The organism is Chryseobacterium sp. FG46 (genome assembly GCF_057809135.1).
The window spans coordinates 57,672-173,014 of the sequence record NZ_JBMDJJ010000001.1 but is presented as its reverse complement, the minus strand read 5'-3'; the positions used below and the strand labels follow the sequence as shown (position 1 = coordinate 173,014).

General features: G+C 36.9%; 91 protein-coding genes and 1 pseudogene (1 of these 92 only partly in view). 40 read left to right on the top strand and 52 right to left on the bottom strand.

Annotation, left to right across the window (positions count from 1 at the left end; genetic code table 11):
• From argH to ACODR7_RS00695, 8 genes are all read right to left on the bottom strand, one after another.
• Positions 1 to 986, bottom strand: partial view of an argininosuccinate lyase gene (gene argH / locus ACODR7_RS00730; RefSeq protein WP_488836460.1) — the 5' portion only. 319 nt of this gene lie to the left of the window's left edge; 986 of the gene's 1,305 nt are visible here — the first part of the coding sequence; the start codon lies at positions 984 to 986; the stop codon falls past the left edge of the window.
• A gap of 348 nt (positions 987 to 1,334) precedes the next feature.
• A complete protein-coding gene (locus tag ACODR7_RS00725) occupies positions 1,335 to 2,417 on the bottom strand; it encodes a M20 family metallo-hydrolase (RefSeq protein ID WP_488836458.1) in 1,083 nt (360 codons plus the stop codon).
• Entirely contained in the window at positions 2,392 to 3,186 is a 795-nt protein-coding gene (gene argB, locus ACODR7_RS00720; protein ID WP_488836456.1) for an acetylglutamate kinase, read from the bottom strand. The genes ACODR7_RS00725 and argB overlap by 26 nt, the downstream gene beginning before the upstream one ends.
• A gap of 68 nt (positions 3,187 to 3,254) precedes the next feature.
• The gene (locus ACODR7_RS00715) at positions 3,255 to 4,211 is read right to left on the bottom strand and encodes an N-acetylornithine carbamoyltransferase (protein WP_488836454.1); all 957 of its coding nucleotides are present in this window, start codon (positions 4,209 to 4,211) and stop codon (positions 3,255 to 3,257) included.
• Between the two features lie 242 nt (positions 4,212 to 4,453).
• Entirely contained in the window at positions 4,454 to 5,593 is a 1,140-nt protein-coding gene (locus ACODR7_RS00710; protein WP_488836452.1) for an aspartate aminotransferase family protein, read from the bottom strand.
• A gap of 285 nt (positions 5,594 to 5,878) precedes the next feature.
• Complete coding sequence (gene argC / locus ACODR7_RS00705) at positions 5,879 to 6,844, bottom strand: N-acetyl-gamma-glutamyl-phosphate reductase (RefSeq protein ID WP_488836450.1); 966 nt, start codon at positions 6,842 to 6,844, stop codon at positions 5,879 to 5,881.
• Positions 6,845 to 6,896: 52 nt separating this feature from the next.
• Positions 6,897 to 8,093 (bottom strand): argininosuccinate synthase, encoded by a 1,197-nt coding sequence (argG, locus tag ACODR7_RS00700; RefSeq protein WP_488836448.1) that lies wholly within the window; start codon positions 8,091 to 8,093, stop codon positions 6,897 to 6,899.
• Complete coding sequence (locus tag ACODR7_RS00695; protein WP_488836446.1) at positions 8,065 to 8,730, bottom strand: GNAT family N-acetyltransferase; 666 nt, start codon at positions 8,728 to 8,730, stop codon at positions 8,065 to 8,067. Before ACODR7_RS00695 ends, argG begins: the two co-directional genes overlap by 29 nt.
• 160 nt (positions 8,731 to 8,890) lie before the next feature.
• Here ACODR7_RS00695 and ACODR7_RS00690 point away from each other — a divergent pair, with 160 nt between their 5' ends.
• The 14 genes from ACODR7_RS00690 (at position 8,891) to ACODR7_RS00625 (ending at position 29,778) form a co-directional block, all read left to right on the top strand.
• On the top strand, positions 8,891 to 9,307 hold the full coding sequence (locus tag ACODR7_RS00690) for an IS1/IS1595 family N-terminal zinc-binding domain-containing protein (protein ID WP_110367226.1): 417 nt from the start codon (positions 8,891 to 8,893) through the stop codon (positions 9,305 to 9,307).
• A 237-nt stretch (positions 9,308 to 9,544) separates the two neighbouring features.
• Entirely contained in the window at positions 9,545 to 10,924 is a 1,380-nt protein-coding gene (locus ACODR7_RS00685) for a porin (protein WP_488836444.1), read from the top strand.
• 190 nt (positions 10,925 to 11,114) lie between these two features.
• On the top strand, positions 11,115 to 12,695 hold the full coding sequence (locus tag ACODR7_RS00680; RefSeq protein ID WP_488836442.1) for an MFS transporter: 1,581 nt from the start codon (positions 11,115 to 11,117) through the stop codon (positions 12,693 to 12,695).
• Between the two features lie 43 nt (positions 12,696 to 12,738).
• Positions 12,739 to 12,966 (top strand): DUF6814 family protein, encoded by a 228-nt coding sequence (locus ACODR7_RS00675; RefSeq protein WP_034696261.1) that lies wholly within the window; start codon positions 12,739 to 12,741, stop codon positions 12,964 to 12,966.
• Between the two features lie 65 nt (positions 12,967 to 13,031).
• Positions 13,032 to 13,490 carry a GNAT family N-acetyltransferase gene (locus tag ACODR7_RS00670; protein WP_488836440.1) on the top strand — a complete coding sequence of 153 codons (459 nt, stop codon included), beginning with the start codon at positions 13,032 to 13,034 and terminating at the stop codon, positions 13,488 to 13,490.
• Positions 13,491 to 13,492: 2 nt separating this feature from the next.
• Positions 13,493 to 13,687, top strand: coding sequence for a hypothetical protein (locus tag ACODR7_RS00665; protein ID WP_062670711.1), 195 nt, complete (start codon positions 13,493 to 13,495; stop codon positions 13,685 to 13,687).
• The gene (locus tag ACODR7_RS00660) at positions 13,680 to 16,382 is read left to right on the top strand and encodes an ATP-binding protein (protein WP_488836734.1); all 2,703 of its coding nucleotides are present in this window, start codon (positions 13,680 to 13,682) and stop codon (positions 16,380 to 16,382) included. The genes ACODR7_RS00665 and ACODR7_RS00660 overlap by 8 nt, the downstream gene beginning before the upstream one ends.
• Before the next feature lie 9 nt (positions 16,383 to 16,391).
• Positions 16,392 to 16,751, top strand: coding sequence for a response regulator transcription factor (locus ACODR7_RS00655; RefSeq protein ID WP_110367230.1), 360 nt, complete (start codon positions 16,392 to 16,394; stop codon positions 16,749 to 16,751).
• A gap of 99 nt (positions 16,752 to 16,850) precedes the next feature.
• Complete coding sequence (locus ACODR7_RS00650) at positions 16,851 to 18,737, top strand: AMP-binding protein (protein WP_488836437.1); 1,887 nt, start codon at positions 16,851 to 16,853, stop codon at positions 18,735 to 18,737.
• Between the two features lie 61 nt (positions 18,738 to 18,798).
• Positions 18,799 to 20,706 (top strand): acetate--CoA ligase, encoded by a 1,908-nt coding sequence (acs, locus tag ACODR7_RS00645; RefSeq protein ID WP_488836435.1) that lies wholly within the window; start codon positions 18,799 to 18,801, stop codon positions 20,704 to 20,706.
• 258 nt (positions 20,707 to 20,964) lie between these two features.
• Positions 20,965 to 22,569 (top strand): T9SS type A sorting domain-containing protein, encoded by a 1,605-nt coding sequence (locus ACODR7_RS00640; RefSeq protein WP_488836433.1) that lies wholly within the window; start codon positions 20,965 to 20,967, stop codon positions 22,567 to 22,569.
• A gap of 10 nt (positions 22,570 to 22,579) precedes the next feature.
• Positions 22,580 to 25,996, top strand: a complete 3,417-nt coding sequence (locus tag ACODR7_RS00635; protein ID WP_488836431.1) for a hypothetical protein — start codon at positions 22,580 to 22,582, stop codon at positions 25,994 to 25,996.
• 5 nt (positions 25,997 to 26,001) lie between these two features.
• Positions 26,002 to 29,343, top strand: coding sequence for a DUF6443 domain-containing protein (locus ACODR7_RS00630; protein ID WP_488836429.1), 3,342 nt, complete (start codon positions 26,002 to 26,004; stop codon positions 29,341 to 29,343).
• 3 nt (positions 29,344 to 29,346) lie between these two features.
• Positions 29,347 to 29,778 (top strand): hypothetical protein, encoded by a 432-nt coding sequence (locus ACODR7_RS00625; RefSeq protein WP_426477977.1) that lies wholly within the window; start codon positions 29,347 to 29,349, stop codon positions 29,776 to 29,778.
• 71 nt (positions 29,779 to 29,849) lie between these two features.
• On the opposite strand, the gene ACODR7_RS00620 is transcribed toward ACODR7_RS00625, so the two are convergent.
• Positions 29,850 to 30,011: a hypothetical protein gene (locus ACODR7_RS00620; protein ID WP_488836427.1), complete on the bottom strand. Its 162-nt coding sequence runs from the start codon at positions 30,009 to 30,011 to the stop codon at positions 29,850 to 29,852.
• 322 nt (positions 30,012 to 30,333) lie between these two features.
• Between ACODR7_RS00620 and ACODR7_RS00615 the strand changes: the two genes are divergently transcribed.
• From ACODR7_RS00615 to nhaA, 3 genes are all read left to right on the top strand, one after another.
• Positions 30,334 to 30,699: a hypothetical protein gene (locus tag ACODR7_RS00615; RefSeq protein ID WP_488836425.1), complete on the top strand. Its 366-nt coding sequence runs from the start codon at positions 30,334 to 30,336 to the stop codon at positions 30,697 to 30,699.
• Positions 30,700 to 30,809: 110 nt separating this feature from the next.
• Positions 30,810 to 33,020, top strand: coding sequence for a RelA/SpoT family protein (locus ACODR7_RS00610; RefSeq protein WP_488836423.1), 2,211 nt, complete (start codon positions 30,810 to 30,812; stop codon positions 33,018 to 33,020).
• A 2-nt stretch (positions 33,021 to 33,022) separates the two neighbouring features.
• Positions 33,023 to 34,201: a Na+/H+ antiporter NhaA gene (gene nhaA / locus ACODR7_RS00605; protein WP_488836421.1), complete on the top strand. Its 1,179-nt coding sequence runs from the start codon at positions 33,023 to 33,025 to the stop codon at positions 34,199 to 34,201.
• Here the strand turns inward: nhaA and ACODR7_RS00600 are convergent.
• Entirely contained in the window at positions 34,198 to 35,211 is a 1,014-nt protein-coding gene (locus ACODR7_RS00600; protein WP_488836419.1) for a YihY/virulence factor BrkB family protein, read from the bottom strand. The genes nhaA and ACODR7_RS00600 overlap by 4 nt on opposite strands.
• 425 nt (positions 35,212 to 35,636) lie before the next feature.
• On the opposite strand from ACODR7_RS00600, the gene ACODR7_RS00595 reads away from it, so the two are divergent.
• Positions 35,637 to 36,110 carry a 23S rRNA (pseudouridine(1915)-N(3))-methyltransferase RlmH gene (locus tag ACODR7_RS00595; protein WP_110011124.1) on the top strand — a complete coding sequence of 158 codons (474 nt, stop codon included), beginning with the start codon at positions 35,637 to 35,639 and terminating at the stop codon, positions 36,108 to 36,110.
• Positions 36,111 to 36,270: 160 nt separating this feature from the next.
• On the opposite strand, the gene ACODR7_RS00590 is transcribed toward ACODR7_RS00595, so the two are convergent.
• From ACODR7_RS00590 to ACODR7_RS00575, 4 genes are all read right to left on the bottom strand, one after another.
• Positions 36,271 to 36,723, bottom strand: a complete 453-nt coding sequence (locus tag ACODR7_RS00590) for a tRNA (cytidine(34)-2'-O)-methyltransferase (protein WP_488836417.1) — start codon at positions 36,721 to 36,723, stop codon at positions 36,271 to 36,273.
• A 67-nt stretch (positions 36,724 to 36,790) separates the two neighbouring features.
• Positions 36,791 to 37,603, bottom strand: coding sequence for a tetratricopeptide repeat protein (locus tag ACODR7_RS00585; RefSeq protein WP_488836415.1), 813 nt, complete (start codon positions 37,601 to 37,603; stop codon positions 36,791 to 36,793).
• The gene (locus ACODR7_RS00580) at positions 37,600 to 38,166 is read right to left on the bottom strand and encodes a phosphatase PAP2 family protein (protein ID WP_076594296.1); all 567 of its coding nucleotides are present in this window, start codon (positions 38,164 to 38,166) and stop codon (positions 37,600 to 37,602) included. Before ACODR7_RS00580 ends, ACODR7_RS00585 begins: the two co-directional genes overlap by 4 nt.
• A gap of 2 nt (positions 38,167 to 38,168) precedes the next feature.
• Positions 38,169 to 38,510 carry a Sec-independent protein translocase subunit TatA/TatB gene (locus tag ACODR7_RS00575; RefSeq protein WP_488836412.1) on the bottom strand — a complete coding sequence of 114 codons (342 nt, stop codon included), beginning with the start codon at positions 38,508 to 38,510 and terminating at the stop codon, positions 38,169 to 38,171.
• Between the two features lie 405 nt (positions 38,511 to 38,915).
• Between ACODR7_RS00575 and ACODR7_RS00570 the strand changes: the two genes are divergently transcribed.
• Positions 38,916 to 39,863, top strand: coding sequence for a hypothetical protein (locus ACODR7_RS00570; RefSeq protein ID WP_488836410.1), 948 nt, complete (start codon positions 38,916 to 38,918; stop codon positions 39,861 to 39,863).
• 71 nt (positions 39,864 to 39,934) lie between these two features.
• On the opposite strand, the gene ACODR7_RS00565 is transcribed toward ACODR7_RS00570, so the two are convergent.
• The 3 genes from ACODR7_RS00565 to secD all read right to left on the bottom strand — a co-directional run bounded on the left by ACODR7_RS00565 (position 39,935) and on the right by secD (position 45,197).
• Positions 39,935 to 40,738 carry an arylamine N-acetyltransferase family protein gene (locus ACODR7_RS00565; protein ID WP_488836408.1) on the bottom strand — a complete coding sequence of 268 codons (804 nt, stop codon included), beginning with the start codon at positions 40,736 to 40,738 and terminating at the stop codon, positions 39,935 to 39,937.
• A 106-nt stretch (positions 40,739 to 40,844) separates the two neighbouring features.
• Positions 40,845 to 42,104, bottom strand: coding sequence for a TCR/Tet family MFS transporter (locus ACODR7_RS00560; RefSeq protein WP_488836406.1), 1,260 nt, complete (start codon positions 42,102 to 42,104; stop codon positions 40,845 to 40,847).
• Positions 42,105 to 42,287: 183 nt separating this feature from the next.
• Positions 42,288 to 45,197 carry a protein translocase subunit SecD gene (gene secD / locus ACODR7_RS00555; RefSeq protein ID WP_488836404.1) on the bottom strand — a complete coding sequence of 970 codons (2,910 nt, stop codon included), beginning with the start codon at positions 45,195 to 45,197 and terminating at the stop codon, positions 42,288 to 42,290.
• Between the two features lie 216 nt (positions 45,198 to 45,413).
• On the opposite strand from secD, the gene ACODR7_RS00550 reads away from it, so the two are divergent.
• The gene (locus tag ACODR7_RS00550) at positions 45,414 to 46,781 is read left to right on the top strand and encodes a PQQ-dependent sugar dehydrogenase (RefSeq protein ID WP_488836403.1); all 1,368 of its coding nucleotides are present in this window, start codon (positions 45,414 to 45,416) and stop codon (positions 46,779 to 46,781) included.
• A gap of 83 nt (positions 46,782 to 46,864) precedes the next feature.
• Here the strand turns inward: ACODR7_RS00550 and hemN are convergent, their stop codons facing one another.
• From hemN to ACODR7_RS00530, 4 genes are all read right to left on the bottom strand, one after another.
• A complete protein-coding gene (gene hemN, locus ACODR7_RS00545) occupies positions 46,865 to 48,223 on the bottom strand; it encodes an oxygen-independent coproporphyrinogen III oxidase (RefSeq protein ID WP_488836401.1) in 1,359 nt (452 codons plus the stop codon).
• A 239-nt stretch (positions 48,224 to 48,462) separates the two neighbouring features.
• Positions 48,463 to 49,107, bottom strand: a complete 645-nt coding sequence (locus ACODR7_RS00540; protein WP_488836399.1) for a hypothetical protein — start codon at positions 49,105 to 49,107, stop codon at positions 48,463 to 48,465.
• A gap of 131 nt (positions 49,108 to 49,238) precedes the next feature.
• Complete coding sequence (locus tag ACODR7_RS00535; protein WP_488836397.1) at positions 49,239 to 50,252, bottom strand: beta propeller repeat protein; 1,014 nt, start codon at positions 50,250 to 50,252, stop codon at positions 49,239 to 49,241.
• A gap of 45 nt (positions 50,253 to 50,297) precedes the next feature.
• Positions 50,298 to 51,815 carry an amino acid permease gene (locus ACODR7_RS00530; RefSeq protein ID WP_488836395.1) on the bottom strand — a complete coding sequence of 506 codons (1,518 nt, stop codon included), beginning with the start codon at positions 51,813 to 51,815 and terminating at the stop codon, positions 50,298 to 50,300.
• 449 nt (positions 51,816 to 52,264) lie between these two features.
• Between ACODR7_RS00530 and pnuC the strand changes: the two genes are divergently transcribed.
• The 5 genes from pnuC to ACODR7_RS00505 all read left to right on the top strand — a co-directional run bounded on the left by pnuC (position 52,265) and on the right by ACODR7_RS00505 (position 58,258).
• Positions 52,265 to 52,936: a nicotinamide riboside transporter PnuC gene (gene pnuC, locus ACODR7_RS00525; RefSeq protein ID WP_488836393.1), complete on the top strand. Its 672-nt coding sequence runs from the start codon at positions 52,265 to 52,267 to the stop codon at positions 52,934 to 52,936.
• A gap of 4 nt (positions 52,937 to 52,940) precedes the next feature.
• Positions 52,941 to 53,600: a hypothetical protein gene (locus tag ACODR7_RS00520; RefSeq protein WP_488836392.1), complete on the top strand. Its 660-nt coding sequence runs from the start codon at positions 52,941 to 52,943 to the stop codon at positions 53,598 to 53,600.
• Positions 53,601 to 53,688: 88 nt separating this feature from the next.
• Positions 53,689 to 54,456, top strand: a complete 768-nt coding sequence (gene dapF / locus ACODR7_RS00515; protein WP_488836390.1) for a diaminopimelate epimerase — start codon at positions 53,689 to 53,691, stop codon at positions 54,454 to 54,456.
• A 33-nt stretch (positions 54,457 to 54,489) separates the two neighbouring features.
• Entirely contained in the window at positions 54,490 to 55,515 is a 1,026-nt protein-coding gene (gene mltG / locus ACODR7_RS00510) for an endolytic transglycosylase MltG (RefSeq protein ID WP_488836388.1), read from the top strand.
• Between the two features lie 133 nt (positions 55,516 to 55,648).
• Positions 55,649 to 58,258, top strand: coding sequence for a TonB-dependent receptor domain-containing protein (locus ACODR7_RS00505; protein ID WP_488836387.1), 2,610 nt, complete (start codon positions 55,649 to 55,651; stop codon positions 58,256 to 58,258).
• Positions 58,259 to 58,401: 143 nt separating this feature from the next.
• On the opposite strand, the gene ACODR7_RS00500 is transcribed toward ACODR7_RS00505, so the two are convergent.
• The 4 genes from ACODR7_RS00500 to ACODR7_RS00485 all read right to left on the bottom strand — a co-directional run bounded on the left by ACODR7_RS00500 (position 58,402) and on the right by ACODR7_RS00485 (position 61,678).
• Positions 58,402 to 58,854 carry an adenylyltransferase/cytidyltransferase family protein gene (locus tag ACODR7_RS00500; protein ID WP_488836385.1) on the bottom strand — a complete coding sequence of 151 codons (453 nt, stop codon included), beginning with the start codon at positions 58,852 to 58,854 and terminating at the stop codon, positions 58,402 to 58,404.
• 145 nt (positions 58,855 to 58,999) lie between these two features.
• Positions 59,000 to 60,022 (bottom strand): UDP-glucose 4-epimerase GalE, encoded by a 1,023-nt coding sequence (galE, locus tag ACODR7_RS00495; protein ID WP_488836383.1) that lies wholly within the window; start codon positions 60,020 to 60,022, stop codon positions 59,000 to 59,002.
• A gap of 9 nt (positions 60,023 to 60,031) precedes the next feature.
• Entirely contained in the window at positions 60,032 to 60,550 is a 519-nt protein-coding gene (locus tag ACODR7_RS00490) for a hypothetical protein (protein WP_488836382.1), read from the bottom strand.
• Positions 60,551 to 60,553: 3 nt separating this feature from the next.
• Complete coding sequence (locus ACODR7_RS00485) at positions 60,554 to 61,678, bottom strand: DegT/DnrJ/EryC1/StrS family aminotransferase (protein WP_488836380.1); 1,125 nt, start codon at positions 61,676 to 61,678, stop codon at positions 60,554 to 60,556.
• Between the two features lie 88 nt (positions 61,679 to 61,766).
• Between ACODR7_RS00485 and ACODR7_RS00480 the strand changes: the two genes are divergently transcribed.
• The gene (locus tag ACODR7_RS00480; protein WP_488836378.1) at positions 61,767 to 63,371 is read left to right on the top strand and encodes a S8/S53 family peptidase; all 1,605 of its coding nucleotides are present in this window, start codon (positions 61,767 to 61,769) and stop codon (positions 63,369 to 63,371) included.
• Positions 63,372 to 63,605: 234 nt separating this feature from the next.
• Here ACODR7_RS00480 and ACODR7_RS00475 read toward each other — a convergent pair whose 3' ends face one another.
• Complete coding sequence (locus ACODR7_RS00475; RefSeq protein ID WP_488836376.1) at positions 63,606 to 66,140, bottom strand: phosphoenolpyruvate carboxylase; 2,535 nt, start codon at positions 66,138 to 66,140, stop codon at positions 63,606 to 63,608.
• Positions 66,141 to 66,259: 119 nt separating this feature from the next.
• Here ACODR7_RS00475 and ACODR7_RS00470 point away from each other — a divergent pair, with 119 nt between their 5' ends.
• The 6 genes from ACODR7_RS00470 to ACODR7_RS00445 all read left to right on the top strand — a co-directional run bounded on the left by ACODR7_RS00470 (position 66,260) and on the right by ACODR7_RS00445 (position 71,547).
• On the top strand, positions 66,260 to 67,573 hold the full coding sequence (locus tag ACODR7_RS00470; RefSeq protein WP_488836375.1) for a hypothetical protein: 1,314 nt from the start codon (positions 66,260 to 66,262) through the stop codon (positions 67,571 to 67,573).
• A 65-nt stretch (positions 67,574 to 67,638) separates the two neighbouring features.
• Positions 67,639 to 68,043 (top strand): hypothetical protein, encoded by a 405-nt coding sequence (locus ACODR7_RS00465; RefSeq protein WP_488836373.1) that lies wholly within the window; start codon positions 67,639 to 67,641, stop codon positions 68,041 to 68,043.
• A gap of 37 nt (positions 68,044 to 68,080) precedes the next feature.
• Positions 68,081 to 68,686, top strand: coding sequence for a hypothetical protein (locus ACODR7_RS00460; protein ID WP_488836371.1), 606 nt, complete (start codon positions 68,081 to 68,083; stop codon positions 68,684 to 68,686).
• 228 nt (positions 68,687 to 68,914) lie between these two features.
• Positions 68,915 to 70,078, top strand: a complete 1,164-nt coding sequence (locus ACODR7_RS00455; RefSeq protein WP_488836369.1) for an iron-containing alcohol dehydrogenase — start codon at positions 68,915 to 68,917, stop codon at positions 70,076 to 70,078.
• A gap of 285 nt (positions 70,079 to 70,363) precedes the next feature.
• Positions 70,364 to 70,825, top strand: coding sequence for a lipocalin-like domain-containing protein (locus ACODR7_RS00450; protein WP_488836367.1), 462 nt, complete (start codon positions 70,364 to 70,366; stop codon positions 70,823 to 70,825).
• A 65-nt stretch (positions 70,826 to 70,890) separates the two neighbouring features.
• The gene (locus tag ACODR7_RS00445; RefSeq protein ID WP_488836366.1) at positions 70,891 to 71,547 is read left to right on the top strand and encodes a GDSL-type esterase/lipase family protein; all 657 of its coding nucleotides are present in this window, start codon (positions 70,891 to 70,893) and stop codon (positions 71,545 to 71,547) included.
• A 79-nt stretch (positions 71,548 to 71,626) separates the two neighbouring features.
• Here the strand turns inward: ACODR7_RS00445 and ACODR7_RS00440 are convergent, their stop codons facing one another.
• From ACODR7_RS00440 to ACODR7_RS00430, 3 genes are all read right to left on the bottom strand, one after another.
• Complete coding sequence (locus ACODR7_RS00440; RefSeq protein WP_488836364.1) at positions 71,627 to 72,979, bottom strand: DEAD/DEAH box helicase; 1,353 nt, start codon at positions 72,977 to 72,979, stop codon at positions 71,627 to 71,629.
• A 112-nt stretch (positions 72,980 to 73,091) separates the two neighbouring features.
• Positions 73,092 to 73,601 carry a hypothetical protein gene (locus tag ACODR7_RS00435; RefSeq protein ID WP_488836362.1) on the bottom strand — a complete coding sequence of 170 codons (510 nt, stop codon included), beginning with the start codon at positions 73,599 to 73,601 and terminating at the stop codon, positions 73,092 to 73,094.
• Positions 73,602 to 73,689: 88 nt separating this feature from the next.
• Positions 73,690 to 75,336 carry an ABC1 kinase family protein gene (locus ACODR7_RS00430; RefSeq protein ID WP_488836361.1) on the bottom strand — a complete coding sequence of 549 codons (1,647 nt, stop codon included), beginning with the start codon at positions 75,334 to 75,336 and terminating at the stop codon, positions 73,690 to 73,692.
• A 212-nt stretch (positions 75,337 to 75,548) separates the two neighbouring features.
• On the opposite strand from ACODR7_RS00430, the gene ACODR7_RS00425 reads away from it, so the two are divergent.
• Positions 75,549 to 75,713 carry a hypothetical protein gene (locus ACODR7_RS00425; RefSeq protein ID WP_488836359.1) on the top strand — a complete coding sequence of 55 codons (165 nt, stop codon included), beginning with the start codon at positions 75,549 to 75,551 and terminating at the stop codon, positions 75,711 to 75,713.
• 57 nt (positions 75,714 to 75,770) lie between these two features.
• Here ACODR7_RS00425 and ACODR7_RS00420 read toward each other — a convergent pair whose 3' ends face one another.
• Positions 75,771 to 77,273, bottom strand: coding sequence for a nitrilase-related carbon-nitrogen hydrolase (locus ACODR7_RS00420; protein WP_488836357.1), 1,503 nt, complete (start codon positions 77,271 to 77,273; stop codon positions 75,771 to 75,773).
• A gap of 165 nt (positions 77,274 to 77,438) precedes the next feature.
• On the opposite strand from ACODR7_RS00420, the gene ACODR7_RS00415 reads away from it, so the two are divergent.
• Positions 77,439 to 77,750 (top strand): hypothetical protein, encoded by a 312-nt coding sequence (locus ACODR7_RS00415; protein ID WP_488836355.1) that lies wholly within the window; start codon positions 77,439 to 77,441, stop codon positions 77,748 to 77,750.
• 987 nt (positions 77,751 to 78,737) lie between these two features.
• Here the strand turns inward: ACODR7_RS00415 and guaA are convergent.
• The 10 genes from guaA to ACODR7_RS00365 form a co-directional block, all read right to left on the bottom strand.
• Complete coding sequence (gene guaA / locus ACODR7_RS00410) at positions 78,738 to 80,267, bottom strand: glutamine-hydrolyzing GMP synthase (RefSeq protein ID WP_488836353.1); 1,530 nt, start codon at positions 80,265 to 80,267, stop codon at positions 78,738 to 78,740.
• A 172-nt stretch (positions 80,268 to 80,439) separates the two neighbouring features.
• Positions 80,440 to 81,678 carry a phosphoribosylamine--glycine ligase gene (purD, locus tag ACODR7_RS00405; protein ID WP_076594259.1) on the bottom strand — a complete coding sequence of 413 codons (1,239 nt, stop codon included), beginning with the start codon at positions 81,676 to 81,678 and terminating at the stop codon, positions 80,440 to 80,442.
• Positions 81,679 to 81,768: 90 nt separating this feature from the next.
• Positions 81,769 to 83,286, bottom strand: a complete 1,518-nt coding sequence (purH, locus tag ACODR7_RS00400; protein ID WP_488836351.1) for a bifunctional phosphoribosylaminoimidazolecarboxamide formyltransferase/IMP cyclohydrolase — start codon at positions 83,284 to 83,286, stop codon at positions 81,769 to 81,771.
• Positions 83,287 to 83,429: 143 nt separating this feature from the next.
• Entirely contained in the window at positions 83,430 to 83,993 is a 564-nt protein-coding gene (gene purN / locus ACODR7_RS00395; RefSeq protein ID WP_264518354.1) for a phosphoribosylglycinamide formyltransferase, read from the bottom strand.
• A 99-nt stretch (positions 83,994 to 84,092) separates the two neighbouring features.
• Positions 84,093 to 85,085 (bottom strand): phosphoribosylformylglycinamidine cyclo-ligase, encoded by a 993-nt coding sequence (purM, locus tag ACODR7_RS00390; RefSeq protein ID WP_076594256.1) that lies wholly within the window; start codon positions 85,083 to 85,085, stop codon positions 84,093 to 84,095.
• Positions 85,086 to 85,367: 282 nt separating this feature from the next.
• Entirely contained in the window at positions 85,368 to 85,919 is a 552-nt protein-coding gene (locus ACODR7_RS00385) for an NADPH-dependent FMN reductase (protein ID WP_488836348.1), read from the bottom strand.
• 36 nt (positions 85,920 to 85,955) lie between these two features.
• The gene (locus tag ACODR7_RS00380; RefSeq protein WP_034696330.1) at positions 85,956 to 86,684 is read right to left on the bottom strand and encodes a pirin family protein; all 729 of its coding nucleotides are present in this window, start codon (positions 86,682 to 86,684) and stop codon (positions 85,956 to 85,958) included.
• 739 nt (positions 86,685 to 87,423) lie between these two features.
• Positions 87,424 to 88,842 carry an MFS transporter gene (locus ACODR7_RS00375; RefSeq protein ID WP_488836347.1) on the bottom strand — a complete coding sequence of 473 codons (1,419 nt, stop codon included), beginning with the start codon at positions 88,840 to 88,842 and terminating at the stop codon, positions 87,424 to 87,426.
• Complete coding sequence (locus ACODR7_RS00370; protein WP_488836345.1) at positions 88,842 to 89,360, bottom strand: nuclear transport factor 2 family protein; 519 nt, start codon at positions 89,358 to 89,360, stop codon at positions 88,842 to 88,844. The genes ACODR7_RS00375 and ACODR7_RS00370 overlap by 1 nt, the downstream gene beginning before the upstream one ends.
• A gap of 9 nt (positions 89,361 to 89,369) precedes the next feature.
• On the bottom strand, positions 89,370 to 91,229 hold the full coding sequence (locus tag ACODR7_RS00365) for a glycoside hydrolase family 13 protein (RefSeq protein WP_488836343.1): 1,860 nt from the start codon (positions 91,227 to 91,229) through the stop codon (positions 89,370 to 89,372).
• Between the two features lie 203 nt (positions 91,230 to 91,432).
• Between ACODR7_RS00365 and ACODR7_RS00360 the strand changes: the two genes are divergently transcribed.
• Positions 91,433 to 92,428: a sterol desaturase family protein gene (locus ACODR7_RS00360; RefSeq protein WP_488836732.1), complete on the top strand. Its 996-nt coding sequence runs from the start codon at positions 91,433 to 91,435 to the stop codon at positions 92,426 to 92,428.
• A gap of 62 nt (positions 92,429 to 92,490) precedes the next feature.
• Here ACODR7_RS00360 and ACODR7_RS00355 read toward each other — a convergent pair whose 3' ends face one another.
• From ACODR7_RS00355 to ACODR7_RS00340, 4 genes are all read right to left on the bottom strand, one after another.
• Positions 92,491 to 94,647: a glycoside hydrolase family 97 protein gene (locus ACODR7_RS00355; RefSeq protein ID WP_488836341.1), complete on the bottom strand. Its 2,157-nt coding sequence runs from the start codon at positions 94,645 to 94,647 to the stop codon at positions 92,491 to 92,493.
• A 78-nt stretch (positions 94,648 to 94,725) separates the two neighbouring features.
• Positions 94,726 to 95,802 (bottom strand): SusE domain-containing protein, encoded by a 1,077-nt coding sequence (locus ACODR7_RS00350; protein ID WP_488836339.1) that lies wholly within the window; start codon positions 95,800 to 95,802, stop codon positions 94,726 to 94,728.
• Positions 95,803 to 95,816: 14 nt separating this feature from the next.
• The gene (locus ACODR7_RS00345; protein ID WP_488836337.1) at positions 95,817 to 97,430 is read right to left on the bottom strand and encodes a RagB/SusD family nutrient uptake outer membrane protein; all 1,614 of its coding nucleotides are present in this window, start codon (positions 97,428 to 97,430) and stop codon (positions 95,817 to 95,819) included.
• 12 nt (positions 97,431 to 97,442) lie between these two features.
• Positions 97,443 to 100,175, bottom strand: a complete 2,733-nt coding sequence (locus tag ACODR7_RS00340; RefSeq protein WP_488836335.1) for a SusC/RagA family TonB-linked outer membrane protein — start codon at positions 100,173 to 100,175, stop codon at positions 97,443 to 97,445.
• A 335-nt stretch (positions 100,176 to 100,510) separates the two neighbouring features.
• Here ACODR7_RS00340 and metG point away from each other — a divergent pair, with 335 nt between their 5' ends.
• The 3 genes from metG (at position 100,511) to ACODR7_RS00325 (ending at position 103,274) form a co-directional block, all read left to right on the top strand.
• Positions 100,511 to 102,547, top strand: a complete 2,037-nt coding sequence (gene metG, locus ACODR7_RS00335; protein ID WP_488836333.1) for a methionine--tRNA ligase — start codon at positions 100,511 to 100,513, stop codon at positions 102,545 to 102,547.
• Between the two features lie 64 nt (positions 102,548 to 102,611).
• The gene (locus ACODR7_RS00330) at positions 102,612 to 102,782 is read left to right on the top strand and encodes a hypothetical protein (RefSeq protein ID WP_488836331.1); all 171 of its coding nucleotides are present in this window, start codon (positions 102,612 to 102,614) and stop codon (positions 102,780 to 102,782) included.
• A gap of 126 nt (positions 102,783 to 102,908) precedes the next feature.
• Positions 102,909 to 103,274 carry a hypothetical protein gene (locus ACODR7_RS00325; RefSeq protein ID WP_488836329.1) on the top strand — a complete coding sequence of 122 codons (366 nt, stop codon included), beginning with the start codon at positions 102,909 to 102,911 and terminating at the stop codon, positions 103,272 to 103,274.
• On the opposite strand, the gene ACODR7_RS00320 is transcribed toward ACODR7_RS00325, so the two are convergent.
• The 7 genes from ACODR7_RS00320 to ACODR7_RS00290 all read right to left on the bottom strand — a co-directional run bounded on the left by ACODR7_RS00320 (position 103,247) and on the right by ACODR7_RS00290 (position 112,633).
• Entirely contained in the window at positions 103,247 to 103,951 is a 705-nt protein-coding gene (locus ACODR7_RS00320) for a class I SAM-dependent methyltransferase (RefSeq protein WP_488836328.1), read from the bottom strand. The genes ACODR7_RS00325 and ACODR7_RS00320 overlap by 28 nt on opposite strands.
• 164 nt (positions 103,952 to 104,115) lie before the next feature.
• Positions 104,116 to 104,928 carry a siderophore-interacting protein gene (locus ACODR7_RS00315; protein WP_488836326.1) on the bottom strand — a complete coding sequence of 271 codons (813 nt, stop codon included), beginning with the start codon at positions 104,926 to 104,928 and terminating at the stop codon, positions 104,116 to 104,118.
• A gap of 104 nt (positions 104,929 to 105,032) precedes the next feature.
• A complete protein-coding gene (locus tag ACODR7_RS00310) occupies positions 105,033 to 107,243 on the bottom strand; it encodes a TonB-dependent receptor (protein WP_488836324.1) in 2,211 nt (736 codons plus the stop codon).
• A 309-nt stretch (positions 107,244 to 107,552) separates the two neighbouring features.
• Positions 107,553 to 109,145 carry an MFS transporter gene (locus ACODR7_RS00305; protein WP_488836322.1) on the bottom strand — a complete coding sequence of 531 codons (1,593 nt, stop codon included), beginning with the start codon at positions 109,143 to 109,145 and terminating at the stop codon, positions 107,553 to 107,555.
• 99 nt (positions 109,146 to 109,244) lie between these two features.
• The gene (locus ACODR7_RS00300; protein WP_488836320.1) at positions 109,245 to 110,363 is read right to left on the bottom strand and encodes an HlyD family secretion protein; all 1,119 of its coding nucleotides are present in this window, start codon (positions 110,361 to 110,363) and stop codon (positions 109,245 to 109,247) included.
• A gap of 24 nt (positions 110,364 to 110,387) precedes the next feature.
• On the bottom strand, positions 110,388 to 111,698 hold the full coding sequence (locus tag ACODR7_RS00295) for a TolC family protein (protein ID WP_488836318.1): 1,311 nt from the start codon (positions 111,696 to 111,698) through the stop codon (positions 110,388 to 110,390).
• Positions 111,699 to 111,787: 89 nt separating this feature from the next.
• Positions 111,788 to 112,633: a helix-turn-helix domain-containing protein gene (locus tag ACODR7_RS00290; protein WP_488836316.1), complete on the bottom strand. Its 846-nt coding sequence runs from the start codon at positions 112,631 to 112,633 to the stop codon at positions 111,788 to 111,790.
• Positions 112,634 to 112,707: 74 nt separating this feature from the next.
• Here ACODR7_RS00290 and ACODR7_RS00285 point away from each other — a divergent pair, with 74 nt between their 5' ends.
• Positions 112,708 to 113,181 (top strand): Mpo1 family 2-hydroxy fatty acid dioxygenase, encoded by a 474-nt coding sequence (locus ACODR7_RS00285; RefSeq protein ID WP_488836314.1) that lies wholly within the window; start codon positions 112,708 to 112,710, stop codon positions 113,179 to 113,181.
• Here the strand turns inward: ACODR7_RS00285 and ACODR7_RS00280 are convergent.
• Positions 113,178 to 114,245 (bottom strand): DUF2891 domain-containing protein, encoded by a 1,068-nt coding sequence (locus ACODR7_RS00280; RefSeq protein ID WP_488836312.1) that lies wholly within the window; start codon positions 114,243 to 114,245, stop codon positions 113,178 to 113,180. The genes ACODR7_RS00285 and ACODR7_RS00280 overlap by 4 nt on opposite strands.
• A 166-nt stretch (positions 114,246 to 114,411) precedes the next feature.
• Here ACODR7_RS00280 and ACODR7_RS00275 point away from each other — a divergent pair.
• Positions 114,412 to 115,298, top strand: a pseudogene (locus ACODR7_RS00275) (DUF4349 domain-containing protein).
• Positions 115,299 to 115,343 lie beyond the last annotated feature (45 nt).

Here is a 115,343-nt window from a genome sequence, read left to right as displayed (position 1 = left end):
ATTTCTTTCGTCAGCTGTACATCTCTGTGATATCCTGAAGGCAGATTGCTTGTCAATAGAATCAATTCATTCGGAAGTGACTGGATTCTGTTGCATCGCGCACGAACCAGCTCAAAGATATCCGGATTCTTTTTATGAGGCATTATACTGCTTCCTGTAGTAAATTCCTTTGGAAAGCTAATGAAATCAAAGTTCTGGCTCAAATACAGGCACACATCATAAGCAAATTTACCAAGTGTTCCGGCTAAAGTAGCCATCGCCATGGCCAGCATTTTTTCAGACTTTCCACGGGTCATCTGAGCATACACAGAATTGTAATTCATGGACTGGAAGCCTAGATTATAAGTGGTACTTTCACGATTGATCGGAAAAGACGAACCATAACCAGCAGCTGATCCCAGTGGATTTTTATTAATGATATTTTTTACTGAAAACAGCATTTCCACATCGTCTAAAAGCGCTTCTGCATAAGCTCCGAACCATAATCCGAATGATGAAGGCATTGCAATCTGCAAATGGGTATAGCCCGGGAGCAGAACATTTTTATGCTGATCCGCCAGCTGAATTAAAATCTGGAAAAACTCATCTGTAAGGGCTGTAATCTCACGGATTTCATCCAATAAATACAATTTGATATCCAGTAAAACCTGATCGTTTCTTGATCTTGCCGTATGGATTTTCTTTCCTGTATCTCCTAATTCTTCAATCAGGATTGCTTCTACCTGAGAATGGATATCCTCAGCATCTTTATCAATTTCAAAAGTTCCATCCTCAATCTGATTTAAAACACTATGTAAAACAGACAGCATCTGCTCCGATTCTTCCTGAGTGATAATTCCGGTTTCTGCCAGCATTTTACAATGCGCCATAGAACCTTTCACGTCATATTTGGCTAAACGTTCATCAAAGTCAAGGTCTTTACCGACTGTGAAATTATTGACTAATATATTGGTGGCAAGGTCATCCTTCTGCCATATCTTTTTCATATATACTTGTTTATTTTTTTTAAATCATATGCAATCACCACTTCTGTCTGTTATATTTCCAGAAAAATTCGTGGGTAGTGATTCATGATCATATTTGATTTAAAATATTTGTTGGTTTTGACATGCCCGGCAAGGCAATCCTTATTACTATTAACTATAAAAAAACATTTCCTTATGTAAAGCTTTCATTTCTAATTTTCTTTTTGCATAAATCTTATTAAAAACTAAACTTCAAGTGCCTGCCGGGCGGATCAAAACATATATTGAGCTGGAATCCTGAGGATGGAGACCGGAAGTGAATTACAAACTGTAACAAACTTCCATCTTCCCACTTCATTCTTCCTTTCTTTATAACACTTTTTCTAAAATTCTGATGTAAATTTCTATTCCTTCTTCTATTTCATGGATATAGATAAATTCATCTGCTGTGTGAGAGCGCCTACTGTCTCCAGGACCTATTTTCACTGATGTACATGGAATAATCGCCTGATCTGAGGAAGTAGGTGAACCATAGGTGGTCCTTCCGATTTCAATTCCTGCTTTTACGAATGGGTGATCCATTTCGATTTTTGAAGAATTCAGCCTGAATGATCTTGCCGTTAAAGTAGATTTCATCTGAGACTGGATAATTTCAAACGCTTCCTGATTGGAATATTCATCCGTTACTCTTACATCCAACGTGAAGTTACAAGATTCCGGAACGACATTATGCTGTACCCCGGCATGAATTCCTGATAAAGTAACTTTAACCTCTCCCAGATATTCTGAAACCTTCGGAAATTTAAAGTCTAAAATATTCTGCAGATCCTGCATACATTTTATAATCGAGTTATCATGATTGGGATGAGCGGCATGAGAAGGAGTCCCTTTCATTTCTCCATCAATCACCAAAAGTCCTTTTTCTGCAATCGCCAGATTCATCTGCGTGGGTTCTCCTACAATGGCGAGTTCTACATTGGGTAGCTGCGGAAACAGAGCTTCAATTCCATCAAATCCTGAAATCTCCTCCTCTGCCGTCAAAGCAATAACTAAATTATATTTTAAATCCTCTTTATCATAAAAATGTAAAAAAACCTGTGCCATAGAAACCAGAGAAGCTCCGGCATCATTACTTCCCAATCCGAAAATCTTGCCGTCTTTTTCAACAGGAACAAACGGATCCAGCGTATAAGCTTTATTGGGCTTTACCGTGTCATGATGCGTATTCAGTAAAACGGAAGGCTTAAAAACATCAAAGTGTTTGTTCACCGCCCAGATATTGTTTTTAAAACGTTTGGTAGGAATCTGATGTTTTTTGAAAAAATTTTCAATTTCTACCGATGTATTAAACTCATCTTTACTGAATGAAGGAATTTCAATCAAATTTTTAAGCAATCCGACCGCATTATTCAACAGCTCTTCTTTATTATAAACAGATTTCAGTTCCTGCATGATGATTTTCTATATGGTTTTTCAATTCTGTTTCTTTGATCAGAAACACTTTCTCTACATTATTTTTTACAGCTCCAAGAGCATTTTCAAGTTTGGGTAAAATCCCTTTGTGAAGTTTTCCTTCTTCTTTTAGTGTGGTAAAATCTTCTTCAGTTACACTTTTAATCACAGATTCAGGATCATTTACATCTTCTAAAACCCCTTCTTTATCAAAACAGTACAACAGTTCAACTTCATATTTCTCTGAAAGAGCCTGCGCCATTACAGAAGCAATGGTATCTGCATTGGTATTGAAGAGATTTCCTTTTCTGTCGTGGGTAATCGCAGAAAATACAGGAACAAGATTCAGCTTGATTAGTTTTGACACCAGTTTCCTGTTCACACTTTTCTTGGTGATATCCCCCACAAATCCAAAATCGATTTCAGGATGTTCTCTTTTCTTAGCTTTAATTAAATTTCCGTCTGCTCCGGAAAAGCCTATGGCATTGCACTTTTTCTGCTGCAGCTTCTCTACAATATTTTTATTGATTCCTCCTGCATACACCATTGTTACAATGTCCAAAGTTTCTTTATCCGTAATCCTCCTTCCGTTGATCATCTTTTGTTCGATCCCCAGTTTATCAGCCAGCGTTGTTGCCAGCTTTCCACCACCATGAACAAGGATCTTCTTTTCCTGGATTTCAGAAAACTGTTCTAAGAATTGGGTTAACAATTCCTCATCATCAATTAAAGCTCCGCCAATTTTTATGATGTATAACTTTTCTTTCATTGTAAACGTTTTGTGATTTTTACTCTTTTCTATCCTTGTCAAGGTTTTAAACCTTGACAAGGATTATTTCAGGCTTTTAATTCATCTAAAATTTCACTGAACACAGCCTGTGCAGAGAAAATTCGGTTTTTTGCCTGCTGGTAGATGATAGAATGATCTCCATCCATTACTTCATCACTCAATTCTACATTACGGCGAACCGGAAGACAGTGCATTACTTTTGCCTCATTGGTGCGGGCTAGTTTTTCGTTGGTCAGCATCCAATCCCCTTTCACTTCAGGCATTGCTGCATAGTCATCAAAAGAAGACCAGTTTTTTACATAGATAAAATCAGCATCTTTCAAAGCTTCATCCTGATCATGAATTACTTTTACGTCTTTTGTAAAGTTTTTATCTAAATCATATCCCTCAGGATTGGCAATCACCAACTCCACATCCATTTCCTGCATCCATTCTGCGAAAGAATTTCCAACGGCATGAGCAATAGGCTTGATGTGCGGTGCCCAGGTCAATACAACTTTGGGCTTATGGTCTTTTTCCCAGTTTTCTGTAATCGTAATACAGTCTGCTAAACTTTGCAGCGGGTGACGGGTAGCAGATTCCAGTGAAATAACAGGCACTTTTGCATGCTTTTCAAACTGGCTTAAGATACTTTCATTCACATCATCTTCTTTACTCTTCATTCCCGCAAAACAACGCACAGCGATGATATCACAATATTGGTTTAACACTTCAATGGCATCTTTGATATGTTCCACTGTATCACCGTTCATTACTGCTCCGTCTGCAAATTCAAGATTCCAGGCTTCCTGCGCAGCGTTTAATATCAAAACATTTAAACCTAAATTTTGAGCTGCAATCTGACTGCTCAGACGGGTTCTCAAACTTGAGTTTAAAAATACAAGTCCTATTGTTTTCCCCTTTCCTTTTTCTGTTTCGGCAAGAGGATTTTCCTTTATTTGTAAGGCTTTTTTTATAATGTCCTGTAAGTTTTCCACATCACTTACAGAGGTAAATTTTTTCATTTTGAAATTGATTTTAAAGATTTTGTTTACACATTTTTGAGAATTTTACCACGCAAGGGCACAAAGCGTTTCACTGATTTTTTTTCGTTCGCTAAGGCGTTTCACTCAGCAATTGACGGTTGTTTTGTCATTCTGACGAAGGAAGAATCTTACATTATTATATTGTTAAGAGATTATTCACTCCACTTTGTTTCATTCAGAATGACAAACGCAGTGCCTTTTTGCTATTTGCCTTTTGCATCTTAAATACTTCCTAACACTGTTTTCAAAGCATTGATGAAAAGATCTGTTTCCTCTTTTTTGATATTCAGTGCAGGAAGAATCCTAAGTACTGTTTTATCATTCGAGTTTCCAGTGAAAATATGATGATCAAACAATAAGCTTTTCCTTGTTTCTGAACAGTCTCTGTCGAGTTCTATTCCGATCATCAATCCTTTCCTTCGGATGGATGTAATATGTGGTAAATCTTTAATTTCATTTTCAATATATTCGCCCATCTTCTGAGCGTTTTCGATAAGATTTTCATCTTTCATCACGTCCAGCACAGCAATTGAAGCAGCACAAGCCAGATGATTTCCTCCAAATGTAGTTCCTAGCAAACCGTTGCTCGCCTCGAATTTCGGATGAATCAAAACTCCACCCACTGGAAATCCGTTCCCCATTCCTTTTGCTGTAGTGATAATATCTGCTTCTACACCCAATTCCTGATGAGCAAAGAAATATCCGCTTCTCCCATATCCGGACTGCACTTCATCCAAAATAAGAACAGCATCATATTTTTTGCACAGCTCTTTGATTGTAGATAAAAATTCCGGTGTTGGAATCATAATTCCTCCTACTCCCTGAATTCCTTCAATGATCACAGAAGAAATTTCATTTCCAAATTTTTCAAAGGTCTCTTCAAGCTGTTGCACATCATTCCATGCTGATTTGATAAATCTTTCGGAAAAGTTAACCGGAGCCACAATCTTTGGATTATCTGTCACAGAAACCGCTGCAGAAGTTCTCCCGTGGAATGAACCTGAAAAATAAAGTACTTTGCTTTTTCCATTATGAAAAGAAGCCAGTTTCAATGCATTTTCATTGGCTTCAGCTCCGGAATTACATAGGAAAAGGTTATAATCTTCATATCCTGAAAGCTTTCCTAATTTTTCTGCCAGCTCAGTCTGTAATTCATTCTGAACGGAATTAGAATAAAAGGAGATTTTTTCCAGCTGATCTTTCAGCTTATTCTGATAATGCGGGTGGTTATGTCCGATAGAAATTACAGCATGACCTCCATAGAAATCAAGATATTGTTCTCCTTTATCATCCCAAAGAAAAGATCCCTGAGCCTTAACCGGATTGATGTTGAATAATGGATATACGTTGAATAAATTCATTTTTTGTTTTTTTTTATCTTTCTTTTGTCTTGAAATCGAAGATTCGACATAGTCAAACAAAAGAAACAAAAGTTCAAGACCTGGAAACTTCCGCTAAAAATTAGTTCTATTCTCTAAAAATTCTAAAACTTGTGCGAAATCCAAATTGGTTCTTCGGTTCTTTATTTTCCTCGCACTTCGAACAGTAGAATTTTCTTAACGTTCATAGAATTAATTTTCTTAACGCTCCATTTTCCTAAGTCGGATTTACTTCTTGTTTAAAATTCTCAATTATTTATTGTCAATTTAGAAGGCTATTGGCTTCAAATTCAGTCCTGCATTTTCGTCCCAGTTCATGGCCAGATTCATATTCTGTACAGCCTGTCCCGAAGCACCTTTTAACAAATTGTCAATCGCTGAGTGAATAACGACAACATTTCCACTCTTTTCGATTTGAATCACACAGCGATTGGTATTGACAACCTGCTTTAAATCCACTGCCTTCCTGCTTACTGTAACAAAAGGCTCCTCTGCATAAAAATCCTGATACAAATGTTCTATTTCCTCCAGCTCCAGCTCCGTCTTCATGGTGGAACTTGTAAAAATCCCTCTTGCAAAATCTCCTCTCCAAGGAACAAAGTTCAGGTTTACTTCTTTATTATTGAATGCAATCAGCTGCTGCAAAATCTCATCCACATGTTGATGAGTTAATGTTTTATAAGCTGAAACATTATCATTTCTCCAGGTAAAATGAGTCGTTGCCTGCAAAGACTGTCCGGCTCCTGTAGAACCCGTTATCCCTGTGGTAAAAACTTCATGTAACACTCCTTTTTCTGCCAATGGCAATAAAGCCAATTGAATAGCTGTTGCAAAACATCCCGGGTTGGCAATACTTTTTGCTCCAGCCAGTTTTTTTTTATTGATCTCCGGTAATCCGTAGATAAAATCTCTGTTTCCGAAACTTCCTTCTAAACGGAAATCGTTTCCAAGATCAATCACCAGCGTTTCATCTTTGACAGGATTTTGAGTTAACCAGTTTTGACTTTCTTTATGCGGAAGACACAGAAAAAGAATATTTACATCTTCAGGTTTATCGGTCAAAACCATTTCACAAACCGTCGTTAAATCCGGGTACAGATCTGAAATTTTTGTTCCCGAATTTGAACGACTATATAAAAAACTCAATGTCACATGGGGATGAAAAGCCAGTAAGCGTATCAGCTCACTTCCTGTATAACCGTTGGCACCAATGATTCCTACTGTTTTCTTCATTTTGATTCTGACAGATTTTTGTTCTGCCTTTCATTATATCGTCCTTTCGGAACTAGTTGATATTTTGGTTAATCTGGTGGTATATATTTAAAGAGTTGCTGACAATCTTCGTATATCCTTTTACATCTTCTCCCGTCCATGCTCTGTTCGCTTCTCCATAGCTTCCGAATTTGTCGGACATCAGATCATGATCAGATTCAATTCCGTTAAGAATAAATCTGTATGGATGAAGGGTTACAAATACTTTTCCGCTTACTGTTTTCTGAGAATCTACCAAGAAAGACTCAATATTTCTCATCACAGGATCTAAGAAAAGTGCTTCATGAAGCCAGTTTCCGTACCAGTCGGATAACTGCGACTTCATCATTTGCTGATATTTTGAAAGCGTATGCTTTTCCAATAAATGATGTGCTTTGATGATCACTGATGCGGCAGCTGCTTCAAATCCCACTCGTCCTTTAATCCCAACAATAGTGTCTCCCACATGGATATCACGGCCAATTCCATATGCTGAAGCCAATTCTTCTATTTTTTGAATGGCATATACTGAATGTTCAAAACTTTCTCCATTGACAGCTACAACCTCTCCGTTTTTAAACTCAATTTCAAGTTCTGAAGGCTGAGTTTCTTTGATTTGAGATGGAAAAGCTTCTTCCGGAAGATAATTTCTTGAAGTTAAAGTTTCCTTTCCTCCTACTGAAGTTCCCCAAAGCCCTTTATTTACGGAATATTGAGCCTTCTGGAATTCCATTTCATATCCGTGCTGCTTCAAAAATTCAATTTCTTCTTCACGGGACAAAGCCATATCACGAATGGGCGTAATGATTTCAATATCCGGACACATTACCTGGAAGATCAGATCAAAACGAACCTGATCATTTCCAGCTCCTGTACTTCCGTGAGCAATAGCATCTGCCTGTACTTCAATGGCATATTTTGCAATTTCCTGCGCCTGAATAGTACGCTCAGCACTTACAGAAAGCGGATACGTATTATTTTTCAATACATTCCCGAAAATCAAATATTTCACACATGAATTGTAGTAATCTTCCTGAGCGTCTACGCACCTGTATTCTTTTACTCCAAGGTTTAAGGCTTTTTTCTCCAGTTCTTCTTCCTCTTCTTTTGAAAAACCTCCGGTATTTACAGTAACAGCATACACATCATATCCCAGTGTTTCACTAAGATATTTAGCACAGTAGGAAGTATCTAAACCTCCGCTAAACGCTAAGATGACTTTCTTTTTCATCTGGACTCTTTTTATTGTTATTAATGATCACATGGAATTCATCAAAATCTTTCTGAATCATTCCATCATATTTATTTTCAGGCAGATTATTCACTACCTCCTCTTTTTTTTTATCGTTTTCAGGAACAAATAACATGGCTGTACACAGACAGTTTTTGCGTTCCTTCATCATTAAAATCTCATAGTTTACACAGTTTTTGCAGCCGTTCCAGAATTCTTCATCCTGAGTCAGTTCAGAATAGATCACGGGTTTATATCCCAAATCACTATTGATTTTCATCACTGCCAAACCTGTTGTTAATCCAAATACTTTTGCATCCGGATATTTGTCTCTAGATAACTGGAAAACTTTCTGCTTGATCTGAGTTGCTACTCCCCCGTTCCTGAATTTCGGTGACACAATCAGCCCCGAATTAGCCACAAACTTCCCATGTGACCAGGTCTCTATATAACAGAAACCTACCCACTCACCGTTTTCAGTGGCTACCACAGCATTGCCCTCTGAAATCTTTTTACTCAAATATTCTATGGAACGTTTTGCGATACCCGTTCCTCTACGCTGCGCAGAATCATACATTTCCTGCTGTATTTCACTCACATACATTAGATGTTCGCATGAGGAAATTTCTATTTCCATTTATTTATCTAAATTTTTTGGCAAATTTAAAATATAATTTCTTTTAAATCCAAATAAAAAAGATATTTTTTTTGTTTTAAAATTTTAAACAGGTAAAATTATCTTTATTGAAAAATATACATTTGCTAATTTATTATATATTTGCTAAAATAATATAGTTATGGAAAATACCTGCCCAAAATGTAAGAGCATCAAAGTGGTAAAAAGCGGCATCATCAATGAAAAACAGCGCTTCCACTGCAAAGACTGTCAATATTATTTTACCGTTAAAAAACTGGGGAAACAAATTGACGATTACTATGTCACCAAAGCACTTCAGCTTTATCTGGAGGGTCTAAGCTATCGTGAAATTGAAAGAATTATAGGCGTTTCACACGTTACCATAAGTTCATGGATCAAAAAGTACAATATCACAAGACCTCCCCATTCTGAATTCCATCCTGTTTATAAAATATTAAAGCAAAACGAACTCATTGAATATATCGCGCAGGAAGAAAACATTAAAAACTCAGGAATTATCATTACCCAATTCGCAGATAAGTATATGCTGATTAAGTGGGAGCGGTTTAAGAAGTAAGCGTAGTACATGAGGCGAGGTTTCGGATTACAAGATGCGAAATACAAGGTACAAGATTTAATATAATATTAAATATCAATCACTTGAATCATTTATATTAAAACTCCGTAGCCTGAAGTCCGAAAGTTTGGAAAATAATAACTATACTATTACCACTAATATATATTAAATTTTCATAAATAAATTATTAATTACAATTTGGCATTCACAAAAAACAACGCCAAAAATTGATAATTTATGAAGAAATTACTTACATTCATTGGATTAGCTTTAATCAGCAGTTCTGTATACTCGCAAGGTTCTCCTGATTATGGCAGTGGCTTAAAACTCAACCTCAACCAAAACGGTGATAAATTCGTCAGATTTATTTTATGGGACCAGTTTTGGGTAAGAAATACATCTATGAACCCCGGAACTATGGTAGGCGGTGAACCCACCGATAATTCATGGAGTCTGGGAAACAGAAGATTACGTGCTTTAGCCTACGCACAGATCTCAAAAAGATATATGATTCTACTCCATTTCGGTATTAATAATCAGACTTTTATTAATGGCGGCGCTTCAGGTACTTCAGGCACAGGAGGTTATGGCAACGGAAAGAAAACACAGTTATTTTTTCATGATGCCTGGAATGAATACGCAGTTATTTTACCTGGAGAAGCAGGAAAATTCAGTTTATCTTTAGGGGCAGGGCTTCATTATTACATGGGACTTTCCCGAATGACTATGGCATCCACGCTTAATTTCCTTACATTAGATTCTCCTGTTTTTTCATGGCCTTTAATCGATAACTCTGATCAGTTTGCAAGACAGCTCGGAATGTTTGCTAAAGGAAAGTATGGAAAACTGGAATATCGTTTCAGCTTAAATAAACCCTTCGCTACAGATCTTATTCCTGTGAATGTAACAGATCCTGCAAAAGCCGTAGCAGTGGACAATAACGGAAATCCCAGTTTCTCAAAAGCAGGATATGTTGAGTATCAATTTCTGGATGAAGAGTCCAACACCCTTCCTTTTAAAGTAGGATCTTACCTTGGAACGAAAAAGGTTTTCAATGTAGGTGCCGGCTTTTATCATCAGGCTGACGGAACAAGAACTTCTGTCAATTCAAACATTGAAAAGCATGATATCACTCTTTTTGCAGTAGATGCTTTTGCGGATATTCCTTTGGGCGAAGCAAAAAACAAAATGGCCGTTTCTGCCTATGCCGGATATTATAATTACAATTTCGGACCGAATTATGTAAGAAACCTGGGAACAATGAACGTCGGAGCATCAGATCCTAATTTCATCGGCAACAAAGCCATTGCAGGACCAGGAAACCTGCAGCCAACCATCGGGACAGGTAATATTATCTACGCACAGGCAGGTTTACTATTACCAAGCCAGGCAGAAAAGCCAAAAATCAGAATACAGCCTTTCGCGGCTTATACGCACAAAAGTTTTGAGGCTTTTGATAAATCTTCATCCCAGTTTGATGTCGGAGCCAACTGGTTTATAGATGGTCATCATGCAAAAATAACAACACAATATTCAACAAGACCGGTTTATACGAACCCTACGGAAAGCCCTTCTTCAAAAGGAGAATTTATCGTACAGTTTCAAATCTATTTGTAAAATATAAACCATTAAGAATAATAAAGAAATTATGATAAGTTAAGCTCCATCAAATATGGATAAGAATACCGCCGAATAAAACAGCTTTAGCTGTAATCTTAATTTTTCTTATCAACTTAAAATCCCTTAATAGTTTAAAAAGCAATTTCAAAATAAAATCCTATTCTACTAACATCAAAAACTAATCAATATGAGCGAAAATCATCACGAAAGCTACGAAAATATGACCGACAGGCAGAAAAACCGCACCATCTGGAGCGTGATCACTGCCTCATCACTCGGAACATTAATAGAATGGTACGACTTTTACATCTTCGGAAGTTTAGCCGTTGTTTTAGCGACCAAATTTTTCCCTGCGGATAATCCTACTGCAGCATTTTTATCCACCCTGGCTACTTTTGCCGCCGGATTTGTGGTAAGACCTTTCGGAGCACTATTTTTTGGAAGACTGGGAGATCTTATCGGAAGAAAATATACTTTCCTGGTTACATTACTGATTATGGGATTTTCCACTTTCCTGATCGGATGTATTCCAAGTTATGAGACCATTGGATTTCTGGCACCGGTTTTAGTTTTAATTTTAAGATTACTTCAGGGGCTTGCTTTAGGAGGTGAATACGGAGGTGCGGCTACGTATGTAGCAGAATATGCCCAACCTCACCGAAGAGGTTACTGGACCTCATGGATCCAGACTACAGCAACAGCCGGACTTTTCATTTCATTAATCGTTATTCTGATCACCAAAACAACTCTTTCAGCAGAAGAGTTTGATACCTGGGGATGGAGAGTTCCTTTCTGGATTTCCATTTTAATGGTGGCTGTATCTTACATTATCAGAAAGAATATGAAAGAATCTCCTCTTTTTGCTAAGGCTAAAAGTGAAGGTAAAACTTCCAAAAACCCTTTAAAAGAAAGTTTCGGGAATAAATACAATTTCAAGTTTGTACTATTGGCTTTATTCGGGGCTGCCATGGGACAAGGGGTGATCTGGTATACAGGTCAGTTCTATGCAATGAGTTTCCTTCAAAAAGTGATGAATGTAGAATCTGCACAGGTAGATTCACTCATGGCTACCGCTTTGTTTTTAGGAACTCCTTTCTTTGTATTCTTCGGGTGGCTTTCTGATAAAATCGGAAGAAAAGCTGTAATGATGACCGGAATGCTGATCGCTATTTTAGCTTACAGACCTATTTATGACAGCATGTTTAAAAGTGTAAACCTTGAAAATAAAACGGTTGCTGCGAATGGAATTACAGAAAAAAGAACGGCAAAAATCCACAACGATATCGCAACAGACAGTTTAGTAACTTTTCACAAAGAAACTCTTTATACAGATGGAACTTTAATTAAAAAAGACAGCATTGTTCACTGGTCTCCCTCAGGAGTTGTTATGAAAGACGGAAAACCTGAAGAAGCCAAAGTGTCTCAAAGTTTAAAATTAAGTGACGACACCAAATGGTATCTGGTATTCCTTGTTTTCATCCAGGTGATCTTTGTGACAATGGTTTACGGACCTATCGCTGCTTTCCTTGTTGAAATGTTCCCTGTGAGAATCCGTTATACCTCAATGTCATTACCTTATCACATCGGAAACGGAGTATTTGGAGGACTTCTTCCGGCAGTGGCTACTTATCTGGTGACTACAGGAAAAGAAGCGGGCCACGCGACATGGTATCTGGAAGGACTCTGGTACCCGATTGGAGTTGCAGGAGTATGTTTGATTATCGGATTATTTTATCTTAAAAATAAGAACAACAATCTTCACGATTAAGCACTGAATCACTCAAATTTTTATTAATTTTAAAACTACTAAAATGAACGGACTAAAAAAAATATTAGGCATTCTCTGGATCGCTATTGCGGTGATTGTAGGCTATTTCGGAATTACGGTATTGGGAATTCCTAAAATCGCATCCGGAAAACAGGAAGATCTGGTTTTTGGGATCATCATTCTCTTTGTACTGATGCCGATTATCTCAGGCGGAATGGCTATTTTCGGATATTATGCTTTAAAAGGAGAATATTCTGACGATAAAATTTAAAAACAAAAAAAACAGATAATTGATGAATGCAGCATTCATCAATTATCTGTTATCAATTATCAAAAATGGAAATCACAATTAAAGCAATTCCACGCCCCTCTGAAGATAAAAGAGTTATTGATCTGATTCACAGATTAAATACTTCTCTTATAACAATCTCCGGTGAGAGTGGAAGCAAAAGTGCAAACCTGGATGACTTTACCCAGGAGAAAGCTTTGTTTCTCATTGCTGTAAGTGATGAAAAAGCTATAGCCTGTGGAGGTTTTCGCCCGCTTTCACCAGAAATATGTGAAATCAAACGCATGTTTTCTCTGGAAAAAAATATAGGGCTGGGTGGAAAGATTCTCTCAGCATTAGAAATCGCTGCAAAACAATTTCACTATAAATACATCTATCTGGAAACCCGTAAAAAAAATGACAGTGCTGTAAAGTTTTATCTGAAAAACGAATATAAGATCATTGAAAATTATGGAATTTACATCGGACGTGAAGAAGCTATATGCTTCGGTAAGGAAATAAAATAGTTATGAAAAAAAGACACGAACAAAAACTTATCATACTGAGCGTAGGGCTTATGATTGCTTTCAGCATTCCTATTTCACTGCTTTTCAACAGTGACAGGGAGGTTTTGGGCTATCCAATGATCCTTATTTACCTTTTCGTGGTCTGGATGATTTCCATTGTGATTTCTTTTGTAATTGTAAAAAGACATGATGAATAGTCTCGCATTATTTTTTGTTGTTCTGTTTTATCTGGCTCTCCTTTTCTTAGTTGCTCATTTAGCAGAGAAGAAAAGAAGTAAATTATGGATCAATAATCCATATATCTATGCTCTGTCCCTTGCTGTATATTGTACTGCCTGGACGTATTATGGAAGTATTGGTGTGGCAGCTACAAGCGGACTAAACTATCTTCCGATTTATATAGGTCCTATTATGATAATTCCGGCATGGATTTACATCAATACCCGGATTGTAAGGATTTCCAGAGTCAATAAAATAAGCAGCCTTGCGGATTTCATTTCATTAAGATACGGCAACAGCAGAAGCCTGAGTGCCATAATCACAGTGGTCTGTCTTCTGGCAATTGTACCCTATATCGGGCTGCAGATTAAAGCTATTTCTGAAACCTTTCACTTAGTGACAGAAACTCCGATGTCGAAGGATATCCTGACTGATAACGCAACTTTCGTTGTGGTTTTAATCGCCTTATTTTCTTCTTATTACGGAACACGATATGTAGATGCTTCTGAAAAGCGGCTTGGAATTATCTCGGCAATTGCTCTGGAAAGCTTTTTAAAACTATTTTTTATTATTATTCTCGGATTTTTTGTCATTTATTATGTCTTTGACGGATTCTCAGATATCTATGAGAAAGCCAGTAAGTTTGAAGATTTTAAAGAAAAAAACACCTTCAATGGCATTGAAGGTGCGATGAACTGGATGGTTCTTTGTATGATTTCTGCTACAGCAATCTGCATTTTGCCAAGACAGTTCCACACCGCCATTGTTGAGAACAGACAGGAAAAACATATCAGAACAGCCATTTGGTTTTTCCCGCTTTATCTTTTAATCTTCACTATATTTATTTTCCCGATTGCCTGGGGAGGAAGATTAATTTTTGACGGACAGAAAGTAAATCCCGAGTTCTACTCTATTCTGATTCCACAGCATTTTGACAATACTTTAATTACTGTGTTTGTTTTTCTTGGCGGATTGAGCTCATGTATTTCCATGATTATTATTTCTGCTATTACTCTATCCATCATGCTTTCCAATAATCTCATTATTCCATACGGATTACTGGGAAAATTAAAATCTGAAAGTGAAGAAAAGAATACCAGAAGTATTACCAATATCAGAAAGTTCAGCATTTTTGCGCTGATCATTATGGCTTTTGCCTTTTATAAATATTTCATCCTGAAAACATCACTGGATTCGGTAGGATTAATCTCATTTGTAGTGATTGCACAATTGGCACCTGCATTTTTCGGAGCTTTATTCTGGAGAAGAGGAAGTTATAAAGGTGCTGTTGCAGGACTTTTAGCCGGATTAGCCATCTGTTATTTCGGACTCATTATTCCCCAGTATTATTTTTCTTACAATCAGGAATTCAAAGGAGTCCTCAGGGAAATGTATAATGCTTTTGGTTTTTTCACCATTCCTTTTTTGGGAAGAATTCCACAGATCTTTTTCTGGTCGATGCTGGTGAACACAAGCTTATTTACTATCGTATCTGTAAGCTCCAAAGGAAATTACCGCGAAAGAAACTTTGCTGAGCTGTATGTAGATATAGACAAGTATATTCAGAATCACGAAAATGCTTTTATCTGGCGTGGAACGGCTTATATTTCGGACATCCAGAACATTCTTGAACGTTTCTTAGGCAAAAATAAAACGGAACAGGCACTAAGAATTTTCAATTTAAAATATAACATCGATTCCAAAACGGAAACTGCTGATTCAAGGTTTATCAAATTCTCAGAAAATCTTTTGGCCGGAAGAATTGGTACGGCTTCCGCAAAAATATTAATCGAGGGGGTAACCAAAGAAGATAAGATATCGTTGAAAGAAGTTTTGAATATCCTTGAAGAATCACAGGAAAATATCAGCTTAAATAAAAAACTTACCGAACAGTCTGAAGAACTGCAGAAACTTTCTGATGACCTGAGAACAGCCAATGAAAGCCTGATCATCAAAGACCGTCAAAAAGACGACTTTCTGGACTCTGTTGCCCACGAGCTGAGAACTCCGATTACGGCCATCCGTTCTGCGGGAGAAATTTTAGCCGATGATGATGATATTCCTTTTGACATCAAACAGGAGTTTCTGAACAACATCATCACAGAATCCGACAGATTAAGTGAAATCATCAATGATATTCTTTATCTGGACAAATTACAGCATGGTGAAATCTCTTTACATATTCAGGAAAACAATATTGTTGAAACGTATAAAAAAGCCTTAAATCCCCTTCTTCATCTGATACAGCAGAAAAACATTCATTTAAGTGAAGTTAATCTTCTGAATCAGTTTATATTTGAATATGATGAAGCGAGAATGATACAACTGTTTCAGAATATCTGGGGAAATGCCTTAAAATTCACAGAAGAACAAGGGACAATTCAGACCAAATTATTTGAAAAAGAGGATCAGCTGATTATCACCATTTTTAATACCGGAAAGCATATTCCGGAAGAGGATCTGGAAATGATTTTTGACAAATTTTATCAGTCGAAAAATCAGAATATTTTAAAGCCTACCGGAAGCGGACTGGGACTGGCCATTTCCAAAAAAATTGTAGAGGCACACGGAGGAAGAATAAAAGCAGAAAACAGTGGACTGGGCGTAACTTTCACCATCAGCATTCCCGAAAAAACGAAAAAAGAAATTACCAATGAAGTTGAACACCATTAAAACCTTCTTATGAAAAAGATAATCATTGCAGATGACGAACACAAAATATTAATGTCGTTAGAATACAGCTTTAAGAAAAACGGATATGATGTCTATATTGCCCGTGACGGAACAGAAGTCCTCGAATTCCTGAAAACCATGGTACCGGACGTGATTCTTCTCGATATTATGATGCCCAACCTTGATGGTTACAGCACTTTAGATCTTATTAAACAGGACGAAAAACTGAAAGACACCAAAGTAATCTTTCTGAGTGCAAAAAATAATCCCAGAGATATAGAAAAAGGACTGGAAATGGGCGCGGATGCCTATGTCACAAAACCATACTCTATCAAGAAACTGATGCAGCAGATTGAGGAGATGTTTTAAGAGATTGTTTCACCTTTAGCTCGTAATAACACAACTACTTACCCTTGTCAAGGTTTAAAACCTTGACAAGGGTATTAAACGAAACATACAACTATTGACATGGAAACAGATACATTATTTAAACAAAGTATAGAAAACAAAGAAGACTTCTGGAAAAAACAGGCAGAAGAAATCAAATGGTTTGAATTTCCCCAACAAATTCTTTCCCATGGTGAAAACGATTACCCACAGTGGTTTTCAGACGGAAAGCTCAATATGTGTTACTTATGTATTGACAAACACATTGAAGACGGATTTGGGGATCAGGCTGCCATCGTGTATGATTCTCCTGTCACCCATCAAAAGAAAACCTATACTTTCAACCAGGCAAAGGAAGAGATTGCAAAACTGGCTGGCGGATTGGCTTCATTGGGATTAAAAAAAGGAGATACCGCTGTCATTTATATGCCTATGATTCCACAGACTCTTTTTGCTATGCTCGCGTGCGCAAGAATCGGGGTTATTCATAATGTGGTTTTCGGAGGTTTCGCTCCTCATGAGCTTGTTGTAAGAATTGATGACTGTAAACCTAAAGTTTTGATCACCGCTACAGCGGGAGTAGAAATTGCCAGGAGAATTCCTTATCTGCCACTGGTAGAAAAAGCAATTGAACTGGCACAGGATAAAGTAGATAATATCATTGTATACAACAGAAAGCTGGTCGATAATAAGGATGAAATGTTTGAAGGACTAATCGATTATGAAGAATTAGTAGAAAAATCAGCTCCCGCAGCCTGTATTTCTGTAGAATCAACTCATCCGCTTTACCTTCTTTATACCTCAGGAACTACCGGAAAGCCTAAAGGCATCGTTCGTGATACCGGAGGTTATGCCACGGCATTACAATTCTCAATGACTTACGTCTATGGTGTTGAGCCAGGAGAAACGTATTGGGCTGCTTCAGACTTCGGATGGGCTGTTGGACATAGTTTTTCTGTGTACGGACCATTAATCAACAGAAATACGACTATTATTTTTGAAGGAAAACCAATCATGACTCCTGACGCAGGTACTTTCTGGAGAATTATTTCAGAATATAAAGTCTCAGTAATGTTTACAGCACCTACCGCGATCAGGGCTATAAAAAAAGAAGATCCCAACGGAGAACTGGTAAAAAAATACGATTTATCTCATTTCAAAAAGCAGTTTCTGGCCGGGGAAAGATGTGATGTGGCTACTTTGGACTGGTTTGCAGAACATATCGGCGTTCCGGCAATAGATCATTGGTGGCAGACAGAATCCGGCTGGCCAATGCTTGGATTACTGACTCATGACGACAGCTATCAGATCAAAAGAGCCTCTGCAGGAAAGCCAGTTCCGGGATATGATATTAAAATATTTGATGAAACCGGATTTGAGCTTGATCCTCACCATGAAGGCTATCTGGTGATCAAACTTCCTCTCCCACCCGGCGCGATGCTTGGAATATGGAAGGACTACGCCCGTTTTGAAAGCAGCTATCTGTCTCAGTATAAAGGATATTATTTTTCAGGAGATGGTGCTATTCAGGATGAAGACGGTTATATTTTCATTACAGGAAGAGTGGATGATGTGATCAACGTGGCAGGACACAGACTTTCCACTTCCGAAATGGAGGAAATTGTTTCCTCACATCCGGATGTCGCAGAATGCGCTGTGGTAGGTATTGATGACGACTTAAAAGGACAGATTCCTTTTGCCACGGTGGTTTTAAAGAACGGTTCAGCAATCTCTGAAGAAGATATTGAAAAAGACATTATTCAGATGGTTCGCAACAAAATCGGAGCAGTAGCTTTTTTAAAAAATGTAATGGTTGTCAAACGCTTACCCAAAACAAGATCCGGAAAAATTCTAAGAAAGTTGATAAGAACATTGCTTGACGGCAAAGATTTCCAGATCCCATCCACCATTGATGATGAAAAAATTATTGATGAAATTCAGGGAAAAATTGAGGAATACAGGGCTTAAACCAGAAATTAAACATAAATTTAAAATATAATAAATTCAAATTTCAAAAAACAAAAGGGATATGAGAAATTACCTGATAGAAGATTTACCACAATATTTTGAAGACTATAAAAAGTCCATCAAAAATCCTAAAAAGTTCTGGGATAAGGTAGCGGATCAGAACTTCGTGTGGTACCAAAGATGGAGCAAGGTTGTTAAGTACGACATGAATGAAGCCAAGATTACCTGGTTCAAAAATGCGAAACTCAATATTACCAAAAACTGTATCGACAGGCATCTTACCATAAGAGGAGAAAAAACAGCAATCATCTGGGAACCTAATGATCCCAAGGAAGAAGCTCAGCATATTTCCTACCATGAGCTGTATACGCGTGTTAATAAAACAGCCAATATTTTACGGGATATGGGAATTGAAAAGGGAGACAGAGTCTGTATTTATCTTCCCATGATCCCTGAACTGGCTGTTACGATGCTTGCCTGTGCAAAACTGGGTGCCGTACATTCTGTTATTTTTGCAGGATTTTCAGCTTCAGCAGTTGCATCAAGGGTCAATGACTGTGAAGCCAAAATGGTCATCACATCAGACGGAAGCTACAGAGGAAATAAAGTTCTCGACCTGAAAACGATTGTAGATGATGCGCTTGAAAAAACACCGACTGTTGAGAAAGTTCTTGTCGTAAAGAGAACCCATAACGAAATTACAATGAAAGAAGGAAGAGATTACTGGATGGCGAATCTGTATGAGAAAGCTTCTCCTGATTTCGTTACGGTCATTATGGATTCTGAAGATCCGCTTTTCATTTTATATACTTCAGGATCTACAGGGAAGCCTAAAGGAATGCTTCATACCTGCGCCGGCTATATGGTTTATACCGCCTATACCTTCAAAAATGTCTTTAATTATAAAGAAAATGATATCTACTGGTGCACCGCAGATATCGGATGGATCACCGGACATTCCTACATTCTTTACGGACCATTATTGAATGGAGCTACCACTGTAATTTTCGAAGGAGTTCCTACGTATCCTGAACCAGATCGTTTCTGGGAAGTGATTGAAAAACATAAAATTACTCAGTTTTATACCGCTCCTACCGCTATCCGCTCTTTAGCCAAAGAAAGTACAGAATGGGTAGACAAACATGATTTAAGCTCCCTGAAAGTGATCGGGTCTGTAGGAGAACCTATCAATGATGAAGCCTGGCACTGGTTCAATGATCATGTCGGGAAGAAAAAATGTCCGATTGTAGATACATGGTGGCAGACGGAAACCGGAGGAATTATGATTTCACCGCTTCCTTTTGTAACCCCAACCAAACCAACGTATGCTACTCTTCCACTTCCAGGCGTACAGCCAGTTCTGATGGATGATAAGCGAAATGAAATTACAGGAAATCAGGTAACCGGAAATCTTTGTATCCGTTTTCCATGGCCTGGAATCGCGAGAACCATCTGGGGTGACCACCAAAGGTATAAAGAAACCTATTTCACTGCATTCCCTGGAAAATATTTTACCGGTGATGGTGCATTGAGAGATGAAGTAGGTTATTACAGAATTACGGGCCGTGTAGATGATGTGATCATCGTTTCAGGGCACAATCTTGGGACAGCACCTATTGAAGACAGCATCAACCAGCATCCGGCTGTTGCAGAATCCGCAATTGTAGGTTACCCTCACGATATCAAAGGAAATGCGTTGTACGGCTATGTGATGCTTAAAGAAACCGGAGAAGGCCGTGATAAAGAAAATCTGAAGAAAGAAATTAACCAATTAATTTCAGATCAGATAGGGCCGATTGCGAAACTGGATAAAATACAGTTCGTTTCCGGTCTTCCGAAAACACGTTCCGGAAAAATTATGCGTAGAATATTGAGAAAAATTGCAGAAGGGGACTTCAGTAATTTTGGAGACATCAGTACGCTTTTAAATCCTGAAATTGTAGAGGAAATCAAAAACGAAAGAATTTAATTAATCATTATTTAACCAATAGTGGACCCCGGAATTTATTTCGGGGCTTTTTGTTTTTATAATAAAAAATTACGACAAGTTTTGTCGTTGCATGCAGATAATTTTGCTACAGAATAATATAAAACTAAATATAAATAAGGAAGTTAAATATTTAATAGTAAGTTTTACATTAAATCGCATTAATATAATTTTCCCACCTTAAAAAGTGTTAAATTCGCAAAGTTTAAGAAACTAATTACTAACTCAAAAAAACATGGAATGAAAAAATTCTATCTCAGTGCATTCACTTTATGCACAATCATGTGGGTATCTGCTCAAGAAGTGGTGTGGCAAAAAGACATCAAATCCTCTACCCAGGATTTTCTAAGTCAGGTTACTACCACAATCGATCAGCAATACCTTATTACAGGAAGCTCTATTCAAGGCGATAAGCAGAAGGCTTCAGACAGTAAGCAAAATAACGGTTACGATTTTCATTTGGTAAAACTGAACCAGCAGGGACAAGAAGTTTGGGAAAAATACTTTGCAGGACAAAATCATGATTACCTGTCTGCTACTATTACTACCCAGGATGGCGGATTTCTTTTAGCCGGAACTTCTTATTCAGGAAAAGGACTGGATAAAAAAGAGGATTCCAAAGGAGGCTCAGATATCTGGCTAATCAGAATCAATGAATTTGGTGATGAACTATGGCAAAAAACTCTTGGAAGTTCTTCGGATGAAGAAGCAAGAGCTGTTATCCAAACTACCGATTTAGGATTCTTTGTTGCAGCAAATGTGCAAAATTCATCAAAAGGCTATGGTTCCAAAGATGTTTTGATCACAAAACTGGATAAAGACGGAAAAGAACTTTCCCAATTAATTTTAGGAGGGAAAGGTTTAGATGAAATAGAGAAGATGATTCCAACGAAAGATGGTGGGGCATTACTGGGAATGTATTCAAGGAGTTCTGAAGTAAAGGCTGGGAGCGGGAAGTTAGAGGCTGGAAGTGGTGTGAAGATCGACTCTTATTCCAAAGTCAGCAGCAACTTCGGTGAAGGTGACTACTGGATTGTCAAGTTGGATAAAAACGGAAAAGTAGAATGGGAAAAGAATTTCGGGGGAAAAGGTGATGACCATATAAGAACATTGGCATTAACTTCCAATGGTTTTATAGTTGGTGGGGAATCCAGATCGGAGAGATCGGGAAACAAAACCGTCGGATTAGAGGAAGGAACAGACCTTTGGCTGATTGCTTTAAATGAAAGAGGTGATGAACAGTGGCAGAAATCCTACAATTTCAAGAACCGTGATATCCTGATGGGTATGAGTGTAATAAGCGGGAAGCAGGAAGATGGAAACGGGAAGTCTAAAGGCATTCTGCTGGGAGGCTATACTCAGGCTGAAGGAAGAATACAAACCGATGACGAAACTTTCTGGATGCTTTACCTTGACCAAAACGGAAATGAGCAGTGGAGAAAACACGTCAAAGGAGAATCCAGAAAAAAGGAAGAAAGGCTTTCCGATTTAAAATTGAACAGAGATGGTTCTATTGTTCTGGCAGGAACCAGTGCTGAAGAATTGGGGAAAGAAAACTGGAAGATTGTAAAGCTGGGAGACAAGCAGGTTGATCAGTTAATTGAAAAATATGACATCAAGATCTATCCAAACCCTGTCTCTGATTATGCTTACGTAGAAATCGGTTTCGATTTCAAGGATGCAGATATTCTTTTGTATGATATGAGTGGAAGACAGCTTCAGAGTATTAAAACGAAGAATAGAGTGACTAAGATCAACACCCAGGCTTTGGTTCAAGGGGCTTATCTGGTGACGATCAAAACGGATACAAATAAAACTGCGAATGCCAAATTGATAAAAAAATAAAAACTAATTCATGAAGAAAAATACGATAGCTATAGTTATATTACTAGCTTCACTACACAATATAGTTCTTGCACAGTCTGGAATAGGAGGTGATCCTAAAAGTTATGTTGGAGATATAAACCAAATGTTTGCTTCCGCACCCACTTCTAACAATTTAATGAAATTTGAAGAAGTTCCTGTAAGTTATTATACAGGGATTCCTGATATTAATATTCCTTTAGTCAGCATTCCAACAATCAATCCTAAAGTTGTAATGGCTGTACAGCTAAAATACCACCCCTTAAATGCTAAACCTGAAGACAGAGCTAGTGAAACAGGATTAGGTTGGAGCATTATTGCAGGAGGAACAATTTCCCGAACAGTTAGGGGAGGAAACCCTGATGAGAAAAATAGAACCATCCCATTCTCTTCTCCTCCAAAAACAAAATATGGTATTTATAATGAAATTTATAATCCAACTTCAAAATTAATGAAGGATCAAATAATTGATCTTAATGATTATAGCTTTGAGGCAGCCATGGGAAAATATGATACGGAATACGATCTGTATCAATACAATTTTATGGGGCAGTCAGGAAGATTTTATATTATAAAAGATGATAATGGAAATTATAAACCTGAAAAATTGGACAAAAATAATTTACAGATCATCATTAATGATATTGCTCCGGCTGAAATTACCAGTTTTACTATTGTTGATGATAAAGGAATCAGATACACTTTTGAAGGGATGGAAAAATCTCAAAAATCTATTACTAGTGTAAAAATAGGTATTATAAGCGGCATAGGTAACCCTAACCCAAGTATGGATATTGCAAATTATTGGGCTGCATTTAATCTGATAAATATCAAAGATCAGAATAATACTACTCTTGCTACTTTTAATTATAATCTCAATTCTGTTGTTAAATTTGAAGAAACCCCGACTACAATTAAGCGACTTGCTGGAAATGTACAATATTCCAACACCAGTGGAAGCACTGAAATCTCTGATGGAAGTATGCCTGGAGCTTTTGAAACGCAGTATGTTTATAATACAACCAATACCAAGTTGTTAACAAGCATTGATGTCTTAGGAAAAGGGTCAATTTATTTAAATTATGAAAAGGGAAGGCTGGATTCAAATTATATGGAGCCTGCAGAACTTTATAAATTAAAATCTGTTCAGTCAAATTATATTGGGCAAAATACACAACAATACATAGATAAATATGTGTTGGATTATGGGTATTCAAATACAAATTTACAACCTGAAAATGGTACGATGAAAACGTTGCAGAAAATGATGCTGGCAAAAGTTACCAAGACAGCTCCCAATGCACAAAATCAGGAATACAACTTAGATTATTATAGTAATTCAGGAATACTTCAAAAAGATAAATGGGGATATTATAAAGGAGATAGTGATGCGTACAGAACAGACGTTTTAAAATCTTTAACATATCCTACAAAAGGAAAAGCAGTATTTGATTTTGGAGAAAATATTTATAGCTATATCAATGGAACAGAACCTGTAACAGGGGAATGGATTGACACAGATAATACTTTTGTATCCTATGATTTAAATACGTTTAGTTCATCAATAAAAGAAGAATTCTTCACCATTCAGACTCCACAAAAAGTCAAGCTTCATCTTGATCTCGGAAATCTAATTTATTCCAATTGGCATTTTTATATTTATAAAAAAAACGCAGACAATACCTACTCTGCTTCCCTTGCGGATTTTGGCTTAAGCTGGCAGTCTTGTATCAGTAACAGTGGCGCTCAGTGCATGAATCAGAACTTAGGACCAAACGGAGAACCTCTTACAGAATATGACTATGAAACAGTTACTTTACAACCGGGAACCTACTATTTATCATTAACAGGAAGTAAAGGAATTACTCAAGTACCTATCTCATATTATCTTACAGCTTATACGAAAGAGCACTATTTTAATAGCTTCCTGACTAAAAAAGGTGGAGGTATCAGAATTAATAATATTAAATATTTCGATACACTGACCTCTACAGAACCAGCCAAAGGACTTTTTTATGACTATAAAGACATTAATGATCCGCAAAAAAGCAGTGGTGCTCTTGTCTTCCCGGAGCCGATCACAAGCTTTGATGATAGTTACACCTATAGAAATAAGTTTTATAATCCTACAATTACCTATAGCGCTGATTTTAAAGTAACCACAGATTATAATATTCTACCGGTTCAGAAAACACAGGGTTCTGATGTGGGATATAAATATGTAATTGTTGAACAAAAAGATAAAGATGGCAATGGAAAAGGGAAGACAGTTCATACATTCAGATCTCCCATAGATTATCCAAATGATGGAATTTTATCTACGGTACCCCCTGTTATACCTATTCCTAATCTGGATTACTTAAGAGGACAACCAGTATCAGAAAAGGTTTACAATGCAGCAGGTCAGATTATTTCAGAAACAACAACGCAATATACTACAACTGAATTTGAAAAAAATGATGCAATTAAGCTTTATGACAATTATGAAAAGAATATGGTTTCCGAACTTTTTGGTTTCAGTAGTTATCAAGCGCTTTATAATCAATTACACATTGGAGTAATGCTCACTAACCCATATAAAGGTTTTGAAAAGTTTGGAATAACACTGCCTAATCAAAAAGAAGAAAAAACATATTTCTACAAAAATGGAGTTCAGAATTCTGTTATTAAAACAACGAACACAACGTATAATCAGGAAGATTATCCTATAAGTGTCACTCAAAATGTATTGGGAACAGATACTTATATTTCAAAATATAAATATGCTAAAGAAAAAAACAATCAATATTTGACTGGTAAAAATATGATTGGAACATCATTGGAAACGGAAACCCAAAAGAATACTATCACGATTTCAAAAGTGGAATCTTTATATCCACTAAATCAGGCTGAAGCAGATACAAAAACTTCGGGATTGGCATTACCTTACCAGGTAAATTCTACAGATTTACAGAATGTTGTTTCTAAGGAAGTGACTTATGATAAATATGATGAAAAAGGAAATCTACTACAGTATACTATAAAAGAAGGAATTCCTGTTTGTATTGTATGGGGATATAACCAAACCCAGCCAATAGCTAAGATAGAAGGAATTACTTACGCACGTTTATCAGGAATGTCTCCCGGTATTTTAGAAATTGTTAATGCCTCCAATACAGATGCATCAGCAGGCCCTGGTAATGATGAAACCTCATTTTTATCTGCGTTGAATACCTTCAGAAATAATACTGCATTATCCAGTTATCAGATCACTACCTACACCTACGATCCTTTAATTGGAGTAAGAAGCATCACCCCACCTTCAGGAATCAGAGAAAGCTATGTCTATGATTCAGCTAACCGACTTGAAAAAGTGATTGATTTGAATGGCAAAGTGCTGAAAGAAATGAAATACAACTATAAAAACTAAAACCGATGAAAAAAATATTAATTCCCATAGGGATTCTCATAATAGGAACTGCCCAGGGGCAGCTTACCAATACGGAAAATTATGTCTACTCCAAGACGTATTTGTCAGATCCTGCACTTGCTAATGTTAAAACCTCTGAAACGGTTCAGTATTTTGATGGACTCGGAAGACCCAAGCAAATCATTAATGTAAAAGCCTCACCTTTAGGTCGTGATGTTGTGACCCATATCGAATATGATCCGTTTGGAAGACAGGTGAAAGATTATCTTCCTGTTCCCCAGCTTTCTACAGCCAACGGAAGTTACTATTCAGGTCCTTTGGGGGGTTATCCAACAACCTATGGCAATGAAAAGATCTACTCAGAGAAGATTCTGGAAAATTCGCCATTAGACCGTATTTTAGCGCAAAAACAGGTCGGAACTGCCTGGGACAACAAGCCTGTACAGTTTGGATATGATGCCAATACAGATGGCGAGGTTAAAAAATACACCGCCACTTTTAACTATACCAATTTTACTTCCCAACTCACCTTATCCGGAACCTACGGAACAGGGCAGCTGTATAAAAATACGGTTACCGATGAAGACGGAAACCCAACCATTGAATTTAAAAACGTGCAGGGACAGATTGTATTGGTCAGAAAAGTAATCACTGCTACAGAAAACGCAGATACTTATTATGTTTACAATGATTATAACCAGCTGGCTTATGTAATTCCTCCCAAGGCTTCTGTAGAAGCAGATCCCAATACCATACTGAATGATTTATGCTATCAGTATAAATATGACGGGAGAAATCGTCTGGTAGAAAAGAAACTGCCTGGTAAAGGCTGGGAATATATGGTGTATAATAAAGCTGACCAGCTTATTCTGACTCAGGATACTGAGCTTAAAGGAAAAGGACAATGGCTCTTTACCAAATATGACCAATTTGGAAGAACCGTTTACACGGGAATTACAAATAATACTGCCAGCAGGGCTTCAATGCAAAATAGTGCCAATGTCAATGCTAATTTATATGAAACCAGAACCGCTGCGGCCGGATTTACCTTAAATGGTATGGCTGTATATTATACCAAACTTTCCACTCCTTCCAGTGTTAGCCAGATACTAAGTGTCAATTATTACGATACTTATCCTCCGGGGTCATCTGCAGTGACCAATGTGTTTGCGCAGCCTCTTCTTACGGACAATCCGGCTATTGAACAAACTACCAAAGGACTCCTTACCGCTTCCTATATCAAAAATATAGAAGATGATAAATGGACCAGGAATTTTATCTGGTACGATACGAAGGGAAGAAACATTGGTTCAAGAAGCAACAATCATTTAGGAGGTTATACTGTGATCAACAATAAACTTGATTTTTCGGGAGTAATCCTTCAGACTAATACCTACCATAGAAGACTGGGTTCAGATCCTGAAAAAGTCATCGTGGAAAAATTCACCTACGATCCCCAGAACAGGCTTCTGACCCATACCCATCAGGTAGGCAACAATCCTGTTGAATACCTTGCCCAGAATAAGTATAATGAAATTTCCCAGCTGGAATCCAAGAAAGTAGGAGGAACAGTTGCAATATCTCCATTACAGACCATTACTTATCAATACAATATCCGGGGCTGGATGACTAAGGTTAATGATCCGGCAAACCTCAATGGAAAATTATTTGGATATGAAATGAAGTATAACAATCCTGTGTATACCAATACGTCAACAGGAAGGTTTAATGGAAATATTGCTGAGATCGATTGGAATATTTCCAGTGCAGAAGGATTGAAAAGATACAATTATCAGTATGATGCTTTAAACAGGATGTTGAAAGGAGTGTATTCCGAGCCCAATTCTTCTGTAGCCCAGAATAATTATTTTAATGAAGAGCTGAGTTATGATCTCAACGGAAATATTAAAACCTTAAAAAGATTTTCATGGCCCGTTTCCGGGGGAACTACCGCAGAGAAGATTGATGATCTGATCTATAATTATCAGAATGGGGACAAAAGTAATACCCTGGATAAAATTACTCTTCCTTCAGGGGGTATTAACAACCGTTCAGGATACAATGCTTTGCAGGGAACGATGGCTTATAATCTTAATGGGAATATGACGGATCATCCTGATAAAAAAATGAAGATCATTTACAATTACCTGAATTTGCCTAGTTATATTTCAGTTAACGAAGGGTTGATAGGTATTTCCAACACCAGCTATACCTACAGGGCAGATGGCACGAAAGTAGCTAAAACATATAGTATGAACGGGTCCATAGAAACCAATTACCTAGACGGTTTCCAGTATGATAACAGGCATGCATATGATACCTCAGCATCCCTTTATACCGTTCCGGTATTGAAATTTGTACCTACCTCAGAAGGGTATTATGATTTTACTGAAAATAAGTATATTTACAATTACACGGATCATTTAGGAAATACAAGGGTGAGCTATAAGAATAATGGTACTGCACTTGAGGTTATTGATGTCAACAACTATTATCCTTTTGGGTTAAAACACCAGAACGGACCTATTGTACCGGTTCCTTTTGGAGGAGTGCCTTATAATTATAAGTTTCAAGGACAGGAATTACAGGAGACTGGTTTTTACTCGTTTAAGTGGAGAAATTATATGCCCGATGTGGGAAGGTTCTTTAATATTGATCCGCTTGCGGAATCTTTTCCATATAATAGCACCTATGCATTTGCAGAAAATCGTGTAATTGACGGTAGAGAATTAGAAGGATTAGAATGGGTAGCGAGTAGGAACTTGGAAAATAAAACTGTCAATTTACATCTTACATACAAGCCTGTAAATAATACGGGAGGGGTTCTTTCTAATGCGCAAATGTCTACCTTGTTAAAAGAACGAGAAGCTCAAATCGTTTCTTCTTTTGGAGGAAAAGACTCTGCTGGTAATCAAGTTAATATTACGTTTAGCCAGAGCGATAAATCTACTATGATTTGGGATTATAATATAGGGTATGATACTAATAATGTTGATGATTTTAAAAATGGAGAGAATACGGATGCTACATACTATACCAACGGAATGACTGATACCAACAACAATACACAGACAAATAGAACTCAAATCAATGTTATTACTACGGACGGGCTCGGTTGGGATGAAAAGAAGGATCAATTAAATTTTGATAATAAGAATAGATCTGATGTCGCTAAAACAGGAGCTCATGAAACAGGCCATACATTAGGAATTCGTCATAATGATAAAGCAACTTTAAAATCTACTCCAGACAACTTAATGAGAGAGGGAGGTCCTGGAACAAAAATAACTCCAGAACAAAGAACTAATGCTATAAAGTTAGTAGAAGAACAACAACCAAAAAACTAGATAATGAAAAAATTTAATATAATAATCTTTTGCTTATTTGTTTTTATCAGTTGTTCAACTGTAAAAACATCCGAAATATACGGAACGGAGATGGACGTTGTTGATAATGTACGTTCAAAAGTTATGATTAAAAAATTTAATGCACACGATAAAAACAAATCTTTCTTAACCTTTACATCTGAATTTGACAATATTATAACAGTCAAAAATGGAGATAGTTTAATTCTTGATAAAAGAGGTAAAACTATGCCAATGCTTGGATTTACAACCGCTTGTGTAATTTTTAATGATAAAGAAATTATTATCACTATTGACAAGAAGCAGGAAATAAAATTGAATAAAGAACAATTGCCAAAATATAAGTTTATATATATTGGAAAAGATAAAAATCATTATAAAATTGAATATACTAATAAAGCTCGTTCTTTTATGTAAATTTAAGCCATGTAATACCCAAACCCCTTGCAATTTGCAAGGGGTTTGGGTATTACATAATGCTTTGCAATTTAGTTTGTATAAGGAAGAGCGAAGACGTGTTGTCTGTCGTTCTCTTTTAGTTTTTGGATGTCGAGAATTTTAGAGACGATATTTTTTTCCAAAAGAACATCCGTAGACCGTACGAGATAATCCAGAGATACTTCTAAGGCTTCTGCCAGTTGCGTGGCCATCTCAATAGATCGTTTTACTTCCTCACCCGCGCTCCCGAACGAATCCTTTCGTGTGGCAGATAATAAAAAAACTCGCAATTTGTGAAGTTTTTTGTTTATGGTCTTCTGTCTTCAAATGGAAAACAAAAAGAAAGAGGTGTCAAGGTTTCAAAAGACAAATATTATCCAATTGTTAAAATTAAACACCTGTTCAATAATCATTCTTAAACATTACCCTTATCTATTAAAAACAGGATATTAATTAACAAATTTTATTGGCTCAAATGCAATGATAATCAGAAAATTATTAGTAACTTTAATGGGAACTTAAAACCAATTAACTATGTCACATATATTAGCTGGACTATTTGATTATCACAGCGACTACAAAAAACTGGAAAGTGATCTGGAAAATTCAGGATTTGAAAATTCAGATTACATGATATACCTTAATGATGGTTCCGGTAATTCCCAATATCTGGCAAGTGTTACCGTAAATGATATCAATCAGATTGACCTTGCACGGAATGCGTTTATTCAGAACGCTGCTTTAAAGTCCTATTTATTTGAAAACATGAACATCAATGAAACCAATTATGATACGATCAAAAGGTATATTGATGCAAGAAACAGAGCTGAAATTCATAACAGCCCGGAAATTAAAATCAAAACGTCAAGCGACGGTATGAATTCTGAAGTGAAATTCTAATCGATATAAAAATCTAATAACCGAAGATCCGTAGTGTATACTGCGGATCTTTTATGTTTGAAAAAACTAAAAATTTTCGTATTTTCGTCTAATTATAGGCATATGCACAAATGAGCTACGATTTAGAACAAGAGAATAAAGAGATCCTTGCCAGATATAAGGATTTGATTTCTAACACATACAGAACATTGGATGAGGAAAACAATAAACTCATCCGAAAGGCATTCGACATCGCACTGGATGCCCATAAGGATCAAAGGAGGAAATCCGGAGAACCTTACATCTACCACCCTATTGCTGTTGCTAAGATTGTAGCTACAGAAATTGGGCTGGGTGCAACTTCTATTGCCTGTGCACTTTTGCATGACGTGATTGAAGATTCAGACTATACCTACGAAGACCTAAAAAAAATATTCGGAGAAAAGATTGCCAATATCGTGAATGGATTAACGAAAATTTCCATCATGAACCACCAGAATATTTCTGTGCAGTCTGAAAACTACAGAAAACTGTTGTTGACATTATCCGAGGATTTCAGGGTGATTCTGATTAAAATTGCAGACCGCCTCCATAATATGAGAACTCTGGAAAGCATGGCTCCGGATAAGCAGAAAAAAATTGCTTCGGAAACAGTGTATATCTATGCTCCCATGGCTCACCGTCTTGGATTATACAATATTAAATCTGAGCTGGAAGATCTTTCCTTAAAATATAACAGCCCCGAAGTATACAACGAGATCACAGAGAAATTGGAACTGGCCAAGGAAAGCCGTGAAAGATATATCGAAGAATTTAAGAAGGAAGTATCCGAAAGACTTCATGAAGAAGGCTTAAACTTTAAAATCAAAGGCCGTGCTAAAGCCATTTCTTCCATTTACAGAAAGATGCTGAAACAGGGGGTTTCCTTTGAAGAGGTGTTTGACAACTACGCCATCAGAATTATTTATAAATCTGATGCGAAAAATGAAAAATTCCTGGCGTGGAAGATCTACTCTATCGTTACGGATGTATACCACAGTAACCCTTCCAGAATGCGTGACTGGATTACGCAGCCCCGTTCCACAGGATACGAAAGTTTACATTTAACCGTTTTAGGACCGGACAAAAAATGGATTGAAGTACAGATCCGTTCCGAAAGAATGGATGAAATTGCTGAAAAAGGAGTTGCTGCACACTATAAATACAAAGAAGGTTACAAACAGAGTTCTGATGACAGAAATTTTGAAAAATGGGTAACCGAGATCCGTGAAGTACTTGAACAGCAGCAGAACCTTTCCACTTCGGAACTTTTGGACAATATTAAGCTTAACTTATATTCCAAAGAAGTATTTGTCTTTACGCCAAAAGGAGAAATTAAAATCCTTCCGACCAATGCTACTGCTTTAGATTTTGCCTTCTCTGTTCACTCCGATCTGGGAATGAAATGTCTGGGAGCCAAAATCAACGGAAAACTGGTTCCTATTTCTTACATTCTTCAAAACGGAGATCAGGTAGATATCCTGTCTTCCCAAAACCAGAAACCTAAATCGGATTGGCTGGAATTCGTTGTGACTTCGAAAGCCAAATCCAAAATCAAGAGTTATCTGAACTCTCAGAAAAACCAGCTGGTAGAAGAAGGAAAAGAAATCCTGCAGAGAAAACTTCGTCATGCGAAAATCAATTTTAATGATGATGAAATTAATAAACTTCAAAAATTCTTTAATTTAAAATCATCTCAGGAGCTCTTCCTTAAATTCCAAAGTAATGAACTGGATGTAAGCAGCCTGAGAAAATATATAGAAAGCAAAAACGTATTCAATAACTTACTTTCAAGATTCAGAAAATCACCTAATAAAAGTCAGCATTTCGAGGATCTTAAAGAGGAAAACCTTGACATGATTGTCTTTGGAAAAGATGAAGAGAAACTTAACTACACCTATGCAAAATGCTGCACAGTAATTCCGGGAGACAAAATCTTCGGATTTATTACGATCTCAGACGGAATCAAGGTACATAGTGACAACTGTCCGAATGCCATCAATCTGAGAGCACAGTATGATTACCGCGTCATTCCTGCCAAGTGGGTGAATGCGGAAAGCTTCATGAACAGAGTAAAAATTGAAATTGAAGGACTTGACAGAATGGGGATGATTAATGATATCACAACGGTCATCAGTGGAAGTATGGGGATGGATATGAAAAGTATGTCTATTGAATCCAACAATGGTGTTTTCACAGGAAATATCAACCTCGAAGTCAAAAATAAAGGCCAGCTGGAAGAGACCTTTAAAAAACTTAAAAATATTAACGGAGTTTCAAGAGTGAGACGAGTACAATCATAAACATGAATTTATCCCTTTATTTTAAAAAATTTTTCAACAACAGTCAGTCTTCAGGAATTATTCTTATTTTCTGTGTGCTTATTTCATTGCTTATTGCCAACTCATCTGCTGCGGAGGACTTTCAGCATTTTTTAAACCTGGAAGCAGGCACTCATCTTTTTGGATTGGAGTATCCTATCAGCATCTGGATCAATGACGGACTGATGGCTGTATTTTTCCTTCTGGTAGGCCTTGAAATAAAACGTGAACTTGTAGAAGGTGAACTTTCATCTTTTAAAAATGCTTCCCTCCCTATTTTTGCAGCCGTTGGCGGAATGCTTGTTCCTGCTGTAATATACAGCATTTTCAATACAGGAACGGAATACAGCAATGGTTGGGGAATTCCTATGGCAACAGATATTGCATTTTCGCTGGCTATCATTTCGATGTTAGGTAAAAAGATTCCTAATTCTATCAAGATATTTTTAGCTGCATTAGCTATTGTAGACGACCTGGGAGCTATTTTAGTAATTGCGATTTTCTATACAGAGCAAATCCACTGGAGCTATCTCCTGTTATCTTTTGGGGTAACAGCCTTACTTTTTATGTTAAACTTTTTAAAAGTAACAAAAACTGTATTTTATATCATTCCGGGATTATTTTTATGGTATTTCCTTCATCATTCCGGAATTCATGCTACGATAGCAGGTGTTGTGCTTGCTTTTTCAATTCCTACGAACGCTTCCAATGTAGAAATCTCACCATTAGAAAAACTAGAGCATCAGCTTCATATCCCGGTAAGTTTTCTGATCATGCCGATATTTGCTTTAACGAATACCAATATCACTTTTTCCAGCGAAATGGTAGCAGGAGTCACAAGCACATTAGGGTTGGGAATTATCTGTGGACTGGTATTAGGTAAACTGATTGGTATCAATTTATTTTCATTGATTGCCATCAAATTAAAACTCAGCTCACTGCCTCAAAATAGCAACTGGCTTCAGATGTTTGGTGTAGGATTACTAGCCGGAATCGGGTTTACCATGTCTATTTTTATTGCATTGCTTTCTTTTAAAGGAGAAATTCCGATTCAGGATGAAGCGAAGTTTGCGATCCTGATTGCGTCCTTTATTGCTGCAATTGCCGGATTTACCATACTAAGTGTAAGTTCTAAAGAAGATCCTGAACTGGAGGAGAATTAATCTTTCTTCCGGTTCTCCAGTTTTCTTTTGTGTTCCTCATGATTATCAAAGTCCGGTTCAGTAATCTGAGCATGATATTCTGAGGCTTCTTTCCGGATCTCATCAGACAGCAGTTTTTCTATTCTGAGCTTTCTGATCGCCATATTCAGTTCATTCCCGAATAAAAGAAGATATACATTTACATTCACCCAAACCATCAGTAGAATCATACTGCCAATGGAGCCGTAAAGTACATTATATCGTGCAATATCCTTTACATAAATGGCAAAAATATAAGTAGTAGCTACAAACAGTACTGTGGTCAGAATTGCTCCCGGAACCGCCTGCCGGAATCTTGTAATCTTAACAGTTCCCAACCAGTAAAATAGCGTAAGAAGTATAAAATAAAAAAGCGGGAAAGAAACAAATCCGATAATTTTGGATAAGTTATCTACAAGCCACGAAACATCGTAAGCAGGTTTAAAAAGCTTCATTACCACCTCTGTGTAATACACTCCGAAAAGGGTTAAGAAAACGATAGTGATAAAGCCTATGGTGATAAAGAATGAAAGGATAAACTCCTTTACATCACTTAATTTTTCATCTGTATTCTCATTAAACCCGTTAATCAGGGAAAATGTACCGTTCGTAGCAAAAACAAGGGCCAGAAGAATGGTCAGGTTGCTGATTCCTTTCATATTCGGAATGATATTGCTTACGATATACCCTTTTACATCTCCTTCCATATTGGATGGAAAAACATTATGCAGCAGCACATCAAAAATATAGAACTGAAGCTCATCATATAGCGGCATATGAGGCAGTACAGAGAGCAAAAAAAGGATAAAAGGAAACAGACTTATGGTAAAGCTCCAGGAAATAGCCGCTGCTTTTCGCCCTATTTTTCCTTTAAAAATCCCGGAAATATAGATCTGAAACATCTGCCAGAGTGATATTCCCAAAACAGGAATATGGATGCTGTCGAAAAACTCTTGAATCTTTAAAATAAATCTGGGAACCTTTACACTCATCGATCTGTTTGTCTTTATACAAAGGTAGGAGAATTAAATTAAATAGGAAAAAGATAGAACGGAATTAGGCTGCGATGATAGATGTCAGGGGTAGCAGGGATCAGGGAATAGCTATTTCTAACAAAATATCAGATTCAGTTTATAGACTTAACTCTTTAATTAATATTCGGCATTAATGATTAACAAAGGTATTGATATTGATACGCCTTCTACAGGCTCAGGGTGACAACCCGAATACCAACCGAAGTTTTTCAGACATTGTCAGGCTGAGCCTGTTGAAACTATTATTACTAAAAGGGATAGGTGAATCAATTTATTAACCCTTACCTTTAAAGAACTGCCAACAAAATAACCCACAACCCATACCCAAAAACTTTGAACTTTACCCTCTGAAGCCCTATCTTTGCCCTCTGAAACTTCTTATAATGCGAATCAGCTTACTTTGTATCGGTAAAACAGATGATAAGGAAATAACCTCTTTAATCAATTATTATCTCAACCGTTTACCCAAACACTGGAATTTTGAAATTACAGAAATTCCGGATGTAAAAAATGCCAAAAACTTATCTCCTGACCTCCTTAAAAAGGAAGAAGCCAAGTTATTCTTAAACCATATTGATAAAAACGACCTGGTTGTGATTCTTGATGAAAAGGGAAAACAGTTTACCAGCCGCGAATTTTCCCAGAAGATTGATACCTGGATGAATTCTTCTGTAAAGAAAGTACATATTCTGATTGGAGGAGCTTATGGCTTCGCCGAAGAAATCTACAGCAGAGCCAATGAGAAAATGTCTTTATCCAAAATGACGTTTACCCATCAGATGATCCGCCTGTTTATTGTAGAACAGCTTTACCGCGCTGATCAGATTCTGCAGGGAAAACCTTATCATAACGATTAAAACAAAAGAGGCTCTCAAGAATGTCATTCTGACGAAGAAAGAATCTCACCAATACAATTTATGAGATTCTTCACTACATTTCTGAACTACGTTCGCAGACTTTCAGTCTTTATTCAGAATGACAAAAACCAAATAATTTGACTTTTGAGCCCACTTCTCTCTATTTCAGGCTGATCTGCCTCTTTGCTTCACCCACTACAAAAGCAACGGAATTGGCAATATTAAAGCTCCTGATAAGTTTCGACATAGGAATGGTTAAATGATTTTCAAAACGGTCTAAAACCTCTTTACTCAATCCCACGCTCTCCTTTCCGAAAACTAGCCAATCTCCGTCCTGAAACTCAGTTTCAAGATATGATTTTTCAGCATGTGAACTCATTAAAAACACACGTGAACGATCAGGAATATTTTTAATCCATTCTTCCACATCTGCATATTCATAAACATCAAGATGCACCCAATAATCCAATCCGGAACGCTTCAGGTTTTTATCATTAATTACAAATCCAAAGGGATGAATCAGGTGTAATCTGCTTTCGGTTCCTACACATAATCTTCCGATATTTCCAGTATTATTTGGTATTTCAGGCTCTACAAGAACAATATTCAACATCTCTCTCTATCTCTTTATTCGTTTTTAGTATGGATTTATTTAATGATTGGGTAGAATATCTTTTTAATTATTTCTTTATACATTTAGCATAAGAATCCGTCAGGACTGCTTTTTCATAGCCTAAAGCAACTGCTTTATCCAGATTTTCACAAGCTTCTTTAAGTTTGGAAGTATCAAATAGAATCATCGCCTTGCTTACATAAGACTGGGCAAATTTCGGATCTATGGATATTGCTTTGTTGGCGTCTGCCAGAGCTTCCTTATATTTTTTCATTTTAAAATAGACATCTGCACGACCATTATAAAGCAATGACTCCGGTTTTTCAGCAAGAAGTTTATTATAATCTTTTAAAGCGCCGTCAAGGTCACCATTATTTTTTTTCAGATTCGCCAGCCCTGTTTTTGCAAAAAGATTATCAGGAGCAAAAGTCAGAATCTGATTAAGATCTTTGATGGCAAGATCTTTTTTTCCCTGGCTGTCGTAAATTTTGGAACGGGTAAGATATAAATCCGGAGTTTCAGCATTCACCTGAAGTCCTTTTTCTATATATTCCAGCGCTTTTACCTTATTTCCTTTCTGACTGTAAAGTGATGAAAGATTGGCATAAACGGAAACAGATAAGGGATTGGCTTTCAAAGCAGATTCATAGGATTTAAAAGCCTGAGTGGTCTTTCCAAGCCTTCTCTGAGCTGTGCCCAGATAATCGTAATATTCCGATTGAAATTTTTGGATCTGCTCTTTTTCTGCCAGTTTTAAATATTGCTCTTCTGCACATTTATAATCAGCTTTTTGGAAGCATTCTTCAGCCAGTTTTTTATCCTGGGCATAGAAATTAATTGAGAAACAGAGGGAAGTTACTACCAGTAAAGTTTTTTTCATGAATTTATAGTTTGTTTGTTGATGACTTTTTTGGCGAGTGCACCAAATATCACTCCCAATAAAGATCCAACAAACGCCCCCACCAAAATATCTATCGGGAAATGCACTCCTAAATATATGCGGCTGTAGGAAACCACTATAGCCCATACAAATATAGCATATGGAAACCACTTAAGCTTATTTTTTAACAAAATACTTAAAAAGGATGCCAAAAAGAATGTATTGGAAGCATGAGCAGAATAAAACCCAAACTGTCCACCGCATTTCACAATTCTCATATGATGTTCCAGAGTAGGATCATGACAAGGTCTTAACCTCGCCACACCATATTTGAAGACACTGGCCAACTGATCAGAAACCGTTGCTCCAATAGCCAGAAATATAAGGATAAAAACTAATGATCTTAGTTTGTGGTTTTTGTATAAAAAATAAAGAAATATAATATAAAGAGGCACCCAGATCCAGGTACTGGAAATCAGCATCCAGAACTGATCAAAAGATGAATCGCCCAAATTGTTAAGGTAAAGAAATACCTTCTTATCTTCCTGAATGATTTCCTCCATCGTTATCTGCTTACAGGTCCTTCGTAAGTCTCATCATCTGCAGGTTTCGGTTTTGGAGGTTCATTGGAAGCCACTGAAGAAGGTTTCGTCAGAATATCTTTCTGGATATCATTCATCGGGTTGAAATCCTTTGCAGCATCTTTTACCTTCTCAATCTCACGCTTGATTTCAGAAACAGGATTATCTGTTTCTTTCATGATTTCGGTTTTAATGTCTTCCACTGCTCCACGCATCTTTCTAACGCCTGCACCTAAGTCACGCGCAATCTGAGGCAGTTTATCCGGACCGAATAATACAACGATTGCAATGGCAATGAGTGCCATTTCTCCAATGCTTAATTCCATGACGTAAAATTACAAAAGATTATTGCATTTATGGAATGTAAACTAAAAATTTAAACAAATTTTAAGATTTTATAAAGTTCTGGGGGTTTCGGGTTATGAGGTTTATTTTATTGTTGATTGTTTGGTTGCGAGTTTTTGGTGTTGGTACGAATTCCAAGTGTATTTGTTACGAGGGACGAATTGCTGGTTCTTTTTATTCCTGTTTATCTACAACCTTAAACTAAGAACCTTGAACCCTCAAACTCTCCCACTCTCAAACTTAACCCCCAAATTCCTGCAACCTGAAATCTGCGACCTGCCACCTAATTCCTACCACCTATTAATTAATAAATATTTAATTCAAAATAATGAGAATTACGCAACAATTATGTATATTTATGATACACAACCAAACAAATATTAATTATGAAAAAACTAGTAACTACTTTTAAAGTTTTCGCCGTGTTATCGGTAATGGTACTCCACAGCTGCCAGAATGAAAACAATGAAATGAATCAGCAGGAAGCGGTTCAGGCTAAGACAACCATAGATGAGCTGAAAAGAGAGATTACTCCTTCTTCTTCTCAACTTGTTCCTGAAGCAGTACAACTTCAACTGAATGAATCCACCAAAAATCTTGAAACTTATTTAAAAAATGATTTACAGATTGTGGGAGTGGCTGTATTGGGGAAAATTTCAACCCAACAAGGGGTAGAACTGTCTAAAAAACTGATTACGGATAAAGATCAGTTCATTGCTTCCGGAAATATTATGGATCCATCCTCTGTAAAAATCGGAAAAATTGGAAATTTGTATCATGGTGAGGATTTAACAATCGCCGAACAAGGATTAAAAGAAGCTATCACCGAAGAAGTAAAACCAGGTACCCAGGTTATGGAAGTAACATGGAACGGCAAAAGCGGGAAATTTACCACACTATGTTTTTATGGTGATTCAGGAATCATCTGGGACAATATCTTCGGAGGTCTTGTGATGATGGATACCCGTGGAAATTCAGAAGCATCTAACAATAAGGTTTCAAAAGTGGTTTCTACATGGTATAAACAATGGTGGACAGCTAACTGGCTTTGGGGATCTAAACGAGGTGAAGCAGGATATCAGATTACCATTTATTATTCAGGGTCTACGGTGTCCAATGCAGATGTAAGTGACTGGGGATATATCAGTTTAGGAAAAGCAAAAAGCGAAAGTAAAATTACCAAAAAAACAGGCGCTTACGGGCAATGCCGTTATGCACTGGGACTTTGTACTCCTACAGGTTCTTTGAGCTTTAATTCTACTAATTTCTCTGTATCATTCTCCGGATTAGGCAGTAATATTGTAAGTAACGGGACAAAATCCCTTTATCCATAATTTTCATAAAAATCAGATTTTAATCAAAACGGGAAGCTCGCTGAGCTTCCCGTTTATTGTATTGATAAGTTCTACCAGATTCTGATTTTTGACTTCAATGCTTCTATTGCATTTTCTTTAAGTCCGAATGTATTCATTAATATTTCGTAGAGCTGTATATCGTTTTCTATCGTTACAGCTTCTTTTTCACCATCAGCAGATCGTATATTCAATACATGATCCGTATAGGTATAGCGGGCATTTTCATCTACTTTTGAAAGAATCAGCCTGTTCTTAAAATGAGAGTCCGGATGAGTAGACAGATACCAGTTGGAAATATCGAGATCAATGGGTTCTACATGTTCGGTAATAAACCTGTACACCGGAAGCCACTGCTCTTTCCACATCCAAAGTGTATACGTTTCTTTTTTATGAGAAACTTTAAATATTCCGTTGGGTGTTTGCTGCTGATCTTCTTTGTTTAAAAGTATAGGCGAAGTAAGTGTAGCTGTTCCAAATCCGCAATCCACCACATAATGCACTCCTTCAAAATCAACAATAAGCAAGAGATGGGTTTGTGCGGCAATACTGTCTTCCTGTCTTCCCCACACTACTCTTCCCAGCTGGAGCTTTACATGGAATCCCAATGTTTTTAAAACTTCACATAAAAGCAGGTTTTGTTCATAGCAATATCCACCTCTGGATTCAATAACCAGTTTTCTGAAAACATCATCTGAATGCAAAGAAGGAACAATTCCCGTATAGGAATCAATATTCTCAAAGGGAATATGCTTGGGATGGAGCTGATGTATCTTTCTCAATGTCTCCATGCTCAATTCCGGAGTTCCTGAGAAATGAATCCGTTCCAAATACTTTTCCAGATCCGATGTATTCATAAATTGATTTTTACCTGTTTCAAAAATGAGTAAAACGATTTCACTCGTGTAAAATTATGGAAAAATGTAACTTAGAAATCACCTATAGCACATCAATAGAACAAATCTATGGCTTGTGAAAATCCTTTTCCGAGGTTACATCAACTGAATTTTTATTTCTTTTCTGAAAAGCAGCATAAGTAATCACGACACTGACTGCCATTAAAATAAATGCTAAAAAGAAAGGCGCACCGGAAAATTTGAACGGCGCTTCATCATGCGTGAAATAGTAAAACAAATTAGTCATCATGGGTGGCCCGATAATGGATGTAGCACTCATTAAACTCGTTAATGCTCCCTGAAGTTCCCCCTGTTCATTGGAAGGAACACTTTTCGTGATAACCGATTGCAAAGCGGGTCCGCAGATTCCTCCCAGACAGTAGGGTACCAAAAATACAAACATCATCCAGCCTTCTGAAGCAAAAGCAAACAACAGCATTCCCACAGCATAGAAAGCCAGTCCGTAATAAATACTTTTTTGCTCTCCCAATCTGGGTGTTGTATATCTGATGAGTCCGCCCTGTACAAGACCCACCAACAAACCTACTACTCCCAATGAAATTCCCACCATTCTTTCTGTCCAGCTGAACTTATACATTGTAAAAAAGCTCCAGTTACTCTGTACGGCATGCCCTGCAATATAGATTAAGATCAACGAAGCGATCAAGCCTGAAATTTCAGGATGCTTACCTAAAAACTTAAATGAACCTATAGGATTGGCACGTTTCCAGTCGAATTCTCTTCTTTTATCTTTATCCAGACTTTCAGGAAGGATGAAATATCCGTACAGGAAATTAAGCAAACACAAGCCTGCTGCAGCATAGAAAGGAACTCTTGCACCATAATGTCCAAGAACTCCGCCCAGAACCGGTCCAATGATAAATCCCAGACCAAAGGCAGCCCCTATCAGTCCAAAATTCTTAGCCCGGTCTTCATCTGTAGAAATATCGGCAATGTAGGCACTGGCCGTGGTGACACTTGCTCCTGTAATCCCAGCAATAATCCTTCCCAAAAACAACCACCAGATTGTGGGGGCCAGTGCAAGGAAAATATAATCGATTGCAAATCCGAAAAGGGAAATCAGAATAATGGGTCTTCTCCCGTATTTGTCACTAAGGTTTCCTACTAACGGAGAGAATATAAATTGGGTAAATGCATAGGCAAATCCAAGCCAGCCGCCATACTTTGCAGCTTCACTGATATCTGCATGAATAAGTTCCTCAATTAATTTAGGAACAACAGGAATGATGATACCCCAGCCTGTAATATCGATCAGTAAAGTAATAAATATGAAGCCTATAGCCGCTTTTTTCTTTGAATTTTCCATGATGGTGCAAAATTAATCAAATCTGAAAAATAATGATTCTAAATTATGGATAGTTAATATGAATACTAAAAAAATGTAAAGCCAACATGATAATGAATAGCTACTCGTTATTTTTTTGACTTTAACTTTAAAAAAAAGGCCGTCTCTCTCGAAACGGCCTTTACTAATTTATTGTAGTTTGTATTACTTTGAAGCAAGCTCTTCTTTTGCAGAAGTGGATTTTCCATGTACCTCTTCTTCTTTTCCTGTTTTAAGGAAATCATAAGCAATTGCAGACGCAACAAAGATGGATGAGTAAGTACCGAATCCAATACCGATTAACATCGCAAACATGAATCCTCTTAAGTTATCACCTCCGAAAATGAAGATCGCAAGGATCACCAGAATCGTAGTGAATGAGGTGTTGAATGTTCTACCCAGTGTACTTGAAATAGAGTCATCAAACAGACCTGCCAATGTTAAAGATTTTTTCTCTCTCAGGTATTCTCTGATTCTGTCGAAAATAATTACGGTATCGTTGATTGAGTAACCCAATACTGTAAGGATCGCAGCGATGAAATCCTGATTGATCTCCATATTAAACGGCATGTATTTGTGAAGCAATGAATAGGCTCCCAAAATAATTACCGCATCGTGGAATAGAGCAGCAACCGCTCCAAGAGAGAACTGCCATTTTCTAAATCTTACCAGGATATAGATGAAGATCATTGCTAATGCTGCCAATACCGCATAGATACCATGAGTCTGGATATCATCAGCAACAGAAGGTCCCACTTTCTCAGAAGAAACAATTCCTGCGTGGTCTTTATCAGCAGATTTGAAATCTTTCAATGTAGTTCCTGCCGGTAAGTTTGATTTTAAGCCTTCAAATAATTTCTGCTCGATAATCTGGTCAGCTTTCAAAGATTCATCTTCGATAAGGTAATCTGTAGAGATCTTTAATTGTTTGTTGTTTCCGAAAGTTTTAGCTTCTACAGAAGAGTTTTTACCATCTTCAGTTTTGAATAATGCTACTAATTTTTCTTCAACATCTTCAGCTTTTACATCTTTATCAAATCTAACGACATAGTTTCTACCACCGGTAAAGTCGATACCGTATTTGAAACCGTGTGTTGCGATAGAAATAATACATACAACTGTAAGAACAGCAGAAATGATGTAAGCATATTTTCTCTTTCCGATGAAATCGATCCAGGTATTTCTGAACAGGTTCTTCGTTGCCGGAGTCCAGACAGAAAGTCCTTTTCCTTTATTTAATCTTGAGAAGATCATTACTCTTGAAAGCAATACAGACGTGAATAATGTCATTAAGATACCGATCATCAACGTCAATGCAAAACCTTTGATAGGTCCTGTTCCGAAGAAGAACAATACAACTGCCGTTAAGAAAGTAGTAGTGTGACCGTCAATAATCGCATTTAATGCATGTTTGAAACCATCTTTGTAAGCTTCAAGAATACTTTTCCCTGCGAATAATTCTTCTTTGGTTCTTTCATAAATGATAACGTTCGTATCGACCGCTACTGCCATCGTAAGAACAATACCCGCGATACCTGGAAGCGTAAGGGTAAAGTCTCCCGAATCCATGATACCGAAAATATAGAATAAGTTGATCACCATAGCAATTACCGCATATACACCAGCTCCACCGTAGTAGAAAATGATATAAACGATGATAATCGCAAATGCAATGATAAACGACATTAAACCAGAATCAATAGCCTCCTGTCCTAAAGACGGACCTACAACTGTAGCCTGAACTACTTTTGCACCTGCAGGCAATTTACCCGCACCTAATACGTCTACCAGTTCTTTAGCTTCCTCCTGAGAGAAGTTACCAGAGATCTGCGTTCTACCGTTAGGGATAGCACCTACAACGTTAGGAGCTGTGTATACTCTGTTATCAAGAGTTACGGCAACCGGTTTTCCAACGTTTTTCTCCGTTAATGTTTTCCATTCTTTTGCTCCTTTGGAGTCCATCTGCATGTCTACCACGACTCTGCTTAGTTCATCGTAGCTGATGTTTGCAGTTTCAACAGCACCGTCTACCGGAGCTTTTTGGTTGATGTTACCTCTGATCGCATACAATACTAAACTTTCAGTATCAGTACCTTCAGGCTTGTAACCCCACATGAACTGTGTATATTTAATGTTAGCCGGACGTAAAGACTGACCTACTTTGCTGTTTAAAATTTTGTTTACAACAGCAGTATCGGATAATTTTACATTGGCAACACCATTTGTTCTTAATTTGTCAAGCTGTAAAAGGCTCATGAAGTTCACATTCTTTGCCACTCCCATAGAATCTCCTTTTGTAGCAACCATAGTTGTCAAAGTCTGAAAATAAGGGGCAATTTCAGGAACCTGCTGTACTTCCCAGAACTGAAGTTTTGCAGAAGTCTGAAGCATTTTCTTCACTTTATCGATGTCCTTCATACCAGGCATTTCTACAGAAATTCTCGCAGTACCAGGTACTCTCTGAACGTTTGGCTGGATCGCTCCAAGCTTGTCAATTCTCGTTCTGATTACCTCGAAAGCGGTTCCTACAGATGCATCGATTTTTCTTTTAACAATGCTTTTTACCTGATCATCAGGCGTGTTGTACTTCACCTCAGTAAGGGTTGTATTTCCGAAAATTTCCGGATCTGCCAACTTAAGGTTGGTACCTTTAGCTTTGTTAATTACATCGAACTGCTCGAAGAAGTTGTCGATGTAAGGTTTAGTAGAATTCTTCTGTGCTTCATCAGTTTTGTTTAAAGCCTCAATAAGAACAGGATTTGTAGAATAATTGGTTAAATCATTCACAAGATCTCTTTGGTTGATCTCCAAAAGAACGTTGATCCCCCCTTTCAGGTCAAGACCAAGTTTCATTTCCTTGTCTTTGGCTTTAGTGTAATAAAGTTTTGTGAATCCTAAGTTCAAAGTATCCTTAGAAAGTCTTGCGATTTCTTTTTGATACTTCTCCGGATTGTCTCCTGCAATAGCAGTTGCCTGCTTTTCAATTTTGCTGGCGTACCATGTTGGTAATAGCTCGTTTAAGCAAATCAACCCTAGTACAATAGCGACAATTGTAATAAGTCCTTTTCCTTGCATTTTGTTATAACTACGTTAAATTAAGTCGGCAAATATAATGATTTTCTTGTATTTTATGAATTTTTAACAACAGAAATGGTTTATTTCCAGATATATTGGCATCGTGATTTCTATTTAAGATTTAACAATTTTTTCATACGATCATCATGAAGTCTTCAAAATCGATTGGTATAAAATTTTCATTTACTTCCTCAACACACTAACTCTCAAAATATTATGAAAAAATTACTTTTTTGCATCAGCATTTTTTCTTCCTTAATTGTTAATTCTCAAAGCATTAATTTGGAAGAATTTGTAACAGGACTTACCAGCCCTGTAGAGATTACGAACGCCAATGACAGCCGTCTTTTTGTTGTACAGCAGAACGGTATCATTAAAATTATTCAACCCAACGGGACAATTAACACAACCAATTTCCTGAATATCGGATCAAAAATTACTTTCGGCGGTGAAAGAGGCCTTCTTGGTCTTGCATTTCATCCTCAATACTCTGCGAACGGGTATTTTTTTGTGTATTATAACAACCTTTCAGGCAATATTATTGTTGCCAGATACAGTGTAAGTTCTACAGACCCAAACCTAGCAGATCCTGCGTCCGAAAAAATACTGTTGAATATTCCCAAACCATTCGACAATCACAATGGAGGAAGCATTCATTTTGCCCCTGACGGAAAACTCTGGATCATCACCGGAGACGGAGGAAGTGGTGGTGACCCGAATAATAACGCTCAAAACAAAAATTCACTACTGGGAAAAATGCTGAGAATAGACGTAGATGCTACCGGTCCTTACAATATTCCGCCAGACAATCCTTTTGCAGGATCCGGAGTAGATGGTGCAGATGAGATCTGGGCTTACGGACTTAGAAATGCCTGGAAATTTTCTTTTGATCTTACCACAGGGAATGCTATGATTGCAGATGTAGGACAGGAAGCCATAGAGGAAATCAACAAAATGCCCATTACTCAGGCTGGCTTAAACTATGGCTGGCGCTGTTATGAAGGGAACAATACATACAATCCGGCAGGATGCGCTGCACAGTCCGCCATGACCTTCCCTGTTGCCGTATATGACCATTCCGGAGGAAAATGTTCTATCACGGGCGGCTATGTTTACAGAGGCACTCAATATCCGTCACTTCAGGGAAAATATTTCTTTGCAGATTACTGTTCTACCCAGATAGGGATTTTAGACAGCAATAATGCCATCACGTGGACCACACCTTATTCAGGAAATAATTTTTCTACTTTCGGGGAAGATTATCAAAAAGAGCTGTACGTAGCAGCTGTAAACAGCGGAAAGATTTTTAAAATATCCACAGGAACTTTAGGAATCCAGGAAAATAATTTGGAAACCATAAAAGTTCATCCTAATCCGGCTTCCCAAGAAGTTTTCATTGATGGAGTTAAAGATAAAAATGCTACTTTGGAAATTATAAGTCCGGAGGGAAGAAAAATATTGGAAAAAGATAAAATCTCCAATGGAAAAGGAATCAATATTTCAGGAATACCAGCCGGAGTTTATTACATCAACCTGAAATCAGGAGAGCTGAAATCTTACAGCCAGAAATTAATTATTAAATAATAGTCTTTGTCACTATGTCTATAAAAGGATAAAAACTAACCCGAAACCAAATAAAAAGCGGTTCAGATCTGAACCGCTTTTGCTTATATTGTCATAGAGAAAATTCTCGTTTCCGGTTTATTTCTCATCATTCTCAGGTCAAAAACCATCGCTACATTCCTGGTGAATGCTCTTCCGGCTTCAGTAATTTTAACTTCAGTTCCGTTGATCTCAACCAAACCGTCATTTTCCATTTCTTTCAACATTTCCAGTGCATTTTCAAGCTCAGGGAAAGAATTGTTAATATCAAAAGTGGTTTCTAGCTGACACATCAGATTCAGAATATGTCTTCTTACCGTAAGATCTTCATCACTCAGAACATGTCCTTTTATTACAGGAATTTCACCTCCTTCAACCATCTTCTGGTATTCCTCCACCGTTTTCACATTCTGTGCAAAAGCATACCAGGAATCTGAAATAGCAGACATACCAAGTCCAACCATAAGCTGGGTTTTGCTGGAAGTATAGCCCATGAAATTTCTGTGAAGTTTCTTATGAATCAAAGACTGATACAGATCATCATGTTCAAGAGAAAAGTGATCCATCCCTACTTCAATATATCCTAAATCCTGAAGCAGTTTTTTACCATCTTCATACAAATGGCGTTTTTCTTCACCGCTAGGCAGGTCATTTTCATCAAAACCTCTCTGTCCAACACCTTTTACCCATGGAACGTGCGCATAAGAATAGAATGCCAGTCTGTCCGGCTTCAATTCCATTGTTTTTCTGATGGTATGTTCCATTGCTTCCCAATTCTGGTGTGGCAATCCGAAAACCAGATCATGGCTGATTCCCCTGTATCCTATTTCCTTCGCCCATTCTGTAACGTTTTTTACGTTTTCAAAAGGCTGGATTCTGTTGATCGCTTTCTGAACTTTAGGATCGTAATCCTGAACTCCAAAGCTCACTCTTCTGAAACCAAGATCATATAGCGTCTGAAGGTGTTCCTTCGTGGTATTATTTGGATGCCCTTCAAAAGAAAATTCCGGATGTTCTGCAATATCTACTGATGAAAAGATGCCTTCCAGTAATGTTCTCAAATTTTCAGGTGAGAAAAATGTAGGTGTTCCTCCTCCAAGGTGCAATTCTTTCAGTTTAGGTTTTTCGTTGAAAAGATCAAGATAAAGTTTCCATTCCTTTAAAACACTTTCCAGATAAGGAACCTCAACACTATGCTGTTTGGTAATACGCTTATGACACGCACAGAACGTACACAACGCCTCACAGAAAGGCAAATGGATATAAATAGAAATCCCCTCCTCTGCATTGCTCTCATGAAAAGACCTGATTACAGTTTCTTTCCATTTTTCCGGTGAAAATGTTGATTCATCCCAATATGGAACAGTAGGATAAGAAGTGTAACGCGGTCCGGGAATATTATACTTATCTATTAAAGAGTTCATTTTGAAAATTAAAATTTTATAAGGGTATGAAATTTAACATAATTAAAATTTCACCTTACAAAATTAACCATTAGTTATGAATTTTAGCCTATGAATTATATTAGGTTCTATTTTATAATGAATCTAAATATGATGAATACTGACTTTATTCAATATAATGATAAATTCTATATTAACTATTTAAAAATTGTTCATGAGAGGAATATGGCAATCATATGCTTTTATGGTGCATTGCTCCATTAAAATGTAAATGTTTTCGCTTTTGAAAAATTATCATCCCACATAATGAAGTCATGACCGGACGGTGCCATATCTGTTTCTTTAACCATTGATGGATTGGAAGGATATTTACCAGCTTTCGCATCCCATTTCAAATGTATGAACTTTTCGTTTCCACTCTTTAAAATAAGATCATTCCATCCTGAAGTAATTGCTGCACTTCTGAAAACCGGCGGTCTCATTACCGTAAATCTGTTGATCAGCTTCATATCACTGCTTAGCAATAAAAATGTACAGCCTCCACTTCCACAAAATGCTCTTCCTGAAAGTGAAATGAAATATTCATTTTTTTTATCATTATTGAGGTCTACAGTATAAAAAGAAAACTGGCGGTCGGAAGTTTCAAGGGACGGCAGATCGTTTTTCAAATAATCCTGGAGATAAAGCTTCAGCTTTTCAGCAGTGGCATTGTCTGTGGTGTCGGAATTATATCCGGATTCTGTAGTCCCGGTCTTCGCAGAATCCACAACTTTTCCTTCAGAAGAAGAAATTACATGATCTGTGTTTTCCGGCAGCTTTTTTTCATCTTTTTTACAGGCAGCTAACATTACTGCTGACATTCCAAGGCATATAGCCCATTGTTTATTCTTTATCTTCATCATCATATTATTAATTAATCTTTTTTTCTCTTGGTGTTACCGGAACTTCTCCGGTAAATTTCAATATACAAAAATAACATTTATTTCTGTAAGATATCCCAACAGCCTGTTTTATCTGAAATTTCAAGAGAAGAAAATTAAAATTTCAATTTTATGACGGCAATTCTGTTATTTCCTGCAAGTACAACATTGTTACCATCTAACCATTGACACACAAAGAAGCCTTTCTCATCGGAAATTTTCTTCCACGTCCTTCCAAAATCTGAAGAGTAACTGATATGCTTGTCTCCCACCGCAATAATCTCTTTTCCTTTTGATCCCGGCTTAATTTTCACACAGGTGGTGTATCCCGCATTTTGCCCTGAAGCATGAATCTGCCAGGTTCTCCCCCCATCATTAGTGGTAGCAACATTGTTGATATTAGCATCCTGTTTTGTATAATCTCCCCCAACAGCGATCCCAAATTGATCTTCATAAAAATCTATGGAGTACATTCCTTGTGAAGATTCTCCCTGTACAAATGGTGTATTGAAAATTTCAAACTTTTGATCTTTCAGGTTCATTCTTAAAATTCGCGAAGCTTTTCCTCCTGTTGCAATCCATAAGTATTTTTTAGAGGATGAAATATTGGTATTACTTGCAGCAAATGCAGCTTCACCCTCGTTTAATGTTATATTATTCTTAAACATACTCCATTTCCCGTCTTTATAGACCGCCAGCTTCAGCCTCAGATCTTTATCCGAATCACTAAAAGTATAAGCTACCTTATCATTAACGAAATGTAAAGCATCATAAAAAGCTGTTTTTGCTGTATCTTTAAAAACAACCTGTGACTTCATAGTTTTCTTATCGATAGCAAAGAAACGTCCAGGGCTCTCAATATTGATAGCATAAAATGTAGTTTTATTCTGTGCCAATGTTCTGAATTGAAGCTTCTCTTCAGACAATTTCATTTGTTTCTGATTTTTATAGTCTTTAAGATCTACAAACCCGAATTTGGAATCCGTACCACTATACCACACTTTGTTGTCATATACTTCAATGGCTCTGATACTGATTTTATCATTAAGAATTGTTTCAAGGCTTTCCACCTGTTGGGAAAACGCTGTAAGTCCGGTGGACAGAAATAAAATGGAAAAAATCTTTTTCATATTATAATATTGGGACAAAAAAAACCGCCGAAGCGGTTTATATTATTAATCCTGGTTCTGATATTTTTCAGGATTGTTCAGTTTACTGTTTGATTTCCCATAAAGGAAATATACTAAACCACCCAGGAATAACCACACAGCCGAAAGCTCCAATGCGTGAGCGCTTAAGTTAAATATCAAATAAATATTGATAAATACTCCCAGTGCTACAACTATTTTGTAAGCCGGAACTTTGAAAGGTCTGATCAAATTAGGTTCTTTCTTTCTCATTACCCAAACTGCGATACAAACCAGTGTAAATGCAAACAGGGTTCCGAAACTTGTCATATCTGCCAATGTTGAAATAGGGGTAAATGCTGCGATCAAAGCTACTACAATTCCTAACAAAATAATTCCTTTATAAGGTGTTTTTGTTTTTGGATGAAGATCACCGAAGAATTTAGGAATCAATCCGTCTTTTGCCATCCCGATAAAGATTCTGGATTGTCCCATCATCATTACCATTACTACGGAAATTAACCCTACAGTAGCAGCAATTGTTACGATATTACTGGCCCAGTGTTTTCCGGCAATTTCAAAAGCATATGCTACAGGAGCTTTAATAGCATCAGGATATTTCCCTTCCGGATTAAAGTCTGTATAATGCATCATCCCTGTTAATACAAGAGATACACAAATATATAAAGCTGTACAAACCAATAATGAAGCAATAATTGCGAAAGGTACATCTTTCTTAGGATTAATCGCTTCCCCAGCCTGCGTAGAAACAGCATCAAAACCAATATAAGCAAAGAAAATAGCTGCTGCTCCGGAAATAATTCCTTTAATACCGTAGGCAGAAACCAGATCTCCTTCAGAATTTTTAATCTGAACCTGATCCGGAATAAAAGGTTTCCAGTTTTTAACACCGTCTACAGCGTTGTAAAGATCGGTATTAGAGAAAATAATATATATTCCTGCAATAATTACAAAGATAACAGCTGAAGTTTTCATTAAAACGATCAGGTTATTCGCCCCTGCAGCTTCTTTAGTTCCCTTTACCAATAATGCAGTAATTAAAAGAACAAGAATAAATGCAGGAAGGTTCATAGAAAAACCATCTCCGGTATAACTTGCCGGATCTGATGTAAGATAGGCAGGCAAATGAATATTAAAAATCTTTAAAAACTTGTTAAAATATCCGGACCAACTTACGGAAACGGCCATACTCGCCATGGCATACTCGAGGATGAGACACCATCCCATGGCCCATGCAAAAATTTCTCCTACTGTTCCGTATGCATAGGCATAAGCTGAACCCTCTACAGGAATAATGGATGCAAACTCTGCATAGCATAATGCAGCAAAAACGCAGGCAATCCCTGCTATGATAAAGGAAATAGCAAGAGCTGGTCCCGCATGATAATAGGCTCCTGTTCCGGTAAGAACAAAGATTCCACCACCGATGATAGCACCCACTCCAATTGCTGTTAAACTCCATTTTCCAAGGACTTTTTTCAGCTCACTTTTCTTCATATCTGCCTCATAGGCACTTAGTGGCTTTTTTACCCAAATTTTCGACATGTTTTTTTATTTATTAAGGATTTACGAAAATATAAAAAATTTAGAAACTCTCACGTTAATCGTTAAAATTTCATCATTTATTTTACATTAAAGACTTTAAAAACCTGACCAGCACCTTATTCATAGTATTTCACCCGGCATGAAGCTTTCCCTCTCTGATTCCGAACCACAAAATCAGGGAGTCAGTTATGATACAAATATGCAGTAATCTACAGTTTTACAAAAAAAAAGAATGTAAAGATAGATATTGATGCCTGTAGTTTAAAAACGGCAGTAATGTCATTATGACCTGACAAATGCTTTACAACACAAAAGATACAGGATTCCTGTTTAATCTTCTTTTCCCATAGAATTTTCACAAACCGCGAAACTTTACTGAAACGTTATTATAATTTATAAAATGTAAGAAACTTCTTAAAAGAAAATAAGATTTATTTATTTTTGATGCCATGAATTTATATGATCTTTTCATAAAGCCTTATGAAAGCTATGATACTTTACAGATTATGCTGGAAACTTCGGGTGCCGTCTTAGGAACTCTGAGTGTCTATTTTTCAATTAAAAAAAACATCTGGGTATATCCTACCGGTATTATTTCTACGTTGATCTATGTTTATATTCTTTTCAATTTCGGTCTGCTTGGAGACTGCCTTATCAACGTCTATTATACTGTAATGAGTATCTACGGATGGATTTTATGGGCCAAAAATTCTGAAGATCATATTCATGTTGATGTTACCTGGGCACTCAAAAAGGAATGGATCTATGCCAGCATCCTTTTTATACTGAGTCTGGCACTTGTTACCCTTATTTATTATTACAAACCTTATATCGATAATCAATTTTCGATGGAAGGAGTCAGTTTGGGATTATATCATCTGGACTGGGCCAACTGGATGGATGTTTTCACTACCTCCATATTTTTGGCAGGAATGTGGTTGATGGCTAAACAACGCATTGAAAGCTGGATTTTCTGGATTATCGGAGATCTTATTTGTATCCCTATGATGATTTTTAAGGGGCTTGGAATCACTTCGGTTCAATATTTGGTATTTACTATAATGGCGATCTTGGGATACGCCAATTGGAAAAAAAGTTTTAAAGAAAAAAAAGTACAATAAAGTCATGAAAAATTTATTTAAAATAGCATTCAGTATTTTTGCTATTACCAGTTTAACCTCTTGTTTAGCATATACCGATGGATACGGAAGCAATAGTGGAGGTTATGGCTATGGAGACCCTTATTATAACAACGGATATTACTATGCGCCTTCAGGATATTACGGAAGCGGTGGATATTGGGGTAATGACGGCTATTATTACAGAAACAATGTTAATTATTACTATGATAATGGTATTCCTTATTACTATGATAGCTACAATAACTCCAGAAGAAAGGTCTACGTAGAAAGAAGGTCTACTTCATCTTCAAGACCTCAGAACGGATTCCAGAATACGCGTACAACGAACAGCAACGGTTCATACAATAATAACGGAGGATTCAATAATAACAGAAACTCCAATAGCAACAGCGGATTCAGAAACCAGAATAATGGTTATCAGAACAGTCAGGGAAATCAAAACAATAGCGGTTTCAGAAATTCCAACGGTAACAGTGGATTCAGAAACCAAAACAGCAGTAATCAGAACAATCAGAATAACAGCGGTTTCAGAAATTCTGAAAGCAGCAGGTCTGAATCTTCCGGTGGGGGATTCAGAAATAGCTCCGGCAGCCAAAGCACGAGTTCAAGCAGACAGCAGAGCGGCGGAGGCGGCTTTAGATAAAACGATTATAAATAAGGAAACGAACAGTTAACACTGTTCGTTTTTCATTTTAAATATAGTAATTTTGCTTCTTCATTAACAAAAAAATATGGAATTTTATAAATATCAGGGAACAGGGAATGATTTTGTAATGGTAGACAACCGTGATCTCCAATTTACTAAAGATAAAGATAGTATTGAAAAGCTATGTGACAGACGCTTCGGAATAGGTGCTGACGGTCTTATTCTATTGGAAAACGATCCTGAATATGATTTCAAGATGGTATACTACAATTCTGATGGTGGGGAAAGTACGATGTGTGGAAACGGAGGAAGATGTCTTGTTGCTTTTGCTTTTTTCCTGGACATCTTTGAAGACAAATGCAAATTCATTGCGACGGATGGTGAACACGAAGCTGAAATCCATAACGGAATCATTAAATTAAAAATGATCAATGTAGACACCGTTTCAAAGGACGGAGATGATTTTGTTCTCAACACCGGATCTCCACACTATGTAAAATATGTAGACAACCTGAAAGAGTATCACGTCTATGGCGAAGGATATGGCATCAGAAATTCTGAAAAATATAAAGAAAAAGGAATCAATGTGAACTTTGTAGAAAAAATTTCAGATAATGAAATTTTTGTAAGAACCTATGAACGAGGCGTTGAGGACGAAACTTACAGCTGCGGGACAGGAGTTACAGCTTCCGCTTTAACTTTTCTGCAAAAACATAATCTAACCTCTGTAAAAGTTAAAACTTTAGGCGGAAACCTTAAAGTATATGCTGAAAAAAGCGGGGATGCATTCCAGAATATTTGGCTGGAAGGTCCTGCAAAGCAAGTTTTTAGAGGTAAAACAGATCTTCTTTAAAAACAAAAAAACTTTTAATCAACATTAATAAGAATGAAAAAAGCAATTCTCATTGTCATTCTGCTGGCTTTTGTAGTGGCAGGATTTTTTGGTTTGAGATTTTATAATAAATATTTAGGAAATAACGTAGAAAAAGAGGGTTACGTTCTGATTCCTCATAGAGCGGGCTTTAAACAAATCCTAGATTCTATTGCTCCTTATATTAAAGACAGAGAGTCTTTTGAAGCTGTAGCCAAGGAAAAAGGTCTTGATACCAATTTTAAAGCAGGGCGTTACCATATCCAGAGCGGAACAGGAAACAAAAACCTTGTCAATATGATCAAAGCTGGTAACCAGACAGCCAACTCTTACCGAATCGGTGATTTTGGAGATATGTACCAGATGATTGGTAAGGTGACTAAAAAAACGGAAATTGATTCATTGCATTTTGTCAATGATCTGGATGCCGTTGCACAGGAGAAAGGTTATAAAAATGTTGAAGATTTAAAAAAATACTTTTTCATTGATACCTATAATTTTTTCTGGACCGTAAGTCCGAGAGAATTTTTTTCCAAGTTTGAAAATCAATATAATGATTTCTGGACAAGCGAAAGAAAAAACAAAGAACAGCAGTCCGGTCTTACAAGAGATCAGATTTACGCCCTGGCTTCTATTGTGTATAAAGAATCAGGAGGAAAAAAGGACGAAATGAAAACGATTGCAGGATTATATTTAAACCGTTACAGAAAAGGAATGAAACTTCAGTCCGATCCTACAGTTATTTATGCGATCAATAAGCAGACAAATTTTAAAGAACCTATAAAAAGGGTATTTTATAAGCATTTGTCTACACCATCACCTTATAATACTTATGCCAATACAGGTATTCCTCCGGGACCCATCTGTGTAGTGGATAAGAATTCAATAGATGCTGTTTTAAATGCTGAAAACAACAATTATATATTTATGTGTGCTGATCCGGCAAGATTCGGCTATCACAAGTTTACTGCAAGTGCTGAAGAACATGCGGTGAATGCCAAAGCTTACCAGGACTGGCTCAACTCAAAAAATATAAAATAGGCTTAGAAAGCACCTAAAAATTTATACAGTTAGAAAAACAATAAACAACCATAATGTTTTGATGATCAAATTGGTATTGATACTCTAAATATTAAGGGTTATTCTCGCACGATCTTATACAAAAAAATAACCTATGAAGAATAAGACAGAAATTGTCAATATTTTCACCAGAAAAACTTTAGGACTTACCTTAGTACTTTCAGCGGCAGCACTGGCTTTTGCACAGGAAAAGGCTGGAGTTTCAGGGATCATTGTCAACAAAAAAAATCAACCGGTTCCTTATGCTTCCGTAACTTTCAGCAATAAGGCCAACAAGACTTTAAGTGATGCTGTACTGACGGATGAAAAAGGACAATATACCCTTCAGCTTATGCCAGGAGACTATGATATTACGGTAGAAGCTATTGATTACAAAAAAAGTGTAGTCAGCAAAAATATTGCAAAAGCAGGTAATATCGGAGCACTATCTATTGAAGCAGAGCCTTCGTCTACTGCTGATGGCAAAACAAAAGAAATTCAGGGTGTTGTAATTACTGCTTCTGCAGCAAAACCTTATAAAGTAGAGCTTGATAAGAAAACATATGATCCTTCGCAGGATATTGTGAGCAAAGGAGGAAATCTTCAGGATGTTTTAACCAATGTTCCTTCGGTTTCCGTGGATACAGACGGAACAGTTTCTATGAGAGGAAGTACCAATGTAAAGTTTCTTATCAATGGAAAGCCTTCTGCCCTTCTTGGGATAGATGACGGAGCTAATGCACTGCAGAGTATTCCGGCGGATCAGATCGAAAGAATTGAAGTTATTACCAACCCTTCTTCTAAATTTGAAGCAAGTGGTACATCCGGTATCCTGAATATCATCCTAAAAAAAAATAAAAAGGTCGGATTTAATGGTAGTGTGGTTGGATCACTGGGATATTTTCCAAGAACTTCTCTTAATACGAACCTGAGCTGGAGAAAAAACAACTGGACATGGTTCCTGAATGGCGGCGGTGGTTACACAGAAAACAAAACGAAGAATAATTCGGAAACAACCTATCACAATCTCACATTTCCCGATGTGATTGCTTTCCAGCAGCCTAATGATGTTCTTGTTCATCAATTGCAAAACTCCGAGAATAAAACGTATAATAAAAATTATAATGTGAGTGCGGGTTTTGTATATGATTTATCTGATAAGACTTCCATTAATTTAACAGGATTGGTGAGAACATTTGAAGGAGACGGAAATGAACTTCTTGATACCTACGACAGTTTTTACAGGTTTTTCAGAGATTCACCGAATCCGGGCACTACAGCAGGAAAATGGAGTTTATTAAATCCCTATGGAAGAAGAGATTCTAAAAGTATCTTCAATAACCTTGCTTTCCAGGGAGATTTGGGATTAGATCATAAATTTGATGATAACGGACAAAATTTATCCGTATCATTAAGTCTGCAAAGGAACAGAAGTAACAATAATGCGGACATTCTTGAAACTTACGACCTTCGTCCTGATGTGCAGGATATTACAAGAAGATATTCGTTAACTAAAACAATAATCGGTAAAGCTGATTATGAGCTGCCAATAGGAGAAAAATCCAAGCTTGAAGCAGGATATAGATTGGATGTTAATGATAATACTTACAATAATTTTGTAAGCAGTACTTCCAACAATCCTTTTATTCCAAGTTATAATAACAATACAGATTATAAAGAAGTCTTCAATGCTTTTTATCTACAATTTAAGAGTAAAATAGGAGAAAAATTTGCTTATCAGCTTGGTTTAAGAGATGAGCTGTCCAATGTCAGCATTAATTATATCAATCAAAATCCTAATGATAAGCCGTTAGATAAGACCAAAAATTATAATAATCTATTTCCGAGTGTATTCTTAAGCTATGATGTATCTAAAAATAATCAGATTTTGCTTAATTATTCCCGCAGAATAGACAGACCAAGGTCCTTCTTTATGGTCCCCTTCCCGAATTACAGCAACAGCCAGAATATTTTTGAAGGAAACATAGACCTGAATCCCTCCTATGTAGATTCATTTGAAGTAGGATATAATATTACCAGAAAAAAATTCACAGTTAATCCTACCCTATACTACAGACACGCAACGGATGATACCAAAATGTTGGTCTACAGACCTGATGAAAGCCTTGGTGTATTTTATACAAAGCCAATCAACTTAGGAAACGATGACCGTTATGGTTTGGACCTGAACTTTACTTATGATCCATTTGCATGGTTGAAAATCATGGGAAGTCTGGACATGTTCGGATATAAAACTACAGGAATTGCTTATTATGACGCTATTGATAAAAATAAGCTGCAGCAAACCCGCAGCATGAATTTCACAGGAGACGGTTTTTCTACCAGAGCCCGTCTTAATACAACATTCAAGCTTGACAAAACGCTAAGTGTACAATTACAGGGATTCTATAGAGGGGCACAGAAAACAGCCAGCCAAAATACAGAAGATATGTATGCTCTGAATCTCGGTGCATCCAAGACTATCTGGAAAGGAGATGGAACAATTTCCTTCAATATTCAGGATATATTCAATACAAGAAGCAGAGAAGTATTTAGTTTCAATGAGGATTACACGCGAAGAAACTATATGCAATGGCAGCCAAGACAGTTTGCTATTTCGTTAACTTACAGATTTAAGCAGGGAGAAAAAATTGAACAGCCTAAAAAGAAAAAGGATATCAATTCCAACGAAACAGGTGATGACCAGCAAAGCGGCCCTATGTAACACAACAAAAGAAGGTGTATCACAACTAGATGATGTGGGTTGAGAATCGCTTAAACGAAAACCCTTCTCGTATAGGGATACAGGAAATTTTCATAAAAAAGGCCGTTTTCACGAGTTGTGAGACGGCCTCTTTTTTATTTCTGTTATTTTACAGGTTCTGCTTTCGAGTATTTTTCTTTTTCAGCTTCGTAGATTCTTCTTCTCAGGTCGCTGGTGGAAAACCTATGGTCTCTCTTGTTGAAAAAAATTTCAATTCCTTTTTCCTCACAGTATTTTTTACCTGTAAAGTCTCTGTCCATATAATCATCTCCAATGATTCTTACATCAATCACAAATGATTTAAGAATATCCAAAAGGTCTTCTTCTGTGTAATAAGGAATAATCTCATCCACAGCATTCACTGCTTTCAGTTGAATATATCTTTCAACAATAGTCTGGCTTGGCTTATTTTTGTTTGGACGATCGTGAGACGGATCGATTTGAAGTCCAACGATTAAATAGTCACACACGGTTTTAGCTTCTTCAAGCATTTTGATGTGACCTGCATGCAATAAGTCAAATGACGAAAATGTAATACCTATTCTCTGTGTCTTCATATTAATGTTAAATTAAAGCTTCGCTGAAAATAAATGTTTCTTAAAAAGATAAGACACTTAATTTTCAAGGAAGGTGTTTGTAATTTGTTTTATGATCGTTTAAATTATTCTTTCATGTGACGTCAGTATTTTTCAATACTTAAGTCTATGAATTTCTGGTTTTCAGATATTTCTGCCATTCCCAAACTGTTCTTAGAGCTTCTTCAAGCGAGGTTTCAGACTTCCAGTGGAGCTCTTTCTCGGCTTTATCTGGATTAGCATACGCAATAGTAATATCTCCCTCTCTTCTGCCACATATCTGATAAGGCACTTCTACATGATTGGCTTTTTCAAATGCTTTTACCACTTCCAGTACAGATGAACCCTTTCCTGTTCCCAGATTGTAGATATCTATCACAACATCCGATGAAGAATCATCAATGAGTTTCTTTAATGCTGCAACGTGTGCTTTTGCAAGGTCAACAACATAGATATAATCACGAACGGCAGTTCCGTCCTCTGTAGGGTAATCATCTCCCCAAATATTTAATTTTTCTCTTATTCCTGAAGCTGTTTGCATCACATAAGGTACTAAATTATTAGGAATTCCTATAGGCAATTCTCCCAGCTTTCCGGATGGATGTGCCCCGATTGGATTAAAATACCTTAATAGCGATATTTTACTGTGATAGGCTTTTGCAAAATCAATCAGGATCTGTTCTCCCATTTGTTTTGTTTTCCCATATACACTTTCAGGCATTTTCAACGGAGTATTTTCATCTATCGGCATTACATCTGCCTGTCCGTAAACGGTACACGATGAGCTGAAAATAAAATTGGAGATCTTTCTTGCTTTAAATTCCTGAAGAATATTAATCAAAGAAAACAGATTATTCTCATAATAATCTACAGGAATGATCTGGCTTTCCCCTACCGCTTTAGAGGCAGCAAAATTGATACAACCATCAATCTGGTGCGCATCAAAAACCTGAGTAAGAAGTTCTTTTCTTCTTAAATCGAAAGGATAAAAAACAGGTTTTTTACCGGTAATTTCCTCAATGTTTTTTAAAATAAACCTTTCCGTATTGGATAAATCGTCTATAATAACCACTTCAAAGCCGTTATTAAGAAGTTCTACTACAGTGTGAGAACCAATATATCCAAGGCCGCCGGTAACAAGTATTGCCATTTTTATTTTTTAATCTTTGTGTTTCTTATCATTATACCTTGAGATTTGTCTATAAACTTTCGTTACAAAATTTATATTTTCCTCGTCCGAAATATTATTATTGTTTATTGAAACAGAAATAAGTTTGTTTTCTATTATCCCGAATAAAAATATTGTTTTTCCTTCCTTAACAGTCACTTCCCAAAGAATCTCATTTTTATCTAGATCTTTAGAAATTTCCTTAACTTCAGCTCCCACAGAGTTGCTTTTCCAGTAATCAAAATCCCATTTGTAAAAAGCTTCCAAAAGCTGTTCTTTATTCAGTTCAGGATTATAAAAATCCATTTTAGATGCATTTCTTACTGAAACCTGAATATTATTTTTTTCTTTATCCACAAAAAGATATTGTCCGGAAACCTTATTCAGATTGCGAAGTTCAACCTCTTTAGGAAATTTAATTAAGAGATCATTAATAGCAAACCTATTTCCACTTTGAGCAAAAATAAGCTGGCTAATAATAAATGCTAATGAAAAAAAAGCCTTATTCATTATTTATTTCATAAACTCAAGCACTGCATCTGTAATATACTTTAGCTGCTCTTCGTCTAATTCTGTATGCATCGGTAAAGAAATTACCTGATCCAAAAGCTTATCAGTATTCACAAAGTCTGCTGCATTACTTTCCTGGAAGTACGCTTTTTGTTTTCTCAACGCCACAGGATAGTAAATCATTGCAGGAATTTCTTTTTCCGATAAAAACTTCTGAAGCTCATTACGTTTTCCATTCAGAATTCTTAATGTATACTGGTGGAATACATGAGTAGAGTTCTCGGCTCTTTTGGGAGTCAGGATGTTTGGATTTCCTCCAAATGCTTCATCATAAAAATCTGCTGCTCTTCTTCTTGCTTCGTTATAAGAATCAAGGTGAGGGAGTTTCTTTCTTAAAACCGCTGCCTGAATACTGTCCAAACGTGAGTTTACCCCTACCTCATCATGGTAATATCTTTCATACATTCCGTGGTTTACAATTCCTCTTAAACGGTGAGCTAATTCATCATTATTGGTAAAAATAGCACCTCCGTCTCCATAGCATCCCAGGTTTTTTGAAGGGAAGAAAGAAGTGGTTCCCACAGTAGACATTGTTCCTGCCTGTTTTACCGTTCCGTCGGAAAAAGTATATTCTGAACCGATTGCCTGGGCATTATCTTCAATAACATATAAATTATGCTCTTCAGCAATTTTTAAAATTTCTTCCATATTGGCACACTGTCCGAAAATATGCACCGGAATAATCGCTTTTGTTCTGGGCGTAATTGCTTTTTTAATCTGTTCAGTAGAAATTGTGAATGTATCATAATCTACATCTACCAATACAGACTTTAATTTAAGCAGATGAATTACCTCCACTGTTGCAGCAAAAGTAAAATCAGCCGTGATAATTTCGTCTCCTTCTTTCAGATCCAAACCCATCAGGGCAATCTGTAATGCATCTGTACCATTGGCACACGGAATCACATGTTTTACTTCTAAATAAGACTCCAATTCATTCTGGAAAGACTTTACTTCAGGACCGTTAATAAATGCCGCAGAATCCATTACATTCAAAACTGCATTGTCTACATCATTCTTTATTTTGTAATACTGACTTTGCAAATCAACCATCTGAATTTTTTTCATATACTAAATATTTCTGTAAAAATAAGGAATTTAAAATCCTATCAAAAATTTTATTGATTTTGTTTTTATCTTTATACAAATAAATTTTATGAAAAAACTTTTACTCTTTTGTTTCCTAACAGGTTACCTAACCGTTTCCGCACAAACGGAGCTTGTTTTTGTTTACTTCACGGATAAGCCTAATAAAGCTGCTTTTTATGCCAATCCGCTGTCAGAGCTCAGCCAGAAATCACTCAACAGACGTACGACGCTGGGAATACCGCTTAATGATCAGGATGCTCCTATTGAACAGTCTTACCTTCAGAATCTTCAAAATTTGGGATTTGTTGTGACAGATTACTCAAAATGGCTTAATGGAGCAGCAGTAAATGCCACTCCGGCACAAAAAGCGTTACTTCAGGCTCAGTCTTTTGTTTCCTCTGTTGAAAGTTTTGCCAGAAACAGCTCTAATACCACTGTGAAAACATCATCAGGAAAATGGAAAGATGATGCCAGTATCAATAAGACACTTACTAACTTCAATTATGGATCAGGGGCAGGACAAATCGATCAGGTCAATATCCGGCCGCTTCATCTGGCAGGCTATACAGGAACAGGAGTTTCCATAGCGGTAATTGATGCCGGATTCCCAACAGTGAATACAGGAGCTGCCTTTACAAGATTATGGACGAATAATCATATTAAAGCTTCTTATGATTTTGTTACCAAAACCGGAGATATTTATAATACGGCTCTCAGTACTCATGGTTCTGTTGTGTTAGGTGTTATCGGGGGATATCTGCAAGATGTTTTTGCAGGAGCAGCACCTGATGCTGATTTTTATCTTTATCGCAGTGAAAATGCGGCTGTAGAAATTCCCGAAGAAGAGCTATACTGGATTGAGGCGGCTGAGGAAGCAGACAGAAAAGGAGTTGAAATCATTACCTCATCATTGGGATACAATATTTTTGACGAAAGCCGTTACAATTATACGTATGCCAATATGGATGGCAATACCTCCTTTATTGCCCGCGGAGCAGGCATTGCTGCTGAAAAAGGTATTTTTGTTCTTGCCGCTGCCGGTAACGCCGGACAACAGCCGTGGCATTACCTTATGACACCCGCTGATAACGCTAAAGTATTTTCTATCGGGTCTGTAGATTCTGCCGGAAATGCTTCAGGGTTTTCTTCTTTCGGGCCTAATGCTCTCGGGGTGGTAAAACCGGACGGAAGTACCCAGGGAACCGGTACAACAACCGTTTATGATAATGCTACCTTAATTGTGAATGGAACTTCAATTGCGACTCCTATTGCAGCCGGCGGTGTTGCATGTCTTATTCAGGCGTTTCCAACGATGAACAGAGAGCAGATGAGAACAAAGCTGAGACAAACAGCATCACTTTATCCTGCACATTCCGATCAGATGGGATTTGGGATTCTTAATTTCGGAAGCTTATACAATCTTGTTCTGAATACATCTGAAATTGTAAAAAAAGAAACGTATTCTATCTTCCCGAATCCTGCAAAAAACATTCTTAATGTAGCATTAGAGCAAGAAGTTCAGTCCCTGGAAATATATGATAATCTGGGAAGATTAATCAGAAAAAGCAACCAGCAGAAATCTATAAAAGTGGAAGATTTTGCAAAAGGAACCTATTATCTGAAAATTCAGACGAAGGATAAGGTTTTCTATGAAAAATTCTTAAAGGAATAATTTTGTTTCTCGCAGATTATTCAGATTGAGCAGATTTAGTACAACATAAACATCTGTGTGCTCTGCTTAATCTGCGGGAGAAATTCTTTTAATACAGCATACAACAATATGTTTGGGCTAAAACCTGGGATGGATCAATAAAAAAAGAATGGGCTTCCTTCGACTGCGCTCAGGATTATAACCCATTCCTATTGATATACTATTGTACGACAGGTACAAAACTTTCGTAATAATTTATGCAGAATTTCTGCTCGCATTGATATTCCCGAATAAAGAACGTGTCACCAGTTTTTCATAAGCTTCTTTATTCCCTTCTCCTTTCTGAATTTTCATCAAAGCATACTGCTGGATACTTAACAACGGAAGCACAATCTTCTCACGGATTTTTACAGATTTTCTGGATAACGGATCTTCTTCCTGAAGCATTTTGAAGCCTGTAAGCTCCAGCATAATATCTCTGGAAAGCTCGTATTCATCGAAAAGAATATTCCAGAATGCTCCAAATTTCGGGTTATTTTTAATATAATACGTCAATGGGAAGTAAGACTTGTTCATACTCATCATAGAGTTCAAAACTAAAGTTTTAAAGAAATCCGAACCTTTGTACAGTTCTCTTACCTCTTCAAATCTGCCCTGCTCTTTCATCTTTTGCATCGCATATCCAAAACCGAAAAATCCCGGTACATTCTGTTTTAATTGTGACCATGAGCCTACAAAAGGGATGGCTCTCAGATCTTCAAATTTAAGCTCGCTTCCGTTTCCTCTTTTTGAAGGGCGGCTTCCGATATTCGTTTTTCCGTAATATTCAAGCGTACTCATTTCCTGAAGGTAAGGTACAAACATAGGATGCGCTTTCAGATCCGAATATTTTTTATAGCTGATATCTGCAAGCTCTATAATCAAAGCTCTTTCCTTTTCTGTAAGTTCTTTTTTTGAATTTTTAAATACATCATTTTCAACACCTGCTGTCAGAAGCTGTTCAAAGTTGTATTTTGCCTGCTCCTTGTTTCCGAAAATACTGGTAATCGTCTGTCCCTGAATGGTTAATTCAATCTTATTATTGGCAATCGTTTTTCCCTGGGAAGCATAGAAATCGTGGGTTTTTCCACCTCCTCTTGCCGGCGGGCCTCCCCTGCCATCAAAGAAAACAACTTTAATATTATTCTGTTCCGAAAGTTTTGTGAGTACTTCTTTGGCTTTATAGATTTCCCAGTTGGCTTTTAAATATCCACCGTCTTTGGTTCCATCCGAGAATCCAAGCATAATCGTCTGCTGATTTCCTCTTTTTTCAAGATGCTTTTTATAAACAGGATTATGATACAGTTCATTCATTACATTTTCTGCATTGGCAAGCCCTTCCATGGTTTCAAAAAGCGGAACAATATCCATATTGATATCCTCATCCTTATAACCACAAATTTTAAAGAATGCATAGACATTCATAACGTCTTTTACGGTATCAGAATTGGAAATAATATAGCGGTTCATGCCTCTCAGTCCGTTCAGATTCTGAATATCTGTAACCTGTGAAACCGTTAACAAAGTATCTTTTACAATGTCTTCGAAATCTTCAGGATTTACTGTTTCTGAAATCTGAATAAGTTTGTTGAACTTCTGCTCGTAATCAGCCTCTTCATTTCCATATACTTTTGCATAAACCTCATCAATAACTTTCTGGTGAATTCTGCTGTCCTGACGGATATCCAAGGTTGCAAAGTGAGTACCGAAGATCATCACACGGTCTCTGAAATTAATCAAAAGATCTAAAAACAAAGAATTATGTTCGTTTATTAATATTTTTTCTGCCTCATTAGCTTTCTTTAAAATGTCTTCTGCTTTAATACTTTTCCCATCAAAAATGGCAGCATACAGCTCTTCACTTAATTGGGTTAACACTTCGGATACGCCTCTGAAACTCAATCTTCTTCTGATAAATTTTAAGTGGCTATAGTATGATTTCAGAATAGCCGAACGAAGTTCTTCCGCTACTCTTTTCGTTACTTCTGCTGTTACAAAAGGATTTCCGTCTCTGTCACCTCCCGGCCAGAAACCAAGCTGGATAATATCTTCATGAAGGTGAAAATGACCGTTCCCGAAAGTCTTTTTGATCTTCGTAAACAGTTCGCCAATGGTATCATAATATACATATCTCAGATAAGAAATAATACTCAGCGCCTCGTCTATTGGAGTCGGTTTTTCTTTGTTGACAAAAGGAGTTTTCCCCAGCTGCTGCAGAAGCGTATCAATCTGAGTCACCGAATCATGGGTAATAGCGCCTCTCAAATCCTGAATAATTCTCTGTACCGAACTTGGATAAAACTGAGTAGGGTGCGCAGTAAATACAACCTTAACGCTAAAATCTTTTAATTTTTCGCGTACTTTTTCAATTTTATGATCCTGAAAAGAACGTTCAAAGAGATTGGTTACCGTACCGTTATCACTTTCGGAGTGAAGGTTGGGAAATGCAGCATCCTCAATACTATCGAACAAAACAACCTGTCTTTCTATATATTGTATGATCTTGAAAAGCAGTTCCAGTTTCTGCTCTTCCGTCTGAAGATCGGTATGATTCTTAAAAAATTCTTCGACGATATTTTCAGGAGTTTTTCCTGCTTCATAGCCGGTTCTGCTTTCCTCATAAAGAAATGGAAGCAGCATTCCGATATTCGTCATTTTATCATAAGGCAGGCTCATAAATAATGAATTATAGATCTGGAACTTATTTTCCACAATCTGCCTGAATTTTTCTGCGCGTTGGTCGTGTATCATAGTAACAAATGTAAGAGATTTTAAAATGAGTTGGATTGACAAATGACAAAAATTATTGCCGAAATGCAAAAAAACAATATTAATTATTTATATTTTGGTCGCCTATTAATCAAACACAAATGAAACAAAAATTCGGTACCATATTTTTTTCAATTCTTACAATTATCTCTTTGACAGTTGGACTTTTTTTTCTGAGGCAAGAATTTATTTTTTCCGTAATCTTCTTTATTGGCTCCTTAATTTGTGGAATTTCTGCGATTCAGGAATATTTATATCATAAAAACAGAAACATTCTAATTGATAAAACAAAAGTTCCGGATGAAACTCATATCAAGTATTCAAAGTCAAATAATTTAACGAGTATATTAGGTTATACTGTTTTAATAATTCTAGGTTTTTATCTTTTAAATATCATTGGATTTGATTATAAAAAGTTCAGTAGAAGGGATTATTTTATGCTTATTGTCTCAGGAGTACTCATCTTTGGGTATGTTTGGAAAACTATAAAGAGAGTTATTCAAATATTATCAAAAAAAGTTTATTTACTTATCAATAATAAAGGTATTGCTCTAGATGGAGGATCATTAATGTACTGGAATGAAATCAGGAATGAGAAAATAATTACAAGAAAGGAAATCTCTGATGATTCCAAATATGAAACTGAAGTAAAATATATTTCTCTCTTTCATAAATCGAAAAGAATGGAATTAAAAATTGATGAACTTGATATTCCAGACTATGCTTTAGAACAATATCTGAAAATATATAGAGACCGTTTTAATCAAAGTAATAGTAAAGATACCATCAAGAAATCAAATATAGAATCTCAATCGGTATTTGAAAATATTATGAATATTGAAGAGTTACTTTCTCTAAGTGAGAACGAACTAGACAAGGAAATCAAAAACATTAATGCTCTTGCTAAAAAATACCCTCAAGATCTTCCTAAATACTGTAACAATATTTTAGACTTTAAAGAAAGCAATGTAAGCTCCATTTATTTTGCTTTGTCTGAAAACTCAGATAGTTGGGGAGATTTCCTAGCCAATGAATTTATAAGGTTATTCGAAAAAGCTAAATTAAATAATGATGATAAAATATACGACATTCTGGATGAAATCATTTGTGATTATAAGTCCTCTTATTCTCCAAAAGTAGCTGATTATCTTTACAACCAGTTTAAGAATCCTACAGACAAGGTCAGGCTAAAAGCATTGTGTTATATTGATTCTTGGATGGATTTGGAAAATATTCAGAAAAGTGATTATGCTGTACAGAAAATTGTAAAAATGCTTAAAGATGACAATTGGAAAGTCAGATGGATGGCTAATGATATTCTTACGGCATTTAAAATTTTTCAGAAAAAGGAAATTGAAATATCTTTTATAGATAAAATAAAAGCGAAGTACGGAAACCCATACGAAATTGAATAAGCTTCAATTTTCCTACATTTGTAAGAATGCTTACGCTTAGGAAATTTATTTAAATTAGAAATACCATGAAAAAAATATTAATATTCCTCTTAGCAACACTTCTGTTCATCTCTTGTGAAAAAGATTGTTACAATGCACCATTGCCCATCATTTTTGAGTTCGTCAATTCCAATAATGAAAATCTTATCACCAATGGAACATTAACAACTTATTCTATTCAGGATGAAAATAATGCCAGTGTGCAATTATCCAAAACATCCGATAATAGAGTCCTTTTAGAAAACGTAGGGGCTTATAATGGAACAAAAAAGTATAAATTCTTTTCTAATATTAAAGACATGGATTTTTCAATTCAGTCATCAGAATTTAATGGAGGTTGTGATGGCTATCAAATCAATAAATTAACGTTTACAGGCATAGGTATTGATGTAACTGCTGAAAAAGGATATTATAAAATTGTATTGGAATAATTCTCTTTCTTAAATTTGTACAGTCAACACATTCTCTATGAAAGTAATCATCGCATTTTCCCTGATTCTCTCTAATCTGCTTTATAGTCAGATTAAAGTTCCTGATGATTATAAAAAAATTCCTGATATTCTTGATACTGCAGAATACCTCTATCCTTTCATAGTTCCTGATAAAGAGTATGCTTACTGGCGCGTTCTCAGCAATGATATGGATTATGAAAAAGCAGTTATCTATGAAAGCCAGGCTCCTGATTTTATGACGATCAATGAACCTGTTCCTGAAAGAGGTTTTTTCCAGAAATGCATCGGGAACAATTGTTTTTCATACATTCTGGCTTGTAAAAACGAAAGATCTGTTTATTTTTCCAATGAACAGCAATTGAGAGATTTTATAGGAACTGTTGATAATCTTCCTGAAGCGATTTTACTGGCCAAAACGTATGGTTATTCGGTAGATACAAGCAACCGTTTTACCGGAGCTTATAAAATAGACAACCGTCATGTTTCTATGTATCTTATGCAGTCTAAGGGCTGTCCGGCTGTGAAAGAGTCTTTTTTAATTACAATCAACAGAAAAACCGGAAAGCTGGAAGCGAAAAGTAATGGAGTATATACGAAAGATGAAAACTGTACTTCTCTGTAACTACTTTGTTGGAAAATAGTAAGCTTTTTAGGCTGATAAAGGTAATTAAGGGAAGATACTTTATTCTTAGAACTCTTCTATTTTGGATTTGAAAAGTTATCATCTAAAAACAAAAGGGCTGCTTGCCTCAATAGCTTTCATAAAACTGAATGATAGCAATTTTAAAATTTCATTAACTCACTTTTCTTTTTTCATTCCGTAAATTTGACTTAAAATAAATTTAGAACAATGCTTAATTTCGAATTTAAAAACCCTACAAAAATACTTTTTGGAAAAGGCGAAATCGCTAAAATATCCAAAGAAATTCCCAAAGACGCAAGAATATTAATGATTTACGGTGGTGGAAGCATCAAAAACAATGGTGTTTACGATCAGGTAAAAGAGGCGTTGAAAGACCATGATTTATATGAATTTGGTGGAGTTCCTGCCAACCCTGAATATGAAATTCTGATCAATGCCCTAAGCTTTATCAAAGAAAAAAATATTACTTACCTTCTTGCTGTAGGGGGCGGATCTGTAATTGACGGTACAAAATTTCTTTCTGCAGCAGCCAATTATGATGGCGAACCATGGGAAATTCTGAGAAAGTCGGTAAGAACATTTGAAGGACAGGGAATGCCTTTCGGAAGTATTTTAACATTGCCTGCAACAGGTTCGGAAATGAATTCAGGTTACGTTATTTCCAGAAGAGAAACCAATGAGAAATTATCTTCAGGAGGACCTGGACTTTTCCCGCAGTTTTCTGTACTGGATCCGGAAGTCATCAGATCTATTCCGAAAAATCAAATCGTGAACGGAATCACAGATGCCTATACTCACGTTTTGGAGCAATATATGACGGCTCCTTCTTCTGCTGACCTTCAGGAAAGAATTGCAGAAAGCATTCTGATCAGTCTACAGGAAACCGCTCCTAAAGTATTGGCTGATGATTTCAACTACGATGCTGCCGGAAACTTTATGTGGTGCTGTACAATGGCTTTGAACGGACTGATCCAGAAAGGAGTCATTACAGACTGGGCAGTACATGCAATGGGACACGAGCTGACAGCATATTTCGGTATTGATCATGCAAGAACCCTGGCAATTATTGCACCTTCTCATTACCGTTACAATTTCGAAGATAAAAAAGGAAAACTGGCTCAGTATGCTGAGAGAGTTTGGGGAATCAAAGAAGGAAGTGTAGAAGAAAAAGCTGAACTGGGAATCAAAAAACTGGAAGAATTCTTCCACAGTCTTCACATCAAAACCAGACTTTCCGAATATACAGAGGACTTTAAAGGAACTGCTGAAAAAGTTGAAAAAGCTTTTACGGATAGAAACTGGCTTGGCCTTGGAGAATATAAAAAACTGACTCCGCAGGACGCGTATAAGATTGTAGAAATGAGCTACTAGGAATTTAAAGTTTAAGGTTTAGTATTTTACATTCTGACTGAAGCCGGAGTGGCTTTTAATTGTATAGGAAGTGGGCTTTTGTCCGCTTCTTTTGATGTTAGATTGAGGGACAATATCTTTTGTATTTAAATCAATTTTTTATTTTTTAAAGTAATTTATCTGCTTGAAAATACTGATTTCATTCTCAAAATTATTTAATTTACAAACATTCGTTTAAAAATTCACTATTTCATTATAAATATTTCAAATTTATTTATATTTTAGCATATTCTTAAATTTGTGAAAATGAAAAAACAGCTACTTTTATTTGCCTTTTCTGCCCTGGCGCTTACTTCTTGTAAAGATGACAATCTCGAAGCTTATGATATGGAAATCATGAAGGGAGATTGGAAGGAAGTTAAAAGAGAAATTATTTCCGGAAAAGATAATAAAACAGTGCTTCAAACGTATCCAAACACCGGATGTGCAACCAAAAATACTCTTTTCTTCAGAACAGATTATTATGTGAGCTATACAGCGTATACAGGAACAGGTGCAGACTGTCAAATGGATCAGAAAAGTGAGGGAAGATACACTTATGATGCTGACTCAAAAGTTATTGGAATTAAACTTGGTGATGAGGGTACGGTAAATTACAGAATAGATGTATTGACAGGCAAAAATTTAAAAATGGCTCAGCAATCAGGACTATTTGATATGGACGGAGATAAAATTCCCGACATTCCTTATATTACCTACGAAAGATAAATCATAAACTCCCGATTAGCGGGAGTTTTTTATTACTTTTATAGTTAAATTTAAAACTGAATATAATGAAGAAGATTCTATCAGCATTTCTATTGCTGTACTTTGCTATTGCCTTTTCTCAGGAGAAAAAACCCATGTTCTGGCAAGACATCCAGGAGTTTAAAAAGCTTGACCAGCAAAACCCGCCTCAAAAGGATGCTATCCTTTTTCTGGGAAGCTCATCATTCACAAAATGGAAGGATGTAGCAGATTATTTTCCTGGTAAAACCATTATCAACAGAGGGTTTGGAGGATCAAGACTTACGGATCTTAATGATTTCGCGAATGACCTTTTAGCTCCTTATCAGCCCAAACAGATCATTATTTACTGTGGCGAAAATGATTTTGCAGACAACCATCAGCTAAAAGCAAAAGTAGTCGTTAACCGGTTCAAAAGTTTTTACAGAAAAATACGTGAAAGATTTCCTGATATTGAGGTAGATTATATCTCTATTAAATACTCGCCAAGCAGAGAAACGATCTGGCCGCAGATGAAAGTTGCCAACAAAAAGATTGCTGCGTTCATGAAAAAAGAACCTAACGCAGAATTCATTGATGTAACGAAAGCAATGGAAGATGCTAATGGAAAGGTGAGAAAAGATATCTTTGTGGAAGATATGCTTCATTTTAAGCCGGAAGGATATAAAATCTGGACTAAGGTGATCACTCCTTATCTTAAATAAAAAATGAGCTGGATTTTCAGGATGAGGAAAACTTGCTTTAAAATAAAAAACGATTCCCGTATCAGGAATCGTTTTTATTTTATTTCTTTCTTTTCGATTTCGAAATTGCCTTCTGCTGAGCTCTGTTGGCTCCAAACTTCTTAGGTGCTTTTCTTTTGGAAGGTCCACCCCAGTTTTCTTTGGTATTTTTAGCCTTTTTCTCATGGAATGCTCCACCGCCATCATTCAGTTTTACCTGTGCAGGATTTTTCATAACGATCTGCTCTTCTTCAGCGGCGATCTTTTTAGGATTGATCTTAACTTCCTCAGGGAATTCATTAAATTTCAATGCCTTATCCATCAACAGCTCGATATCCAGAAGTAAAGGTTCTTCTTTTTTCGTTACAAAAACCAAAGCTGTTCCTTCTTTATCTGCTCTACCCGTTCTACCGATTCTGTGGATATATTGTTCCGGAATATCGGGCGTTTCAAAATTGATTACATGGGTAATATTTGAAATATCAAGACCTCTTGCCATTACATCCGTCGTAATCAAACCTCTGATCTCTTCATTTTCAAACCTTTTCATTGCTTTTAGTCTGTAGTTTTGTGATTTATTCGAGTGAATCACATCAAACTGTTCAGGGAAAAGCTCATCAATTTTAGTAAAGAGCAAATCGGCATGTCTCTTATTATTATTAAAAATCAATACTTTGGACATATCAGTATTAGTCTTCAGTAAATGTTCAAGTAAATTGATTTTAGTATTAAAGTTTTCAACTTTGTAACCAATCTGCTCTATTTTCTCAAGTGGCGTTCCGGATTTAGCCAACGAAATTTCAATTGGACTGGCAAAATACACATCCAGCATTTCATCTACCGCTTCCGTCATGGTTGCAGAGAAAAGGATATTCTGCCTCTTCTCTTTCATCATCTCAAAAATGTGAGTAAGCTGTGGTCTGAACCCCAGGTTAAGCATCTCATCAAACTCATCAATAATCAGCTTTTGAACTTCTTTCAGAGAAATAGCGTTGTCTATAGAAAGATCCATTACTCGTCCCGGTGTTCCTACCAGAATATCGCAGCCATCGTTGAACAATAGTTTTTGAGTATTGATATTTTTCCCTCCGTATATTCCGATTACTCTTGCAGTGATATTTTCTGTCAGTTTTTCAAGGATTTCCGTTACCTGCACCACCAGTTCTCTTGTAGGAACAAGCACCAAAACAGTTGGGTTTCCTGTCTTGCTGTATTTCCAGGTTTTCAGAACGGGTAAAAGATAAGCTAATGTTTTCCCGGTTCCTGTCTGCGCAATTCCCATTACATCTCTTCCCGAAAGTATAGGCTTTAAGCTCTTCTCCTGAATTGGAGTAGGTTCAAATAATTCCAGATCCGCTAAAACATCGAGAATTTTAACCGGAAGGTCAAAATCCGCAAAAGTGAGTTTTTCCATTTTGCAAAGATAGGTATTTAATTTTGTAGTATGGAAGCAGGAGTTTTTGAAGCTGGAAGATTATCAGAATTTCTGATCAAAATGGTGTACCGTACAGGATCATCCAGCTATTTCAATTCACCTTTACACTATTGCTTTTGATTTTAATATCATCATCTATCCATTTGCTGGAAGTAACGATAACATACCCTTTCTTTTTCGGATCTTTTCTGATGGGAAATTGATCTTCTTCCCACTGATTACAATGGGTTGAGATAGGAGGCACTAATGGCTTCCAGTCCGTTTTATCCAAAGTATACACATAAAACGGATGCCAGCAGCTGGTACACCAATTCGGATAAAAGCCGATCTCTTCTTTCCCATCGCCATTAAGATCTCCCAGATTATACAGACTTCCCTGGTTTGCGGGTATGATTGTTATAGACTTTATGTTTTTATCACTGAAATAAATCGTTGTTTCACACTTTCCTTCACATTCCTCGCCACAGTCGCTGACTTTTGTGTAAGCGTATTCTTTTGTTCCGTTTCCATCAAAATCTCCCTGAAGTTTTTCTTCATTTCCTTGTTGAGCCATACAAAGTGAGCTGAATAAGGTGATGGATGTTATAATAAGTGTTTTCATTGTTGGCTGAGATTACGGGTTGCAGGTTTAACAGAGCGTTGAGTAAGAGACGGGATTTTTGGGTGGATAATTGGTTTTTAAATTACGCTTATTTTCTGGTTACCCTCAGCAGGATGATTACGATCAAAAGGATTGAAAAGATAAAGCCTAAAACTGCTACTACCGACAGTTCTCCGATTCTTGGTCCGGATTCTGATGAAAAAACGATAGCCGTGGCAATGATATTCGCTCCTAAAACCATGGCCAGAATCAGATTAATGACACTGGATTTGATCAGCTGATTGGTCTTCTCTATATTTTTGATTTCGCTGGAAACGGTGAATTTATTATCATCCAGTTTTTGAAGAACGGAACGAAGTTCTTTGGGGATTTCATCTACATTATCAGTGAAATTCATCATACGGTCCATCCCTGTTTTTAAAAGATTTTTAGGGCTTATTTTCTTGGTAAAAATCTTTTTGGTGTAAGGATGAAGACTTTTAACAATATCAAGATCGGGATTAATGCTCCTTCCCACCCCTTCTATCAGGCTGATTCCTTTGAATAAAAGATAGAAATAATCCGGCATATAAAGCCTGTTGTCTTTTAGAATATCCTTCATCTTGTTGATAATTACCTGTACATTAATATCTTGTAATGATGAGCTGTGAACAAAATTCAGAATTTCTTCCACATCATTTTCAAAACGCCTTTCATCCGGTATTTCATAGCTTATGGCCATTTTTTTGAGAGAACGGACTATTTTATGAGAGTTTTTGGCGACAAAGCTTACGATAAGATTTTCAAGAATTTCTTTATCATTAGGCTGAATTTTCCCAACGGCTCCAAAATCAATGAAAACAATTTTACCGTCTTTTCTCACTAAAATATTTCCGGCATGAGGATCGGCATGGAAAAATCCATAGTCTAAAATCTGTGATACAAAAAGTCTTAACCCTGTTTCTGAAACCTTTACAGGATCGATATCATTTTCCACCAGGGCAGATGTATCGGTTACTTTGATCCCATCAATAAACTCCATACAGAGAATATTGTTATTGGAAAACTCTTCGTAGACTTTAGGAACATAAGTTTCTTTATTGTTCTTAAAATTCACACGGAACTGCTGGATATTATTCTTTTCATTGATCAGGGAAACTTCTTCCAGTAAAGACCTTTCAAAGGTAGAAATAGCCTGTTTCAGATTCAGCTTTTCTCCTATTTCCGAGTAGGCAGATATCAGCTTTTCAATATCTTTAATCAAAAGTAAATCATCTTCAATGACTGACTGTACATTAGGCTTTCTCAATTTTAAAATCACAGGACTGCCATCCAGCAGAACAGCCTTGTAAACCTGCGCAATGGAAGCTGTAGCCAAAGGCTTTTTCTGAATTTCACGGAAATAATCTTTCACGGAAATATTAAATTCATTTTCCAGTGCTTCCTCTACATCCATATCTACTGTTTCCACTTTGTCCTGAAGTCTCTGCAGCTCCTGAATCAATTCCGGCGGTAATAAGTCTTCTCTGTTACTGAATGTCTGACCCAATTTTACAAAAGTAGGTCCCAGCTCTTCAAGAGCCAGTCTTATTCTTTCGTAAACGGTTCCTTTTGAAATGATTTCATCTGAATTACCGGAAGCTTCTTCCTGTTTATTTCCATTCATTCTGGCCAGAAGATCTTTAAATCCATATTTACTTAATACAGAAATTAGTCTTGCGGATCTTTTCAGTTTTCTTTGAGGCTTGTCAAACATAGTGTATCAATAGTAGGTGCAATTTACTCCAAAAATTGTTCCTTTATGAAAAGAATTATGACTACAACACCGACGAATAAATTAAAAATAATAACATATAATCAATATTTTAAAGAATAAAATACACCAATATCAATAAAAACACATCATATATTATAAAAATTAATATATTTACAGCGTACAAAATTAAAACAAATCAAAAGTATTAGAACATGAAAAATTTACGCAACAACAAACTTTCAAGAGAGCAATTAAAAGGAATTGCAGGAAGCGGAATCATTATCGGAAACTGCTCGAACCAATGCTGCCCTACAGACGGAAGACCAAAATGTCCTGGACTGATCTGCCCTGCTGTAGTATGTCCTGAGTATATGTAAGCTGCTCAAAGAAATTTTAGGTAAAATAAAAACAGAATGCTTTCGCATTCTGTTTTGTTATTTAAGATAAGTTTCATAAAGATCTTTTCTGCGGTCTTTCATCACCTGAACAGAACCGTTGTGATGAAGATCTTTCAGGAGATTCAGATCTACATCCACAATCAATGTCATTTCTGTATTGGGAGTCGCTTCTCCTTTCACGGCATTGGATGGGAAAGCAAAATCGGAAGGGGTAAATACGGCAGCCTGTCCGAACTGAATGTCCATATTATTGACCTTCGGAAGGTTTCCTACACAACCGGCAATGGCTACGTAGCATTCATTTTCAATGGCTCTTGCTGCGGCACAGTGGCGTACTCTCATATAAGCATTCTGAGTGTCTGTCAGATAAGGAACAAACAGGACTTTCATTCCCTGATCGGCTAAAATCCTTGGTAATTCCGGAAATTCTACGTCGTAGCAGATCACGAGACCTATTTTTCCGCAGTCGGTATCAAATACTTTAATTTCATTTCCTCCTTTCATTCCATAATATCTCTTTTCATTCGGAGTAATGTGAATTTTCCGATATTCGTCTATACGCCCGTCACGGTGCAAAAGATAGCTGACATTATACAAATCATTATTATCAAAAACAGGCATACTTCCGGAAATAATATTCACGTTATAGCTGATGGCCAGTTCTGAAATTTTCTTTTTGATTTCTTCAGTTAGTTTTGCCAGCTCTATCATACTGTCTCTCTCAGAAAGGTTGTTGAAAGGAGCTAATAAAGGTGTATTGAAAAGTTCAGGAAACAGGACAAAATCGGATTTATAATCTCCCATTACATTCACAAAAAACTCCACCTGTTCATAAAAGGCTTCAATATCTTTAAAGTGTCTCATCTGCCATTGCACGAGTCCCAGACGGATAATGCTGTCCTGCATGGTATTGGGTTTTCTGCTGTAATAAATGTTGTTCCATTGTAAAAGAACTGCATTTTCTCTGGATGCTTCATCTTCAGGAAGATATTTTTTCAGGATTCTTATTGGAAGAAAATTATTGGAAAGCTGGAAAGACAATACCGGATCATAAATCTCTTTATCTCTTACTTTCCGGATATATTCTCTTGGAGAAAATTCGTGGCTGTATTTGTGATAATTCGGGATTCTACCACCCAGGACAATAGATTTAAGGTTTAATAATTCACAAAGTTCTTTTCGGGCATCATAAAGCCTTCTTCCCAAGCGTAACTCCCGAAACTCAGGATCTACGAAAACTTCAATTCCGTAAAGAACATTCCCCGTGGAAGTATGGGTATTAAATGTATAATTTCCCGTAATATCACTGTAAGTATGGTCATCCCCGAATTCTTCATAATTGACGATGATAGAAAGTGCCACAGCAGCCAACTTTCCGTCGACAGTAATACATATCTGCCCATTAGGGAACATTTTTGTAAGCTTATCAATACTTTTTTTGGACCAAATGGATTCCGACATTTGCGGGTAGGCCCTTTTCATCGTTTCCGCCAGTTCATCATAATCCTGAAGCGTCAGGTTTCTTGTTTCTATTTGCATTTGATGTAATTTTACTTAAATTTAGGGAAAATATTTTACTTACATTCTTATACAAAGTACTTCCCCAACTATTTTACACAAAATTTAACAGTGGATATCACCGCAACTTTACAAACAGCAGTTTATTCAAATAATTACTGGAAACATTCTGACTTCAGGTCTGTCATGGAGACACTTATACCTCATTATAATATTGATATAGAAATGGAGGTAGAAAAAATATCTGTTCTGCGCCTGGAAAATAAAACCATCGGATATATCTGTTTGAATTATCCTCTGATTTTTATCGAAAGTCAATATGCTTTACAAATAAAAAATATTCTTCATTCATTTCATGATATAGAATACATTAGTTTTGATACTCTCTCTAATCCATATCTATCTGTAAATCCTGATATTTACAATGTTTATTTTGACTTTATGGAAAATTTGAATGCTTTTTCTGCTGAAGATTTTTATTTTTACAATGTCAATTAAAAATCATTCTCGTCCGATTAAATTAAAGATAATGAGCAGGCCGCTCCTCTGGAGCTATAATTTTAAAACAAATATGTCCTATTAACAGTTTAGCTCCCAGTGGAGCTGGATTTGATCCCGTCGGGATCTGCTGTTAGTAGAAAAAAAGAAGTTCCCATAAAAATAAAGCTCCGGAGGAGCGGCCTGTTAATCATGCTGTAAATATTGATATTTTCAATGTATTTATACTTTTTGTCGGACAGTAATGATTATATTAAATTTTTATTAGCTAATGAAACCATACGCAGTAACTTTACTCATAAGCGTCACCATTATTTTTATTTTAAGAATCTTTTACACAGATTCATCAGCCAATATTTCACATAATTTAAACTTGTTTTCAGCATCTGAAATAAAACCTCAGGAAGCAAAAAGTTTCATTTACTTTTACTTAATGATTACAATGTTAATAAATTACGTTATTTTCCATAAACATATACTCTTCAAGCTGGTATATTGCTTATTAATTGCTTTAAATATTTTATTTATCATTTCTTCATTGAAGCAGTTTTAATAGAAAATACCTTTTGAAAAAAGACAGATTTATATTCTCAAATCAAAGTTTAGTCTTATGATAGAGTTTATTATTTTGGAATTGAAAAATTAGACCTTAAGAAATTGCTAAGTAAAGGAAATTATAACTAAACAGTAATCCATGAAAAGAATTTCAACAATTAATCTAATGATATCATTGATTTATTTGATATTATCAATGTATTTCCAATCAGATTTTTTCCTTGAGTTTACTCCGGTTATTCTGCTAATTTTGATTATAAATTTTTACATCATTCATCAACATAACAAAAAAGTACTTTTGTATCTTATAAATGGACTGATCTTCTTAACATTAATCTATTTTTTAAGCATAGGAGTTATTTTAAGACAGGATTGGTAACAAAAAAATCCCACCCAAAACGGGCAGGATTATATCTAAATTCAAGTCAAAAATTATTCCCACTCAATCGTTGCAGGCGGTTTGCTTGAAATATCGTACGCTACTCTGTTGATTCCTCTTACTTCGTTGATGATTCTGCTTGAAACAGTATCTAAGAACTCGTAAGGAAGTCTGCTCCATGTTGCTGTCATAAAGTCGATGGTGTTAGCAGAACGAACTACAGCTGTATATTCGTAAGTTCTTTCATCACCCATTACTCCTACAGATTTTACAGGAAGAAGGACTACGAAAGCCTGAGATACTTTTTCGTAAAGGTCATTTTTGTATAATTCTTCAATGAAGATATCATCAGCTTCCTGAAGGATTCTTACTTTTTCAGCATCTACCGCTCCCAATACTCTGATTCCTAATCCAGGACCTGGGAAAGGGTGTCTGTATACCAAATGGTGAGGAATTCCCAATTCTTCTCCTACTCTTCTTACTTCATCCTTGAAAAGCTCTCTTAATGGCTCTAATAATTCGAATTCCATATCTTCAGGAAGTCCTCCCACATTGTGGTGAGACTTGATTACTGCAGATGGTCCGTTGACAGACTGGCTTTCAATAACGTCAGGATAAATAGTACCTTGGGCAAGGAACTTAGCGCCTTCAATTTTGTGAGATTCTTCGTCAAAAACATGGATGAATTCGTTTCCAATGATTTTTCTCTTCGCTTCCGGATCGTCTACTCCGGCTAATTTTGTTAGGAATCTTTCTTTGGCATCTACCATTTTAATGTTCATATGGAAATGCTCTCCATACTGATCCATTACTTTCTTCCCTTCATCCTTTCTCAATAATCCCGTATCTACGAAGATACAAGTTAACTGATCACCGATTGCTTTGTGGATCAAAACAGCGGCTACAGAAGAGTCCACACCTCCTGAAAGACCAAGGATTACTTTGTTGTCTCCTACTTTCTCACGGATTTCTTCAACTGTTTTCTCAATATAGTTGGTCAGTTTCCAGTTTTTCTCTGCGTTACAGATGCTGAAAACGAAATTTTCAAGCATTTTCCCTCCTTCTTCTGTATGAGATACTTCCGGGTGGAACTGAACACAGTAGATTTTACTTTCTTCGTTAGAGATAGAGGCAATTACTCCTGATTTTGCATTTAATTCAAAACCAGCAGGCAGTTCTCCTACTTCGTCAAAGTGGCTCATCCAAACGACTGAGTTCTGAGTTACTCCTTTCAATAAAGAGCTTTCTTTAACGATCTCAAGGTTAGCTTTACCATACTCTCCTTTTTCTCCTTTGTTCACTTTCCCTCCTAAAAGGTGAGCCGTCATCTGCATTCCGTAGCAGATTCCCAGCACAGGAACTCCCTGCTCGTATAATTCTTTTTCAACCAGGTGGGCATTTTCTGCATTTACAGAGCTTGGTCCACCGGAAAGGATGATTCCTTTTGGCTGTTTAGCTAAAATATCTTGTAATGGTGTATTGTAAGGCAAGATTTCAGAGTATACACCCATCTCACGGATTCTTCTTCCGATAAGCTGGTTGTACTGGGATCCGAAATCTAAAATAATAATACCGTTGTTCATTTTTGATAATTGATAAATGATGATTAATTATAAGCTTTAAGCAATAGGCTTCAGGCTATAAGCTTTTTATACTGCAATAAGCATACTGCCTGTAGCTTAAAGCTTATTGCTTATTTAACTGTTTTACAAAAAAAGACTTGGAATGTATCCAAATCTTTTTTCGTGATTTTTATTAAAACTTTCCGATGTCTTCTCTGTAGAAGCCGTAATCGAAATGTACGTGACCTGCGTCTTCGTAAACTTTTTTGCGGGCATCTTCGTAAGTAGCTCCTGTAGCCACAATGTTCAGTACTCTACCTCCATTGGAAACTACCTTATCTCCTTTGCTGATTGCTCCTGCGTATAACAGTTTACTGTGTTTCAGTTTATCTTCACCTGTAATTTCGAAACCTATTTCGATGTTTCTCGGATAACCTCCTGAACACATTACAAGACAAACTGCTTTTTCGTCTTTAAATTTAAGCTCAATGTCTTTCCCTTCCATACAGTCCTGGATTACATCTAAAAGATTGTTTTCCATTAATGCCATCAAAACCTGAGTTTCAGGATCCCCGAATCTCATGTTGTATTCAAGAAGGTAAGCTCCGTTTTTCGTTACCATCAATCCGAAGAAGATGATTCCTTTAAATCCGAAACCTTCAGCTTTAAGACCTTTAACAGTAGGTTCTAAGATATTTTTCTCAAAATCTGCATAATGCTCCTGAGTAAATTCCGGGCTTGGTGCTACTGAACCCATACCTCCTGTATTAGGTCCTGTATCTCCGTTTCCAGCTTTTTTGTAATCTTTAGCCGCTACACAAGGGAATAATTTTTCCCCGTTAGAGAAAGCAATGATAGACGCTTCAAAACCTTGTAAATATTCTTCAATAACTAAACGAATACCAGCATCACCATAGATTCTTCTGATCATGAAATCGTGGATTGTAGCTTCAGCTTCTTCAAGGTTGTCACAGATAACCACCCCTTTTCCGCCTGCTAAACCACTTGCCTTGATCACCAAAGGATATTGCTGTGTCTGCACATACTCTTTAGCATCATTGTATGAATCAAATACGACAGCCTTAGCTGTTTTGATATCATAGGTCTGCATAAATTTCTTAGAGAAAGCTTTACTTCCTTCCAGGCTTGCTACTTTTTGATTAGGCCCGAAAACCTTAAGATCATGCTTTTTAAATTCATCCTTGATACCCGCTACAAGAGGAGCTTCAGGACCTACGATCGTAAGATCAATTTTTTCTTTAATCGCGAAATCTCTAAGTTCTTTGATTTCTGATAAATGAACATTTTTCCCTATTACATCGGTAGTAGCATTCCCGTTGGCAAAAAACATTTTAGAAATTCTTGAGTCATTCTGAAGCTTTGCCGCTAAAGCAGATTCTCTACCGCCTTCACCTATGATTAATATTCTCATACTTTATATTATTATCTAGTCTTATTTTACAAATATATAATTTTGAATGCTAAAAATACAATCCCTAATTATTTTTTAATTCTATTTTAATTAGTGGAAAAAGTGTCTGACACCTGTAAACATCATTGGAATATTGTGCTCGTTGGCAGCCTCTATACTATCCTGATCTTTTACACTTCCACCCGGCTGAATAATCGCCTTGATACCTTCCTGAGCGCAGAAATCTACCACATCACGGAAAGGGAAAAACGCATCTGAAGCCAGTACCAAATCTCCTGAGAATTTTTCTTTTGCTCTTTCGATAGCCTGCTGAGTTGCCCAGATTCTGTTGACCTGACCGCCACCGATACCAAATGCCTGAATTCCGTTGGAAACGACAATGGCGTTAGACTTTACATATTTTACTACTCTCTGAGAGAAAAGTAATGCTTTCTTCTGCTCTTCTGTAGGCTGTACTTCTGTCACTACTTTGATATCATCAGAGAAGTGAAGATCATTATCCTGAACCAAGATACCACCATCTACTTTCACCCAGGTCTGTTTGTCTGAAACAGGGTTTACGATTTTGATGATTCTCAGGTTTTTCTTTTTTCTTAAAATTTCAAGGGCTTCTTCATCAAATTCAGGAGCCATTACAATTTCAAGGAATGTTTTGTTTAATTCTTCAGCTGTAGCTGCATCAATTTTATAGTTCATTGCAACAATTCCGCCAAAGATGGAAACCGGATCACATTCAAATGTTTTCTGGTAAGTTTCCAGCGCTGAAGTTCCGATCGCAACTCCACAAGGAGTAGAGTGTTTTACCGCGCAACAAGCCATTTCTTCTTTGAACTCTGTGACTACTTTCCAGCAAAGGTCCATATCACGAAGATTGTTGAAAGAAAGTTCTTTACCTCCAAGCTGTTCGAAATCTTTCATCGCTCCGTTCTCGAAAGTAGAAACGTAGTAAGCTGCTGTCTGGTGAGGGTTTTCTCCGTATCTCAGGTCAGCTGCTTTTTTATAAGAAGCATTCAGATAAGCAGGATATTCTTCATCTAAAAGCATTCTTGAAATCGCAGCATCATATGCAGAGGTAAGATTGAACACTTTTCCTGCCAGCTTTTTACGGGTTTCGATGTATGTATCTCCGTTTTGTTCCATTTCAATTTTCACTGCTGCATAATCTTCCACATCAGTGATTACTGTTACAGAATCAAAGTTTTTTGCTGCAGAACGAAGCATTGAAGGGCCACCGATGTCAATAAACTCTACTTTTTCATGTAAAGAAATGTCTTTGTTTACATTTTCAAAGAAAGGGTAAAGGTTTACGATCACCATGTCTATCAGACCAATTCCGTGTTCCTGAACGGTTTTCATGTGCTCTTCGTTGGTACGGACAGCCAGCAGTCCACCATGAACTTTCGGGTGTAGAGTTTTCACTCTTCCATCCAACATTTCAGGGAAATTGGTTACCTCATCAATCTGAATAGGATTTAAACCAGCGTCTTTCAAATGTTTGAACGTTCCTCCTGTAGAGATCAACTCATAATTCTGAGCTTCCAAAAACTGCGCGAATTCTATTAATCCACTTTTGTCAGAAACACTGATTAAAACTCTCTTTTTACTCATTTTACTTTCAATTTTTTACTTTTTACAGCTATTTCAAACTGTGTCCGGGTCTTTCACCTCCGAACTTACTTTTATTTTACTTAGATTTTTCTATTTTCCTGTCAAAAATTTTTAATTTTCGACACCCTTCCCAAGGAAAGGAATTAATTTCCCAGGACTTTATTGATCGCTATCGGAAATATTTCATATTCAATCTGGTGAACTTTCTGAGCCAATGTTTCGGGAGTATCGTCAGCGGTTACTTCAAAAGATTTCTGAAGAATAGCTTCTCCTTCATCAATGCCCGGCGTTACAAAATGTACAGTGGCCCCACTCTCTACTTCTTTAGCTTCTATTACCGCATTATGAACGTTCATTCCCCACATTCCTTTTCCTCCGAATTTCGGAAGCAAAGCCGGGTGAATATTGATTATTTTACCATTCCAGTTTTCACAGAATTCAGATTTTAAGATGGATAAAAATCCTGCCAATACAATAAGATCTGTATTTTCCGGGATTACTTTAGCCAATTCACTGCTGAAATTCTTTCCTCTTGGAATCAGTATGTTTTCTATATTGTGATTCTTTGCTCTTTCCAATCCGAAACATTCTCTGTCAGCCACTACCAAAGATACTTTTGCATTCTGGATTTCTCCAGCGTCAATAGTATCAATGATTCTCTGCAGATTGGTTCCTGAACCGGATACGAGCACAACGATGTTCTTCATATTTCTAATTAGCCCCGATTGCAGCGGCATCCTTTTTTTGAAATGGCTTTGTAAAAAAGCACTGGCAAAAAAGATATAGCGGAAAGCGGGATTAAGCTTCTAAAACTTTAAATTGATTTTCTCTGCTCCTTCAGTGATTACTCCGATTTCGTAAGCATCATCTAAAAGGTGCAATACTTTTTCAGCATGTTCAGCATCTACAACGATTACCATTCCTACACCCATATTGAATGTTCCGTGCATTTCTTCACGTTTTACTCCACCTCTTTTTTCAAGCTCAAGCATAACACTAGGAATTCTGATTTTTGATTCATCAATAGAAGCACAAAGTCCTTCTGGAATAATTCTTGGAACATTTTCATAAAGACCACCTCCAGTGATGTGAGCAATTCCTTCTACTTTTACTTCTTCCAATACTTTGTGAATATCTTTGTAGTATAGTCTTGTAGGAACTAAAAGTGTTTCGTATAATGGTTTTCCTTCAAACTCTTCTTCAAAGTCCGGGAATACTTTTCTTACTAAAGAGAATCCGTTTGAGTGGAATCCTGAGCTTGGTAATGCAATAATTTTGTTTCCTGCCTTGATCTTAGACCCATCAATGATCTGGTCTTTTTCTACGATTCCTACACAGAATCCTGCAACATCATAATCTCCGGGCTGATACATTCCCGGCATTTCAGCAGTTTCACCACCAATCAGTGCACAGTTGTTATCCTTACAAGCAGCTACCATTCCTAAAACGATTTCTGCAGCTATTTCTGAATCAAGCTTTCCACAAGCCAGATAATCTAAAAAGAATAACGGTTTAGCACCGTGGCAAAGAATATCGTTGGCACACATTGCGAAACAATCTACCCCGATAGAATCATATTTTTTAGTATCTAAAGCTACTTTCAGCTTTGTTCCTACTCCATCTGTTCCTGATACAAGAACCGGATTTTTGTATCCTCCGATTTCATAGAAAGCACCAAAACTTCCCAAGTGGTTCAGTACATTGGAATTGTGGGTTTCACCGACCGCTTTTTTGATCTTGTCAACCGTTTTGTATCCTTCTTCTTTGTCTACTCCTGCTGATTTGTAAGTGTTGCTCATGTCTGCTTAGATTTTTAGATTTCAGATTCAGATTTCAGATGATTTATTGTCTTGCATCTGATGTCTTGTGTCTTCTTATCTTTTAATATTTCAATTACTTTTATACTCGATTTTAGAAAACAAAAAAGCCGACAATCTTTTCAGATTATCGGCCGTTATTTTATCTCAGAATTTCAGAGTCCACAACTTTCCCTTTATGAGAAAAACATTGTTTATAGGAGGTCTGAATTTTCATCTCTTTTCTTTTTGCAAAAATAGTAATTTTAAATGAATATTCAAATTCTATTTTTCAAGGATTGTTTCAATGGCTGCAATCTTCTTAATTTTTTCTTTTAACTCACTGTCTTTCTCTTCATTAGAAATTTTCTGAGCTACTTTATCAAAGTTATCGTTAAAGAAAGGAAGTGAAAAAGTTTCCACCACATTTCCTCCGTGGAAAGGAAAACGCTTCGACGCAGCTTCCAAAACACCTGCTCCACCTCTACCTCCTGGAGATGTAGACATCAATAGCATAGGTACTTCATTCCAGACAGTTCTGTCTTTGATTCTCGATACCCAATCGAACACATTTTTAAATGCTGTAGAATACGTTCCATTGTGTTCTGCCAAAGCGACCAACAATACATTAGCACCGTCGATTTTAGCGGCAAAGTCATGAGCTTCCTGAGGAACTCCTCCTGCCAATTCTCTTTCATGTTTATAGATTGGCATTTCGAAAGGATTCAGATCCACTACTTCTACTTCTGCATTTTCAAATAATGTTGATGCATAGGCTACCAACTGTTTGTTCATTGAAACTTCTGAATTACTTCCTGCTATGGCTAAAATTTTCATATATGAGGTTTATTTTAAGATTACAAATTTAGTTTTTTATTTAAGATAAGACGGCAGCTCCATTGGGACTTCCATCAATAATACTTCAGTGTCTTCTACTGCTTCGATATTAAAACTCTGGGTATCCCAGATTCCTAACCCGTCTCTTTCATTCAGAACACGGTCTCCGATTTTTGCACTTCCTTTTAAAACAAATGCATACACTCCGTTTCCTTTTTTGTTGAGCATATAATTTTTACCGTTTCCCTTTTTAAAGTTGGCCAAATTGAACCAGGCATCCTGATGAATCCAAACTCCGTCATCATTTTTATTGGGAGATAAAATCTGTTGAAATCCATTGATCTTTTCCCCTTCTTTGATACTTTTCTGATCGTATCGTGGTTCAACATTCTGTTCTTTCGGGAAAACCCAGATCTGAAGGAATTTTACTTCCTCATCTTTATTTTTATTGTATTCGCTGTGCATGACACCGGTTCCGGCACTCATCACCTGAATTTCTCCTTTTCTGATCACCGCGGTGGTTCCCATTGAATCTTTATGCTCCAGATCTCCTTCCAAAGGGATTGAAATAATTTCCATATCTCTGTGCGGGTGTGTTCCGAAGCCCATTCCCTGAGAAACGGTATCATCGTTCAATACTCTTAAAACCCCGAAGTTGGTTCTGTCTCTGTTTTGATAGTTGGCAAAACTGAATGTATGGTAAGAATTTAACCATCCATGGTTGGCATGGCCTCTTGAATCTGCTTTATGATATACTGTTTTCATTTTCTGTGATTATTTATGGTACAAATGTAGGGCATATGGGTGTTTAAATAGTTGATGTAGGTTAAGAAAGGAAATTTGGAGAAATTAAAAAGGTTGAGAGAGCTCAGAAAGTGAGGATGATTTTATAGGTCGGATTACGCAAAGACGCGATTTTTTTATTTTCAGTATGTTTTTAAAGCGCAAAGATTTTATCTGCGATAAAATTTTTATGCCGGATATTTTTTCTTCCAATGATTAAACAAGTGCAAGCATCCGTGTTATCTGTGAAAATCTGTGGGAGATTATTGCAATCTTGGATCAAAAAAATAATAAGTATACGAAGGATAGATTTTAAGTTTTGGCTAAAGCCAATTGATGAATGTTTAAAAGAAAAGCGGGCTAAAGCCCGCTCCTATTGATACCTGTTTAAACCAGTTAACTTATTCCTAATACTCGAGATTAATGAATAACGAAGGTTTTCTTAGTGATAACCCTTCGACAGGCTCAGGGTGACACTCCAAATACCAACCGGAATTTTTAAGCGGTGTCAGGCACAGACTGTCGAAGCTATTATGACTAAAACGAATAGGTCAATACAACTATTTATTTTTTAAAAGTGTACCTGCTTGATTTATTGATAGCACTTCGACAGGCTCAGTGTGACACTCCAAATACCAACCGGAATTTTTAAGCGGTGTCAGGCTGAGCCTGTCGAAGCTAGTATTACTAAAAGAGATAGGTCAATACAACTATTTATTTTTTAAAAGTGTACCCGCTTGATTTCTTCTTCAATTTCTTTTGGAGTTTCATCTTCAGATTTTACAAAAATCATGGTTACTACAGCTCCTATCAGCATGCAAACACCTCCTACGACAACATAATCCATAGCCTGTTTTCCGAAAATACCGCTCACGACAGGACCTCCGAATAAACCATTGATAATTTGCGGAATAACAATAAAGAAATTGAATATTCCCATATAAACGCCCATTTTTCTTTGTGGAATTACTTCAATAAGCATGGCGTAAGGCATTGCCAGAATACTTGCCCAGGCAAAACCTAATCCGATCATGGAAATCCATAAATTATTGACATCTTTAATGAAATACATGGAAACCAATCCTAAACCTCCACACAATAAGGCTAAAGCATGGGTTTGTTTTTTACCGATCAGTTTAGCAATAGGTGTCAACAGAAAAGCAAACGGAATTGCCCAGAGATTATACATCCCGAAGAGCTTTCCGGTAAGATCTCCGGCATCATTAAATGCCTTGGAATGGGTATCTTCCGGGGAAAGACCAAAATGATGGGTGGCCAGTGCGCTTGTTGTAAATACCCACATGGTAAATAAGGCAAACCAGGAAAAAAACTGAACAATTCCCAGCTTTTTCATTTGTACAGGAATCGCAGCAAAATCTTTAAATATATCTGAAAATTTAGATTCCTGTTGTTCTGCTTCTTTTCCATCTTCAAAATCAGCAAATTCCTGTGGAGAATATTCTCTGGTTGTCATGATGGTATATAGAATTGATATGATAAGCAATGCTGCTCCAATATAAAAGGAGTAAATCACATTATCGGCGACAAATCCTGCTGGTGCTTCGTTGGAAATTCCCAGTTTTGTTAACCAGTCAGGCAAATATGAACCCAGTACTGCCCCGATTCCAATCAGAATGGTTTGTACCGAGAACCCTATTGTCCCCTGATGTTTAGGAAGCATATCTCCCACCAAAGCTCTGAAGGGTTCCATGGCGATATTCACCGAAGCATCCATCATGGCGAGGAATATTACGGCTAACAAAAGCGCATTGGCAGCAAACATTTGAGTAGCAGAAGCTGCATTAGGAAGTAAAACCAACCCTATTGCACACAAGACCGCTCCAATCAGGAAATAAGGTTTTCTTCTACCCAACGGACTCCATGTATTATCCCCCATATGACCGATAATAGGCTGAACGATCAAACCTGTAATGGGAGCCACCAGCCAGAACCAGGATAATTCATGAACATCTGCTCCTAAATTCCCCAGAATGCGGCTGGCATTTCCGTTTTGTAATCCGAATGCCATTTGAATTCCCAGGAATCCCATGCTCATATTAATAATCTGGAGCATGGATAAGTTCGGTTTTTTTCTTTTTCCTACTGCTCCAGTATCATATTTCCCCATCATTATTGCCATTATGATTTTAGTTTTTGAATTAATGCATCTTCGATAGGTGCTTTTTCTGGAACCACTTTATCTACCACTTCATTGGGAACAGTCATGGAAAGAACATACTGCTTTACTTTCCAGCTTCCATTGATTTTTTCTACAACACCGGAACCTCTGCAAATTTTCATCTGGGTATCCAAAAGTTCATCAAACCATGCCAGTTTTCCGTCTTTACTGAAATAAATATTTCTTTTAAGGGCTTTAAAATTCCAGGTTTTCTTTTTATCGAAATAAGGTTTTGCCCATGCCATAAATGCTTTTTTATCCCAGATTTCGGTAGCATCTGTTCCAATGAAGGTAGATTCCTCTGCAAACAGATTAAAATACGCATTGTAATCGGCCTTTGCTGCCATAGCATTGAAGGTATCAAGCATGGTAGTGATTTCCGATTTTTCTTTTTCAAATCCGGTCTTCGATTGTGCTGTAAGTAAAGAAAAACCCATTAAAAAAAGGATTAATGTACAAGCAGTCGTTAGTTTTTTCATAGGATATTATTATTTTTCTAATTCAATGATCAATGGAGTTTTGGCAGGAATATTCATGTTTTTTTGTAATGAAATTTCTTTGTCTGAAATAATCTCTTTTCCTTTTGTAAATCCGTTAAGTGATTCTGCAAACCGTTTCAAATCTAACGTCTGATTTTTTTCATTATTGTTGACCACCACCATTACACTTTCTTTTTCATTATATCTGAAATATACAAAGACCCCATCCTGAGGAACGAAATTTTTAGTCTTTCCATTATGAATCACCTCTTTGCCTTTTCTCCAGTTCAGTAGTTTTTGAGTAAACTGAAAAAATTCTTTCTGCTCCGGAGTCTGAGAGGAGGGATTAAAAGCGTTTTGTGTATCAGATTTCCAGCCTCCCGGAAAGTCTCTGCGAATATCGGCATCGCCTCCCGTCTTTTTATCACCTCTCATTCCTATTTCTGATCCGTAATAAATCTGTGGAATTCCTCTTACTGTGGAGATCAGAGTAAGTCCTATTTTGTAAGCTTCCGGATTGGCGTTAAAGATTTCATTCCATCTTTCGGTATCATGATTTTCAAAGAAAACAAGCAGGTTATTGATATCCGGATACAGGAAATCACTGGTAAAAGAATCATAAATTCTGATCATCCCTTTATCCCAGCTTTCTTTTTCACTAAGGGCTTTAGGCATATTTTCAAAGAGCATAAAATCCATTACCGACGGTAAATTTGAATTATAATTTTCTATCGCCCCTATTTTCGAATTTTTCTGCCACGCTGCAATTTGTGCTGCTGTATACAGCCATGTTTCTCCTACGATATTGAATTTCGGATATTCATCCGTAATTGCTTTAGCCCATTTTGCCATGGCTTCTTTATCATTATATGGATAAGTATCTACACGGAATCCTCCCAGCTCAGCATATTCGATCCACCAGATTGCATTTTGGGTCAGATATTTAAGAACCAATGGATTTTTTTGGTTGATATCAGGCATGGTGGTATCAAACCATCCGTCCAGTGCATATTTTTTGTCTATATCAGAAGCATTGGTATCAAACTGTGTTGTCGTTTTGTAGTTGGACCTTTTAAATCCTTTTTCGCCTTCATCAAACCAGTGGATCCAGTCTTTGGAAGGCAGATCTTTAATCATCCAGTGTGATCCGCCCCAGTGGTTGGTTACATAATCCATCACGAGCTTCATATTTCGTTTATTCAACTCCCGGGATAATGTTTTATAATCTTCATTGGTTCCATAGCGGCCGTCTATTTTATAGAGATCAGTCTGGGCATAGCCGTGGTAGGAATATACTTTTTCGTTGTCTTCATTCACAGGAGTCAGCCAAACTGCGGTAGCCCCCAGCTTCTGAATATAATCAAGGTTGTTGATAATTCCCCGAAGATCTCCGCCATGTCTGCCATTAGGAAGGCTGCGATCTGCTTTTTCGGTAAGTTCCGGTCTTGAATCGTTCTTTTCATCACCATTGGCAAATCGGTCCGGCATGATCAGATACATGAAGTCTTTTGAAGTAAAAGACTCACGATTGGCAGATCCGGGATTTCTTTGTTTTAATTCATAAGTATATGAACCAAGATTCTTTTTATCTTTTTTAATATTGATAATAAACTTCGGAACGTTTATTTCCCGGGTATCAACCGTAACAAAAACATAGTTAGGATTATCCACTTTCCGGATGTCTTTGATCTGTATCCCATCTGAAAGCGTAATCTCGTGATTGGCTACGTCTTTTCCATAAACAAGGATCTGAAGTTCAGGATTTTTCATTCCCTTCCACCAGAAAGCCGGCTCTACTCTTTCCAGATTTTTCTGGGAAGAAGCAAAGGAAGCTATCGAAAGGGCGAATGCTGCATATATTGTCTTCATATTAATGTTCAATTTAGCATTAAATTTTTATATATGCATCCAAAAACACAACAGAAAGTCTATTTTTTTGATCTCAATTTATATAAAATGATAAGAATAAACACCCCAGTTTAAGATTTTATAATGAATACTTAAATTTTTCATAAAAAATTCATGCATAAAATTAATTTTCCATGCTTTTTATGTTTAGTTTTATAGAAAAAATGTTGGATTTCAGCAATATGTTCAAAACTGAAGGACCGGATGTTGTTTACACATGGACAATCCCGGTGTTTGCTGCTATAATTTTCCTGGAAATGGCCTACAGCCACTTTAATAAAGAGAAAATATATGAAACTAAAGATGTAGCAACAAACGTCCTTTTCGCCCTGCTTAATTATGGATTGGATATCATTATGAAAGGTTTTTCCTTATTCGTGATGATGTTTTTCTACCAGCACCGTCTTTTTGACTGGCAGGAAGGCATATGGTATTGGATTGCGGTATTTCTGGCTCAGGATTTTGCGTATTATGTTCATCATTATGTAGATCATCATTCCAGGGTTTTCTGGGCGGTACATATTACACACCACAATTCTGATTATTTCAATATCAGCACAGGATTCAGAAGTCCTGTTTTTCAGCCATTGTACAGATATCTGTTTTTCTCTCCATTAGCTTTCATGGGCTTTCATCCGTGGCATATTCTGGTAGCTTATTCTTCTATACAGATTTATGGCACTTTTGTTCATACCCAATCGATTAAAAGTATGGGATTTTTGGAATATATCCTGGTTACGCCTTCCCACCACAGGGTACATCATGCGTGTAACATCAAATATCTGGATCGTAATATGGGAATGGGACTGATTATCTGGGACAAAATTTTTGGAACTTTTGAAAAAGAAGATCCCGAAGTTCCTGTGAAATATGGTGTATATCCAAAAATAAAATCCAAAGATCCTGCTACGATGCTTTTCTATGAATGGAGAAGAATCGGAAAAGATATCAGACAGCCGGGAATTTCTTTTAAGGACCGGATAAAATATCTTTTTTATTCACCGGGATGGAGGCATGATGGAACTGGAAAAACGGTGAAACAGTATCAGAAGGAATATAAAGAAAAGATAAGAACCGGAACTCCTCTGAAAGTAAAAGAACAGATTTCAGAATCTGGAAATCAATATTCCCAGCTCATTCAACAGACAGAGGATAAATAACAAAAAAATACCCCGGCCATCGAAAATTCGATAAACCGGGGCACCTTAGTGTATCTTTACAATTATTTTACGGGCTTAATTGAAATTGCGAAACCGCCACTTCTTGCCATTTTAAAATTAATTTTTGACTTACTTGTAATCTCTTTCTTATAGATATTATAGCTTTGAGGATTATCAATATAATCAGCATCTTTTCCATCTTCATAGATGGTTGCTTCATATTTTGTTCCTTTATCCAGGAATGAGAAGTCTACAGTATATTCACGTTTGTTCTCATCTGTAATACCTCCTACAAACCAGTTTTCAGTTCCTTTTGCTTTCCTTGCTGTCACCACATAATCACCGGGTTCTGCCGATAAAATTCTGGTATCATCCCAATCTGCTGCTACATCCTTGATAAACTGGAATGCATCCATATGCTTTTTGTAGTTTTCAGGAAGATCTGCAGCCATCTGAAGCGGCATATACATGGTTACATAAAGCGCCAGCTGTTTTACCAGCGTAGTTTTTACAAAACGATTATCTCCAGGGAAATAATAGTCAAGTTTTGTCTGGAAAATTCCAGGTGTGTAGTCCATAGAACCTCCCATCCATCTTGTAAACGGAAGAACCGTCTGGTGATCAGGTTTATTTCCTCCAAATGCTTCATACTCTGTTCCACGTGCTGCTTCTGCAGAGATATAGTTCGGATAGGTACGGCTTTCTCCTGTAGGACGTACAGATTCGTGAGAGTTCACCATGATTTTATAGTCATTTGCTTTTTCCGCAATTCTATAATAATGATTAATTGTCCATTGAGAATAATGATGTTCTCCTCTAGGAATGATATCTCCTACATATCCTGTTTTCACAGCATCATATCCATATTTGTTCATGGTTTGGAATGCTTTGTCTGCCCATCTTTCGTAATTCGTGGCAGAACCTGAAGTTTCATGGTGCATGATCAGTTTAATTCCTTTCGAATGAGCATATTCATTCAGCATTTTGATGTCAAAATCCGGATAAGGGGTAATGAAATCGAAAACAAATTCTTTTGAGTGTCCGAACCAGTCTTCCCAACCGATGTTCCAACCCTCGATCAATAATCCCTGGAATCCGTTTTCTGCAGCAAAGTCAATATATTCTTTAACCTTTGTATTATTGGCCGCATGTTTTCCATTGGGAGTCAGCTTTGTAAAATCTGTTTTCCCTAAGTGAACATTTTCTGCAGTAGAATACGCCCACTGTGATTTTCCAATAATCATTTCCCACCAAACTCCCATGTATTTTGTAGGATGGATGTAAGAAGTATCAGTGTACTTTGTAGGCTCATTAAGGTTGAAGATCATTTTAGAATCCATTACCTGTTCTGCTTTCGGAGCTACAATAATGGTTCTCCAAGGCGTTACCGATGGAGTTTGGATATACCCTTTCGCTCCTTGTCTGTCCGCAGTTAAATGCGTTTTAAACTTAAAATTCTGCGCATCTACTTCAAGATGTGAAGCCGGATAATCCAACACCGCTGCTTCTGCAACGTTAATATACAATGGCTCTTTTCCTTCTTTTTTAAGCATTAAAGGAGACTGAACTGCATTTTTCACCAGTGACTGGGAAGCATTGGCATCGTATGCTTTGTCCCATTTTGAAGGAATCTCAGATACTTTTGTTTCCTGATACTGATATTCCTGAGAATCATAATCTGCAACCATCCACCACGCCTTCATATCGGTAGGGAAATCAATTTCAGAATCTTCTTCTCTGATCACAAAATAATTAAGGTTTTTTTGCTGTGGGAATTCATATCTGAATCCCAGACCATCGTTAAACAACCTGAACTTTACCACAATACTTCTGTCTGTAGAAGCCTGATTCAGGGTAACTGCCAGTTCGTTGTAATGGTTGATATAATTTTTCTTTTCTCCTAAAACCGGCTGCCAGGTTTCATTTTTGGAGTCTCTTTTTTCATCTGTCTTTGCAAAACCGTTGTTCAGATCGTATTTTGCATCTTCCGGTTTGGCTATTTCGGAAGCAAATTTTATGGCTGTGTCTTTAAATAATCTTAAACCCAATTTAGAATCTTCCACCACTACTGCCCCATTGTATTTCAGGTTGTAGTAAGGTACTCCTTCTTTCAGCTGAAAGTTCATTTCGAACTTCCCGTCCGGAGATTTTAAAGATTGGGCTTTCACACCTGTAAACATCATTGAGAGCAAAAGTGCTCCAACTGTAATTTTCTTCATAATGACTATTTATTAACTTAAAAAATAAAGTGCTGCAGTAAAGCAGCACTTTGCTTTATTTTAATTTGATTTTTTGATTTAGAATACCGGAATTACTGAAAATTCTCCTGTGATATCATTGAAATACACATCGTAATTAAATGCTGTACTTAGTGGAATATTAGCTCCTCCAACGGTAGTTACTCCATAAAATTCCTGAGCAATACCCCAGCTTGTTCCCCAATCATGATTGGCTCTGAACTTAAATTCACCGGAATTCATCACTACATTTTTTTTCACCCAAATATGAGGATCAAAGGTTGATTTCTGTAGATCTATATCAGTGTTCCAATCTCCGGATGCTGTACCTATCATAGATATAGTACTGTAAGACACTGTTGGATCAGCTGTCGGATTAATTGTATATGTTAATGTATTGGTATTAACTGTCAGTTTATAGTATCCTGCAACATCCACTTTAATATCTCCTGATGATCCACTTGAACTTAAAATACCATTTCCTCCTCCCATTCCGTATTGAGGGTTCCATGCTCCCGGAGTTTTAATCATTTTGAAACCTCCTTTTGCAAAATACCCAGTGTAGGAATAAACACCTGCTGCTGCAGTTTTTTGTAAAGGCAGAAACTTTGTGTTTGTAGCTTCATTAGTCCATCCTGCGGATGTAGCATCTCCTATGAGATAAAGATCAGTATAGTTATAAGTAGGCCCCAGAATATAGGGAGTCACTGCCAAAGTAATCACGTTGGAATAAAAAGCAGCCTTACCCACACTTGTTTTTAATCTCACTTCTATATCATTCACTTTATTGGCAACTGCTCCTAAGCTCATTGCCAGTGTATTCAGCTGTTTATTCGTTAAAGAAGAAGGTGAATTTATTACGTCTACTAACTTACTTTCTTTAAAATTAGTTCCTTTAATTCCTAGTTCTATCTGTTGCTTCGATGCTACTGTAAGATTAAATGCTGACTTCGACCATGTAAAATTTACAGCTACAGCATCTAATTGATTTTTATCTAAAACAACTGTTGTTTTATCAGCTGATATTTTGCTTTGAACTGTTTCATTCAACACTGCTTGGTCTTCATCCTTTTCACAGGAAATAAACATAGAAATCCCAGCAATTGCTATTATAAATATTTTAAAAAAATTTTTCATGTTTTTCATTTTAGTTAATAACCAGGATTTTGAGATAAATTAGAATTTAAATTAAGATACTTATTAGGTATAGGGAAAAGTAATTTATTATTTGAGAGATCGGTACCACTCATATTTCCCCCTTTCCACTGCCAGGTATATCCGGAAGTAAATTTTCCAAAACGGATTAAGTCCTGACGTCTGTATCCTTCCCAATACAATTCTCGTCCTCTTTCATTTAAAATGAAATCTGGATTTAAAGCTGACTGCAGTACAGAAGGTGCCCCTGCTCTGGTTCTGAGCATATTCACATAATTCAAAGCTGTCGCAATGTTTCCTTTTCCATTAACTACTGCAAGTTCTGCATACATCAAATAGGCGTCAGCCATTCTGAACAAAGGAAAATCTGTATCTACGAAATTCGAATCGCTTCCATTAACACCTGTTGAAGTTCTGTTCGAGAATTTAATAAGTTTGGTTCCCTGATCAAATTTTAAATAGTCTGAAATAGAAGCCGGATCTGTATTTCCTGCTACCTTCATTATTCTTGGATCTGTATTTCCAACGGACTGCATAAATTCTTGTCTGACTCTGTATCCCTGCCATCCGAAATCGATTCCTAAAGTGGCTCCTACCTCATTTGTACAGTTCGCATGGATTAAAAATGTTGTACCGCCATAAGTTCTTGTTCTGATACCATCAAAATTAATAGGGAAAATAATCTCTTCCTGTGCTCCATTGCTGTTATTATCGGCTTTAAATAAATTTGCATATGGAATTTGCGCTATTTTATAATTTGAGCCAATTACTTTTTCTACTTCTGCCAGTGCTTCGGTACTTTTATCTGCTCCTGTATAAACTTTTGCATTCAGATATAATTTAGCTTTAAGCATCCATATTGCCGCTTTATCTGCTCTTCCATATTCATTCATCCTTGGAGCGGGCAGATCTCCTTCAATCGCATTCAGTTCGTCAATCACATAATTGAACATAAATTCTCTTGATTGCATTAACGGTTTTGTCCCCAAAGGATCATTTTCCGTAATAAAAGGCATCTTTCCGTAAATATCAATAGCATGATAAACCGATAAAGCTCTTAAAAATCGAGCTTCTGCTCTAAACGTCTTGATTTGAGCTTTTAAGTCAGATGATACTCCTCGCGAGTTTAATTTTTCATCTGTTGTTTCTCTCAAATATTCATTAACAAGCCCTATCTGAAAGAATATTCTTGCAAAAAATGCTTCATTAAAGACATTATCTGCATTCCAGGTACTGAAGTTAAGATCTTTGATCGTAGGATTATCACTTTCTCCCCAAGCGATAATAGCTTCATCTGTCGTTAGTTCCTGTAACTGCCAATACCCTCTTAAATATTGAGAAAAACCTTCATTAGGCCCACCATCACTTTCATTTCCTAAGTCTGAATCTCCATTTCCTGCTTTCTGTCCTGTTACTGCTAAACCAGCATATATTTTGGCTAAAAACTGCTTATAAGAAGCGGGATTTGCATAAAACTGTTCCGACGTGAATAGTTCATCATCGTTAACTTTTACATCAAGGTCATTCAGACAAGAAGATGTTGTAAAAAGAAACATACCTGCAATGGCCCAATTTCTTAATTTAAATATTTTTATTCTGTTAAGTTTCATTGTAAAAGAAGATTAGAAGTTAGCATTAATACCTAAAGTAAACATTCGTGCTCTAGGATAAATTGAGTTATCTACTCCATCATTAAATATTTCAGGGTCAATGTTTTTATATTTCGTTATTGTAAAAACATTCTGAGCAGCAACATAGACTCTTAAAGAAGCATTGTTTCCTATGAATCTATTGAAGGTATATCCTAATGTTACATTATCCAGTTTCAAAAAGCTTCCATTTTTCACATAGTAATCAGACATTTTCTGGGGTTCAATAAAATGAGTTGTATTAAAGTCTAAAGGGCTATTATTTATCGTATTATCAACCGTGTTATTAATATTTCCTAAATGAGCTCTATCTGCAGAAATTTGATCATATACATAATTTCCCAAGCTCATCCTCCATCCCATTGAAAAATCCCAATTTTTACCAAAAGTAGCATTGGTCATCAATCCCATTGTAACATCTGCCTGAGGTTTCTTGTAATTATATTTATCTGCACTTGTGATTTGCCCATCACCATTCCTGTCTACATAAGCACCTTCAATTGGTTTTCCATTAGCATCGTAAACCTGTTGGTACACCCAGAATGCATAAGGAGAATATCCTTCTCTGAAAGTCTGAACAAAACCACCTAAACCAACACCTCCTTTATCTATACCATTCACTTCAAGCTCTTTGATATTAATTTTATTGTAAGATAAATTATAATTAAAGTTTAAAGTGAAGTTTTCTTTTTTCACAGCCTTTATATCCAACCCGAGATCAATACCCCTAGACTGAAGTTTTCCGATGTTTTTAGGTCCTATAATTCTTAAATTTTCCAAAGGTCCTTCAGGAACAATTGACAATAGGTCTTTAGTATCTGCCAGATAAAAATCTAATGTCCCTTTTATCCTGTTATTTAAAAAACCAAAATCCAATCCTACATTATACTTTAAACTTTCCTCCCATTTAAGATTCTGATTATAACCGTTTGCTTTTGCAATTTCGTAGAACTGATTCCCAAACTGATAATATAAGGTTGTTGAAGTATTATAGGTTTTGAAATAATCATATCTATAAACCCCAATATCCTGCTGACCGGTTTTCCCAACACTCGCTCTTAATTTTAAATCAGAAATACTGCTGTTTCCTTTTAAGAAATCTTCTTCTGATATCTTCCATGCTGCAGCCACTCCCCCAAAATCACCCCATCTATTATTCTTACTAAAACGGGACGAACCATCTCTTCTGTAATTAATAGTAAGCAAATATTTATTAGCATATCCTAAGTTTAATCGTCCGAAGAATGCCTGTAAATTCACATCCGGTTTAGAATCCGGATTATAAAAATTATTGGTTGGATCTAGTTCATATAATAATGTATTTCCTGATGCAGAACTTACTTTATGATAGTTCTGATATTCATATCCTCCCATAGCTTCAAGATTGAATTTTCCAAAAGTTTTGGTATAATTCAATTGAACATTGGCATTTTTATTAAGAATACTTTCGTCTGAATAAGAGTCTTCTCCATAAAAATCAAACACATTATTTACTGAAAAATAACCTGTCCTTGAATATTTATTAGTTACTACATGACCATCCAATTCTTTACTGTCTAATCCAGCGTTCACAATTAATCTCAGATCAGGAAGGAAGTGAAACTTATAATCCATACTGATATTACCGAAAAATCTTCTGAAATTCTGGACATCATGTTTATTTCTAAGCATACTCACAGGATTTGAAGTCCCGAATGATTTAGGAACCTTAACCCCTCCTATTAAGTCATATCTTGTCCACTCCGTATATCCTCCAAATGGCGAAGCTGAATCAAACACTGGTTTTGTAGGATCATAAGAAAGTGCATTTTTTATAGCATCTTCATTGGCTTTATTCTGGAAAGTATAAGAATAGGTACCTGTAATATTAAATTTCAGATGATCATCAAAGAAACTGGGGCTTAATGCAATATTTGCCGTTGTTCTTCTGAATCTGGAAGTAATAAGTAATCCTGAATTATCCATATTATCAATGGAAAAACGAGTAGGAACTCTTCCGAACAAACTTCCGGAAACCGAAGCATTGATATCTGTAGTTACAGATGGTTTGAATATTTCTTTCTGCCAGTCTGTGTTGGCTAAACCTAGTAAGTTAGCTTTTCCCGGTACATACTGATTGATGATATTTCTGAATTCATCACCAGAATATACATCGATTTTTTTAGCAAGAGTATTCACTGTTGCAAATGCATTCAAAGCAACTCTAAGCTTCTTACCACCTTTCTTTGTGGTAATCAATATAACCCCGTTAGAACCTCTAGAACCATATATAGCAGTAGAAGCAGCATCCTTTAGTATTGAAAATGATTCAATATCATTAGGATTAATGGTAGATAAAGACACCCCATCTAATGGTAGTCCATCTACTACCAACAAAGGATCATTATTAGCATTCAGCGAGGACCCTCCTCTGATCCTTATTGTGGCTTCATTCCCAGGTGTTCCTGACTGGGTAATCACTAAACCTGAAGACCTTCCGTTAATCAATCCTTCAGCAGTGGTTACAGCACCCTTGTTAAAATCTGCTGTAGACAAAGCGGTAATTGATCCAGTCAAATCCGTTTTTTTCTGCTTCCCATATCCTACTAAGACAACTTCCTCTATTTTTTTCTCCTGAGGAAGAGAGTCCTTTTTCTGCGCATGTATTACTGTACTGGCCAGTAAAAAAGCGGGCGCGATTTTTAATACTGTTGTAAAATTCTTCACAATCTTATTTTTTTATAGTTTCGTTTTTCAGTCATATTTTGGCCTAAAGCCAGACTTGCAATTTAAAAAAAAAATAGAATTATCATAAATTTAATATAATTTTAGTTAAAATTATGTATATTACGAAACCCATTTTAGTTAGTTTTTTAAATTCCAATATTTTACAACGTCTTATGTATTGCATACCATTTGTTTTAATTTAAGAAAATGTTAAACAATTGTTTAACTTAATTTCATATTCAGTCTTTCAAATTTGCATTCTGGAGCATAATAACACCTTCAATAGCGGTATTCAGCAGATATTCCTTATCTTTGCAGTCAAAACTTTACTATAAATGTCAAACAGAAAGATGATTACGGCAGCTTTGCCTTATGCAAACGGGCCGGTTCATATAGGACATTTGGCAGGTGTTTATATTCCTGCGGATGTTTACGCAAGATTTCAGAGAAGATTAGGAAAAGATGTAGCGTTTATCTGTGGTTCGGATGAGCACGGGATTCCTATTACCATAAGAGCTAAAAAAGAAGGAGTAACTCCTCAGGATATCGTGGACAAATATCACGAAATCATTAAAAAGTCTTTTGCTGATCTGGGAATTTCATTTGATGAATACTCCAGAACAACGTCTAAAAAGCATTATGAAACCAGTCAGGACTTCTTCAAGGTTTTATACGAAAAAGGAAAATTCACAGAAGAGATTTCTGAACAGTATTTTGATGAGCAGGCAGGAGAATTCCTTGCCGACCGTTATATTGTAGGAACATGTCCTAATTGTGGTAACGAAAATGCTTACGGAGACCAGTGTGAGAAATGCGGTTCTACCCTTTCTCCTTCTGAGCTGATCAATCCGAAATCAATGCTTAGCGGAAATGTTCCTATCCTTAAAGAAACCAAAAACTGGTATCTGCCATTAAATGAATACGAAGATTTCTTAAACGAATGGATTATTGAAGGCCACAAAGACGACTGGAAGCCTAACGTATACGGACAGGTTAAATCCTGGTTGAATGACGGTCTTAAGCCTCGTGCGATGACCAGAGACCTTAACTGGGGAGTTCCGGTTCCTCTTCCGAATGCGGAAGGAAAAGTATTATACGTATGGTTTGATGCTCCTATCGGGTATATTTCTTTCACCAAAGAATGGGCAGAGAAAAACGGAAAAGACTGGAAAGACTACTGGCAGAATGAAAACAGTGACCTGGTACATTTTATCGGAAAGGATAATATCGTATTCCACTGTATTATTTTCCCTTCAATGATGAAAGCACATGGAGATTATATCATGCCTAAAAACGTTCCTGCTTTTGAATTCCTGAACCTTGAGAACGATAAGATCTCAACGTCAAGAAACTGGGCGGTATGGGCTCATGAATATGTGGAAGATTTCCCCGGACAGCAGGATGTTTTAAGATATGCTCTTCTTTCATCTGCTCCGGAAACAAAGGATAACAACTTTACATGGAAAGATTTCCAGACTAAGAATAATTCTGAATTGGTAGGGATCTTCGGAAACTTCATCAACAGAGTTGCTGTTCTTATTCATAAATATTATGACGGTGTTGTTCCACAAGGAGATGCAAACAGCCCTGAACTGCAGGAAATAAGTAAATCTGCAAAAGAAATTTCAGGATTCCTTGAAAATTACGAGTTCAGAAATTCATTAACAGCCTTAATGAACCTTGCCCGTTTTGGAAACCAGTATCTTCAGACTGAAGAGCCTTGGAAAACCATTAAAGATAACCCGGAAAAAGCGGCTCAATCTTTATTCGTTGGAGCGCAAATAGCTGTTGCTCTGGCTCAGTTATGTGAACCTTTCATGCCTTTCAGCTCTGACAAATTATTGAACATGTTCAATGTTGAGAAGAAAGACTGGAACACTATTGAAAACCAATCTGTATTAATTGAGACAGGTCATAAAATCAATGAATCTTCCCTTCTTTTCTCAAAAATTGAAGACGATGTCATCGAGGCTCAGATCCAAAAACTGGAAAACACAAAACAAAACAATAAAAAAACAAACCCTAACGCAAACCCTATGAAAGAGGAGATCACGTTTGATGACTTTACTAAAATAGACCTTAGAACAGCAACCATTACAGAAGCTGAAAAAGTAGAAAAAGCAGACAAACTATTAAAACTTACTGTAGATACAGGAGTAGATGTAAGAACTGTTGTTTCGGGGATTGCAGAAAGTTTCACTCCTGAAGAAGTAATTGGTAAGCAGGTCATGATCCTTCTGAACCTTGCGCCAAGAAAGATCAGAGGAATTGAGTCTCAGGGAATGTTATTATTAACAACAAAGCCAGACGGAAAATTATCTTTCGTAACACCGGACGACAGCAATGTTGAAAACGGTATTGAGATCGGGTAATTAAAATCCTTATAAAGATCACAGGCTGTTTCATTAGAAGCAGCCTTTCTTTTATATACAGCTTATGGTCAGTAAAAATGTTTTAAGAAAGCTTTCCAATCAGGAATTGGAGGAATATTTAAAGGAAGGCAACCGCTTTGTTCCGGAGGCTGTTCAGGCAGCTTTTGAAATTCTGGAAGAAAGAGGACGTGTTTTCAGTGAAATGGAAAAAGCAGCTGTTCAGCAATTGATTTAGAATAAACAAGAGGTTGAAGAAGCAAAATTTACAGAAGAACATGAACTTTGGAAAGATCATATTACCGAGGATACGAATGCTGTTAAACTTTTTCCAAGAGACCTTATTTTACTGGCTGGAGGAATTTTGGGAACTATTCCAGGAGCTTTATTGTTAGGACAGAATTTTATTAAGCTTAAAAAATATGGAGCTGCAATTTTGACATTTATTTTCGGAATTGTCTTTTTGCCTATTCAGAATTTTTTAGTTCCTGTCATATATAAGGAAAGTACACAAGGCTTTTTTACTTATAGAAAAAGTCCGGAATTTTTCATGGCTGCTGTAGGTGCTTTAATTTTACTGGTATTCTGGGTGTTGTTTACACCAAAAAAGCTGCCTTACAGAGCAGCTTCGTATATTTTTCCTTTGATTATTTGCCTGATAATGTCAGCAATTATCATCAATTATCCCGAATGGTTTTCCGGTTATCTTTTAGTCAGTTTTGCCAGGTAAGAATCTTCGTCTTTCAATACTTTTTCTATTTTGAAGCCGTTATTTTCAGCCGCATTTTTCAAAGTATTGAAATCAAGGTACAGCCAGGTAATCGGTTCTTCAGATTCGCCTTTATAATGAACTATATACTCCAGTTCTCCGTAATATCCGCCTGCAGGAATATACACTCCTCCATCTTTATCACGGTCAAACATATAAAGGATATCCGTACTGTCGATCAGGATCTGTCCTTTATCATTGAGTAAAGTATGCAGTTTCTGAAGATAGGTATCAATTTTTGCCAGACTTTCAAAAACTCCGGTACCGTTCATCAACAGTAAAATCGTATCAAAAGTCTCTCCTGAAAAGTCAAGCATATTTTCGCAAACTGCCTTTTTAATCCCCCTCAGCTTACAAACCTCAACAGATTTTGGTGAAATATCCAATGCGGTCACCTCAAGATTTCTTTCATTCTGAAGGTATAAAGAATGAGAACCTGCACCCGCTCCGATATCCAGAACTTTTCCTTTGGATAAATGCAGTGCTTTCTGCTCAATATCATTCATTTCTTCAAAATCTCTGAATAAATAATCCACCGGAAGTTCATCCAGCTCAGAAATTGATGTTTCAGTCTGCAGATCCTCCGGATTTTCATTGTGGTAATAATCCCAGATCGCTCTGCCCATTAAATCTTTCATAGTGCAAAGATAATAGTTCAATGTTCAATGTTCAAAGTTTTTAGTTGAATGTTACAGGTTTGCGAGATGCGGTTACGAGTTTCCAGGTACAAGATGCGGTGTAACTACAACTTTAAACCTTAAACCCTCCCACTCTCAAACTCAAAACCCCGAATCTCTGCCATCTACTCCATCGATTCCTTCTCCTTATGTCTGTCTGCCTGAGATTCATTTTCTGCTACGCCTGCTTTCCAGTAAGAATAAGCGTGCAATTCCTGGGAAGTCCAGTTTTTCTCTTTTCTCAGATAAGTACGGATTTCTTTTACACTTGAAAACTCACAGGCAACGTAACCGAATTTTGAAGTTTCAGGAATCTCAATACTTTTTACTGCATGGGCAATTTCACTGCTGATCTGAGGCTGCGCATTGTGCAGCCACTTAAAATCAATCTGTGCTTTGGTTTCAAGCAGCTGTTCGTCTTCTTTTCCATGAACTTCAATAATACAGGTTCCTTTTGCTGTTTCTGGAAGTGTTTCCAAAATAGCACTGATCACCGGAATGGCCGTAGCATCACCTGCCAGCAGATACCAATCAGCTGCCGGATATAATTCTTTTCCTTCCAAACGCATCATCACTCCCAGTTTTGAACCCGTTTCAGCTTCTCTTACCCATCTGGAGGCAGGGCCGCCATCTCCATGGTCTACAAAATCGATGATCAGCTCATTTTTTTCCAGATCAATTCCTCTGTGGGTATAAGTTCTGATGGAAGGAGCCACTTCTTTTGGCGGATACGCCCACTGATGGTTTTCATCCAGCGTCGGAAAATGAATCTCATTGAGACCAGCCGGAGGAACCGCAATTTTATTATTATCACCCACCACAGTATTTTTGAATACCTGAACTTCCGGTGAGTAGAGATACACTCTGATAAAATGGTCAGTAATGTATTCTTTTCTGGTGACTTCGGCAACGATCTGCCCTGTTGAAATTTTAGCCATAACTGATTTTTTAAATTAAAATCCGGTTTCCGATCAAGCTCAGAAACCGGATTTGAAATACAATATGTTTTCAGATCAGGGTATTTTAAATCCCGATCATTTTTTTAAAATTCAAAAGTGTAGGAAAGGTTGAATGTTCTTCCTCTGCCTTTATAATTAAACAATTCCGGAAGGCCGTAAGTAGCATATAAAACCTGGGAACGTTTGCTCCAGATCGTCTGATAATCGGTATTAAACAGGTTCTGAATTCCTAAGTTGAATTTTCCCCAGTTGAAACGGTATCCCATCATCAGATCTGATGTATTGTAGCCCTCAACAACATTATTAAGCTCGTCTTTCTGCTTGAAATTCTGTAACGACTGGAATCTGAATGACCAGTTCTTAATATTATATCCGAGATACGTCACCAATTTTGAAGGGGAAGCATTGTAAATCTCCTGTTTCAGCCATTCTCCTTCTTTGCTTACTTCAGATTTGATCAAAAGTCCGCTGGCACCGAAATACACTCCATTGCTTAAAGAATAAGAAACCTCAGCTTCAATTCCCATGTTTCTTAATTTCAAATCATTCACAAGGATCTGGAAGGTCTTTTTATCTACAGCAACCGTTTTGTCGGAATTACTCAAAAATCCGGCAATCTGAGCTCTTAAACCTCCTCTGTTCACACGGTACCCTACTTCAAACTGATTGGTTTTGATGGCCTGCAGCGGCTGTTCTTTAACATTGATGCTGGATACAACATTCCAGCTGGTTCCCACAAGCTTATACTGCCCGATACCATAAAACTTAGCCGGATCCGCTAAACTTGCTCCCTGGGAAAAAGTTCCCCAAACCTGATGCTGTTCATTAAATTTGTATAATAACCCTGCATTAGCTAAGGTTACATTATAAGAACTTTCACCTCCCGGAATTGCGGATGCTGAACTTCCATAGCCCATTGCAATTTGGGTCTGCTGTTCAGAACCTACAAAATCATCCATTTTTACGTTGATGTGCTGATAACGGATTCCTGCGTTTAATTGTAATTTTGGAAAAATGTTATATTTTGCCTGAACATATCCTGCATAGCTCTGTGAATGATTGGTCGGATATCTTCCCAAGCTGTATTTTGTTTCATTCACTAAACCACCGCTGGACATTGTTTTGGCAATATCATAAACGGATTGTGTTCCTTCAAACTTTTCAAAATCGAAATCTGCTCCGTACGTAACATTTAAGCCTCTCCATGATTTGGATAATAAAGCTTTAATCCCGGAATAATAAGTATCCTGCTGAGAAGAAGACATATAAGGTATTTTTCCCGTCTGTAAGGTAACATTTCCCGGGAATGGATAGAATCCTAACTTTTCACCTCGGGTAGCCAATTGCACATATACATCCTGTCCGCCTAAAATTCTGTTTGCGTTATAAGCTACAGTTGCCATATAACGTTCTGTACCTACATTTTTATCAGATGAAAACCCATCTCTCATCTCGAGTAATGAAGCATTTTTTGTTGTAAAAGCACTTAAATTTTCACCTAAAAATAAACTTCTGTCTCCATTAAATTTAGAATTGTAATACTGAACAGACGCTGTTATTTTATGTTTATTGTTAAACTGATATCCTCCGGTAGCCAGGATATCAATAGACTGGTTATACTGAAGGTCAGTCTGGGTAATATCGGTAAAAAGCTGTTTCTGATCTGCTCCATACACACCTCCGTTCTGCTGATAAGCTACTCCCAATCTTCCAAAGAACTTGTCTCCTTTAGCGGCAATGGATTGTGCGGCACGGAAATCATGGTCATCTTTTCCCATAAAACCTGAACGTACTCCTAATTCTGTCTCTCCACTGATTCCTTTTTGGGAAGGTATTTTTGTAATAATATTGATGATTCCTCCGGTGGCATTTCCTCCATAAATTGAACTGGCACCTGAAAGCACTTCAATTCTTTCAATATTAAAAGGATCAATGGCATCCAACTGGCGGCTGATCGCACGGATACTGTTCAGAGAAACGCCGTCTATCATCACCAAGGCAGAACGTCCTCTCATATTCTGACCATAATTGGTTCTTCCCTGCGGGCCAATATCCATGGAAGGAATCAGAATCGACAACATTTCTTTGATAGGAACTCCGCTTTTCGCCTGTTCCTGAATTTTTTCTTTCTGTACTACCCAGACCGTTCCCGGAACTTCAGAGATTTTTGTAGGTTTTCTGGAGGCTACGATTACCACATCTTCAATACCTTTAGAGGCAATAGAATCTTTTACGGTCTGGGAAAGCATTAGTCCCGAAACTAAAAGACCTATGAATGCATACTGCTTTTTCATTCTTTCTATTCAACGTTTTATGACTTCACAAAGATAATTCTTATTTAGAAAGAATAAAAATAAGAAATTATGAAATTTTCCTTTTTTTTTTGATGGAAGAAGGAAGATGGAAGCTGGAAGTTATTGATGACCTGTAAATCAAGACAAGTTCTAAGAACCTCTTTTGGAATAAAAATGTTAAATTAAAACAAATAGTTATAAATCGTCTTTTAGAACTTCCCTCTTCCAGCCTCCAGCTTCCCTACTACAATTGTAAAATCCCAGCCCAATGAAGGACCAGGATTTTACTGGTGAAAAACAAGGTATTCTTTATACTGCAGGCCCTGCAGCATCTTTTATCTCTTCCAATAGTTTTTTTCTTTCACGAAGTCTTCTTCTTGCAATAACGGATTTACCGCCAAGAACTCTTACAAATCTGAAATACTGAAAACGTTTGGCACCAAAATGATGGGTAGCAACATAAATAAGCACTCCAAATCCGACCAGAATAATATATCCAAATATCTTTTTGGCAGCTATGATGACCGCATTGAGCTGGATGGCTTTCATATTAGCGGCTACATTTTGAGGAGTAACCGCTATGCCATCCATATAAACGGCAAGATCACCAATTGCTGTAACCTGAAAACGGTACTGAAACCATGAATAGAGTGTTGAAAAAATTCCTACGGCAAGGAAAGTTCTCCAAACCAATACAAGTCCGATGGCTGCCAGCATTTCATCCATTTCAAGCTTATCCAGCGTATAAAACCATACGGAAATAAACAGTGAACACATTCCATAACCTTTTAAGAACATCGGCAGATACCAGTTGTCATAACTGAACTCCAATACCATTGAAAAATACATGATAATGGCATATCCTACCATTGCGGCAAAACCAGAAAAAATGTACATTTTCAAAGGTTTTTCTTTTTTAAACCAGATAATGGCAATGATTCCGGCTAAAATAATTCCGGGAATCATCAGCAAACTCAGTCTGGTATTCGTCAATTGATCATATCCTAAAACTCCCACTGCAAAAGTATTCTGAATAGAAGCAGTTCCCAGAAACATTCCCAGCCAGAAAAGCATGAATAAGCCGTGCTGCACATTATTTTTTGTGAAAATTTTAAATGAAAGGTAGGGGCGTTTTAAAGTCAACTGACGGATAGAAAGCAGTGCAAAACTTACAAAAGCGGCAATACTCGCATTCATTATATTCTGGGAATTAAACCAGTCCTGCTGTCTTCCAAATGAATACACATACGCCGAAAACATAAATGTGGAAATGAAAAGCAAAATACTCAGCCAGTCAATATAATGCAGGGGAACTTTTAACGCAAAATATTTATTATGCATAAAAATCCAGTGTATTAAAGCTAAAATAAAGCATAAAACGGCTGTGAGCAGGTAAAATTGCTGCCAGTTATAAAGAAGGGCAAACTCAGCCGCATAGTAGGTAGCTACCTGGTTCATTACCAGAACGAAGGTATAGAAAGCTCCGTAAAATACTCCCCTGTTTCCGATCATAACCATCAATGGCAGGAAAAGCTCTATGGTAACCATCATTTTCATAAAACCAATCAATAAAGAAGTAAAAATAAAAATCATGGGCTGTAAAGTGGTCCCATTTACGTAGCTCAGCACTCCTAAAAGTACCAGGAGCAAAACCATCTTATCTCTTACTTTGAATCTCATTTTGATTCTGAGAACAACAGGCATACAGGCTCCCATCCCAATGGTAGTGGCGTAATTGGCCCACATAAAATACTCTGTCATGGCTCCGGTACCGCTTACCAGAGAACTGATATTTCCGGTATACACCCCACCGATTGGCATTACCACAGCAAGCAGTAATACAATCAGCAGCAGCTGTACAGGTTTGGGTACCCAGTCGTTATATAATCCTTTGTTGTACATTATTTTTAAGGGAATAGATTTCAGATATCAGATAACAGACTTTCATCATCAGCCTTATTTTTCCGCAGCATAGGTCCGGAATCTGATATCTTCCATCTTTTAGTCTTTATTAATATTCACATTCATATTCATTCCGGCACTCAGTTTATCCAGATCTTCTTTTTTGTTGGAAGCTGTAAACTCTATTCTTACAGGGATTCTCTGCTGTACTTTAATAAAGTTTCCGGTAGAATTGTCTGTAGGTACACTTGAATATCTTGATCCCGTAGCTGCAGAAACTGCTGTTACCACTCCTTCGAATTTTTTTCCTCCCAAAGCATCAGCCGTCATGGAAATTTTTTCTCCGACTTTGATATTCGGCATCTGGCTTTCCAGGAAGTTGGCAGTTACCCACTTCTGACCATTCAGAACAATCGTGGCAACCTGCTGTCCAGGTTGAATCAACTGACCTTCAGAGATTGTTCTTCTTCCCATTACTCCATCATAAGGCGCTGTAATAACAGTATACGAAAGATTAATTCTCGCCATATCCAAAGCAGATTTTGTTCTTTTAATTTCAGCATCATTAATTCCCAATCTGCTTTTTACTTCGGTAGTGGAAAGGTTGGCAGATTGTTTTTGGTTCACTAAGGTTTCATAAGCAGCCTTTTGCGCATCATATTCGGTTTTCACCTGATCATATTGCTGTCTGGTAACTGCTTCGGCTGCCAGAAGGTTTTTATATCGGTTTAAATTCTGTTCAGCATTCCATAATCTTGCTTTTGCTCCTGAAATATTAGACTGCATGACGTTGATATTGTTGGAAACCGTATTCACGGAAGAGCTGGTGGCTGTTTTTTGTGCCATCGCATTCTGATAAGCTGCTTCTGCCTGCCCCAGTTGAGTAAGTATTTCACGATCATCAAGTATTACCAGAGTATCTCCTCTTTTTACACGCTGATGTTCAATGAACCTGATTTCTTTGATATAGGCAGAAACCCTGGTGTTGATAGGATTGATAAACTCTTCTACCTGTGCTGCTTCCGTATAGGTTTTATTTCCGATATGGAAATATTCACGTATTAACCAGAATAACCCGAAACCGATCACCAGAAAAACGATGATATTGGAGATGATAGCTCTGATTTTATTGGTTTTATTTTTCTTTTTTTTATTCTCTGCGGTGGATGCTGCCGGATTTGGTGTTGTATTTTGAGTGGTTTGTCCCTTGTTTTCCATTGTATTGATTTTCAGTTTTAAAAATTAAAGTGTTCCTGTAGATTTCAAAAGGTTGTAGTACTGATACAGAACATTGATTTCAGCGTTGGCATAATCAAGCTCTGCCTGCAGTTTTTGGTTCTGCGCATCAATCATTTCTGCCTGTACAGCCAGTTGATTCAGATATTTGGCTTCCGTAATTTTATAATTTTCTTCCGCCAGTCTTTTGGAATCATTCAGAATATCAGCCTGCTGAATCGCTTCCTGGTATTTGGTATAGGCTGCATTCACTGCCATATCTACATTCTGCTGAACCAGAGTCAGTGCGTCATTCGCCTGATTCTTTTGTAGTTCCCCTAATTTTACTTTCTCTTTTGTTTTATAAAGCGTATCAATGTTGTAGCTCAAAGAAACCCCTGTCTGCCAGCCCCCTGAATACATATCCAAAACAGGATTTCTTGTCGTGACAGGTCTTTGCAGCGTATATCCGCCAAATCCGGCCAGTGTAGGTGAATTGTCTGTTTTGATGATTTCAATATTTTTACCTGCAACAGCAATGTTTTTTTGAGCAGATTTCAGCAATGGATTGCTTCCGTGAGCAAGATCTCTGTAATACTCCATACCGATTCCGGATTCTTTATTCTCCAGGCTTTCTGTAGGCACGATCTCCGTATCGGAAGATAATCCCAAAGCAATGTTCAGATTATAATTAAGGATTTTTTTATTGTTGGTAAGGGTAAGAATTCCCTGATCAAGATTTTTGATGGCCAATTCTCCACGAATGACCTCATTTCTTGTGACCATTCCCTGCTGATAGAATTTCTGGATATTTTTCAGACGTTCCTGAGCCAGTTTTTTATTATTCTGAAATACCTCTTCCTGATTAATGATTTTATAGACATCCAGATAATTGGAAATCACTAAGAATTTCACATCCTGTTTATTTTTCTCTAAATCCAGTTCGGAAAGCTGCTCACGAAGCCCCGCCATTTCGATAGATTTATTTACCAATCCTCCTTTGAAAATCAGCTGCGTGGCCTGTACCGCATACGAGCTTCCGTAATGCGGCATCGGAACGTTTGTAGAATTCGAAAAGTCTTTATCAATAGCGACTGCATCTCCTAAATAGAACTGACTTGTAGAAGCGGTAATCGTAGGAAGTTTCTGAAGCTTAACGACATTCGTATTTTGTTTTGCTATACCAATGTTCTGCGCAGAAACCTTGAGCTGCTGATGATTCTGAACAGCAAGTTCCGCCACCTCACCTGCGGTCATCTGTTTGATCTGTTGTGAAAAAAACAGCGCAGGAAAAGCTGCTATCAGTACAGATAGTGCTGTTTTTATTTTCTTTGTCATTTTACCTTGTTTTACAGATGCAAAGTTAGATCAACAACAAAATCAATCAAATGTTTGATTTTTGGAAAAAGATGTTCAAATGTAAGATTTTAATTTTCGAACTGATGCCTGTACTGTGTAGGACTTACCTCCAGATGCTTCTTAAAAAAGTGAGAAAATGAGTATTGATCACTGAATCCGAGAATAGAAGAAATCTCTGAAACCGGTTTATTGGAAGAGTTTAGGAGCACTTTCGCCTCGTTGATCACAATTAAGGCGATGATCTGGCTTGCAGACTTTCCTGTGATCGTCTTTACTACAGAAGAAAGATGTCTGGTTGTAATTGACTGCCGTTCGGCATAAAACTCAACGGTTCTTTCGGTAAGATGATGCTCTGCGAGGTCGGTAAGAAATACGAATACAATCTCTTCCTGTCTGGACATCTGGTTCATAGAGCTGTTATCTTCCTTGGAAATAATTCCCGCCATCTGATAGCAGAAAACGGAGAAAAGGTGCTCCACCATTTCCTTTTTATAAAGCATTTCGGTATCAGAATCCAGAATATATTTCAGAAAATTGACACTTTTCCATACGACCTCCATTTCGTCCTCAGGAAAAGGAACTCCTTTATTCATCTGCTGTCTGAAATAGCGATATGTAATCAGGCGGTTAAATTTTAATGATAAAGCGGAAATAAATTCTCTTTTGTAAGAAACCATCCTCGACTGAAAATCATCAGTTACTCCCACCACTTCGTAAATGGTTTGCGGATCGGTTACCATAAACATATTGGCAGAAACCTCCAGATCACTGAAGTGCTGGCGAAGTTTTATAGTTCCTGATTTAATAAAAATAAAAGCAGGATTTTCGGGACGAAATGGTTTACCCACAGCTATTCGCTCGAAAATATTATGTTCGGTAAAAATATCAACGCCAAATTTTTCCAGGGCAGACATAAGACAAATGTAAGCAATCTTACCAGTGATTACAAAATTTTATTATTTTAGCAGGAATCCAATTTCCCTTCAGCATGAGAAAGGTTGATCTATTATTTGCCGAATACAGTAAAAGCCATAGAAACGCGACTAACAAGTTCATTCACTGGATTTGTGTGCCCTTAATTTTCTGGACGATTCTGGGGTTCGTCTCCCTGATTCCCTCCCCTCATTTTTGTGCTTCCTATCTCGGATGTGCCAGTATCATAAGCCTTATTGTGATTATTCTGATCACTCTGTTCTATGTAAGACTTTCTTTATTGATCGCTATTATAATGATCGTGATCATGCTTATGATGGAACATTTCATCTATCTGACCAATATTAGTTTCGGAAAACAATCATGGATGGTTTACCTTTCTGTATTTATCATCACATGGATTTTTCAGTTTATAGGCCATAAAATTGAAGGAAAAAAGCCTACTTTCCTTAAGGATCTGCAGTTTCTTCTGATAGGACCCATATGGCTGTTAGGCTTTGTTCTTAAAAAAGCAGGAATCAGATATTAATCTTCCAGCGCATAAACAGCAAAACTGGCCAGCCAGTGATCTCCACCGTAATTTCCCTGGAAAAGCAGCGGCAATCCGTTATTTAGAAATACATCTGCTGTTTTCCTGAAATCTTTTTTCAGAGGATGATTGGCAGGAAGTGCATTGGAAATTCCTTTCATACACCATGCTTTGGAAAAAGATAATCCTACAAGGTGAACGGTCTGATAATCGCTCAGATCACTCACTACCGGAATTTTTTCAACATTTTCAAGACTTCTTTTTTCGTAGAAAGCATTCAGCCACTGTACAAATTCTTTTTGAGGAAGAACTCTTCTCATCAGATCTGCAATTTCAAGACTTGGCGAAAAGAAATCAGATCCATCCGGTTCCAGATAAGCAGGCGTTTTCTGATCTTTTAAGAAAAAGTATTTTGCTTTTTCCATCAGCTGATTTTCAAACTCCTTATCTTTATTGGCTCTTGCCCAATCGATAGCAAAAGACATGGCAAATGCCGTATTAGGATGAACTCCTGTTCTGTTGGGGTAGGTTTGCTTCGGAAGATAGGTTTTCCAGGACTTCAGGATCTGATCTGTAAGCGGTTTCAGGTTTTGATGCCATATTGTAGCTTTCGGATGGTCCCAGTTGGTCAGTTCTTCATCCAGCTTTAAGATCCACGCCCAGCCATAGGTTCTTTCAAAAGTTCCCGTCAGCTGATATTTTGTAAAATAATCTGCTTCTGCTTGCAGTTTCTCTTTCTGAAATGATTCGTCAAGAATTTTTTCAATGTCTTTGGTATTAGAGAGATTGGGTTTTGTTTTCAAAAGCCTTGTCAGCATCCAATGTCCATGAACAGAGCTATGCCAGTCGAAACATCCGTAGAAACTGGGGTGAAGATCTTTTGGAGTTAAAGGAACTTCGCCTGCATTATTGATGATGTGGGCCGTTTTATTCGGATATTCCTGGTTGATACAGTGAAGAGGTTTGTCGGATAATTTCATCGCCATATCGTCTGTAAGTTTAGGAGCTTCCTGGGCATACATAAGAAATGGAGAAAACACAAATGCTAAAAGACTTTTTTTCATGAATTAAAAATAGAAATAATTTATCAGTCTCAGCAATTTTCAGATCAATTTTAGAGCTATTTATTGATTTTGTATTAACATTCTTTCATTTTAAATTTTCATTCATTTTACAAATGTTCATTTTTGAGCACACTTTTTGATCATATCCATAAAAAACTAACTAACCATGAAAAAAATTATTTTCCTATTATCATGTCTTATCCTGATCAATTGCAGCAAATCAGGTGCAGAAAAACAGGAAGTGAAAGCCGACCTGATGGAAGTTCTAACCGAAGATAAAGCCCCTTCTCCTGCAGCGGTACCTCCACCTCCACCACTTTCTGTCTCCGAAAAGTTAGTATCTGATGAAAATGTTACAAACAAAGAAACTTATATCCCTAAGAAAACAGATACGATCACTAAAAAAATCATCAAAAACGGAGATATGAAGATTCAGGTGGGTGATATCAAAAAAACACAGAATCAGGTCTATGAGATCATCAAGAAAAACAATGCTTACATCCAGAAAGAAGAGTTTCAAAATACGGATATGGATGATAATCTAAGTCTGATTATCCGCGTGCCTCATAAAAATTTTGATGCCCTGATCCATTCATTTTCGGATGGTGTAGGAACTGTTTTGTCTAAAAATATTTCATCTAATGATGTAACAGAAGAATATACCGATATAGCCATAAAGCTGGCCAATAAAAAGATATATCTGGAAAATACCGTGACCTGCTTAAAAAGGCAGCTACCACAAAAGATATGCTTGAAATTCAGGAAAACATACGCGATCTGGAAGATGAGATTGATGTGGCAGAAGGTAGCCTTCGTTTTATTGATGACCGTGTGAATTACAGCACTCTGAATATAAATTTATATAAAGAAAAAGTGAGAAGTTCAGCAACCTCAAAAATAGGTTTTGGAAGCCGGTTGGTAGATTCGGTAACGGAAGGCTGGAACAGTTTTGTAAGCTTTATGCTCGGAATCATTTCCATGTGGCCGTTCTTTTTGCTTATTCCTGTTATTATTTTTATTTGGAGAAAGTGGAAATCAAAGAAAAAAGATTAAAATTAACTTATTAAAAATCCGGGCATCTTTGATGCCCGGATTTTC

Coding starts and splice junctions, on each gene's coding strand:
- ACODR7_RS00290 (WP_488836316.1), bottom strand. CDS start 112,633: ATGTCTGCCCTGGAAAAATTTGGCGTTGATATTTTTACCGAACATAAT.
- ACODR7_RS00635 (WP_488836431.1), top strand. CDS start 22,580: ATGAAGAAAAATACGATAGCTATAGTTATATTACTAGCTTCACTACAC.
- ACODR7_RS00500 (WP_488836385.1), bottom strand. CDS start 58,854: ATGAAGACACAGAGAATAGGTATTACATTTTCGTCATTTGACTTATTG.
- ACODR7_RS00550 (WP_488836403.1), top strand. CDS start 45,414: ATGAAAAAATTACTTTTTTGCATCAGCATTTTTTCTTCCTTAATTGTT.
- ACODR7_RS00305 (WP_488836322.1), bottom strand. CDS start 109,145: ATGTACAACAAAGGATTATATAACGACTGGGTACCCAAACCTGTACAG.
- ACODR7_RS00580 (WP_076594296.1), bottom strand. CDS start 38,166: ATGGAGGAAATCATTCAGGAAGATAAGAAGGTATTTCTTTACCTTAAC.
- ACODR7_RS00575 (WP_488836412.1), bottom strand. CDS start 38,510: ATGGAATTAAGCATTGGAGAAATGGCACTCATTGCCATTGCAATCGTT.
- ACODR7_RS00435 (WP_488836362.1), bottom strand. CDS start 73,601: ATGAAAACACTTATTATAACATCCATCACCTTATTCAGCTCACTTTGT.
- ACODR7_RS00560 (WP_488836406.1), bottom strand. CDS start 42,104: ATGGAAAATTCAAAGAAAAAAGCGGCTATAGGCTTCATATTTATTACT.
- ACODR7_RS00285 (WP_488836314.1), top strand. CDS start 112,708: ATGAGAAAGGTTGATCTATTATTTGCCGAATACAGTAAAAGCCATAGA.
- ACODR7_RS00655 (WP_110367230.1), top strand. CDS start 16,392: ATGAAAAAGATAATCATTGCAGATGACGAACACAAAATATTAATGTCG.
- ACODR7_RS00585 (WP_488836415.1), bottom strand. CDS start 37,603: ATGAAAAAAACTTTACTGGTAGTAACTTCCCTCTGTTTCTCAATTAAT.
- ACODR7_RS00445 (WP_488836366.1), top strand. CDS start 70,891: ATGAAGAAGATTCTATCAGCATTTCTATTGCTGTACTTTGCTATTGCC.
- ACODR7_RS00465 (WP_488836373.1), top strand. CDS start 67,639: ATGAAAAAAATATTAATATTCCTCTTAGCAACACTTCTGTTCATCTCT.
- ACODR7_RS00360 (WP_488836732.1), top strand. CDS start 91,433: ATGTTGGATTTCAGCAATATGTTCAAAACTGAAGGACCGGATGTTGTT.
- metG (WP_488836333.1), top strand. CDS start 100,511: ATGTCAAACAGAAAGATGATTACGGCAGCTTTGCCTTATGCAAACGGG.
- ACODR7_RS00415 (WP_488836355.1), top strand. CDS start 77,439: ATGGAGACACTTATACCTCATTATAATATTGATATAGAAATGGAGGTA.
- hemN (WP_488836401.1), bottom strand. CDS start 48,223: ATGAACTCTTTAATAGATAAGTATAATATTCCCGGACCGCGTTACACT.
- ACODR7_RS00370 (WP_488836345.1), bottom strand. CDS start 89,360: ATGAAAAAACTAACGACTGCTTGTACATTAATCCTTTTTTTAATGGGT.
- ACODR7_RS00280 (WP_488836312.1), bottom strand. CDS start 114,245: ATGAAAAAAAGTCTTTTAGCATTTGTGTTTTCTCCATTTCTTATGTAT.
- ACODR7_RS00380 (WP_034696330.1), bottom strand. CDS start 86,684: ATGAAAACAGTATATCATAAAGCAGATTCAAGAGGCCATGCCAACCAT.
- ACODR7_RS00615 (WP_488836425.1), top strand. CDS start 30,334: ATGTCACATATATTAGCTGGACTATTTGATTATCACAGCGACTACAAA.
- secD (WP_488836404.1), bottom strand. CDS start 45,197: ATGCAAGGAAAAGGACTTATTACAATTGTCGCTATTGTACTAGGGTTG.
- purN (WP_264518354.1), bottom strand. CDS start 83,993: ATGAAGAACATCGTTGTGCTCGTATCCGGTTCAGGAACCAATCTGCAG.
- ACODR7_RS00485 (WP_488836380.1), bottom strand. CDS start 61,678: ATGAAAAAAATTCAGATGGTTGATTTGCAAAGTCAGTATTACAAAATA.
- ACODR7_RS00320 (WP_488836328.1), bottom strand. CDS start 103,951: ATGAAAGATTTAATGGGCAGAGCGATCTGGGATTATTACCACAATGAA.
- guaA (WP_488836353.1), bottom strand. CDS start 80,267: ATGAACAACGGTATTATTATTTTAGATTTCGGATCCCAGTACAACCAG.
- purH (WP_488836351.1), bottom strand. CDS start 83,286: ATGAGTAAAAAGAGAGTTTTAATCAGTGTTTCTGACAAAAGTGGATTA.
- purM (WP_076594256.1), bottom strand. CDS start 85,085: ATGAGCAACACTTACAAATCAGCAGGAGTAGACAAAGAAGAAGGATAC.
- pnuC (WP_488836393.1), top strand. CDS start 52,265: ATGAATTTATATGATCTTTTCATAAAGCCTTATGAAAGCTATGATACT.
- ACODR7_RS00345 (WP_488836337.1), bottom strand. CDS start 97,430: ATGAAACTTAACAGAATAAAAATATTTAAATTAAGAAATTGGGCCATT.
- ACODR7_RS00460 (WP_488836371.1), top strand. CDS start 68,081: ATGAAAGTAATCATCGCATTTTCCCTGATTCTCTCTAATCTGCTTTAT.
- ACODR7_RS00600 (WP_488836419.1), bottom strand. CDS start 35,211: ATGAGTGTAAAGGTTCCCAGATTTATTTTAAAGATTCAAGAGTTTTTC.
- ACODR7_RS00565 (WP_488836408.1), bottom strand. CDS start 40,738: ATGAATACATCGGATCTGGAAAAGTATTTGGAACGGATTCATTTCTCA.
- ACODR7_RS00330 (WP_488836331.1), top strand. CDS start 102,612: ATGGTCAGTAAAAATGTTTTAAGAAAGCTTTCCAATCAGGAATTGGAG.
- ACODR7_RS00570 (WP_488836410.1), top strand. CDS start 38,916: ATGAAAAAACTAGTAACTACTTTTAAAGTTTTCGCCGTGTTATCGGTA.
- ACODR7_RS00315 (WP_488836326.1), bottom strand. CDS start 104,928: ATGGCTAAAATTTCAACAGGGCAGATCGTTGCCGAAGTCACCAGAAAA.
- ACODR7_RS00310 (WP_488836324.1), bottom strand. CDS start 107,243: ATGAAAAAGCAGTATGCATTCATAGGTCTTTTAGTTTCGGGACTAATG.
- ACODR7_RS00680 (WP_488836442.1), top strand. CDS start 11,115: ATGAGCGAAAATCATCACGAAAGCTACGAAAATATGACCGACAGGCAG.
- ACODR7_RS00725 (WP_488836458.1), bottom strand. CDS start 2,417: ATGCAGGAACTGAAATCTGTTTATAATAAAGAAGAGCTGTTGAATAAT.
- ACODR7_RS00455 (WP_488836369.1), top strand. CDS start 68,915: ATGCTTAATTTCGAATTTAAAAACCCTACAAAAATACTTTTTGGAAAA.
- ACODR7_RS00300 (WP_488836320.1), bottom strand. CDS start 110,363: ATGGAAAACAAGGGACAAACCACTCAAAATACAACACCAAATCCGGCA.
- ACODR7_RS00365 (WP_488836343.1), bottom strand. CDS start 91,229: ATGAAGACAATATATGCAGCATTCGCCCTTTCGATAGCTTCCTTTGCT.
- ACODR7_RS00420 (WP_488836357.1), bottom strand. CDS start 77,273: ATGCAAATAGAAACAAGAAACCTGACGCTTCAGGATTATGATGAACTG.
- ACODR7_RS00470 (WP_488836375.1), top strand. CDS start 66,260: ATGAAACAAAAATTCGGTACCATATTTTTTTCAATTCTTACAATTATC.
- ACODR7_RS00355 (WP_488836341.1), bottom strand. CDS start 94,647: ATGAAGAAAATTACAGTTGGAGCACTTTTGCTCTCAATGATGTTTACA.
- ACODR7_RS00530 (WP_488836395.1), bottom strand. CDS start 51,815: ATGTCGAAAATTTGGGTAAAAAAGCCACTAAGTGCCTATGAGGCAGAT.
- ACODR7_RS00295 (WP_488836318.1), bottom strand. CDS start 111,698: ATGACAAAGAAAATAAAAACAGCACTATCTGTACTGATAGCAGCTTTT.
- ACODR7_RS00625 (WP_426477977.1), top strand. CDS start 29,347: ATGAAAAAATTTAATATAATAATCTTTTGCTTATTTGTTTTTATCAGT.
- ACODR7_RS00695 (WP_488836446.1), bottom strand. CDS start 8,730: ATGGAAATAGAAATTTCCTCATGCGAACATCTAATGTATGTGAGTGAA.
- ACODR7_RS00520 (WP_488836392.1), top strand. CDS start 52,941: ATGAAAAATTTATTTAAAATAGCATTCAGTATTTTTGCTATTACCAGT.
- argC (WP_488836450.1), bottom strand. CDS start 6,844: ATGAAGAAAACAGTAGGAATCATTGGTGCCAACGGTTATACAGGAAGT.
- mltG (WP_488836388.1), top strand. CDS start 54,490: ATGAAAAAAGCAATTCTCATTGTCATTCTGCTGGCTTTTGTAGTGGCA.
- ACODR7_RS00650 (WP_488836437.1), top strand. CDS start 16,851: ATGGAAACAGATACATTATTTAAACAAAGTATAGAAAACAAAGAAGAC.
- ACODR7_RS00630 (WP_488836429.1), top strand. CDS start 26,002: ATGAAAAAAATATTAATTCCCATAGGGATTCTCATAATAGGAACTGCC.
- ACODR7_RS00450 (WP_488836367.1), top strand. CDS start 70,364: ATGAAAAAACAGCTACTTTTATTTGCCTTTTCTGCCCTGGCGCTTACT.
- ACODR7_RS00675 (WP_034696261.1), top strand. CDS start 12,739: ATGAACGGACTAAAAAAAATATTAGGCATTCTCTGGATCGCTATTGCG.
- ACODR7_RS00375 (WP_488836347.1), bottom strand. CDS start 88,842: ATGGCAATAATGATGGGGAAATATGATACTGGAGCAGTAGGAAAAAGA.
- ACODR7_RS00690 (WP_110367226.1), top strand. CDS start 8,891: ATGGAAAATACCTGCCCAAAATGTAAGAGCATCAAAGTGGTAAAAAGC.
- ACODR7_RS00595 (WP_110011124.1), top strand. CDS start 35,637: ATGCGAATCAGCTTACTTTGTATCGGTAAAACAGATGATAAGGAAATA.
- nhaA (WP_488836421.1), top strand. CDS start 33,023: ATGAATTTATCCCTTTATTTTAAAAAATTTTTCAACAACAGTCAGTCT.
- ACODR7_RS00660 (WP_488836734.1), top strand. CDS start 13,680: ATGAATAGTCTCGCATTATTTTTTGTTGTTCTGTTTTATCTGGCTCTC.
- argG (WP_488836448.1), bottom strand. CDS start 8,093: ATGAAAAAGAAAGTCATCTTAGCGTTTAGCGGAGGTTTAGATACTTCC.
- ACODR7_RS00425 (WP_488836359.1), top strand. CDS start 75,549: ATGAAAAATTTACGCAACAACAAACTTTCAAGAGAGCAATTAAAAGGA.
- ACODR7_RS00490 (WP_488836382.1), bottom strand. CDS start 60,550: ATGAATAAGGCTTTTTTTTCATTAGCATTTATTATTAGCCAGCTTATT.
- ACODR7_RS00640 (WP_488836433.1), top strand. CDS start 20,965: ATGAAAAAATTCTATCTCAGTGCATTCACTTTATGCACAATCATGTGG.
- acs (WP_488836435.1), top strand. CDS start 18,799: ATGAGAAATTACCTGATAGAAGATTTACCACAATATTTTGAAGACTAT.
- ACODR7_RS00350 (WP_488836339.1), bottom strand. CDS start 95,802: ATGAAAAATTTTTTTAAAATATTTATAATAGCAATTGCTGGGATTTCT.
- ACODR7_RS00430 (WP_488836361.1), bottom strand. CDS start 75,336: ATGTTTGACAAGCCTCAAAGAAAACTGAAAAGATCCGCAAGACTAATT.
- ACODR7_RS00590 (WP_488836417.1), bottom strand. CDS start 36,723: ATGTTGAATATTGTTCTTGTAGAGCCTGAAATACCAAATAATACTGGA.
- ACODR7_RS00385 (WP_488836348.1), bottom strand. CDS start 85,919: ATGAAAATTTTAGCCATAGCAGGAAGTAATTCAGAAGTTTCAATGAAC.
- ACODR7_RS00480 (WP_488836378.1), top strand. CDS start 61,767: ATGAAAAAACTTTTACTCTTTTGTTTCCTAACAGGTTACCTAACCGTT.
- ACODR7_RS00620 (WP_488836427.1), bottom strand. CDS start 30,011: ATGGCCACGCAACTGGCAGAAGCCTTAGAAGTATCTCTGGATTATCTC.
- ACODR7_RS00540 (WP_488836399.1), bottom strand. CDS start 49,107: ATGATGATGAAGATAAAGAATAAACAATGGGCTATATGCCTTGGAATG.
- ACODR7_RS00715 (WP_488836454.1), bottom strand. CDS start 4,211: ATGAAAAAATTTACCTCTGTAAGTGATGTGGAAAACTTACAGGACATT.
- argB (WP_488836456.1), bottom strand. CDS start 3,186: ATGAAAGAAAAGTTATACATCATAAAAATTGGCGGAGCTTTAATTGAT.
- ACODR7_RS00710 (WP_488836452.1), bottom strand. CDS start 5,593: ATGAATTTATTCAACGTATATCCATTATTCAACATCAATCCGGTTAAG.
- ACODR7_RS00505 (WP_488836387.1), top strand. CDS start 55,649: ATGAAGAATAAGACAGAAATTGTCAATATTTTCACCAGAAAAACTTTA.
- dapF (WP_488836390.1), top strand. CDS start 53,689: ATGGAATTTTATAAATATCAGGGAACAGGGAATGATTTTGTAATGGTA.
- ACODR7_RS00610 (WP_488836423.1), top strand. CDS start 30,810: ATGAGCTACGATTTAGAACAAGAGAATAAAGAGATCCTTGCCAGATAT.
- ACODR7_RS00670 (WP_488836440.1), top strand. CDS start 13,032: ATGGAAATCACAATTAAAGCAATTCCACGCCCCTCTGAAGATAAAAGA.
- galE (WP_488836383.1), bottom strand. CDS start 60,022: ATGGCAATACTTGTTACCGGCGGCCTTGGATATATTGGTTCTCACACT.
- ACODR7_RS00665 (WP_062670711.1), top strand. CDS start 13,493: ATGAAAAAAAGACACGAACAAAAACTTATCATACTGAGCGTAGGGCTT.
- ACODR7_RS00685 (WP_488836444.1), top strand. CDS start 9,545: ATGAAGAAATTACTTACATTCATTGGATTAGCTTTAATCAGCAGTTCT.
- ACODR7_RS00440 (WP_488836364.1), bottom strand. CDS start 72,979: ATGGAAAAACTCACTTTTGCGGATTTTGACCTTCCGGTTAAAATTCTC.
- ACODR7_RS00475 (WP_488836376.1), bottom strand. CDS start 66,140: ATGATACACGACCAACGCGCAGAAAAATTCAGGCAGATTGTGGAAAAT.
- ACODR7_RS00535 (WP_488836397.1), bottom strand. CDS start 50,252: ATGAAAAAGATTTTTTCCATTTTATTTCTGTCCACCGGACTTACAGCG.
- purD (WP_076594259.1), bottom strand. CDS start 81,678: ATGAGAATATTAATCATAGGTGAAGGCGGTAGAGAATCTGCTTTAGCG.